General features: G+C 45.7%; 86 protein-coding genes and 2 tRNA genes (2 of these 88 running past the window's edge). 27 read left to right on the forward strand and 61 right to left on the reverse strand.

Features of this window, described 5'->3' with window-relative positions:
* The 4 genes in view from ACMXI2_RS19545 to ACMXI2_RS19560 are tightly spaced (at most 33 nt apart) and all read right to left on the reverse strand, a layout consistent with a single transcriptional unit that may run on beyond the window.
* Nucleotides 1-1,292: the 5' portion of an alpha/beta hydrolase family protein gene (locus tag ACMXI2_RS19545; RefSeq protein ID WP_483777750.1), read on the reverse strand. 133 nt of this gene lie to the left of the window's left edge; only the first 1,292 of its 1,425 coding nucleotides appear in the window; its start codon is at nt 1,290-1,292; its stop codon lies beyond the left edge, outside the window.
* A 13-nt stretch (nt 1,293-1,305) separates the two neighbouring features.
* The gene (locus tag ACMXI2_RS19550) at nt 1,306-1,698 is read right to left on the reverse strand and encodes a DUF423 domain-containing protein (RefSeq protein WP_483777751.1); all 393 of its coding nucleotides are present in this window, start codon (nt 1,696-1,698) and stop codon (nt 1,306-1,308) included.
* Between the two features lies 1 nt (nt 1,699).
* On the reverse strand, nt 1,700-2,194 hold the full coding sequence (locus tag ACMXI2_RS19555) for a shikimate kinase (RefSeq protein ID WP_483777752.1): 495 nt from the start codon (nt 2,192-2,194) through the stop codon (nt 1,700-1,702).
* Nucleotides 2,195-2,227: 33 nt separating this feature from the next.
* Nucleotides 2,228-2,848, reverse strand: a complete 621-nt coding sequence (locus ACMXI2_RS19560; protein WP_483777753.1) for a 4'-phosphopantetheinyl transferase family protein — start codon at nt 2,846-2,848, stop codon at nt 2,228-2,230.
* Between the two features lie 124 nt (nt 2,849-2,972).
* On the opposite strand from ACMXI2_RS19560, the gene dcd reads away from it, so the two are divergent.
* Nucleotides 2,973-3,509 (forward strand): dCTP deaminase, encoded by a 537-nt coding sequence (gene dcd, locus ACMXI2_RS19565; protein ID WP_483777754.1) that lies wholly within the window; start codon nt 2,973-2,975, stop codon nt 3,507-3,509.
* 30 nt (nt 3,510-3,539) lie between these two features.
* On the opposite strand, the gene ACMXI2_RS19570 is transcribed toward dcd, so the two are convergent.
* Complete coding sequence (locus ACMXI2_RS19570; RefSeq protein ID WP_483777755.1) at nt 3,540-4,664, reverse strand: AAA family ATPase; 1,125 nt, start codon at nt 4,662-4,664, stop codon at nt 3,540-3,542.
* Complete coding sequence (locus ACMXI2_RS19575) at nt 4,633-5,343, reverse strand: RNA ligase family protein (RefSeq protein WP_483777756.1); 711 nt, start codon at nt 5,341-5,343, stop codon at nt 4,633-4,635. The genes ACMXI2_RS19570 and ACMXI2_RS19575 overlap by 32 nt, the downstream gene beginning before the upstream one ends.
* A 198-nt stretch (nt 5,344-5,541) precedes the next feature.
* Between ACMXI2_RS19575 and ACMXI2_RS19580 the strand changes: the two genes are divergently transcribed.
* The gene (locus tag ACMXI2_RS19580) at nt 5,542-7,296 is read left to right on the forward strand and encodes a DUF885 domain-containing protein (RefSeq protein ID WP_483777757.1); all 1,755 of its coding nucleotides are present in this window, start codon (nt 5,542-5,544) and stop codon (nt 7,294-7,296) included.
* Nucleotides 7,297-7,501: 205 nt separating this feature from the next.
* On the opposite strand, the gene ACMXI2_RS19585 is transcribed toward ACMXI2_RS19580, so the two are convergent.
* Complete coding sequence (locus ACMXI2_RS19585) at nt 7,502-8,722, reverse strand: DUF4272 domain-containing protein (protein ID WP_483777758.1); 1,221 nt, start codon at nt 8,720-8,722, stop codon at nt 7,502-7,504.
* A 71-nt stretch (nt 8,723-8,793) separates the two neighbouring features.
* On the reverse strand, nt 8,794-9,648 hold the full coding sequence (locus tag ACMXI2_RS19590; protein ID WP_483777759.1) for a 3-keto-disaccharide hydrolase: 855 nt from the start codon (nt 9,646-9,648) through the stop codon (nt 8,794-8,796).
* 272 nt (nt 9,649-9,920) lie between these two features.
* Here ACMXI2_RS19590 and ACMXI2_RS19595 point away from each other — a divergent pair, with 272 nt between their 5' ends.
* A complete protein-coding gene (locus ACMXI2_RS19595) occupies nt 9,921-10,652 on the forward strand; it encodes an SRPBCC family protein (RefSeq protein ID WP_483777760.1) in 732 nt (243 codons plus the stop codon).
* Nucleotides 10,653-10,727: 75 nt separating this feature from the next.
* Here ACMXI2_RS19595 and ACMXI2_RS19600 read toward each other — a convergent pair whose 3' ends face one another.
* The 4 genes from ACMXI2_RS19600 to ACMXI2_RS19615 all read right to left on the reverse strand — a co-directional run bounded on the left by ACMXI2_RS19600 (nt 10,728) and on the right by ACMXI2_RS19615 (nt 14,966).
* A complete protein-coding gene (locus tag ACMXI2_RS19600; RefSeq protein WP_483777761.1) occupies nt 10,728-11,030 on the reverse strand; it encodes a YtxH domain-containing protein in 303 nt (100 codons plus the stop codon).
* Between the two features lie 636 nt (nt 11,031-11,666).
* Nucleotides 11,667-12,920 (reverse strand): TlpA disulfide reductase family protein, encoded by a 1,254-nt coding sequence (locus ACMXI2_RS19605; RefSeq protein ID WP_483777762.1) that lies wholly within the window; start codon nt 12,918-12,920, stop codon nt 11,667-11,669.
* A 4-nt stretch (nt 12,921-12,924) separates the two neighbouring features.
* On the reverse strand, nt 12,925-13,614 hold the full coding sequence (locus tag ACMXI2_RS19610) for a YggS family pyridoxal phosphate-dependent enzyme (protein ID WP_483777763.1): 690 nt from the start codon (nt 13,612-13,614) through the stop codon (nt 12,925-12,927).
* A 212-nt stretch (nt 13,615-13,826) separates the two neighbouring features.
* Nucleotides 13,827-14,966, reverse strand: coding sequence for an acyl-CoA dehydrogenase (locus ACMXI2_RS19615; protein WP_079473297.1), 1,140 nt, complete (start codon nt 14,964-14,966; stop codon nt 13,827-13,829).
* Between the two features lie 240 nt (nt 14,967-15,206).
* On the opposite strand from ACMXI2_RS19615, the gene ACMXI2_RS19620 reads away from it, so the two are divergent.
* Nucleotides 15,207-16,154, forward strand: coding sequence for an arginase (locus ACMXI2_RS19620; protein WP_079473296.1), 948 nt, complete (start codon nt 15,207-15,209; stop codon nt 16,152-16,154).
* Nucleotides 16,155-16,160: 6 nt separating this feature from the next.
* On the opposite strand, the gene ACMXI2_RS19625 is transcribed toward ACMXI2_RS19620, so the two are convergent.
* Entirely contained in the window at nt 16,161-17,243 is a 1,083-nt protein-coding gene (locus ACMXI2_RS19625) for a DUF3810 domain-containing protein (RefSeq protein WP_483777764.1), read from the reverse strand.
* 15 nt (nt 17,244-17,258) lie between these two features.
* On the opposite strand from ACMXI2_RS19625, the gene ACMXI2_RS19630 reads away from it, so the two are divergent.
* Nucleotides 17,259-18,137, forward strand: coding sequence for a fructosamine kinase family protein (locus ACMXI2_RS19630; protein WP_483777765.1), 879 nt, complete (start codon nt 17,259-17,261; stop codon nt 18,135-18,137).
* Here ACMXI2_RS19630 and ACMXI2_RS19635 read toward each other — a convergent pair whose 3' ends face one another.
* On the reverse strand, nt 18,138-20,558 hold the full coding sequence (locus ACMXI2_RS19635; protein WP_483777766.1) for a PAS domain-containing hybrid sensor histidine kinase/response regulator: 2,421 nt from the start codon (nt 20,556-20,558) through the stop codon (nt 18,138-18,140).
* A 245-nt stretch (nt 20,559-20,803) separates the two neighbouring features.
* On the opposite strand from ACMXI2_RS19635, the gene ACMXI2_RS19640 reads away from it, so the two are divergent.
* The 3 genes from ACMXI2_RS19640 to plsX are packed head-to-tail and all read left to right on the forward strand — an operon-like array spanning nt 20,804 to nt 22,568.
* Nucleotides 20,804-21,346 carry a YceD family protein gene (locus ACMXI2_RS19640; RefSeq protein ID WP_483777767.1) on the forward strand — a complete coding sequence of 181 codons (543 nt, stop codon included), beginning with the start codon at nt 20,804-20,806 and terminating at the stop codon, nt 21,344-21,346.
* A 12-nt stretch (nt 21,347-21,358) separates the two neighbouring features.
* Nucleotides 21,359-21,553, forward strand: coding sequence for a 50S ribosomal protein L32 (rpmF, locus tag ACMXI2_RS19645; RefSeq protein WP_079473289.1), 195 nt, complete (start codon nt 21,359-21,361; stop codon nt 21,551-21,553).
* Nucleotides 21,554-21,605: 52 nt separating this feature from the next.
* A complete protein-coding gene (plsX, locus tag ACMXI2_RS19650) occupies nt 21,606-22,568 on the forward strand; it encodes a phosphate acyltransferase PlsX (RefSeq protein WP_483777768.1) in 963 nt (320 codons plus the stop codon).
* A 183-nt stretch (nt 22,569-22,751) separates the two neighbouring features.
* On the opposite strand, the gene ACMXI2_RS19655 is transcribed toward plsX, so the two are convergent.
* Both ACMXI2_RS19655 and mazG read right to left on the reverse strand, forming a co-directional pair.
* Nucleotides 22,752-26,573, reverse strand: coding sequence for a sensor histidine kinase (locus tag ACMXI2_RS19655; RefSeq protein WP_483777769.1), 3,822 nt, complete (start codon nt 26,571-26,573; stop codon nt 22,752-22,754).
* A gap of 23 nt (nt 26,574-26,596) precedes the next feature.
* Nucleotides 26,597-27,367 carry a nucleoside triphosphate pyrophosphohydrolase gene (mazG, locus tag ACMXI2_RS19660; protein WP_483777770.1) on the reverse strand — a complete coding sequence of 257 codons (771 nt, stop codon included), beginning with the start codon at nt 27,365-27,367 and terminating at the stop codon, nt 26,597-26,599.
* Nucleotides 27,368-27,619: 252 nt separating this feature from the next.
* On the opposite strand from mazG, the gene ACMXI2_RS19665 reads away from it, so the two are divergent.
* Nucleotides 27,620-29,905: a Tex family protein gene (locus ACMXI2_RS19665; protein ID WP_483777771.1), complete on the forward strand. Its 2,286-nt coding sequence runs from the start codon at nt 27,620-27,622 to the stop codon at nt 29,903-29,905.
* Between the two features lie 44 nt (nt 29,906-29,949).
* Here the strand turns inward: ACMXI2_RS19665 and ACMXI2_RS19670 are convergent, their stop codons facing one another.
* From ACMXI2_RS19670 to ACMXI2_RS19680, 3 genes are all read right to left on the reverse strand, one after another.
* Complete coding sequence (locus ACMXI2_RS19670; RefSeq protein ID WP_483777772.1) at nt 29,950-30,474, reverse strand: hypothetical protein; 525 nt, start codon at nt 30,472-30,474, stop codon at nt 29,950-29,952.
* Nucleotides 30,475-30,625: 151 nt separating this feature from the next.
* On the reverse strand, nt 30,626-31,405 hold the full coding sequence (locus ACMXI2_RS19675) for an enoyl-CoA hydratase-related protein (protein ID WP_483777773.1): 780 nt from the start codon (nt 31,403-31,405) through the stop codon (nt 30,626-30,628).
* Nucleotides 31,406-31,414: 9 nt separating this feature from the next.
* A complete protein-coding gene (locus ACMXI2_RS19680) occupies nt 31,415-32,398 on the reverse strand; it encodes a DUF3667 domain-containing protein (protein ID WP_483777774.1) in 984 nt (327 codons plus the stop codon).
* A gap of 143 nt (nt 32,399-32,541) precedes the next feature.
* Here ACMXI2_RS19680 and ACMXI2_RS19685 point away from each other — a divergent pair, with 143 nt between their 5' ends.
* The 5 genes from ACMXI2_RS19685 (at nt 32,542) to ACMXI2_RS19705 (ending at nt 36,101) form a co-directional block, all read left to right on the forward strand.
* Nucleotides 32,542-33,375 carry an RHS repeat domain-containing protein gene (locus tag ACMXI2_RS19685; protein WP_483777775.1) on the forward strand — a complete coding sequence of 278 codons (834 nt, stop codon included), beginning with the start codon at nt 32,542-32,544 and terminating at the stop codon, nt 33,373-33,375.
* A 117-nt stretch (nt 33,376-33,492) separates the two neighbouring features.
* Nucleotides 33,493-33,565 (forward strand) — tRNA-Gly (locus tag ACMXI2_RS19690).
* A 17-nt stretch (nt 33,566-33,582) separates the two neighbouring features.
* Nucleotides 33,583-33,668: transfer RNA gene (locus ACMXI2_RS19695), tRNA-Leu, on the forward strand.
* Between the two features lie 403 nt (nt 33,669-34,071).
* Nucleotides 34,072-34,464: a hypothetical protein gene (locus tag ACMXI2_RS19700; protein WP_483777776.1), complete on the forward strand. Its 393-nt coding sequence runs from the start codon at nt 34,072-34,074 to the stop codon at nt 34,462-34,464.
* Between the two features lie 275 nt (nt 34,465-34,739).
* A complete protein-coding gene (locus ACMXI2_RS19705) occupies nt 34,740-36,101 on the forward strand; it encodes a DUF3863 domain-containing protein (RefSeq protein WP_483777777.1) in 1,362 nt (453 codons plus the stop codon).
* Between the two features lie 63 nt (nt 36,102-36,164).
* On the opposite strand, the gene ACMXI2_RS19710 is transcribed toward ACMXI2_RS19705, so the two are convergent.
* The 4 genes from ACMXI2_RS19710 to ACMXI2_RS19725 all read right to left on the reverse strand — a co-directional run bounded on the left by ACMXI2_RS19710 (nt 36,165) and on the right by ACMXI2_RS19725 (nt 38,145).
* Nucleotides 36,165-36,530, reverse strand: coding sequence for a rhodanese-like domain-containing protein (locus ACMXI2_RS19710; protein WP_483777778.1), 366 nt, complete (start codon nt 36,528-36,530; stop codon nt 36,165-36,167).
* 17 nt (nt 36,531-36,547) lie between these two features.
* Nucleotides 36,548-37,006, reverse strand: coding sequence for a hypothetical protein (locus ACMXI2_RS19715; RefSeq protein ID WP_483777779.1), 459 nt, complete (start codon nt 37,004-37,006; stop codon nt 36,548-36,550).
* Nucleotides 37,007-37,200: 194 nt separating this feature from the next.
* Nucleotides 37,201-37,788, reverse strand: a complete 588-nt coding sequence (locus tag ACMXI2_RS19720; protein WP_483777780.1) for a TetR/AcrR family transcriptional regulator — start codon at nt 37,786-37,788, stop codon at nt 37,201-37,203.
* Between the two features lie 120 nt (nt 37,789-37,908).
* Nucleotides 37,909-38,145, reverse strand: a complete 237-nt coding sequence (locus ACMXI2_RS19725; protein WP_483777781.1) for a hypothetical protein — start codon at nt 38,143-38,145, stop codon at nt 37,909-37,911.
* Nucleotides 38,146-38,458: 313 nt separating this feature from the next.
* On the opposite strand from ACMXI2_RS19725, the gene ACMXI2_RS19730 reads away from it, so the two are divergent.
* On the forward strand, nt 38,459-40,948 hold the full coding sequence (locus tag ACMXI2_RS19730) for an alpha-L-rhamnosidase-related protein (protein WP_483777782.1): 2,490 nt from the start codon (nt 38,459-38,461) through the stop codon (nt 40,946-40,948).
* 115 nt (nt 40,949-41,063) lie between these two features.
* Here ACMXI2_RS19730 and ACMXI2_RS19735 read toward each other — a convergent pair whose 3' ends face one another.
* The 4 genes from ACMXI2_RS19735 to ACMXI2_RS19750 all read right to left on the reverse strand — a co-directional run bounded on the left by ACMXI2_RS19735 (nt 41,064) and on the right by ACMXI2_RS19750 (nt 50,044).
* Entirely contained in the window at nt 41,064-41,888 is an 825-nt protein-coding gene (locus ACMXI2_RS19735) for a phytanoyl-CoA dioxygenase family protein (RefSeq protein WP_483777783.1), read from the reverse strand.
* A gap of 66 nt (nt 41,889-41,954) precedes the next feature.
* On the reverse strand, nt 41,955-44,930 hold the full coding sequence (locus ACMXI2_RS19740) for a glycosyl hydrolase (protein WP_483777784.1): 2,976 nt from the start codon (nt 44,928-44,930) through the stop codon (nt 41,955-41,957).
* A gap of 186 nt (nt 44,931-45,116) precedes the next feature.
* The gene (locus ACMXI2_RS19745) at nt 45,117-46,895 is read right to left on the reverse strand and encodes a RagB/SusD family nutrient uptake outer membrane protein (protein ID WP_483777785.1); all 1,779 of its coding nucleotides are present in this window, start codon (nt 46,893-46,895) and stop codon (nt 45,117-45,119) included.
* A gap of 11 nt (nt 46,896-46,906) precedes the next feature.
* Nucleotides 46,907-50,044: a SusC/RagA family TonB-linked outer membrane protein gene (locus ACMXI2_RS19750; RefSeq protein ID WP_483777786.1), complete on the reverse strand. Its 3,138-nt coding sequence runs from the start codon at nt 50,042-50,044 to the stop codon at nt 46,907-46,909.
* Nucleotides 50,045-50,423: 379 nt separating this feature from the next.
* On the opposite strand from ACMXI2_RS19750, the gene ACMXI2_RS19755 reads away from it, so the two are divergent.
* Nucleotides 50,424-51,317 carry an AraC family transcriptional regulator gene (locus ACMXI2_RS19755; protein ID WP_483777787.1) on the forward strand — a complete coding sequence of 298 codons (894 nt, stop codon included), beginning with the start codon at nt 50,424-50,426 and terminating at the stop codon, nt 51,315-51,317.
* Nucleotides 51,318-51,349: 32 nt separating this feature from the next.
* On the opposite strand, the gene ACMXI2_RS19760 is transcribed toward ACMXI2_RS19755, so the two are convergent.
* From ACMXI2_RS19760 to rbsK, 12 genes are all read right to left on the reverse strand, one after another.
* Entirely contained in the window at nt 51,350-52,234 is an 885-nt protein-coding gene (locus ACMXI2_RS19760) for a helix-turn-helix domain-containing protein (protein WP_483777788.1), read from the reverse strand.
* Between the two features lie 151 nt (nt 52,235-52,385).
* Nucleotides 52,386-53,207 carry a sugar phosphate isomerase/epimerase family protein gene (locus ACMXI2_RS19765; RefSeq protein ID WP_483777789.1) on the reverse strand — a complete coding sequence of 274 codons (822 nt, stop codon included), beginning with the start codon at nt 53,205-53,207 and terminating at the stop codon, nt 52,386-52,388.
* A gap of 389 nt (nt 53,208-53,596) precedes the next feature.
* The gene (locus ACMXI2_RS19770; RefSeq protein ID WP_483777790.1) at nt 53,597-54,610 is read right to left on the reverse strand and encodes a Gfo/Idh/MocA family protein; all 1,014 of its coding nucleotides are present in this window, start codon (nt 54,608-54,610) and stop codon (nt 53,597-53,599) included.
* Nucleotides 54,611-54,618: 8 nt separating this feature from the next.
* Nucleotides 54,619-55,812 (reverse strand): Gfo/Idh/MocA family protein, encoded by a 1,194-nt coding sequence (locus ACMXI2_RS19775; protein ID WP_483777791.1) that lies wholly within the window; start codon nt 55,810-55,812, stop codon nt 54,619-54,621.
* A 27-nt stretch (nt 55,813-55,839) separates the two neighbouring features.
* Nucleotides 55,840-57,033: a nucleoside permease gene (locus ACMXI2_RS19780; RefSeq protein ID WP_483777792.1), complete on the reverse strand. Its 1,194-nt coding sequence runs from the start codon at nt 57,031-57,033 to the stop codon at nt 55,840-55,842.
* Between the two features lie 8 nt (nt 57,034-57,041).
* Entirely contained in the window at nt 57,042-60,131 is a 3,090-nt protein-coding gene (locus ACMXI2_RS19785; RefSeq protein WP_483777793.1) for a PQQ-dependent sugar dehydrogenase, read from the reverse strand.
* A 72-nt stretch (nt 60,132-60,203) separates the two neighbouring features.
* Nucleotides 60,204-61,775, reverse strand: a complete 1,572-nt coding sequence (locus ACMXI2_RS19790; RefSeq protein ID WP_483777794.1) for an ADP-ribosylglycohydrolase family protein — start codon at nt 61,773-61,775, stop codon at nt 60,204-60,206.
* Nucleotides 61,776-61,782: 7 nt separating this feature from the next.
* A complete protein-coding gene (locus ACMXI2_RS19795) occupies nt 61,783-63,141 on the reverse strand; it encodes a DUF4434 domain-containing protein (protein ID WP_483777795.1) in 1,359 nt (452 codons plus the stop codon).
* A 21-nt stretch (nt 63,142-63,162) separates the two neighbouring features.
* A complete protein-coding gene (locus ACMXI2_RS19800) occupies nt 63,163-64,758 on the reverse strand; it encodes a RagB/SusD family nutrient uptake outer membrane protein (protein WP_483777796.1) in 1,596 nt (531 codons plus the stop codon).
* A gap of 21 nt (nt 64,759-64,779) precedes the next feature.
* A complete protein-coding gene (locus tag ACMXI2_RS19805; protein ID WP_483777797.1) occupies nt 64,780-67,953 on the reverse strand; it encodes a SusC/RagA family TonB-linked outer membrane protein in 3,174 nt (1,057 codons plus the stop codon).
* Between the two features lie 1,849 nt (nt 67,954-69,802).
* The gene (locus tag ACMXI2_RS19810) at nt 69,803-70,807 is read right to left on the reverse strand and encodes a GRP family sugar transporter (protein WP_483777798.1); all 1,005 of its coding nucleotides are present in this window, start codon (nt 70,805-70,807) and stop codon (nt 69,803-69,805) included.
* A gap of 34 nt (nt 70,808-70,841) precedes the next feature.
* Nucleotides 70,842-71,777, reverse strand: coding sequence for a ribokinase (rbsK, locus tag ACMXI2_RS19815; protein WP_483777799.1), 936 nt, complete (start codon nt 71,775-71,777; stop codon nt 70,842-70,844).
* A gap of 351 nt (nt 71,778-72,128) precedes the next feature.
* On the opposite strand from rbsK, the gene ACMXI2_RS19820 reads away from it, so the two are divergent.
* From ACMXI2_RS19820 to ACMXI2_RS19840, 5 genes are read left to right on the forward strand one after another with little or no spacing between them, the layout of a single operon-like run.
* The gene (locus ACMXI2_RS19820; RefSeq protein ID WP_483777800.1) at nt 72,129-73,331 is read left to right on the forward strand and encodes an Nramp family divalent metal transporter; all 1,203 of its coding nucleotides are present in this window, start codon (nt 72,129-72,131) and stop codon (nt 73,329-73,331) included.
* Nucleotides 73,332-73,353: 22 nt separating this feature from the next.
* Entirely contained in the window at nt 73,354-74,370 is a 1,017-nt protein-coding gene (locus ACMXI2_RS19825) for an NAD-dependent epimerase/dehydratase family protein (protein ID WP_483777801.1), read from the forward strand.
* A gap of 4 nt (nt 74,371-74,374) precedes the next feature.
* Entirely contained in the window at nt 74,375-75,412 is a 1,038-nt protein-coding gene (locus tag ACMXI2_RS19830) for a dihydrodipicolinate synthase family protein (RefSeq protein WP_483777802.1), read from the forward strand.
* Nucleotides 75,412-76,599 carry a M20 metallopeptidase family protein gene (locus ACMXI2_RS19835; protein ID WP_483777803.1) on the forward strand — a complete coding sequence of 396 codons (1,188 nt, stop codon included), beginning with the start codon at nt 75,412-75,414 and terminating at the stop codon, nt 76,597-76,599. The genes ACMXI2_RS19830 and ACMXI2_RS19835 overlap by 1 nt, the downstream gene beginning before the upstream one ends.
* A gap of 12 nt (nt 76,600-76,611) precedes the next feature.
* Nucleotides 76,612-77,628, forward strand: a complete 1,017-nt coding sequence (locus ACMXI2_RS19840) for a Gfo/Idh/MocA family protein (protein ID WP_483777804.1) — start codon at nt 76,612-76,614, stop codon at nt 77,626-77,628.
* Between the two features lie 13 nt (nt 77,629-77,641).
* On the opposite strand, the gene ACMXI2_RS19845 is transcribed toward ACMXI2_RS19840, so the two are convergent.
* The 20 genes from ACMXI2_RS19845 to ACMXI2_RS19940 all read right to left on the reverse strand — a co-directional run bounded on the left by ACMXI2_RS19845 (nt 77,642) and on the right by ACMXI2_RS19940 (nt 103,165).
* Nucleotides 77,642-78,304 carry a GntR family transcriptional regulator gene (locus ACMXI2_RS19845; protein ID WP_483777805.1) on the reverse strand — a complete coding sequence of 221 codons (663 nt, stop codon included), beginning with the start codon at nt 78,302-78,304 and terminating at the stop codon, nt 77,642-77,644.
* A gap of 51 nt (nt 78,305-78,355) precedes the next feature.
* Nucleotides 78,356-78,757, reverse strand: a complete 402-nt coding sequence (locus ACMXI2_RS19850; RefSeq protein WP_483777806.1) for a hypothetical protein — start codon at nt 78,755-78,757, stop codon at nt 78,356-78,358.
* Nucleotides 78,732-80,114, reverse strand: a complete 1,383-nt coding sequence (locus tag ACMXI2_RS19855; protein WP_483777807.1) for an enolase C-terminal domain-like protein — start codon at nt 80,112-80,114, stop codon at nt 78,732-78,734. Before ACMXI2_RS19855 ends, ACMXI2_RS19850 begins: the two co-directional genes overlap by 26 nt.
* Nucleotides 80,115-80,121: 7 nt before the next feature.
* Complete coding sequence (locus ACMXI2_RS19860) at nt 80,122-81,483, reverse strand: hypothetical protein (protein WP_483777808.1); 1,362 nt, start codon at nt 81,481-81,483, stop codon at nt 80,122-80,124.
* A 23-nt stretch (nt 81,484-81,506) separates the two neighbouring features.
* Nucleotides 81,507-81,884 carry a high-potential iron-sulfur protein gene (locus ACMXI2_RS19865; protein ID WP_483777809.1) on the reverse strand — a complete coding sequence of 126 codons (378 nt, stop codon included), beginning with the start codon at nt 81,882-81,884 and terminating at the stop codon, nt 81,507-81,509.
* 16 nt (nt 81,885-81,900) lie between these two features.
* Nucleotides 81,901-84,033: a PVC-type heme-binding CxxCH protein gene (locus tag ACMXI2_RS19870; RefSeq protein ID WP_483777810.1), complete on the reverse strand. Its 2,133-nt coding sequence runs from the start codon at nt 84,031-84,033 to the stop codon at nt 81,901-81,903.
* 47 nt (nt 84,034-84,080) lie between these two features.
* Nucleotides 84,081-86,210 carry a glycoside hydrolase family 20 zincin-like fold domain-containing protein gene (locus ACMXI2_RS19875; RefSeq protein ID WP_483777811.1) on the reverse strand — a complete coding sequence of 710 codons (2,130 nt, stop codon included), beginning with the start codon at nt 86,208-86,210 and terminating at the stop codon, nt 84,081-84,083.
* Nucleotides 86,200-88,278: a family 20 glycosylhydrolase gene (locus ACMXI2_RS19880; protein ID WP_483777812.1), complete on the reverse strand. Its 2,079-nt coding sequence runs from the start codon at nt 88,276-88,278 to the stop codon at nt 86,200-86,202. Before ACMXI2_RS19880 ends, ACMXI2_RS19875 begins: the two co-directional genes overlap by 11 nt.
* Before the next feature lie 27 nt (nt 88,279-88,305).
* Entirely contained in the window at nt 88,306-89,229 is a 924-nt protein-coding gene (locus tag ACMXI2_RS19885) for a dihydrodipicolinate synthase family protein (protein ID WP_483777813.1), read from the reverse strand.
* 3 nt (nt 89,230-89,232) lie between these two features.
* Nucleotides 89,233-90,156, reverse strand: coding sequence for a DMT family transporter (locus tag ACMXI2_RS19890; RefSeq protein ID WP_483777814.1), 924 nt, complete (start codon nt 90,154-90,156; stop codon nt 89,233-89,235).
* Nucleotides 90,156-91,142: a 3-hydroxyacyl-CoA dehydrogenase family protein gene (locus ACMXI2_RS19895; protein ID WP_483777815.1), complete on the reverse strand. Its 987-nt coding sequence runs from the start codon at nt 91,140-91,142 to the stop codon at nt 90,156-90,158. Before ACMXI2_RS19895 ends, ACMXI2_RS19890 begins: the two co-directional genes overlap by 1 nt.
* A gap of 15 nt (nt 91,143-91,157) precedes the next feature.
* Complete coding sequence (locus tag ACMXI2_RS19900; RefSeq protein WP_483777816.1) at nt 91,158-91,538, reverse strand: RidA family protein; 381 nt, start codon at nt 91,536-91,538, stop codon at nt 91,158-91,160.
* 155 nt (nt 91,539-91,693) lie between these two features.
* A complete protein-coding gene (locus ACMXI2_RS19905; protein ID WP_483777817.1) occupies nt 91,694-92,794 on the reverse strand; it encodes a dipeptidase in 1,101 nt (366 codons plus the stop codon).
* Between the two features lie 7 nt (nt 92,795-92,801).
* A complete protein-coding gene (locus tag ACMXI2_RS19910; RefSeq protein WP_483777818.1) occupies nt 92,802-93,929 on the reverse strand; it encodes a D-TA family PLP-dependent enzyme in 1,128 nt (375 codons plus the stop codon).
* A gap of 14 nt (nt 93,930-93,943) precedes the next feature.
* On the reverse strand, nt 93,944-95,125 hold the full coding sequence (locus tag ACMXI2_RS19915) for a hypothetical protein (protein ID WP_483777819.1): 1,182 nt from the start codon (nt 95,123-95,125) through the stop codon (nt 93,944-93,946).
* 41 nt (nt 95,126-95,166) lie between these two features.
* Nucleotides 95,167-97,242, reverse strand: a complete 2,076-nt coding sequence (locus tag ACMXI2_RS19920; protein ID WP_483777820.1) for an alpha-galactosidase — start codon at nt 97,240-97,242, stop codon at nt 95,167-95,169.
* Between the two features lie 35 nt (nt 97,243-97,277).
* Nucleotides 97,278-97,790 (reverse strand): hypothetical protein, encoded by a 513-nt coding sequence (locus ACMXI2_RS19925; protein ID WP_483777821.1) that lies wholly within the window; start codon nt 97,788-97,790, stop codon nt 97,278-97,280.
* Nucleotides 97,791-97,828: 38 nt separating this feature from the next.
* On the reverse strand, nt 97,829-98,371 hold the full coding sequence (locus tag ACMXI2_RS19930) for a hypothetical protein (RefSeq protein WP_483777822.1): 543 nt from the start codon (nt 98,369-98,371) through the stop codon (nt 97,829-97,831).
* A gap of 14 nt (nt 98,372-98,385) precedes the next feature.
* Nucleotides 98,386-100,008, reverse strand: coding sequence for a RagB/SusD family nutrient uptake outer membrane protein (locus ACMXI2_RS19935; protein ID WP_483777823.1), 1,623 nt, complete (start codon nt 100,006-100,008; stop codon nt 98,386-98,388).
* Nucleotides 100,009-100,027: 19 nt separating this feature from the next.
* Nucleotides 100,028-103,165, reverse strand: coding sequence for a SusC/RagA family TonB-linked outer membrane protein (locus ACMXI2_RS19940; protein ID WP_483777824.1), 3,138 nt, complete (start codon nt 103,163-103,165; stop codon nt 100,028-100,030).
* A gap of 544 nt (nt 103,166-103,709) precedes the next feature.
* On the opposite strand from ACMXI2_RS19940, the gene ACMXI2_RS19945 reads away from it, so the two are divergent.
* From ACMXI2_RS19945 to ACMXI2_RS19970, 6 genes are all read left to right on the forward strand, one after another.
* Entirely contained in the window at nt 103,710-104,567 is an 858-nt protein-coding gene (locus ACMXI2_RS19945) for a fumarylacetoacetate hydrolase family protein (protein ID WP_483777825.1), read from the forward strand.
* Between the two features lie 3 nt (nt 104,568-104,570).
* Nucleotides 104,571-105,326, forward strand: coding sequence for an SDR family NAD(P)-dependent oxidoreductase (locus ACMXI2_RS19950; RefSeq protein ID WP_483777826.1), 756 nt, complete (start codon nt 104,571-104,573; stop codon nt 105,324-105,326).
* 44 nt (nt 105,327-105,370) lie between these two features.
* Nucleotides 105,371-107,131, forward strand: coding sequence for an amidohydrolase family protein (locus ACMXI2_RS19955; RefSeq protein WP_483777827.1), 1,761 nt, complete (start codon nt 105,371-105,373; stop codon nt 107,129-107,131).
* Nucleotides 107,132-107,145: 14 nt separating this feature from the next.
* Nucleotides 107,146-109,032 (forward strand): NHL repeat-containing protein, encoded by a 1,887-nt coding sequence (locus ACMXI2_RS19960; protein WP_483777828.1) that lies wholly within the window; start codon nt 107,146-107,148, stop codon nt 109,030-109,032.
* A gap of 44 nt (nt 109,033-109,076) precedes the next feature.
* Nucleotides 109,077-110,462 (forward strand): DegT/DnrJ/EryC1/StrS family aminotransferase, encoded by a 1,386-nt coding sequence (locus tag ACMXI2_RS19965; RefSeq protein ID WP_483777829.1) that lies wholly within the window; start codon nt 109,077-109,079, stop codon nt 110,460-110,462.
* Nucleotides 110,463-110,549: 87 nt separating this feature from the next.
* Nucleotides 110,550-111,932: a DegT/DnrJ/EryC1/StrS family aminotransferase gene (locus ACMXI2_RS19970; protein WP_483777830.1), complete on the forward strand. Its 1,383-nt coding sequence runs from the start codon at nt 110,550-110,552 to the stop codon at nt 111,930-111,932.
* A gap of 103 nt (nt 111,933-112,035) precedes the next feature.
* On the opposite strand, the gene ACMXI2_RS19975 is transcribed toward ACMXI2_RS19970, so the two are convergent.
* The gene (locus ACMXI2_RS19975) at nt 112,036-114,048 is read right to left on the reverse strand and encodes a hypothetical protein (protein WP_483777831.1); all 2,013 of its coding nucleotides are present in this window, start codon (nt 114,046-114,048) and stop codon (nt 112,036-112,038) included.
* A protein-coding gene (locus ACMXI2_RS19980) for a heparinase II/III domain-containing protein (protein ID WP_483777832.1) crosses the window boundary here: on the reverse strand, nt 114,048-115,343 show its 3' end. 1,818 nt of this gene lie beyond the right edge of the window; 1,296 of the gene's 3,114 nt are visible here — the last part of the coding sequence; its start codon lies beyond the right edge, outside the window; its stop codon occupies nt 114,048-114,050. The genes ACMXI2_RS19975 and ACMXI2_RS19980 overlap by 1 nt, the downstream gene beginning before the upstream one ends.

A 115,343-nucleotide genomic window follows, 5' to 3' on the forward strand; every position in this document is an offset into this window, starting at 1 on the left:
AATCCATCAAACTTACGGATTGTTGTGAGCAGATTACCATTTTCATTCAATGCGCGTTCAATTTCTTTCAGATTGGCGGTGGCGTCCACCTGTATGTCTGCAGTGCCGTTGATAGCCATAACCGGACATTTGATCTGTTTCAGGTATGTCAGCGGCTTATATCTTAATAACGAAATAGTTTCCGGACTCATATGGGACCGTCGTATTAATTCATCTTCTGTTTGTACTTTCTTAACGTCTTCACTTGAATTACGGTATATGTTCCGGAGAATTTCCTGGGCCCGTGGCGTAATGGCGGTAATATTGCTGTCGCTTGCCAGGAGATCCCAGTAAGGCTTCATGCGCGCCTGGTCTGCCAGGATCAGGCTATCTGGTTTGCCGGCCATTTTCCCTTTGGCAGCCGATTGCTGGTCGATCAGTTCGCGGCCGCTTACACCCACCCCTGCCATCGATATTACAAAAGCCACCCCCGGATTGTTTGCGGCTACTATTTGCGCTACGATAGCGCCTTCGCTGTGTCCGAGTACGCCGATACGGGAGATATCCACATCCTTTCTTGCTTTCAGGTATTTCAGCGCGGTGAGCGCATCGTGCGAAAAATCGTAGATATCAGACGTGTCAAAATCGCCGGTAGAGGCGCCAAAGCCCCGGTCGTCGTAACGCAGGGTGGCGATGCCGTTACGGGCGAAATAATCGGCCAGCACCAGGAAAAGTTTATGCCCTGCAATTTCCTCGTTCCTGTCCTGCGGACCGGAGCCGGAAAGCAGCACCACCACCGGGTATTTGCCCTGGGCCGCCGGACGGGTGAACGTTCCCGCGAGTGTAACGCTATCTTTTACATTATTAAACCTCACCTGTTCCGTATAATACGGGAAAGGCGGCTTTGGTTCCTGTGGTCTTTTGTACATTTCACCGGCGGTAATCTCTTTCCGGCCGAGGTCTGCGTGACTCTGATCATCGCCCATACCGGTAATGCCCCTGAACTGTTTTGCAGCGGGGTCCCATACGCCGGTGAAGGAAAACCGTAATCCGTCCACACGCAGCAACAAGGTATCCCCGCGATATACTACGGTTTCCAGCTCAAACTGGTCGTTGTCCGACATTTCGGGCAGCTGGAGTGTTCCTTTATAGCCAGCGCCATCCTTCTCCAGGTCGACGATCATACGGTATTTATCTCCGTAATAAAGTTTAAAGGTGCCGTACCATTTACCGGCAATATTTACATTGTCCTGTGCCATTCCCACTGACCCCGTCAGTAAACTCACTATCAACACCAAAAAACGGCTGTACATATACGAGAATGCTTTATGCTTTTAATTTTAAAATCCCTGCCAGCAGGCAGATCCAGCCGGCAATAAAAAATACCCCTCCAATAGGCGTAATGATGCCGATGCCTTTCAAACCTACGCTGCCGGTGGTTTTGAGCATCGTGAGCAAATACAGCGAACCGGAGAACAGGATGATCCCGATAATGAAGCATCTGCCGGCCCAGATTAACTGATTGCCGGGCACATGAGCAAATAAGATGCCGGTAGCGATTAATGCGAATACGTGATAGAACTGATAAGTAACGCCTGTCTGAAAAGTAGATACGGTTTCAGGGGGCACCAGCTCTTTCAGTTTATGCGCACCGAATGCGCCTAAAATTACTGCCAATGCACCTAATACCGCCGCCCAAACTAAAAAACTCTTATACATATTAGAAATTTTGCGTAAAGGTATCCAATGAAATATTATCAGATGTAATTATGTGCCGGGATTGCTGGTAAAAAGGAAGACGTTCTGCCATTTTCTTCTCCACAAATCCGATCAGGTCTTCATCTTCCAGACCGGCAATCAGCGGCCGTTTGGATTTCTTGCGTTGCAGGCGTTCCACCATTGCTTCCACGGAAGGATTGATCCAGATGGTGGTACCATGTTCGTTCATAAAATCCATGTTCTCCTGGAAGCAGGGCGTTCCCCCGCCGCAGGAGATGAGGAAGTTTTCCTGTTGGGATAATTCCCGGAGCAGCTGACTTTCCTTTTCACGGAAATAATCTTCGCCTCTGCTGGAAAAGATATCAGCAATGGCCATCTCCTCTGCTTCCACAATCACTTCATCCAGATCGTAGTAAGGCAGTTGCCAGTGATCCGCCAGTTGTTTACCCCAATAGGATTTTCCGGCACCCATAAAACCGAGTAAATAAATCTTCATAAATAACGCGACAGTGCTTAATAAATTCTTTCCTCACGCAGGATGAGTCCATGCCAGGCATAGGTCATTTTCCATAATATATTGCAAATATAACCGGGTATTTGTATCCTGTTTGTTAAAATCGGCGGTAATGAAACCGGCCTGTTGAAAAACAAAGGGATGCAATTTCATATTCTCCTTAAAATCAACGCTTCCCCGGCCATACCATTTAAACATGGCTTCTTTGGCGCTCCAGCAGATTGTTTTATGCGACAGTTCCTGTTTTGGATCGATAAACGACCGTTCTGAAGGTGACAGGAACTTGTGGGACACCAGTTCTATTTTAGGTTTTACTTCTTCAATGTCTATACCCACCGCTGCTTTGGTGCTTACGATAGCGGCTGCATAATCGCCACAATGTGAAATGGAAAAATGGTAACTATCGCATGCCAGCACTGGTTTACGGGTATTGGTCACCGTAATTTCCTGAATGGGAAACTCCGGGAAAAGCGTTACCAGCAGGTACCTCCCCGCAAAATGCTGCAAGCGTTTATGCGGATGGTGAATAGCCCGGCTGATGCTTACCTTCTCCTGGAAAAAGTTCTCCGTTTCTGTTATCTTCCATACACCCAGCTTCGTTTCCGGATCAATTTGTATCGTTCGTATTAATGGCATATCTTGCCAAATTAAAGCAAAAAAGCAGAAAAAACAGCTTTTGGCAGCAGGTCTTTCACTAAATGCCAACAGCTGAAAACCAAAAGCTAACAATACAGCTCACTAAAACTAAACGAACCTAAGCATGATTCTGTCAGACAAACGGATATTGGAGGAAATTGAAAAAGGCACTATCGTTATTGCTCCCTATGACCGGAAATACCTGGGTACCAATTCTTATGACGTGCACCTGGGTAAATACCTGGCCACTTACAAAGACCGTGTACTGGATGCGCGCAAACACAATGAAATTGATCATTTTGAAATTCCTGAGGAAGGGTTTGTATTACAACCCGGCACCCTTTACCTCGGCGTAACAGAAGAGTATACCGAAACGCATGCACATGTGCCATTCCTGGAAGGCAAGTCCAGCACGGGCCGCCTCGGGATTGATATTCATGCTACCGCCGGCAAGGGGGATGTGGGATTCTGCAACACCTGGACCCTCGAAATTTCCTGCGCACAACCTGTACGCATATACGCAGGCATGCCCATTGGTCAGCTGATCTACTTTATGGTAGAAGGCGAAGTAGAAACACTCTATAACAAAAAAGGAAATGCCAAATATAATGGTCGCACCATCAAACCGGTGGAGAGCATGATGTGGCGGAATGAATTCTAAATAAGAACAGCGGTCAGCAGCAGCCAATGGCTAACTGCTGACTGCTATTTTCAACTCATGCGCTTCTGCACCCGTTGGCACTTCCAGTTTCCTGATCAACCGTTCCATTGCTGCCGCCGGCACCACTTCTTCCCGCTGCCTGTTTTGCTGTAACAGCTTCGCTGCCGGCACTTCCACATACACAATTGTTACCGCTGCTTCATACGTTGTAAAAAGGCTGATCAACTGTTCCCTCATCTGCCGGGTGATGTTGGTGGCATTCCATACAAAGGATTTTTTTTCCCGGAGATAGATCCTGGCTTGTTCCTTCGCGGCCTGGATCACCACGCCATTGCCACTTTTATCGGTAGGACTTATTTTCATGGTTTGCCGGATATGATCCAGGGAGATGACCGGCAGTTGTTTATAATGCTGCTGTATGTACGTGTCTTTCCCCGCGCCTGGCAGTCCGCTCATCAGTATGACCGGCGTTTGCGGCGTTTCAAACGGCACATAGTCCGGCGAGCTGCCGGTTTTGAACAGGTATTCCATGCGCGCCTGCGGTGTGGCAAACGGGCGTGGTTGTCCCCAGCAGTTATTTTCCCTGCACAGTTCTTCAAAGCAATCCAGCCGGTAGAGCAGGTCCGCCTGATCGCCACAAATACGGCCGAGCACATCGGCACGGGCCAGCAACGCCAGCAGCTGTGTGTTCACTTCCAGGCTGGCGGTGATCAGTGCTTTCTGCGGATCGGGTTTTTCAAAGATCCACAGTGGCAGGCCATGATACCTCACCAGTTTGGCGATCTGCTCGCGGATGAGAAAGGGCGCGGGCACTTCCCTGTAAAGGATTTGCCGGGCGCGTGCTTCGCCTTTGCGGGCATGTCCTGCGGAAGTGATGCGTCCATCCGGTTCAATAACTGTAGTGCTGTATTTTTCCACGTCGTGCAGCAGTGCGGCCGCCCACAGCAGTTCCTGGTCCGCCGGCGGCAACTCCCGGTAGCCGGGTAGTTGCTGCAAGGCTGCCAGCACCATCTGCGTATGTACGGCCACGTTACCTTCTGCATGATGCCGCGCGTCCTGTGGAACTTCCCGCATTACGCGCACCCATTCAAATGTATGTTCCAGGTGGGACCAGTCTTTATTTTCACTGAGCTGCCACATAGTTACCTCCTTCATTATTTAACCTTGCACGGCGCCAATGGCGGGTCCAGTGCTGGTCTGTTTTCACATGTCCTTTGCGGACATACTTAAACACGTTTTCTGCAAAATCGCTCACCGCATATCCGTTGGCGTTGCGGGATACAATGCCTTCCATTGTTGCCGGCTGACCGGTATGCACATCATGCGGATCAAAGGCGCCGGGACCGTTGACCAGCCCCAGTATATCACGCTCAAATTCCTGGCGTGCAGCCGGCGGCGTTATACGCTTTACTTCCGGTACCACCGGCAGGTCGAGCATGGCCGCGTAGAATTGGGTTTCCTCCCAACTAAGCCAGCACTGGCCTTCCCGGATACCGAATATATAAAAATGATGATCCAGGTTGCGGTATTCAATAGAGTGTACCGCGTAGAGATTTTCGAGGAAGATCTCCAGGTTGCCCAGGTCATTCTTTATGCTTTGCCAGTAGCGGCGGATGCTTTCTGTCCACGGCGAAGTAGTGGGCGCTGCATGTGAGCGCGCAAATACCCCATACCGGGATAAGCAGTTATTTTCTCCGTCCAGCTTTTCCGTGTGGATCAGCACCGGGATCTGCTGCAGCGAATGCCAGTATTCATATTGAATACGGTCGTCGCTCGTAGTGCCGGGTGAAAACGGATAATGCCAGGTACGGCCATATTTCTGAGAAATTGCCATGTCATCAGGGTTTAAATTAAACAATAGTTTCACAGGCCGGTTCCGGGATGGAACGGCGAAAGGAATAAGTTAATATGCCTGTGAGATTACATGGCGCAAGTGTTTGCAGTTTTTAATTAAGTACGCGGCAAAAGTAAAGAAAATAATTAAATAGTATATTACACAGGCTTTTGAAAACAACAACAATCATCTTCTGCAATGAAAAAACTCCTTCTTTGCGCAACCGCCGCAGCTGCCCTGGCAGCCTGTAACAACGGCAACAGCAGCAACAAAACCAACGGTACCGACAGTACGCTGAATCATGCTTTCAGCGCATACCAGGCACATTTTATTGACGCCCTCTGGAAAGAAAACCCCGACTGGGCCACCGGTGTAGGCTATCATAAATACGACTCGGTGCTGGTAGTACCGGATAGTGCAGCAGCCGCAGCGCGACTTGCATTTGCACAACAACAACTGGATTCACTCAAATCCTATGATCTTGCTGCATTGAATGACGCCAATAAAATTGATTACCAGCTGATACAGAATTACCTGGAATCGGTGCAATGGGGTATTAAGGAGCAGAAGAGCAACGAATGGGACCCATCTTCCTATAATGTTAGTAACACGTTTGCCTTTATCTTAAATGAAAACTACGCGCCGCTGGAAACCAGGCTACGCAGCTTTGGCAGCAGGTTGCAGCATATCCCGGCTTATTACGAAGCCGCAAAAAAGCAGATCAAAGATCCTGTACCGGAACTTACTTCGCTGGCCATAGATCAGAACACCGGCGGCTTATCGGTATTTGAAAAAGACTTTGCAGATTCACTGAAGAAAACCGGTATCCCGGCGGCAGAACAGACCACCATGCTGACCAGCGCCAAAACCGCCGCCAAAGCGATCCGCGATTACGCCGCATGGCTGAAGGTATTGAAGCCGGAGCATCCGCGCAGCTTCCGTTTAGGCAAAGCGTTGTACGATCAGAAGTTCAAATTTGACATCCAGTCGTCTTTTACCGCTGCGCAGATCTATGATTCCGCAGTAGCGCGTAAAGCATTTGTGCATGGTGAAATGACAAAGATCAGCCGCAAGTTGTGGCCGAAATATTTTGGTAATGCGCCGATGCCATCTGATTCGCTGGAGCTGATAGGCCGCATGATCGATACGCTTTCTGTGAAGCATGTAAAGCCGGAGGAGTTCCAATCAGCCATAGAAAAGCAGCTGCCTTCGCTGATTGCGTTTATCAAGGAAAAGGACCTGTTGTATATTGATCCGTCCAAACCGTTGGTAGTACGCAAAGAGCCGGCTTATATGGCGGGTGTGGCAGGCGCCTCCATCAGTGCGCCCGGTCCCTATGATAAAGGCGGCAACACCTATTACAACGTGGGCAGCCTGGAAGGATGGCCAAAGGATAAAGCAGAGAGTTATTTGCGTGAATACAATCAGTATATCCTCCAGATCCTGGATATTCATGAAGCTATCCCGGGCCATTACACGCAGTTGGTGTATGCGAACCAATCGCCCAGCCTGATTAAATCGCTCATGGGCAATGGCGCCATGATTGAAGGATGGGCCGTGTATACGGAGCAGATGATGCTGGAAAACGGTTATGGCAATGACGAGCCGGAAATGTGGCTGATGTGGTATAAGTGGAACCTGCGTACCGTATGTAATACCATCCTGGATTACAGTGTACATGTAAAAGATATGAGTAAGGAAGATGCTATTCATTTGCTGACCAAAGAAGCGTTCCAGCAAGCGGCAGAAGCAGCAGGGAAATGGAAGCGGGTGAGCGTATCCAGCGTGCAGCTGACCAGCTATTTCACCGGTTACAAAGAAATCATTGATCTCCGGGAGGCTTACAAACAGCAGCAGGGCAAGGATTACAGCCTGAAAGCATTTAATGAGAAGTTCCTGAGTTACGGCAGTGCACCGGTGAAGTATATTCGCCAGCTGATGCTGGCTCATTAAGCGAATTTTGTCTTTCTCAGGATTAAACTGATTATACTGATTTAGGGTTTTGATCACTTTGGATTTTAAATGATTTTGGGAGATATCAGCGAAAATATTTTCGCTGATATCTCCCAAAATCATTTAAAATCATTATAAAATCAAAAAAGTAAAATCAAGCAAATCAGTTTAATCAGTTTAATCCTGAGAAAGACAAAATTCGCGTTTAGGTATCGCAGGTAACATCATCCCAGCATTGGTTCCTGTAGTTGGTGAGCCAGTTGAGGGCATAATGTCTTTCATATACAATTCCGGGATGCAGCGGTTCCTTTTCTCCTTTTATGCGGGCGTCTACACAGGCCCAATTGGCGCGGTAGTAGAGGTCGTTGGCATCGAGTATTTCTCCGGCGCTGCGCAATTCGGTTGCGCCGGCGAGGAATGCGGAAGGATCAGAAGCGGGGCCGCGGAAGGGGAAAGCTTCTTCCGGCACCATATCGAGGTTGCAGAGTGCGTCCATTTCCCCGAGGGAGGGCACTTTTTTTAATGCCCAAAGCAATACCCATATATCTTCACACTTCCAGGTTTCCCGTGTTTTTGCGTCTTCCTGCGGATCTTCCAGGAAAGCTCTTTCGGCGGGTGTGGTTTTATCCCAGAGCTGATGTTGTTGCAGGTAGCTGATTACTGCGGGGCTTTCCAGGTATCCGAAGGCCACGGTGTTTACGGCGGCGAGTACAGCTACGCGTTGGGCTGTTTCTGTTGCGGTGCGCAGTACTACCTCGCTTTCATCGCTGATAACAGGAAGGTTGACGGTTGTTTTCACCTGCATTTCCTGCAGGAATTGTATGTTCCGTTGTTTTCTTTCTGTTGCGGCAGCCGGGGGAGCATCCTGGCTATCGAAATACTGTGCGTTGATATTTACGGTGAGATTGGTAGCGGTAGAATGGCCGTTTACATCGAGGAGCAGTGCGCCGGTTTTGTCCCAGAAGCCCTGTACTTCGGTGTTGAAGATGAAGTTATTTTCGCAGAAGAAGATACCATCCAGTTCGTCGGCCAGGTCCATGATGGCGGCACGGAGGTCGCCGTTGAATGAAGGGTTGGCGAGGATAACGATTTCGGTATTGAGTGTAGCTACTTTTGCGAGTAATAGTTCCTTCAGGGCGGGATTGTCGGCCGGCAGCTGTTGTACAAAGCCGTGCATGCCGAGCAGGTTGGTGGTTACCGGGTCATCGCTACGTACCAGCTGGTAGCCGGGTGTGGCGCGCTGGCGGTAGTTGATGGTGAGGGTGTGGCCCTTTCGCAGCAGTTTTTTCCCTGATGTGATGGTCAGTTGTTCCCAACGGTTTGCCGGTCCGTTTACTTTTACTGCCTGTTCTCCAAAATGCGCCCTCATACGGGTCAACACTTTCTCCATTTCCACTTCGTGCGTATAGAGCGTACAATTTTCCATGCTATTTCTTTCGAGGGGGCAAAGGTAGCCTAAAGCGGTTAAAGATGGTACGCCCCGCCCCTGTCATCATGTTATTTTGCTTTTTTCGCTCCCGGCCGGTTCTGCAGCAGGTGGAGGATTTTATTCAGCTTAACCGGGTCATTGATGTAGGGCGACAGGTCGAACAGTTCTACTTTCCGGAAGGCCACCGGGTGACTTTCACTTTGCAGGGAAATGGAACCTTCCGATAGGAGTTTACCCTCCTGTAACAGTCCGGGTTTGGGATGCAACACGTTGCCTCCGCCCATCTGCGGTTTATTGTATACAATAACGGTATCTCCTTCTACAATGTGTTTGATAACGGAGTCGCGCAGTACGAGGGCTTCCGCGCGTACCCATACATCACCATGATAAGTTTTGGAAGTGGAGCTGATGCAATGGTCTTTGATGAGTTTTCCATTCATCACCACGTTGGTGCCGGGTGTGCACAGGTTTGCCGTAGAGCGGGGATCGGTACCATTGCCACCCAGCAGTTGTTCTTCCAGCGAAATGGGGAAGTCCTGGTCTTTGGTCATACTGGCGGCAGTTTGTCCGTGCAGCATGATACCGCTGTTACGGAAGGCCCAACCCGGGCCGCCTTTCACCTGGTTGCCGGTAAATTTATATTCCACTACCACCAGGTAGGCTGAAAAGTTCTTTTTATAAAAGATGTGTCCATATTGTTCTCTGAACTCATCATACTTTTCGTAGCTCACTTTCAGCATGCCGCTGTCTACCCGGAAGGTATTTCCAAAATTATCATTCAGGTCATGCCCGGTTATTTTAATGTCCCAGTCTTTCAGATCCTTGCCATTAAAGAGTTTCAGCCATTTATTGGGGGCAATTTCCTTCTGTGCCGAGCTTTGGAGGCCGGCCAGCAGTAATAACGCGGTCAGTACTTTTTTCATGTGTTCTTTTATTTAACGGGGTTAAGATAACCCATCGCGGAGAGAAATGCAAGATATGGTTGGCATATAATTGGTGAGGACAATAGCTTCCTACCGGTAAAGTATATATGTTTCCCCTTGTGAGCGGTAGTGTGTAAGAAATTACGCACCGTATCGGATGTGCCACAGGAATATGGCGGGCATCATCATATCTATCTTATTAAATATCAACAACTTAACCCATTCCCAACAAAAGTGCAGGGTTTTAGCTGTAGGTTCCCCAAACTGTATATATGAGTTCCTTAACACAACAACTTAATCTTCAAGATCCACAACAACCAAAAGCAGGATCCTTATATGATAGCTCTAATATCATCAATGTTACACCCGAAGGCAGAATTGTTTCCATTTTTACCGGTGCCTGGCTGCTCGGCAATGCCATCAGCAAAGTAGATAAATCGCCTGTATCAAGTCTTTTTAAACTCCTGGGAGCTGGCTACCTGTTATACAGAGGTATCAGTGGCAACGACCTGGTGAATGGGTTTCTGGGTAAGCGGAAACCGGACAGGCATACTGCGTCTGTAAATATCAGGACTACTATTTCTATTGACAATCCGAAGGAGGAAGTATATTATTTCTGGCGTCAGCTGAACAACCTGCCGGTGTTTATGAAACATTTGCAGTCGGTGGAAGAAACGGATCCGTTCCATTCGCATTGGGTGGTAAAGGGGCCTGGCGGCATTGGTACGCTGGAATGGGATGCTGAAATTGTGAAAGAGGTACCGGGAGAGCTGATTGGCTGGAGATCATTACCGGGGTCCTCTATTGCCACCGCGGGCAGGGTTACTTTCCGGGAAACCTTTAACGCGGGAACGGAAATTGATGTGATGATCACCTACCGGCCACCAGCCGGATATGTAGGCTCAGGACTGGCCTGGCTGCTAAATCCTGCGTTTGAAAATATGCTGGTAAAAGATATCAAACGTTTCAAAAATTATATGGAAACCGGTGAAATCCTGAAGTAAGTTTTTACACAATAAAAAAGCGGAGATAATGAACCATCTGTTTGTTATCTCCGCTTTTTTTTATGTAAACTATCATTATGACAATGCTTCTCTTCTGAACTTGTTGTAAACGCCCTGACTTTTGTTAATCAGCTTCAGCACTCTTTGGCGAACATCATCCTGCAGGCCGGTTATTTCATGTTCGAATACTTCTTTCAGATCTGACAAGTCCTCTCCGCCTTTTCCTACCAGGCCATTGATCTTATGACGCCAATCATCTGCTGTTGTTTTAATCTTTTTGCGGGTTTTATCACCGCTATCAGGGGCTGTTAATAATCCAATTACTAAACCGGTAGTCAGGCCGGCTATAGCACCTGCAAGAAATTTCGTTGTAGACATAATTTCTGGATTTTTATGGTTTAACAAATGATTTGTGTGCATGGTTCATTCACACTGTAACCAAAAAATTCCAAATATCAGGCCAGTAAAAGTGTGTAGAGAAGATCCGATCTTAAAGAAATGTTATTGTGTAAAAGAAGGGAAGAGAAACCACCTGCTAAGAGAGAGTAAATGTACCAGTATCAATATCGTGAAAATTCGAAGGGAACGCTATCCAGGACAACATCAGAATTGACATTGTCCCGGCAGGTGGATAAGATAAGCGTATTAGATAATGGAATTTATAAAAGTCAAACGGAGCAGTAAAATAATTAGATTCTGGTATTTTTCAAACCTTTTTGAAAGAAATGAAATAATAAATTTTATTAAAAAGTAAATCGTCCCCGGAAAGCAAATACCAGAGAGGATTTATGTGTTTCGGTACAATATTATATAATAGTCTTATATCTTCGTTATAATACCTTTTTAGCCCGAATATCTGAAAAGCACCAGGTATGAAAACGGATTGTTAACGGGAAGATAACCTCTCCGATGCTTCGGGCATGCTTTAACTACGCTTCATCCATGCCTTATCCATGCTTCATCCATGCCTTTGAGGTGGACTTGAGGTGGACTTGATATGGACCTGATCTGGCCCTATTCAGCTTCCAACATACTGGAAACCAGCCGGTTAAAGTCGGCCTGGAACTGCTCATAATGTTCTCCTGTACCGGGGCCGGAAAAACCGGTATGCACTTCCTGCACATTTCCTTTTTTATCGATGAAGATGGTGGTGGGGAAGCCTTTGATGCCGGTTAGCTGCGGGAGGGTTTTCTCTCCTTTTGCCGGATCAGCGGGCGTTACGCCGGTGATCAGTACCGGATAGCTCACATTAAAGCGTTTCAGGAAGCCTTCGAGCGCGTTTTTCGACTTTTCGAAGTCGGTGGTGCGTTCATAGGCCAGCCCGATCACTTCCACGCCGCGGTCTTTGTTCTTCTCGTACCATTTGCTGAGGAAGCCGGTTTCGTCCATACAGTTAGGGCACCAGGAGCCCATGAGGGTGATGATGGCTACTTTATTTTTGAAACGGTCGTCTTTGATGCTCACCTTGTTGCCGTTAAGATCAGGGAAGGTGAAATCAAGTTGTCGCTGACCGGGTTTCATGGTGACGATGGTTCTTTCGTCGGCGAGTTTGGCGGTATCATTTTTCACAGCCGACCAGTATTCGAGTCCGTCGCCGATACCGGCGAAGAAGCGGCCGTTTGTGATGCTGTCTTTCCCAACGCGGGCCGTAAACAGGTACGCATGGGAGCCGTCGAAGGTGGAGAGGCGCAGGGTATCGCCATCTACCACACCATCCAGGAAGCGATAGTCGCCGGTGGTGGTGAGGAAGGTGCCGTATACGATGTTACCGGATTGTTTAAACTCCCCGATGGCGGTAGAAGGGGCTTTGTCTTTATCTTTTGAAGATACGAACTGTGTTACCCATCGGCCGGACACATTGGCAGCGGAAGGGGTGTTTACAGCGAAGCGTTCCGCCCTGCCTGCTACTGCAGAGAAAGGAATGCTTACGTCTTTATCGGCCAGGTGCCTGATCCAGAGGCCCTCTGCAGCGCTGTCGGAAGTAAGCTTTGCTTTGAATTCCGAGTCGAAGAAGGGCATTTTTATCAACAGGGAGTCGCCGGCTATGGTGACTTCATCTACCAGTAATTTATCTGTGGCGTTCAGTACGTACAGTACTTTTTTACCGGCGGTATCTTTTACTTCAAAGTTGAAAACGATATCTGCCCCGTCGGCGCGGTGCAGTTTTGCCTGCCACACACCATTGGCAAGGGTTTTAACGGATTGACCGGTATTGCAGGCGGTAAAAGCCAGGCCGATACCTGCCAGGAGGATACTTAGTTTTTTCATAAGACTACATTTGTGAATAGTTCCTTTCGCCAAAGAGCAGGCTGCCGATACGTACCAGGGTACTCCCTTCCTGCAGGGCGAGGTGATAATCGGCGCTCATGCCAATGGACAGTTCTTTAAAGTACGCTTCGTTGTTAAAGTAAGTGGTTTTAACGGATCCAAACAATTTGTGGAGCTGGTGGAACTCTTCACGGATCTGTGTTTCATTGGAAGTGTTGGTAGCCATGCCCATCATGCCGGCAATGCGTACCTGTGAAAAAGCGGATGGATCAGCGTGATATGTTTGCAGCAGTTGCTGTAACACCTGCGCATCCATACCAAACTTTGTTTCTTCTGCTGCAATGTGTACCTGTAACAGGCAATGAATAACACGCTGGTGTTTAGCGGCCTGTTTATTGATTTCCTGCAGCAGTTTAAGACTATCCACTGCATGAATAGTATGAACAAATGGCGCGATGAATTTTACTTTATTGGATTGCAGGTGACCAATAAAATGCCATTCTATGTCTGCCGGTAAAAGTGCTTGTTTTTCTGTTAGTTCCTGTACGTAGTTTTCGCCGAAGATCCGTTGTCCTGCTGCATAGAACGCAGCGATATCTTCCACTGGTTTCGTTTTGGAAACGGCTACCAGCCGGGCGTGATATGGATGGAGCCGGTCGAGAACTTCGTGGTATGCTTCTAAATTAATTGCCATCGGGCAAAGATAAGCGGATTTTGTCTTTTTCAGGATTAGGCTGATTATGCTGATTTAGGGATTTGATCACTTTTGATTTTAAATGATTTAGGAAGATATAAGCGAAAATCGCTTATATCTCCCTAAATCATTTAAAATCCTTATAAAATCAAAAAGTAAAAATCAATGAAATCAGTATAATCAGCCTAATCCTGAAAAAGACAAAATCCGCGTTAGCTGAGGATACTCCTGCTGATAACGATGCGTTGTACTTCTGAGGTACCTTCATAGATCTGGGTGATCTTGGCATCGCGCATGAGGCGTTCCACGTGGTATTCTTTTACGTAACCATAACCGCCGTGTACCTGTACGGCTTCGGTGGTTACCCACATGGCTGTTTCGGAGGCAAATACCTTGGCCATAGAGCTGCTGAGGGTATAGTCCTGGTGCTGATCTTTATCCCAGGCGGCTTTGAGGCATAACAGGCGGGCGCCTTCTATGCGGGTAGCCATATCTGCCAGTTTAAACTGGATGGCCTGGTGCTGGGCTATTTCTTTACCGAATGCTTTTCTTTCTTTAGAATATTTCAGGGCCAGTTCATACGCGCCACTGGCGATGCCGAGTGCCTGGGACGCGATGCCAATACGGCCACCGGCGAGGGTTTTCATGGCAAATTTAAACCCGAAGCCGTCCTCTCCTATCCTGTTTTCCTTTGGCACTTTTACATCCTGGAACATCACGCTATGGGTATCGCTGCCGCGGATGCCGAGTTTGTTTTCTTTGGCGCCGATGGTGATACCGGGCATTTCTTTTTCCACGATGAGGGCGTTGATGCCTTTACTTCCTTTTTCGGGGTGGGTTTGCGCCATTACCAGGTATACGCTGGCGGAGTTACCGTTGGTGATCCAGTTTTTGGTGCCGTTGAGCAGGTAATGATCTCCTTTATCTTCTGCGATCGTACGCTGGGAAGTAGCATCAGAACCGGCTTCAGGCTCACTTAACATAAACGCGCCAATTATCTGCCCGGAAGCCAGGGGTACGAGGTATTTCTGTTTTTGTTCTTCTGTACCAAATGTTTCGAGCCCCCAGCAAACGAGGGAGTTATTAACACTCATCACCACGGAGGCGGAGGCATCAATTTTTGAGATTTCTTCCATTGCCAGCACATAAGAGATCGCGTCCAGTCCTGCTCCTCCATACTTCGGGCTCACCATCATACCGAGGAAGCCGAGTTCTCCCAGTTTTTTGATCTGTTCTGTGGGGAACTTCTGGTGTTCATCCCTTTCTATTACACCTGGCAGTAATTCCGTAACAGCAAAATCGCGTGCTGCCTTTTGTATCATCAGATGCTCTTCCGTCAATTGAAAGTCCATGATTTTAATTTTATAATATGGTAATAGACTCAAATTATTTATAAATCAGCAGCTAAAAAAATAGCCCGGTTAAAATTCAACGTTGTCAACCAGAACCGGGGAAATATTGAACAAATCGCTACAATAACGCCACTGTATTGGATTTGATTCATGTATTATATACAAGTTTTTCACCCTCACCGGTTCCGGCGCTTTGGGCATTCACATAAAATCCTGTAGCTTGCCTTTAATGCTATTTTTATGAAGAACATTAAAATAATAGAAGTAAAATCAGAAATAGGAGCAGGTACGCGTGGCGCCAGTTTGGGTGTAGATGCTATTAAGATTGCCGCGCTGGACTTTATGAGCAACTTTTTTGTACACTTCCCCACCGAAGCAATTGAAACGGAAAATAAGCTGTTGTTTGAACCTATTGAATCGCCCTATGCCAAAAGGATCAAAGGTACTTTTAACATGTACGAGCGTATCAGCAAAAGTGTGTGTGAAACGGTAAAGGCCAACTGGTTCCCGGTGTTGCTTTCCGGTGACCACAGCACTGCCGGCGCAACGATTGCCGGTTTGAAGATGGCGCATCCCAAAGCCAAATTGGGCGTGATCTGGATAGATGCGCATGCTGATCTGCATACACCTTATACCACCCCTTCCGGTAATATGCATGGTATGCCGCTGGCTACAGCCATTGCGGAGGACAATATGGACTGCAAGGTGCATGACCTGGACGAGAATACCGCTAAAATGTGGAATGCCTTGAAAAATATCGGCAAAATAGCGCCGAAGGTGCTTCCGGAAGATATTGTATTTATTTCCCTGCGGGATTATGAGAAAGAAGAAGATTACCTGATCAAGCAATATGGCATGAAGGTGATCACCACCAGTGAGGTACGCAGGAAAGGGCCGGAGAATATTTCCCGTTCCGTGTTCCGTTACCTGAGTGATTGTGAGTACATCTATGTTTCTTTTGACGTGGATAGCCTGGACGCTTCTATTTCCAAAGGTACCGGCACGCCGGTAAGTAATGGATTGAGGGAGCGGGAAGCAGAGGATCTGATTGCCAAATTCATGCAGCACCGAAAGATCTGTTGTTTTGAGATCACCGAAGTAAACCCTACGCTTGACCGTGAAAACCTGATGGCAGAAATTGCCTTTAATATTTTGCAGCGCAGCGTGAATGTGCTGATGATGAACTGATGTTTGTTATAATTTGAAGTAGGCGATAAGCCAGCCGGTTACTTCGCTGTAACTGCGGATGCCTTTGTCCTGTTTATTGGCTTTGAGATAGCGGTCGTACAGCAGGGAGGAATAGGCATCTAATTTTCCTGTATAGGGTTCATAAAAATCCATGATGGCTTTATAGTCGGCTTTTACGCCGGGGAGCGCCCTTTTCCAGATGTTACGGGCCAGGGTGGTATCGCGGCGGGCGAGCTGGCGTACGCTATAGAGGAACATATCAAAATTGGCGGCATAACGGAAATGGCTATCCGGAATGCTGGTAGCCGCCAGGTAACCTACAAAGTTGGCTTCTTCTTCCGGTGCATAACCGATCTGGTGTGCAATTTCATGACAGGAAACAAATGGCAGCAATACGTCGGGAATGGTGGTATTTACCTGCGCTTCGTTGGTAAACGGGTTGAGGTAGCCGGTAATACCGGGGTAATTAAGCCAGTGGCCAAACATAGCCGGTTTTATGCCGGGTGCTTTATAACGCAGGGCGGGCCAGGTTTTGGCAGCGGCATCGTAAGCATCGATGGCCCTTTCAAAAACGGGTTTGCCAGTGGTATCTGTTTTCATGACGCCGGTGGTATCGCCCGTGTTGGCCTTTTCCAGGTTGACTAACTGCAGTAGTGTATCCGACAGGTGGTAAAGTTGCTGCGTATTATAAGTACCTGTAACGAGACGGGTATCGCGGGTGAGGGAATTGCGTTCGTAGTTAAAGCCCCATAATACGAGGAAGGCAAGATATACCCCCAGCAGGAATTGAACACCGCGAAGCAATTGAAAACCCAGGGCTTCCCAGCGTGCGCGGATGAGTTTATAACATAGTTTTAACAAATAGAGTATTCCTCCGATAATCCAGGCAGTATATATTACATCGCCAATACTGAATGGAACTATACCTGTTACTTGTCTGAACGCCAAACTACTCCAATCGTACCACCTATGGAAGTAGAAATCGCCGAAGCGGTTACTCCAGGCGAATAATCCTTTTAACAACAGTATAGCCGTAAGTGTTAGTACAATACGGACGATTTTCTTTTTAATCCGGACTTTTGTCTCCATATAATGTGGCGGAACATGATAGATGAAATTCTACAAAAACAGTTAAGCGTAGCACTTTCCGAACATTTGAAAGTAAAAATACATATTAATGATGCAAAAAGCGTGCATGGTGGTGATATTAACGAATCTTTTCGTATAGGCACCAACGAAGGATATTTTTTTATCAAGATGAATGATGCCGGGAAGTACCCTGATATGTTTAAGCAGGAGTATGCGGGGTTGCTGGAGTTGCAGGCTGCCAAAGCATTACAGACTCCCAAACCGTTCGCATACGGGAGTGTGAACGGACGGGCTTACCTGTTACAGGAGTTCCTGACGAAGGGGCAGGCGGTAGCTGATTTCTGGGATGACTTTGCTGTTTCGCTGGCAAAGCAGCATCGTGTAACGCAGCCTCATTATGGGTATGCGGGAACCAATTATGTGGGAAGTTTGAAGCAGTATAATACGCCTTATAGCAGCTGGCCGGTGTTTTATGCGTTTAACCGTTTGTTGCCGCTGATCAGGATGGCTTATGACCGGCAGCTGGTAGACAGGCAGCTGGTGCAGCAGGTAGAGCGGTTGTGCAGGCAGTTGCCACAGATATTCCCGGTGGAAGCGCCGGCGTTACTGCATGGTGATTTGTGGTCGGGTAATTTTATGGTGGGGAGTAACGGGCGGGCCTGTGTTTTTGATCCGGCGGTGTATTATGGCCACCGGGAAATAGATCTGGCGATGGCGCGGCTTTTCGGAGGTTTTGACACGCGGTTTTATTATGCGTATCAGGCTGCCTATCCATTGCAGCCGGGGTGGCAGCAGCGGATAGGCATTTGCCAGTTATACCCGTTGATGGTACATTTTATTTTATTTGGCGGTAATTATTACAACAGCATGAAAGAGGTGCTGCAATCGTACTGATCATTCGCCGGGGGAGTCGATAAAATCGCGCATCTTGCCATATTCTTCTTCCACAAGTGGATAGTAGCGGTTTACATCTTCCGTAATTTCATCAAAAAGCCGGCAGATTTCTGCACTGTGCAGTTCCTGGTTGATACGGAGATAATTTTCCAGTTCCTGCATTTTAGCGCTGATCCAGGTGAGGCCCACCATTGCGAAATTCGGTTTCAGTTTATGTACCTGGAATTTCATGGCTTCCCATTCATGGTTGTCCACCATTGTTTGCAGTTTGGTGATTTCGTCCCGGATGGTTCTGATAAAAATTTCAAAGAGGTCGGCGGCATAGGAAATATTGCTCTCATAGAGATCTGTGAGATATTTGACATCCAAATCGTTATTAAACTCAAATCCGCTTAAGTTCTGCACTTCTTCCATTATTAGTTCTGTTTCGTCTTCGTTGAGATATTTATTAAAAATCTGTAATAGCTGGTCCGGTGTATAGGGTTTGGTGAGTATGTCTGTTATTCCGGCGGCCCTTGCCATAGTGGCGGTGCTTTCCATTGCTACGGCGGTAGTGGCGATCACCGGTGTAGCAACATTCGGTTTTTCTTCATCTGCCCTTATTTTTTGAGCCAGTTCCATACCATTCATGCCGGGGATACGGATATCCATGAGGATAAGGTCGTATTGGCGGGATTCAAGGAACCAGGTGGCATCCGGGCCATTGGTAGCCAACTGATAGTTGATTTTGTATTTTTCCAGCAGGCTCATGATATAGCGCAGATTCATCTGGTTATCTTCCACCACCAGGACTCTGGCGTCTTCAAATGACCGTTGCAATAATTTCCTGCTTAGTTTACCGGTGTTGACGGTGAGTGGCCGGCGGCTATCCAGGAAAGGGATACTGAAACTAAAGCAGGTATTAAAGCCGGGGCGTTCTTCCACGGTGATGTTGCCACCCTGGATTTCCACGAGTTGTTTAACGATGGCGAGTCCCAGGCCTGTGCCACCGTATTTTTCACGGATATCGTCTTCTGCCTGTTTGTAGTTCCGGAAAATGAGTTCCAGTTTATCCTTTTTGATGCCTATGCCTGTATCGCATACCCGGAAGCGTATCCACAGTTTATTTTCCTGCCAGCTTTCCTGGGTGGCAGTGATGGCAATTTCGCCTTCGTTGGTGAACTTCTCTGCATTACCTAACAAATTGATTAGTATTTGGTTCATTAGCAGATCGTCGCCGATCAGCCAGGTATCGAGAGCGGCGTCCAGTTCGGCGGTTATTTTTACGGGGCGGCGGCCCAGTTTGAGTTCAAAGGTATTGCGTAGTGACTGGATCAGTTCGCGGAGGTTGAATTCGCGTTGGTTAACCTGTATTTCCCTGGCTTCAATGCGTGAAATATCGAGAATATCACTGACTATGCCCAGCAGTATGCCGGAGGAGTTTTTCAGGATGTTGACGTATTCCTGCTGTTGCGGGTCCAGGTGGGTTTCTTCGAGCAGATGGGCCATGCCGATGATGGCATTGAGCGGTGTGCGGATTTCGTGGCTCATGCTGGCGAGGAAATCTTTCTGGGCACGCTGGGCTTCTTCAGCCTGGCGGCGGGCTGTATCCAGTTCCTGTTGCAGTTTTTTCTGGTCGGTGATATCCATGTGGATTCCTGCCCCGCCGGTGATGTTGCCGTGGCGGTCGTATATATTAGCCGAGCTGGCGAGGATCCACCGGTTGGAGCCGTCTTTCAGTTTTATTTCCATGTCGTACACGAGGGGCACGTTTTCATCGAGGCGCTTTTTACGGAGGGCACGGGCGTAGGCCCGGTTATTTTCCGGTACAAAAACGTCGGTGATGTTCCGGCCGATGAGTTCCTGCTCATTATAGCCGGAGAGGCGGCAAAAGCTTTCGTATACGCGGGTGATATTGCCTTTTACGTCTGTTTCGCACATGGCGGCGTTGAGGTTATCGAGGATGACCCTGAATTTTTCCTCATTGCGTTTTATTTCTTCCTGCACGTTGTGCCGGCGGGTGATATCGACGGCCTGCCAGATGCTGCCGCTGAATATTTCACCGTTGAATACGGGGAGGTAGTTAATTTCCCAGATATGGCCGTTGCGGAAGGGCACTTCCCAGCCGAACCAGGGCTTTTTTTCCTTGCGGAGGGATTTCATTTTAGCTTCCAGCGGCACGTAATCGGCTACCATTGGCTTCAGATAGCGGATCAGTTCAGGATAAGAGCAGTTCAGGGGAGTATTTCCATTCATATACCGGCTGAAAATGTCATTTACCCATATGCAGCGATGCTTTTCATTGGTCACCAGCAGACCGGCGCTGGTGCTGTTGAGCCAGGCTGTTATGGGCAGGGAAAAGAGGTCCGGCGCACCGTTTAAAGGCATGCCGGCACTACCAGTAGTGTTTATTTTCTTACTGTATTTTCCTGTGGCCTTCATCGTTTTGATGGAATGGGGATACGGGTTTTCAATAAAATCGTTGAATTGTGAAAATCAGGTATAAGATAAAAGCGAATTACGTACCTTTGCGCCTCACGCCTGGATGCCACAACATCAATATGGCTGATATTTTATGATATAAATATATATATAAATAAGATATCGTTGGTAAACAAATTTATGAAATTTTTGCAATTGCAAATATTTAATTACCTTTGCATCCCTCTAAAAGTGAGGATATTGATATGAAACCACTCCGCGAATTTGATATAGCCTTTGTTGGATTAAACCCAGGGGAACATTCATTTCATTATGCTATCGGGGAACGTTTCTTTGATAATTTCGAGGAGCCGAGGGATTTCAGTAATTGCGAGGTGAGTGTAAATCTCACATTGGATAAGAAGAGTAACTTCTTCTTACTGAAATTTGCGATAGGTGGGAAGGTAACAGTTACCTGCGACCGGTGTGGAGAGCCTTTCGAAATGCAGCTATGGGATGATTTTAACCAGATAGTAAAGCTGGCAGAGAACCCGGAAGAGCTGGCAAGTGGAGAAGAAGATCCGGATGTATCGTATATACTGAAGACAGAGAGCCATTTGAACGTGGCAGAATTTATATACGAGTTCATCCATCTGAGCATTCCAATGCAACGTATACATCCCGACAATGCCGATGGCAAAAGCGGGTGTAATCCGAAAGTGATTGAAATGCTGGAGCAAATGAACCAGCAGGCAAAAGAAAACGATAACCCAATCTGGAAAGGATTGGATAAATTTAAGGACAATTAAAAATTAAATAAAATGCCAAATCCTAAACGCAGACATTCTCAGCAAAGATCAGCAAAGAGAAGAACGCATTATAAGGCGGTAGCGGATACATTAAGCACAGACAGCGCAACCGGTGAAGTGCACCTGAGACACCGTGCTCATTGGGTGGAAAACAAACTGTACTACAGAGGAAAAGTAGTGTTGGAAAAACAGAGCGCAGCTAAATAATAAATTATTTTACTATTTTTACCCGAGCTAACAAGAACAAACCTTGAGTTACATGAGAATCGGGCTTGATATGATGGGTGGCGATTTCGCGCCCACGGAAGCAGTAAAAGGAGTAAAATTATATTTAGACACTGTTGCATCTGAGGTGCATCTGGTTTTAATTGGAGACGAACAACAGTTAGCTCCTTTAATTGCAGCAGCACAGCTGGACCAATCAAAATATTCAGTTGTTCATTCATCCCAGGTAATCGGGATGGATGAACACCCTACCAAGGCGCTGAAAGAGAAGCCACAATCCTCCATCTCTATCGGTTTTCATTTACTGAAAAATGAAAAAATAGATGCTTTCATCAGCGCAGGTAATACCGGCGCCATGATGGTAGGCACCTATTATTCCATTAAAGCCATAGAGGGAGTGCAACGTCCTACTATATCTACTCTGGTACCCCGTGAAAACGGTACGTACGGCCTCTTGCTTGACGTAGGTATCAACGCCGACTGCAAACCTGAAAACCTGGCACAATTTGCCCTTCTCGGATCCCTATATTCCAAACATATTCTTCAGGTACCCAATCCTAAAGTTGGTTTACTGAATATCGGCGAAGAAGAAGGTAAAGGCAACCTGCTTGCGCAGGCAACTTACCCGCTGTTAAAAGAAAGCAAACAAATTAATTTCATCGGCAACATTGAAGGAAGGGATATCCTCTCCGAAAAAGCAGATGTAATTGTATGCGAAGGCTTTACCGGCAACATCGTACTTAAGATGGCCGAATCATTCCATGAAATTGCGTTAAGACGTAATATCCAGGATGACTACATGAAAAAATTTGATTCTGAATCATATGGCGGTACTCCCGTTTTAGGCGTTTCCAAACCAGTAATTATTGGTCATGGTATTTCCCAGGAAACTGCCTTTAAAAACATGATACAGCTGGCGCAGCAAATGATCGAAAGCAAACTGCTGGAAAAAATCAAAGAAAGCTTTGTAGCTAAAGAAGATACACAACAGCAGTAAACGCGGATTTTGTCTTTCTGCCTGATTACACTGATTTTACTTTATTGATTTTATAAAGGATTAAGGGAGATATAAGCGGGTATATTCGCTTTTATCTCCCTTAGTTATTATTATTAAATCTGAAGAAATCTATAAAATCAAAAAAGTAAAATCAGTGTAATCAGGCAGAAAGACAAAATCCGCTTAATGCCCCTGCAACGGCAACTTCACATAGAACGTAGTACCTTCATTCAGCTTTGTTTCAAACCAGATCTCCCCTCTCGCCTGCTCGGCAATGTTTTTACACATGGCCAGTCCGAGGCCGGTACCGGAAGACTTGGTGGTGAAGTTGGGAACGAAAATACGGGATTGTATTTCCGTGGAAATGCCTTCGCCGTTATCGGATACGCTCACTATCACGTGACTATCAGCAGTCATTTGTAACCTTACCACGATCTGTCCTTTGCGGTCGTCGGGAATGGCCTGTATAGCGTTCAGCAGCAGGTTGGTGAACAGCCTGTTCATCTGGGTTTTATCTGCGAATACATAAAAATTGCGGGTGGGCTGCACGTAGGTAACTTCACAATCTTCATGCCCCTGGTACAATGAGGTGAGAGAATACAATACCTCATTAAGCAGGAATTCTTCGTTATTGGGTTCGCCTATGCGGGCAAAGGCGGAGAAGTCGGACGCAATATTGGAGAGGTGTTCGATCTGTTCCACGAGTGTACCGGCCACTTTGCGCGACAGCTCCTTCACATTGGGTGAATCGCCGGCGATAGCGCGTTGCAGGTATTGGATGCTCAGCTTCATGGGCGTGAGCGGGTTCTTGATTTCATGGGCTACCTGCCGCGCCATTTCACGCCATGCTCCTTCCCTTTCGCTTTTAGCCAATCGCACCGCGCTCACTTCCAGCTTGCGTACCATCTTATTATATTCTTTTACCAGCGCGCCGATTTCATCATCTTTATCCCATTCTATTTCATCGTTGCGCTGGCCCAGGTTTACGTGCCGGAGCTTTTCCGTTACCAGCGAGAACGAACGGGTAATGGAATTGGTGATCAGCAACGCCACCATTCCTGCGATAAGGAAAATGAAGGCGTTGAAATTGATGAGGGCCACCAGGAAGTTAGAAATCTGCTGGTTCAGTTCTGTTTGCGTGGCGAAATAAGGAACGTTCAGGTATGCGATCACTTCATGTGTATCATGATTACGCAACGGCATGTAGCCCGACAGGAACGGCATCACCCCGATATATTCTGTATGGATAAACTGGATCTGTTCCAGCCGGTATAAACTATAGAATGCCTGCGGATCTATTTTTACAGAGATCAGCCCTTTGTCCGTCATCATCGGCTGGGTGGTTTGCTGCAGGTTGCCATCGCGGTCGTAGATATTAATATCCAGGGCCCTTTCATTGGCGATATCCGCCAGGGAGGTGGCCAGTTTTTTCATCAGTTCTGAATCATACATATCCCCTACCTGGTCCAGGTCGCGTTGGTTTTCCAATACCTTTTCCACGTCTTTGGCTACTTCTCTCATGGTTTTGCTGAGCCGTTCGCGGTTCTGCATTTCAGAGCGGTAGATAAAGAATTTGATAGTAGTGATGCCCAATATCAGGAAAGAAAAAATAACAACAAAGATGATGGTGCCATGTACTTTTTTGCGGATACTGATATTGATCAGTGCGCGCAGATTGCTGATCCGCATCCTTGCTTTGATGAGCAGGTCGAATGCTTTGTATACTGCAATGATGAGCAGGAACAAACAGAACATGTAAGCGAACAGGGTGATGAATTCCACGAACATCCTGTTTTCTTTTACCACTATCACTACTTTCTCCGGGGTAGCGCGGTAGATCAGTTCTGAATAACCTTTGATGGATTTTACGGTAACATCTGCCACAGGCAGTTCATGTGCATATAAACGGATGGGGAAAGGAAAATCATTGTTATTACTAACGAGGATGCCTTTATCGTATACGGCAAAGGAGTAGGCGCCGGCGTATTCGCGGCCGGGATCGCTCATATCGCCTTCCACCAGCAGCTCGGGATAAAGCCGTTCGCTGCTTACCGGTTTTGGCGCCAGGGTGTATACCAGCCAGCCGGTTACTTCCCCGCCGGCGTTATGAAATTCCTTTTTAGCGATATAGCTGTAGTCGTTGAAGCTGCGTTCATAATAATACAGGTCGTTGCCGGGCACCAGTGATGGAGAGGATTCCGACTCGGTAAATATCTGCCGGTTAAAAGTTACCAGGCTGGCGGTATCTGAAGAAAACAGGGAGGCGCCGTTTTCATCATAGGCATAAAGGTTTACCCGGAACCTGCTCAGGTAGCCCTGGAAGTATTTTGGCAGCAGCAGGCTGTCGAACGCCGACTTACGGTGGGTTCTGCCGCTACGGTCCTGGAAAAAAAACTGGAGGGCTTCGTCGTGTTCTATCTTTTTACCGATATCATTCAGCAGCATTTCCAGGTAAGGGTCCTTTTGTTTGGACAGGTCTTCCGCGAGTTTCTGACGGGCATACAGCTCCTTATGATTGTTATAATGTACCAGTGCACCAGAGGTGGTGATGGTGAGCAGGAAGAGCCAGAACAGAAACGGTACGGTGGCCATACTGCTTTCAAAGCGATCAGCGAGGAAGTCGAGCAGCACGATGTAAATCAGCAGCCAGATCACCATTGTAACGGAGAACGGCAGTTCCGGGTTGTGGATACGGAACAGCAGCCAGATGATGCCTACTGCAGCCAGCCAGATATATTTGGTACGGTACTGGAAATTGGTAAGTTCATTCAGCAGGTAGTTGATGATCTGGGAGAAGAATAAAAAGCTGAAAGATATGAAGCCCAGTACCATAAAGCCGATGATGCTGTAAATGATACTGTATTCCGTAAGACTGAAGGGGTTGGTAACATCAAAGGAGATCTTGGAATCTATTACCAGGCTCTGGATGAGGTCTGCCAGGAATTGTTCCACGATATAGAGGATCAGGCTGGCGATGATGATCACCACGCTCTGCGCCCATCTTTTTTTGAGTACCGGCGGGTTGATGGTTTTTACGTGTTCCCGGAAAAAGAGGATCATCCAGAAGGTGAGTAATACGTTGATCAGCAGATCGCCGAGCGAGTAAAAGATTTCATCTTTGGCGTAGATCCTGGGGTCGAAGATATTGAGTTCCTTCAGGTTAAACGGGAACGGGTATACGTAACTGAGCACCCGCATGCCGAATACGATGAGGAACAGGAACAGGAAGCCATACAGCGGGTTGGTGGTTTTGGCCAGCAGGGTGGCAAAGAGGTTGAGGAATATAAGTACGCAGATACACCCCAGCACCCGCAGCAGTATACTGAGGTTATTGGAAGGATGTACGTGCATGCCATTGTTATAATCGAGGAAGAACAGCGTTTGTTCCTGCCCGTTATTTACCGGCAGGATGGTATGTTCCGGTACCACCAGGGCAGGTTGTTCCCGGAGGATGCTGTACTCTTCTCCCAGTTCTTCCTTATCGTAAAAGTGATTGACCAGGTAGTTGTTTTTAATGGCGTATTCCATGCGGACGGGAATAGCTGCCACCAGGTATTGTGCATGCCCCCGGACTGATTTTACTTTCCGGGTGATAACTTCATAATAGCCATTTTTCAGCTTCATGAACCGCTGACCGTTTTCCAGTGTGGCTTGCAGTTCATCCGGCTGTACCTGGCTGGTATTCCAGAAGGTGAGCCAGATACCGGTGTTATTGGAATCGTAGGCAAAGAGGTAGTACTCCATGCCGGTGAGTTTGTCCAGTGTTTTCTGATCGTAGCTGCGCTGGAAGAGGGAGTTGGTGAGGGCAGTATCTTTAGCGAGTTTTTCGAATGTTTTTTCCCGTTGATGGATACTCTTTTCCATACTGCGTTTCACGCCTTGCGGGGACGAGTAGTACGACCAGTAGTTACTGAACAGGAAAGCGAAGGTAAACAACCAGGCTGCAATGATCAGGAGATAGCCATGCCGCAGGAAAAAAAGCCGTATTTCTTTAGAATCGATCAATGCGGGTGTATTAAAAAAGCGATTTACAATTGCTCTGTGGCTTTCACCTTATTCCAGAGTGTATCCATTTCCGTTAAGTTCATATCGTTGAGGGTGCGGCCCTGTTCCAGTGCCAGCACTTCCATTGCCTGAAACCGGCGCCGGAACTTTTTATTCGTACGTTCGAGGGCATTTTCCGCATCGATGTTGAGGAACCTGGAATAGTTCACCAAAGAGAACATCACGTCGCCGAATTCATCTTCCATATCATTTATATTCCCGCTGTTAACCGCTTCTTCCAGTTCATTCACTTCTTCCTTTACCTTCTCCCATACCTGCGCAGTATTATCCCATTCAAAGCCGGTTTGTTTGGCTTTTTCCTGGAGGCGCATCGCTTTTACGAGGGCGGGCAGCGACAGGGGAACACCACTGAGTACGGATTTCTTTCCTTCTTTCAGTTTAAGTTTTTCCCAGTTTTGTTTTACCTCCTCTTCCGTATCGGCTTTTACATCGCCATAAATATGCGGGTGGCGGTGGATGAGTTTATCGCATACACCGTTTATCACGTCGTTTATATCAAATTTCTGCTGTTCAGCGCCTATTTTGGCGTAGAAAACGATGTGCAGGAGGATATCCCCCAGTTCTTCTTTGATGGACTTCCAGTCTTCATCAGTGATGGCATCCGCCAGCTCGTAGGTTTCCTCAATGGTGAGCTGACGAAGCGTTTGAATGGTTTGCTTGCGGTCCCAGGGGCACTTTTCCCTTAAATCGTCCATGATCTGCAGGAGGCGATCAAATGTAGCTGTCTTTTCCATATTTTGTAAAAATAGGGATCATTTGGGGATTTTGATATTCATAGATGATTCCGGGCAGGAACGGGTCCGGAGAACCAAATACGGACGTGTAAAAATGGGGAATACTTTTTCTTGGTAAAAAGGCCATTTTAGTTACATTTGCGAGCTATTAAATGGTAGCGATTTCATGGTTTGGAGATGGTAATTTTTGTAATTATTGTGGTTACAAAACCTGTCATCTGGCAATCAAAAAATCCCAAAATGTATTGATTTATGAATCCGAAACACATTGCGCTTATTTCATCGGAGTTGGGTATTTCCGGTAAACAGGCAGAAAACACCATGACCCTGTTATCTGAAGGCTCTACGGTTCCATTCATCAGTCGTTACCGTAAAGAGGTAACGGGAAGTCTGGATGAGGTGCAGATAGGCCGTATTGAAGACCTGCAGAAGCGTTACAAGGAGGTGGATGACCGTCGTGATTTTATTATCAAAACGATCACTGAGCAGGAAAAAATGACGCCTGAGTTATTATCCAAAATAGAAAACACCTGGGTACTGGCTGAGCTGGAAGATATTTACCTGCCCTATAAGCCTAAGCGTAAAACCCGTGCTACCGTGGCCATTGAGAAAGGACTGGAACCGTTGGCTACCCTGTTGTTTGAGCAGCAGGACGGTGATATTTCAGCGGCGGAAACATTTATCAATGAGCAGGTGGCAACGTCTGAAGAGGCGTTGAAAGGTGCGCGTGATATTATTGCGGAGTGGATCAATGAAAATGCGGAGTGCCGCGACAAGCTGCGTAAGTTATTTGCCAATACCGGCAAGCTCACCTCTAAAGTGGTGGAAGGAAAAGAAGCCGAAGGCGATAAATATAAAGACTATTTCGAGTTTTCAGAAGATTTGCGGGAGATGCCATCCCACCGGGTGCTGGCGATATTACGTGCAGAGCACGAGGGTATCCTGTTCAGTTCCATTGCGCCGGTAGAGGAAGATGCCAATGCGTTGATCAACAAACAATTTGTGGTGGGTAAAGGCAAGGCGGCAGAGCAGGTAACCAAAGCTGCGGCAGATGCGTACAAGCGTTTGCTGCGTCCTTCCCTGGAGAATGAGTTCCGGGCGTCGGCAAAAGAAAAAGCGGACCAGGAAGCGATCGAAGTATTTGCGGAAAACCTGCGTCAGCTGTTACTGGCAGCGCCGCTGGGACCAAAGGGCGTTATTGCCGTTGACCCGGGTTACAGAACGGGTTGTAAGGTGGTAGCGCTGGATAACCAGGGCAATATGCTGGACAACGATGTTATTTTCCCGCTGGAAAAAAATTACAAGAGAGATGATGCAGAAGCCCTGCTGAAGAAGTGGGCGGCAAAATATGATACCGAAGCTATTGCGGTGGGTAATGGTACAGCGGGTCGTGAAACAGAGGAGTTTGTAAAGAAGATTGATTTTGGCAAAAAGATCAATGTGTTTATGGTGAATGAAAGCGGCGCGTCTGTATATTCTGCTTCAGAAGTAGCCCGTGAGGAGTTTCCGGATCATGATGTAACGGTGCGTGGCGCTATTTCTATCGGCCGCAGGCTGATAGATCCGCTGGCCGAGCTGGTGAAGATAGATCCGAAAGCTATTGGTGTGGGGCAGTACCAGCATGATGTGAGCCAGTCGTCGTTAAAACAGAGCCTGGACCGGGTGGTGGTGAGCTGTGTGAACAATGTGGGTGTGAACCTCAATACAGCTTCCAAGCACCTGCTGGCGTATATTTCCGGTTTGGGTCCTTCCCTTGCGGAGAACATTGTAAAGTACCGTAAAGAAAACGGCGCATTCAGTAACCGTATGCAGCTGAAAAAAGTGCATCGTTTGGGCGATAAAGCATTTGAGCAGTGCGCGGGCTTTTTACGTATTGAAAACGGCGACAACCCACTGGATAATTCCGCGGTGCATCCGGAGCGTTATGACCTGATCAGGGAAATGGCCGCCAAACAACACAGCACTGTACAGGACCTGATGGGCAAGGAAGAACTGCGTAAACAAATTAATGCGAAGGATTATGTGAGTGCCGAAGTTGGTTTGCTGACATTGGAAGATATATTGAAGGAGCTGGCCAAGCCTAGCCGTGATCCGCGCGACGAGATCTCTATTTTTGAATATGCCGAAGGCATTCATAAGATGGAGGATGTAAAGCCGGGGATGGTATTGCCGGGCGTGGTAACCAACATCACTGCATTTGGTGCATTTGTGGATATTGGTGTAAAGCAGGATGGGCTGGTGCATATTTCCCATCTCTCCAATAAATTTATCAGCAATCCTAATGAAGCCGTAAAGCTGAATCAGAAGGTGCAGGTAACCGTGTTGGAAATTGATGTGGCGCGTAAGCGTATTTCATTATCGATGAAAGACAATGAGAAAGGCGGTGGCGGCGGTTCCCAGCAGCAGGGAGCCAGAAGGGAGCCACGCGGCGATCAGCAACACCAGCAGAAGAAGGTGAATAAGCCGGCGGCGAAAGAAGCGCCGCTGAACGACTTCCAGGCGAAGCTGGCCGCGTTGAAGAATAAGTTTGATAATTAAAAGAGATAAGAAAAAGGAAGGCCACACCGGTCTTCCTTTTTCTTTCAGCGTTCATATTTCTGCATCCACTGCAGGAATTTTTCCGGGTAGTCGGTATCTCCTTTTTCGCTGAAGAGCATGAGGCTTCTGTTCACGGTGAAGCCGATGTAAATGATATCCCGGTCCATATCTATGGCAATAACGGCTTCATCGTAGCCTGATTTTCCGGGCATATATCCTTCATTAAAAAGTATTTTGTTTTCCACTTCTATGGGTGGGGTCACTTTTAATCTTTCAAAAAAAGATTTACGGGCTTTACCTATCAGTACGTTAAGCCTGCTTTTCAGCGGTTCGGTTTCAAAAAGACTACTTTCCGCAGCGTATTTGCCGTTGAATTGCAGGAAACTGTTCCAGGAAGCCACCATGTCTGTTTGAATAGTATCGCCACCAGCGATCATGGTATCGGTAGGTGGCAGGTTAGTCTGGTCGGCCAGTACAATCGCCCTTACTTTCTGGGCGGGGCTATTACATGCAAACGCGCAGATAGTGAGCGACAAAAGTGATGCAACAGGAATCCTTCTCGCACTCATGGTTAAATTTTTTTTATTTGATACTAAAAGGGGGCTACAACAACTATCGGGCACCACTTTCCCGGCAGTTAACAACATAATTTTTTTTATCAGTGGAAGGTTAACAAGTCAGATAATAAAAAAGTTTAATGGTTTTCAATAAAGTTCCGGGCTATTTCCCTTTAAATACAGGAGCTCTTTTTTCAATAAACGCCTGCATGCCTTCCTTCTGATCTTCAGATGCAAAGAGAAGATAAAAATTTTTACGTTCAAAATGTAATCCTTCTTCCAGGCTGGTATCAAAAGCTTTCAAAACGGCTTCTTTAGCCATTTTAAGGGCTACAGGGCTCATGGCGGCTGTTGCTGCGGCCAGTTTTATGGCTTCCTGCAGGAAGAGTTCTACGGGCACAATACGGTTAATGAGACCGGCCCGGAGTGCTTCTTCTGCGGTAATAAAGCGGCCGGTAAGCACCATTTCCATAGCGAGGGCTTTCCCCACTGCGCGGGTAAGGCGCTGAGTACCGCCTGCGCCGGGCATTACGCCCAGTTTTATTTCCGGTTGTCCGAAGCGGGCGGTTTCGCTGGCCACGATCATATCGCAGAGCATCATGAGTTCGCAGCCGCCGCCGAGGGCGAAGCCGCTAACCGCCGCTATAATAGGTTTCTTTATTTTTTTGATGGTGTCCCAGGTGCTGAACTGATCGATGTTATACATATCTATGGCAGATTTCCCTGCCATTTGTTTTATATCGGCGCCGGCGGCGAAAGCTTTTTCGTTACCGCTGAGGACTATTACCCGCACCTCGTCGTCTGCATCGAGGATTTTCAGGGCGTCTCTCAGTTCGCCCATGAGTTGCAGGTTTAATGCGTTCAGTTCCTTTGGGCGGTTCAATTGGATGTGGGCTACATAGGGCGCCACTTGCTGGTGTATGATAATAAATTCCGGTTGCATCTTTTAAAGTTAAAGAAATATCATAAACATCAGTAAAATGTAGACCAGGAATACGATGCCGGTTGACATGATATAAGCCACGCTCAGCACAATACCTTTTAACAGGGATTTCCCAAAGCTTTGCTGGTAGTTATTCCAGAGCGCCAGCACCAGGTAGATAAAGATGATCCACCAGCCGATGGTCATAAAGATATCGTTATGGAAAATAAATTCCAGGAGAAGACCAGCCAGCCCGGTAATAAAGGCAAAAGAATGCAGGTGGATGGCAAAAATGGCGTGGTCGGCATACAGCCATTTTTTCTTTTTGCGGTACATCCATTTCATAAAGAGTGCAAAAAGCGGCAACAGGATAAACATCAGTTTGGGCACATTATGGTTGAACATTTCAATAATGGCCTTTTTTGAATCGTTTCCATATTTCTGCCGGACGCCGATGATTCGCCGGTACACCATCTTTTCCGCGCCATGAAGGCGTGCTGAATCCGGCAATTGCCGTTGAATCGCATCAAATTCTTCCACTGTCTGATAGTGGTTAATATTCCTTTTTTTGCCGGTGGAAGAGGTATCCGGAGAGATGGCCAGGTCCAGCGTTTCAACGCCGGTTTTCACGGAATCACCGTTGTTTACCCGGATCAGGGACCGTTCCGTCACGAATTCGCCGGAGTCATCTTCGCTGCCGTGTTGTAGGGTAAACAGACCGAAAAAGAAGACGAAGGATATAAAGACGTATAATTTTATTGGATTTACGTAGCGTACTCTTTTGCCAGCCATGTACTCCCGGGAAAGGAATCCGGGTCTGAAAAGGAGGTATTTCAGGGTGGTCAGGAACTGGGAATCATAATGAAAAATATCTGCCACGAAGTGTTTCACCAGGTGGGTGAATGTTTCATGTGGTATGGTATTTTCCTGTCCGCAGTGTGTGCAATACCTTTCAGGCACCTCTGTACCGCAGTTAAGGCAGTTTTTCTCCTTACGTAAGGGTTGTGATTTCAAGAGATTTAGATATTTTTGGTTGTAACAGCAGGCAAGATAAAAAAGAAATGGTGAATTATACCCGGATAAAGTCCGGTTAAAAAATTTTAATATGATTTTTGCGTTTTACCTTTGAACATTCAAAAATCAGCGATTTTACGGGCATGAAGAAAACGATCCTACTGGCACTGAGTATACTGGCGTTTGCGGCCAGCGGTTTTAGTCAATATTACTTCCAGGACATTTACAATACCCAGCAAACGGTGGCGACGATGGCGCTGCTAAAGGAAAACAAGGTAAAAACGCAGCAGGTGCTGACGCTGGATGCCGACATGCAACCGGACCGGGACTTTCGTTGTGAGCGTAACCTGAGTCCCACCTACCGGCAAATGAAGGCGCAGACACAGTCCAGCTCCACCGGTTATTCTGCCATGACCTCCACTTTTTCCGCCAAAGGGCAGCTGACCAGAACGGTGGACAGTTCCGGCGCGAGTGTGACCACCACACAATACCGTTACGACGAAGGCGGGCGGCTGCAATATATCAGCAGCACCTCTATTGCGCGCGACAGCAAGCTTCGTTTTGATGAAAGCCGGACGTACCGTTATGATACGGCGGGACGGTTGCAGCAGCTGATACAGCGTAAGGGCGGCGATTCCACCGTGGTAGCTTTTAAAACCGACAGTGCGGGGAATGTGATTGAGGAGCAGGATATGCGTCGTGGCACGCGGATTTATTATAACTACGACAAGGCGGGGCGGCTAACGGATGTATACCGTTATCAGCCTGCGAAGAAGCGGATGTTGCCGGACTATATCTTCGAGTATAATGCGCAGGGAAAGCTGGTAAAGATGACTACCGTTAACGCACAAACGTCGTCGTATACGATCTGGCAATATGAATATCAGCCGAATGGATTACCTTTGAGTGAAACGTGCTATGGTAAAGGAAAGGAGTTGTTAGGCATGGTGAAATATGGCTATGAGCTGAATCCTTAGATGCAGTTAAAAAAAAAGGAATTCGTAAAATATTTGAGTTCAGCGTTAAAAAAATTTTGCAGCTTCAAAAAGATTCCTATCTTTGCAATCCCAACAAAAAAAGTTCTTATAATAAATGCGAAAGTAGCTCATTTGGTAGAGCACGACCTTGCCAAGGTCGGGGTGGCCGGTTCGAGCCCGGTCTTTCGCTCTGATTATTCCCTACAAACCCTGGTGGTGGAATTGGTAGACACGCGGGACTTAAAATCCCGTTCGCAGCAATGCGAGTGTGGGTTCAACTCCCATCTGGGGTACAATGGAGTTTTTGGCAAAACTCAGAGAAGGCTGCTCAACAAAGAGCAGCCTTTTTTCTTTTATAGTCAAGTAGTTAGCCATTAAACTAGGGTGCAATAAGTTGGCTCTAAGTACCTCCCCGTCAAATATGAGAGTAGGTTTGAATCACATCTTTAAAAGTTTCTGTTTCGCGTTTATACCCAGCTTGTGATACAGGTTTTTCATATCACATAAATCCGGAAAAGCCTTTTCCAGCTTGGACCAGCGCTGATTTATGTCTCCCTTCAATTTCGTAATATCACTTTGCAGCAAAGACCGTTCACCGGAAAGTTTGCTGAACCACTTTTTAATGACCAGCAGGCCGCTGATCATCAGGAAATAGAAATATTCCAATGACAGCAAAAATATTAAATTCTTATCAGTTTGCTACAAATAGGAATAGGGGCTGACCAAAAAGGTCGGCCCTTTTCTTTGCAGAAAGAGGGCCGACTAGTAATTTTAATTACCACATTGAAATTACTATGTCCAATAGTAAGACTAAACAGGTATTTAAACAATATAACCCTTGCCAAAATTTTTTTACTACCCCCGAATCCGGAAGAATTAATCCCATCGGATCATCTGGTTCGTGTTATCAGTGCTACTGTAGATAAAATGGATATAGGTTCTGTTTTGGATAGCTATGAAGGACATCAACAACTTCCGCAGTGGGGTTATACCATTGAAGATTTGTTTAAAAGTATGCTGGTGTTTTTATTGGAACAGGAGTATATCCGGTTTGAAAATTACTTCTGCGATGGCAATACGGTAGATTGATGATATTCTTATAAATATTCTCCATTGGTTGTAACGTAAAGCAAAACAAATATAAATTGCTTACACTGTCAAATAAATCTGGAGCAAAACCTTTATAATAAAGAGGAAGATTGATTAAATCCTTATTTTTCTTGTGTGTATTGTGTGTAGCCAGCAACATTATCCACTCCGACAGGGAAGCAATAAAAATTTTAAAGCAGGATAGCCCTGCAGAGATCAGGACAGTACAGGAAAGTTAAACGAAAAAAAGAATTTAAATTGGCTGTTTTACAGCTATGCATCTATCCAGGAAAAATTTTCTACGAATATCTTCCGTATTTGCTGCAGGTGCACTGGCAGGAACACCCGGCCGCGTATTATCTTCTATACTTGCACACGGAGCCGGCAACCTGATGGGCAATCGCTTCCTGACCTTCAACTGTGTTATCCGTGTTAACCAGATAGAAGTTGCAAAAGACAAAAATGTTGGGATGGACGAACGGGAAATGCACACTCCCGAACGTTTAAAGGCTTTCCGTGAAGCAGTGGAAGCAGGCTTCCCCGGCGCAAAAATGACATGGGCGTTCAGCTGGCTGGCATTGAACGACATGACCGACAATTACATGAAGATAAGGGAACAAGTCAGGGAATACCACCATCGCTATGGCGATGACGTTACTTTTATACCCGGAGCATATTTTGCCAACGCCTATAATTCAATAGAGCAGGTGAACAAAGACCTGCATGATGGTATAGCCCTGGCATCGGGAATAGTGGGCAACGGCTATCGCCCCAAAAGCATAGTGGCCGGGTTCCTGGCTGCAAAAAATATGCAGTACCTGGCAGAAACGGAAAACATTCATGTGTGCCAGGGCAATATCTGGAGTCAATTCTCTATCGACAACCAGGACGGAGATGGCTCCGTATGTTATCCTTACTATCCCTCCAAAGAACATTTCTGCAAACCGGCTCAGGGCAAAGCTGACTTCATCGACTGTGTGAACCTGGATGGCTGGACGGTGGATTTCCTGGCAGCGAGAAGAGCTGGCTTTGCAGAGCATTTTAACAGCAGAATGGGTGTAGGGCCGATAGAGACTATCGGGGCATTCGGAGCAAGCACTGGTCTCAAAGAAATGATGCACAGTACTGCTATACACTTCGATACCGGCTACCAGCTGAATGGCTTTGCATGGGTAACCAATTGCTGGGAACTAAGCCTGCCTATCGATGTTTCAGGTTTGAGGGACTGGCTGAGCTCCATCAAAACCCGCTGGCCCGCTACGCGGGTAATCACGCAGGGTGAATTCGGGCTGATCTGGAGAAAACATTTTACATCCAATAATTTCAACTACCGGTTTACAGAAAGAGGGTCCGGCATTGGTGGATCAGATGCAGACAAAGAGATACGCTGGTTCATGAACAAGGATTTCCGGCTGGCGCTGTTACGCAACTGGCAGGAATCCGCACCGGAAAAAGTGATCGACTTTACCCGTTATGATGTTCCTGCAAAAGAGCCGGATACCCTTACCCGTAAATGGAGTCTTCTTGGTGAGATAAACCAGAAAGGAACACGGCCACAGGACACGCCGATACCGTTAGATCAATTGAGCGCAAATGACAGGGCGTTGATCCGCCGCCGGGCGCCTGATCTCCGCTAGATACCTTGGCCATGCGGATGAAGAACGATGAACTGCTGCCAGCCTATATAATGAGGCGTCTTTTTACTTTAACGACAACGCCAGCTTCTTCTGTAAATCACTCCAGGCGCCGCCATTATACACATGCTTAAAGCCCCTTTCTTTCAGAATATTTTCCGCCTTTACACTTCTGAGCCCGTGTGAGCAAACAGTGATATAGGTTTTCGAGGAATCAAGTTCCACGTATCTTTCCCGGATGATTCCCAAAGAAATATTTACGGCGTCTTTAATATGCTCCATTTCAAATTCCTGCGGCGTTCTTACATCCAGGATAACAGCGCCTTCTTTAACCAGCTTATCGAGGCCGTTGTCCAGTGTACTGTATTTGTATACCCGGTAGCTAATGTAGATAACAAGCAATATGCTTCCTGCTATGATTAAATTTTTCATATCCTCTCCATAATTTTTTATCTGAAATAAGGCCGGTGGGTAAAGGGTGAAAAGGGCCAGGGAATGGCCAGGAAAATAATGATCAGAGCGATGGCGTACCACAGCAACATGGTTTTGAACTTCTCTTTGTCTGTTGCCTTCCGTTTTGCCAATGCTGAGCCGATGGTAATAAGTACTATGGAAAGAAGCATCAACGTACTATGGATCATCCCAAAAAACACAAGGTCAAATGATTTTCTTGCAGTACTGAAGTTGCTCAGAAAGTACCTGATAACAGGACTGTGAAAGTAGAACGTAATACCGATAAGCAGTTGCACATGTGCAATGGTAGCTGTCCAGTGGCGAACCAGGTTATCTGTTTTCAATAATTTTGCGCCGGTGAAATATCCTTTCCCGGCCCTGTATACCGCATACACCAGGCTTATAAGCACCAGCCACCGGAACAGGGAGTGTATGAATGTAAGTGATTGATACATCTTAAATAGCAGCTTTACGGGTTCTTATAAAAACAGCTCCCGGCCACCCGGATGTTTGCCCGGAATGAATATATGCATCCATGTCATTGAATTTTTATTGGTATGCGGCAAAGATAAATCAAAAACATACTAGTTAGTATGTTTTTAGATAAAAAAATATGCTGCCGGTTAAACTGGGGGTATTCAACGGGCTATTATTTTAATGTTTTGAGATAAGAATGCAATTGTTTGAGATAAATGAGATAGATAGCTTTACTATTTTCGAGCTTGCCCAGGTTGCGTATTCCCCAGTATCCCGACATAACAAAAATGGCCACTTCTTTGCCATTCACGGTACTTCTTACAAATTTCTTCTTTTTCCCGGTTTCAATAGTATGGATAATAGCCTGCTCCCATTGAGCGGTCAGATCATTCAGGGCTTTGCTGAAATCCTTATTCCAGGCCATCTCCTGGGTAAAGTTAGCAGCGGGGCAACCATATTCCACTTTCAGGAATTGATTTTCCATCAGGAGACTATGCATCATGGCATAAATACCATCCAACGGGTTTCCTTCCTGTTGAAGCGGGGCAATAAAAGTATTCCTGAAATTGGGTTTCAGTAACTCATTGATAATAGCCACGCCCATTTCATCTTTGCTTTTGAAGTGATGATAGAAAGCGCCCTTAGTAACCTGTGTGGTTGCCAGGATGTCATCAATGCTTGTTGTCTGATACCCCCTGACATATATCAGTTCAAAAGCTTTTTGCAGGATATTTAACCGGGTAGCTGCTGCCTTTTTCATATCAATTACCAAATGATCTTCTCAGCAAAAGAACAACATTTATTCTTTTCTTCGGGAAAAAGTATGCCCGCCTGCCGGCACTTCAAAACTGTATACACATTGGTAGCCTGCTAACAGGCGTTACCTTCGCTTTATATCCTGCCCTTTCCTGGTATACAACACTACAGCCGGACAGGGGGGATGAAGATCCTGGAAAATTTTGGCATAGGCAAATTCAGACAGCGGGCGGCTGGCAACATAGCCATAGCTTACCTCCTTCAGCTTTTTTGGTTTAGGAACTGTATCCCGTGTATGTTCCTGCGCCATGGCGGCAAAGGGTAGCAAAAATAAACCAATCATGAATATTGCACTTGTCATTATATCCAGCCTGCTTTAGGTTAAAAACAGATAGTGTCCCATTATAAGTACACATGAAAACGAGGCAGCGTACGTATTTTCCTAAAAAAAGGCATAAATGCCTATATATAGAGCTGTGCCAGAAAAAATACAGGCAGCCGGCAACTGGCAAAAAGTACAAATAAAAAACGCTTTCATATAAAAACGCTCTTAATATTCGGACGTAAATTAGCTGGTGCAGGCAGGCCAACCGAAGGATATTATTAATTTTATAAACAATCTTTACCAGCACTGTTATGCCAGTGGGCTACCGGTGTTCAATTCCATCCCGTTTATGACGCGAATATTAGCAATTATTATCAGTTTCATTTTGATCCCCGATCTATGTTTTTCGCAAAATGGTATCCTACACAACCGGGCTGCCAAAATAATTACAATTACCACTCCTGATCAAAAGCTTTCCATCAGGATTGACTATTCAAAGGGATGCATTATTAAACAGGTAAACCTGAAAAATAAAAATACGATATCACCGTCGGGTGTATACACCGGTATCACAGCAGAAAGTGGAACCGCCTCATCTGCTGATCAAACAGGCGATATTAAAATAACAAATACCCCGAAAGGCATATCGCTAAATGGTATCGCCTACGGAACCGGGGCGCTTCAAATTAAAGAAACATGGGACTTTGCTATCAAAGGAGATAAAATAACCTGGGATATTACCCGCAACTATAGCACAACAACCGACCTGGAAGACATGGCCTTTCCAAAATGGAATTTTACAGATCTATCCGTTTGGAAAGGAGGAATTATTGATAACGGCGGGATGGTTTGGTGCAAATACCTACAGCAAATTAACGATACCTATGGCGTTCATACCGGTGGCGTAACATTCTGGAATGCTGATTCGGGAGATGCGTTAAGGATATCGCCTCAACCAGGAAGCGCAGATAAAATGGCTTCAAAATATTCCCACAGCGAAAATGGCGAGTTCACTTTTACACAATTGCTAACTGACTCCAAATTGCAGCAACGCTATCACCTGAGCCGCTTCGTATCACAAAAGTATGATGTATTTGCTCCCTTCCAGGTAAAAAAAGGACGCGTAAAGCTAAGCCTGGAACTACAATACATTGATTACAATAAGGAATATGCAAGAGGAACGCTTCCCGGTATTGATGCAACAGCAGTACGCGAGCTTTTGAATACAACCGGGCGGTATGGCGTGGTAGACAACAATATAGTAGGCGCAAATGGCTGGCTCACCAACTGGAAATGTCTGCATGAGCCATTTTTTGCGCAGATCGGGATGGCATTGAATGATCCACACTATATAAAAAACCTGGCGGCAACATTGGACCAGGAAAGAGATCAGGCGATGCTCAACGATGGTCGTGTGTTATCCCGCTGGCATAATGTACCCGGCGACGAAATTCCCGGCACATATAACCCGCAAACAGGCTATTATGAAGCCATGTGGGGATATACCATTGATTCACAAACGGGCTATGTGATCAATACAAGCGAACTGTTTGAGTTGAATGGTGACCTGCAATGGCTGCGTGCACATCAAGCAAGCTGTGAAAAGGCGCTGGACTGGCTGATAAAACGGGATTCCAACAACAACGGAATCTATGAAATGATGAATAACGGCGTAGCGGAAAAAAAGGCAAGCGACTGGTTAGACATTGTTTGGGCAAGCTTTGAAAACGCTTTTGTAAATGCGCAATTATACGAAGCATTAACGCTATGGGCCAAATGTGAAACGATTTTAGGCAATCATAAAATGGCAGGCCATTATTCAGCGATAGCCGCCCGTCTTAAAAGTGCATTTAACAGGCCGGTTGATGAAGGTGGCTTCTGGTCGCCGGCCAAACAGCAGTATGTGTACTGGCGTGATAAAGACAATACCATTCATGGCGACAACCTGGTTACTCCTGTAAATTTTGCTGCCATTGCCTTTGGATTATGTGATGACAAGGAACGCATAAAACTCATTCTTGATCAAATAGAACAAAGAACAACGGCAGAACACCTGTTTCACTGGCCGCTTTGCTTCGATTCCTTTAAAAGAGAAGAGGTAAGCGATGGTAACTGGCCTTTCCCTAAATATGAAAACGGGGATATATTCCCCACATGGGGATATCTTGGTATCAATGCCTATGTGAAATATGATAAGCACATTGCGCTTAAATTCATTAATCATCTCCTTGATCAGTATAAAAAAGACGGACTCTCTTCCCAGCGCTACAGCAGAACAACCCAGCTTGGACTGGGGGATGATATCCTGGCCGGCATCTGTACCAGCATTACAGCGTTATACAAGGATATTTACGGCCTTCGTCCAAAATGGAACAGGATGGGGCTGGAACCCAATATGCTTGAAACCCTGAACGGAACGAAGTTTTCATATATCCACAGGCATACCGTTTATCACCTTGAATTGAGCGTTAATGATTATTTAATGAGCACCGGTAGCTTTTCTGTAAAAAGTAGCGAATCTTTTGGTGCAGATAAAAGCGGGAACACGCTTAAGTTCTACCCTGGTAATAAAGATACTGCGCAACTCCTGGTTCGTGCAGATCCGGGCAATCGTATTGACATGAAAATTACTTCGTGGAAGAATGATGTATTTGCATGGACTATTTCGTCACACGGCAACTATCAATTCACCATTAATGGATTGCAACCAGGCTCAAAATATGAAGTAGTAACAAACAAAGATATTACCCGGCTTCAGGCAAATAACAATGGCAGCATTTCCCTGAATAAACATTGTAGTACGCCTGTTAACTTTTCTATCAGGGAAACATCTCATTAAGCTCCTCCTTTCAATTGAACATAAACATATAAAACCGGGGCCCTGAAAGAACCCCGGTTTTATATGTTTTACACAGTTTATGGAATGTACTTTGAATCAGCATTACCTGATGGGCCTATTGAATCCCGGCTGTATAAATCAGTGGGTTCTGTGCATCATCATCCAGCAGATCCCCGACTTTCAACCTGGTTACCTGCGCATCACTTAATATATTCTTTATGCCGTTAAATCTAGCGCCATCAGGCATATAAGCGCAGGTCATCGCCCTGCGGAAGCCATTGGTCATATTGGCCCCGGCGCCGTGTATTGTTAAACCATTATGAAAAGAACAACTACCCGCCTTCATGGGTGCAGCAACAGCGCTTTTAGTTACAAGCTGTGGGTAAACCTGGAATATTGCATCCATATTTTTCCCGATACCCTGGTTTTCAAAACCGGTTTCATGATAAGATCCGGGAATAAAATACAGACAACCGTTTTCATTTGTAGCGTCGTCTAAAGCTACCCATATTGATAGTGCCCGCTTATCAGTGAACGACCAGAAAGGCGTATCCAGGTGCCACGAAGTAGGGTTGGCCCAGGGACGTTTTATGAGCACCTGGTCATGCCAGATCCGGGTACCATCCCACCCTGCTAATTCTGCGGCCATTTTGCCCAATCTCTCATCAAGCATAATCTGCCTTGCCGCATCGTTTGTTTGCCAGATATTAATCATCTGGTCAAACACCTTTCCAAAATATTCACTTTCCTTATTGATCCCGTCGTCTTCGCCCATTTTTTTATCACTACCGGGCATTTTCCTGCCATCTCTCTGTTCAACGGCCTCCGTAATAACCTGCCGCCAATGGGAAAGTTCTTCCTGGTTAAGAAAGTTCTCAATTAATAAAAATCCATCTTCCCGATAAGATTGAATCTGCTTTTGCGTGAGTAACGTGTTCATATATCTGCAAGTTTTTTTGAAAAATATCAGGCGCACCAGGCAAATGCCTGTAAGCCCATAGTATTATTATTTTGCCTGTATTAACTTAACGGGGCCTAACAAACCAGCGTCATATTTACTAAAATCGGGCACACCTACCCAGCCCCAGGTGCGGAGCTTGCCCAGATCCGATTTCATCCACATTTCATTAACCATCAGGTTCCCGACCCGTATTCTGATTTTATTTTCTCCCTCCTGCAGGTATTTGGATATATCAAATACAAAGGGCGCCCATAGCCGGTCGCCAACGGGTTTATCATTTACAAACACTTCCGCCATATATTTTACATCACCAAGATCTATAGAAGTCCTGGTATTTACATCTTTCAGCACAACAGGTATTTCATAATCAATATATCCTGAATACTGCTGAAGTCCATAGGCATACCAGGATTGCAGGGTGCAGTTTGCTTTACTGCCAACAATAAATTTCAACGGGGCAGTCAGCGTCTGCTCACTTTTAACGGACCTTGCAAACGACAGCAACCGTGCATCAGCAGGCAAGTCAATTGACGCCGCCACGTCGGTTTTTATGCCATCCATCCAAACCGTTGTGCCAATCATATTATCAGGGAACACTACTGTTTTTGCACCAACTGGTATATTGACCCTCCAGTAGCGGTAACCGGTGGCATCATTATCCTTTATTTCATCTTTCTGCCCATCCCCGTTCCGTTTTTGCGCTGTCATAAAACTGGTATACTTCCATTTTGAATCATTATATGCCAACAACATAAGATCTTCGCTTAACCCGTTGTCGGCTAACGTGAATGAAGTGGCCGTGGTTTTATAAACAGTGTCTTTCCCCGGATAACTGATGGTCCATTTATCATCGAGCTTAATTTCTTTTAAATCAGATTCATGCTGTACCAATGGATTCATATCGCTTGTTCCGGGCTCAAATACAAGCCAATAACCTTCATAAGGTTGTAAAGTCATTTTTACTTTGTTATATCCCTTCTCCTTCACGTATGCAACGGGTGTACGTTCCCCGGTTTCGCAATTCCATATCTGCGCCATGCCATCGCCATCCCTGAACCAGGCTGAAAAATTTCTCACGGTATCGGAGTTATTGGCAAGCCAGTAAAAGTGGTTATTGGAAATAGTTCTGTGAGCAGTGTAGAGCCGGCCTGAGTTTTCCAACCGGATCTGTGGCCGGACCCTTTCATTCAAAGCAGTAACCATTTTACTCAGCCTGTCTTTATCACCCGACAGATCAATAACATTGGGCAACCGCTTTAATGCATTCATCTGGCTAATGATCAACGCATCTTTCATGCCTTTCTCCGGCGATCCTTCGGGTGTTGTACCCAGGAGCAGCACAACGCCTCCCTTTTTAGCAAATTCAAGTATCTTACCTGATACGGCATGAGAAACAACACAAGCCGGTGGAAGAACGATCGCCGAAAAGTTGTGGTCATTAATAGTGATCTTTGCACCGTTATTAATGGCTCCCGTTTTTCCTTTATCCAGGTAATATTTATCAGCGATTAAAAAGTCGATGTTATTTTTATTTAATTCTCTCATAGCATCGGAATACACCTGGTTGATCTCGAGTGAAAGCGTATCCCAGACTTCTTTGCCTTCCAGCAGGCCAAAATTTTCCTCATGCGTAAAAAAGCCTTCAGCATTTGCCCAGATACTTTCAAGCGGGTTTACCAGGAGAACATCCGCCACAAGCTTACTTTGCCTGTTTACAAAAGCAGCCCGCCTGGAAAAGTCCGTCCAGTTATGCAAATAAGGCCAATATGGATTTTCGGTAAACCAATCCGGCGGATACGGATCCTGTTCAATTTTCCGGTTAACGTTAATTCCATGTGGCACCACATGGTTAATGCCAAATGATGTAATAGAATTAATAGTCATTTTCATCATGGCGGGTGTTTGCTCCCATCCTGCAACGCCCATAATTTCACTCATAAAAGGACGATCTTCCAATTCGGCTACTGTTTGCACTTCCTTAAAATCATGAACATCCTGCGATTTCATTAAAAGACAATCTGTTCCGGGCATAGTTGCTGTTCTTGTAACGCGCATAAAATCGCCCATGGCGGCAGTTTGTAACAACAATGATTCTTCCCACAGATTGGAGATGTAATACATATTGTATTGTTTGAGCCAGTTCACCAAAGGCTCAAAGTAACATTTGTTATATACGTCTGAAACAACATCAAACCAATCACAACGGGCTTTTGCAAACAACCCGTTGTTGTCTTTTTCTGTTAAAAGGGGAAGCCATAAACGGATATCCTGGTTTTTCATTTCCTTATACCGTTTGGCAAGATATTCTGACCACGCCATCCGCCAGCCATAGTCGCCTTCATTGTCAACAAAAACGCCAGGAATTGTTTTCCCCATATCATTTGCAAAATGTTTGGCGTACTGCGCGTGAACAAGCGGGATGAAAACTTCCATTAATCCGGGATCGAGATAGTTAACTTTCCCACCGTCAATTCCGGGATGGAATCTTTTTGTGTAAGTATACACCACCCATTCGCCCGGTGGCGCCGTCCATTTGAAATGGCTTCCTTCTCCAATGATCCGCAGCGATGAGGCATCAATGGCATTGCCGGCTATTTTACCTGCCACGGCAAAATCTGTTGAATCATAATAAACGGTCGATTTCCCCGTTACCTTATACCGTTTCCAATCCAGGTATTTTGCCTCCAGCTCAGGATGCTGCGCTAATACCCGTCCTGCTGCCTGCCCGCTTGGCCAGTCATATTCATCACAATACCCCAGGGTAAATCCTTTGTTCTTTGCTGCCTGCATAGCATTCCCGAAACTGCTGAACCAGGGTTTTTCCAGGTATTGCTTATATGGCAATGAAGAAAATGCCGGGTTTAAGCGATCCATTGAACCCCGGGGATGTGCATATCCGGGGTTCAGTCCCTGCTTCATCATTTCCTCTGCCATAGTAGCCGTAAAATGCTCATCCCTGATGGTATCATCCCAGAACCAGAAAGTATGGGGAGCATAGAACATTGGGGGGCTAACAAACATTTGTTGAACCGTTTTGGGGTCGCTATATTTTTTTTGCCATTCAGATTGCCCGGATATATTCAAAGTAATTGTCAGCAAGCAACCGGTAAAAAGGATGTTCAGATATGTATATTTCATTACTGTTTTGAGTTAATAACTGGTACGAATATTATTTTCAATAAAAATCCATCAATGCCACACGCGATATTAATTATAGCCGGGGTTCTGCACTAACTTATCGTTCTTATTCATTTCACTCCTTGCGATTGGTAAAAAGTAGGCCTTATTATCCCACTTTCCACTTGTGATCTCCACCGGGGTAACAGTAGGAATGGTGGCAGTTGTATGATCGGGATTCAGTTTGTACACAACATTAACCCCATGCATTGGGTGATAGGCTTCCGGCCCGATCATCCAGCGGCGCACATCAAAAAAGCGGTGGTTTTCGTACACCAGTTCAATACGCCTTTCATTCCGGTATCTTGCCGACAAGGCCGCGCCGGCGTCCATTACATCAGGCATGGCCGCTTTTTTCCTGATCATATTAATGTAGGTGCGTGCTTCCGCCTCCTCTCCCAATCCAATACAGGCCTCTGCATAATTGAGTATGATTTCGCTGTAACGGATGAAGCGCCAGGTGAGGTCATCCTGGTGATTTACATACATATCGGTTTTGCGGTTTATAAATTTGAGCATACAGGTACCGGTATTATTATAACCGCCTCCATAAACCACGCTGTTCCTGCTATCTAACCCATACGTATACACGATTTTGTTAGCGGCGGCATCCCACTTTTCCCAGGTGCCTACCTGCAAAACTCCTACGGGGTCGGCTGCCAGTAAGTTGGATGGCCTTGACCTGAACGTTGCCCCTTCGTATAAAATGGAAGCATAAAAACGCGGGTCCCTGTTTTTATATGGTTCAAGATTCTGTGCAGGGTTGGTTCTGGAGAATTTAGTGCCATCACTCATTTCATAAGCGTCTACCAATTCGCTGGGGGCGCCGTTTGTTTCAATACCGCCATATCCATTTGGGAAAACCTGCCAGTAGTCAACGCCCTGGTTTACGGAGGCATTGTAATAACGAATAAAGATGTCTTCTATACTACTTTTTGAGATAAACAGGTCCTCATAATTCTGAACGGCCTCCTCTGTTGATGCAGGACCGGGCTGATACAAACCGTATATGCCCAGGTCTATTACAGCCTTAGCGGCGGCTTTGGCCGCCTGCCAGCGTTGCTTCCTGTCGCCATCTACATATCCCAGGAGCTCTGGGCTGGAAAACCCGGAAAATGTTGTATTATGAAGATCGCTGGCCGCATAAAGCAATACTCTTGATTTAAGCGCCAAAGCGGCGCCTTTTGTTACTCTTCCTTTGTTGACACCTGTATTCACCAGGGGTAATAATGCAGCCGCCTTATCACATTCACCGGAAATAAACTGCACGCACTCTGCATAACTGTTCCGGGCGGCGGAGAAGTCGTCTGTTAATTTATAGGATTTCGTAACCAGGGGTACACCGCCAAAATAACTGATGAGCAACTGATAATACCAGGCCCTGAAAAAAGTGGCTTCGCCCTTCAGCCTGTCTTTCAGTGTAACGCCATCAATCAGTGCCGGATCATCCGTCAATTTGTCTATATTTTCCAGGAATATATTGCAGTCCCGGATAGCGCTGTACCTGCCGTTCCAGTCGCCCCAGCCTGCATTATCAGGCGACATCAGCATGTTGCTCATATTATAATCATTTCCCGCATCATAGCATCGGGCCTCATCTACAGCCAGCGAAGTCATGAAGAACGACCAGGGGTTCTGGTTATAAATGCTGTTCATGTTCAGTTGTATCAGGTTGGGATCAGACCAAACATCCGTTTCTGTAAATTGCGTGGAAGGTTTTGTATCAAGGAAACTTTTGCCACATGATGTTAGCAGCAGTGACATAAACCCGATAGCGATATATATTAAGTTTGAGTTTCTGTAATTCATACACTTTGATTTTAGAATGTTGCCGTTAATCCAACGTTAGTGGTTTTGTTCAATGGATATACTTCACTGTTCACCCAAATGGAGCCTGGAGCGTCGTCGGGAGATTCAGGATCGAAATCCTTCATCTTTGTAAACGTTAAAAAGTTCAGGGCGCTGACATAGATTCTCAGCGATTGTATGCCTATTTTTTGCGCAATGCCGGATGACAGGTTATAACCAACCTCAAAGTTTTTCAATCTTAAATAATCACTGCTTCTAACGAAGTAGGTGTTATTAGGTTCTCCATCTGTCATCCAATATGCGCCTCCACGCTCCCATACTCTCGGGTTAACAGCACTTGGATGTTCCGGTGTCCAGCGGTCTTTTACAAGGTTGTACATAAAATTCCCGACACCTGGCCCGCCGGAAAAAGTCCGGTAGGATCTTTCCGCACCGGCCGCTCCCTGGAATAATACATTTGCGTAGAAGTTCCTGTACTGTAAATCGATACTGAGTCCGCCGGTAAATGTTGGTATGGTAGTTTTGTTGCTTCTAACCTGGTCCTGGCCATCAATCTGTCCATCGTTATTTACATCTTTGAATATAATATCTCCGGGGCGGGCGCCTGTCCAATGAGGGTATTTATCAATCGCTGCCTGGTCTACGAATACACCTATTGCCTGGTAATACAATCTTGCGTTCATCTGGTTGCCGGTAGACTTCTGATAGTCGGGCACGCCGGGTGTTTCATCCCAGAACCTGATATGATTCTTTGCCCAGGCGCCGTTGGCAGACACCTGGTATTTGAAATCGCCGGCACTACCGCGATATGATGCCTGCAATTCAAAGCCCTTGTTAACCACTTCCCCGATATTTTCCTGCGGCAGGCTTAATCCAGCAGAACCCGGCACAGAAGCGTTTCTGTAGGCCAGGATATTGGTACGCAGGTTGTAGAAATAATCAGCGCTTACCGCTAATTTATTATTGAGCAGTTCCACATCAGCACCGATATTGGATTGATTGGCTATTTCCCAGGTAACCCCGGCGTTTGGAATACGTAATGCTTTCAACGCCTGTTGCGGAACATTTTCATTAAATACATAACCACCATTGTAGCCATAGGTTGTAAGGTATTGATAGGGCCCTATCCGGTCGTTACCTGTTTTTCCCCAGGAGCCTCTTATTTTCATTTCATTGATAAAAGCGATATTATCTTTCCAGAATTTTTCATTAGAGATCCTGTATCCCAGGGATATCCCTGGAAAAAATCCAAATTGCTTACCGGCCGGATCAAAAATATAAGAGCCGTCGTACCTCCACACAAATTCAGCGAGGTACTTTGCGTCATAGGCATAGCTTAGTCTTCCGAAATAATCTAACCTGCGGGCCACACCGGATGATCCTCCATTATCTTTTAATTCATTACTTCCTAAATCCAGTTCGTCAAGAATATCGCTGGTATAGTTTCTCCTGAAAGCCCAGAAATTCATGTTATCACCGGCAATACGTTCCGCCGCAAGAAGAACTTTAATATCATGCTTATCAAAAACCCTGTCATAATTTAACAGCGCATTGAGGGTTACATTAGAATTGTTATCCATCCACTGTTGCAGTCGCGGATCAGTATTTCCTTTCTTGGATGCTACCAGCAGCGGAGTTCCATTGGCATCTAAACTTGTTTTATCCCAGGTATAGAGGAACCATGGCTTTCTGAATTGTTTGGTACTGACAATAGTTCTGTCCATTGCTACATTACCGGTTAACGACAGTCCTTTTATCCATGGAATAGTAACCACGAGCCTTACATTACTCTGAAAAATATAACTTCTTGATTTGGTGTAACCCGTGGCATCTGTAACCAGCACTACCGGGTTCGCTCCATATTCAATATCCGGTCCGGGCAAGCCATTAGGCCATCTCGCCGGCCAGGTAGGAAAAGATCTGTTTAATGCCCAGAAAACATTTTGTGCCTGATCGGCGCTTCCCCCATTGGCGCCTCCGCCTGAATAGTTCCTGTTTTCCTGCCGCCCAACCACATCAAAACTCAAACGGATGTTGTTAGTAACCTTTGCGTCAATATTACTTTGAAAATTAGTCTGCGAATAGTTGGTAGCTCCGTCCCTGAAAATCCCGTCGGTAAAATTCGATCCAAGTGAAATGAAATACTTTATGGTCTCAGCGCCGCCTGACAATGTTAAGTTGCCGTAGCGTTGCGGGGAATTTTTCCTGATTGTTTCTTTAAACCAATCCGTATTGGGATGCCCCCAGGGATCAGAGCCATCTTTATACTTCTGGATATCTTCTGCCGAATAAGGCAATGGGTCGCCGGGATGATAAGCAGCGGAAATTTCATTCTGTAACTGCGCATAAAGGGGCGCATCCGCCATTTTGGGAAGAACGGTAGGTGTATTCCATCCCTGGTTCAGGGAGAATTGAATGGTGGGCTTACCGGATGCGCCGCGTTTGGTGGTGACAAGGATAACGCCATTGGCCGCCTGTGATCCGTATATCGCTGCAGACGCATCTTTTAAGATCGTAACAGATTCAATGGTGGCGGGGTCCAGCCGTTCCAGGCTTCTGCCGGCAATGCCGTCAACAACCACAAGCGGGGAATTATCGCCAAGTGTATTGGCCCCACGTATCCTTAAGGTGGATCCGTCATTTCCAGGCTCGCCTGTTCTGGTAATAGCCACCAAACCAGGTAACCGGCCTGCTAACGAATTGGAGAAATTACCCGCCGGTGATTTAACCAGGTCGCTTCCTTTAACAGAAGCAATGGAGCCTGTCAGCGTTTCTTTTTTGCGGGTTCCGTATCCAACCACCACAATGTCATTTAACCTGGCATTGCTTGGGGTAAGCACCACCGTTAGTACCTCTCCATCTTTCATGGCTGTTACCTGTTTCTCTTCATATCCTATAGAAGAAAAAAGCAGGACTGCACCCTTAGCAACGCTAATCTTAAAGGAGCCGTTTTCATCAGTGGTTCCACCGGCAGTCCCGCCTTTTATTCTTACAGATACATTGGAAACGGGTTGACTGCTGTCTGACACAACATTACCGCTTACCGTTATTTTTTGCTGAGCAAAGGAAATTTGTGAGATGCCCAAAAGGAATAGTAATAAAAATGATGCGTTGATAGGCAATAGAGAATCAAATTGCTTGTTTAACATAACATGAGATTTTGGTTTTAAACATCGCTGGTAGTGGAATTATCTACAATTTAGAAATGACGATTACTTCTGTGCGGCGGCGGGCCGACAGGTGGTTGATGCATTCATAAAGATTAATTTTTCAAACGTGAATTTAACCCCCGGTTGCTGATCTGCAGCCGGAATGAAACGTTGATATCATCACAAAAAAGCGCTACTTTTATATGAAAACTTTCTATCAAAAATTTTTCGCCATAAAACAATTTAAAGTCAGTCGGAACTTTAATATTTCAGTAATCATCTATCCTGTTTTTCAATTAAGTTGGTAATGCAAAGTAACCTGAATCTAGAAGGTGCAGTGATAAATTCTGATGGAATCATTTAACTTTTTGACACACCAATGAAAAATAAAAGGACTCAAAACGTCAATTACCTGACAGTAAATGAAACAGACGAACTGTGGGGATTATACACCACTACTATTGGTTTCCAGGTTATATCGCCCAATAGCGACTATCCTCCTAAAAGCCATCCGTCGGCATATTGGTTCAGTCCCAATACCGGAAGGGTATTGCAGGAATACATCCTGCTGTACATTACAGAAGGAGAGGGTTCATTTGAATCGGCAAGCTGCAAGCTAACTAAAGTCGTTGCCGGTACTATCCTGTTGTTATTTCCCGGCGAATGGCATACCTACCGGCCGCTTAAAGGCAAAGGATGGAATGAATACTGGGTAGGTTTTAATGGCAGTTATATGAAACAGTTAACCGGTAATCTTTTCTTTTCCAGGAAAAGCCCGGTCTATAATGTGGGGTTTAATGAACAGATTGTGGCTTTGTTCAACCAGGGTATTGAAACAGCCAATTACCAGAAAATGGCCTACCAGCAGGTACTTGCCGGTATTACCAGCCTGCTGCTGGGCTTCATCTTTTACGCTGAGAAAAACAACTCTTTCAGAGATAAGGCCATCATCGCTCAGATTGATAAAGCAAGAATGATGATGCGCGAAAAAACCGGTGATGATGTTACTCCCGAATCCATCGCTAAAACGCTAAACATTGGCTATTCCTGGTTCAGAAGAGTATTTAAACAGTATACAGGATTTTCACCTGCACAATATCAACTTGAAATAAAATTGCAGAAATCAAAAGAATTGCTGGCCAGTACGGTATTACCGATAAAGGAAATTGCCTTTCACCTGAACTTTGAGTCTGCCAGTTATTTTGTAACGTTCTTTAAATCAAAAACGGGATTATCGCCCGGCGAATACCGCGATAAGATAAAAGGCAAATGAAGCGATGAAATATAATTACCTGCAACGGAGTTTCATTCAACGGCAAATGTTTTACGATAAGTATTAGGAGAAAGGCCAACTTTCTTCTTAAAGATCCTGGAGAAATAATAAATGCTGTCGAACCCTGTTTGATCTGCGATTTCCTCCACGTTAAGCAATGTTGATTCAAGCAGTTCTTTTGCCCTCTCTATGCGTAAATTTAAATGGTATTGATTAGGCGACAGCCCCGTTACTGCCTTAAAATTCTTCCTGAATGCAGAATATCCCATAGGCAATTGCCGGGCAAGTTCCGGGATATCTACAGGATGCTCCAGTGATTCCTGTAGCAGGAACTTTGCTTTCGTTATTGCCTTTTCCAGCGGGCTATGATCATATTGTTTGCTGAGCGATATGGTATTGACCAAACCGAGTATCTGAAGCGTTAAACCCGCAATCTGTTGCGAGTAACCTACAAGCGAGGCATTTACAACATCAATCATCTTTTTAAGTAATACCAGCATATCTCTATCCAGCCCTGTTTTGATACATGGCTGATTGGGATCAAAAAAGCCTTGTTTCATCAGTTGATCAACATAGTACCCGTGAAAGCCAACCCAATATTCTTCCCATCCCGAGCGGATATCCGGCCTGTAACGATGCCATACTCCCGGGAAAAGAAAAAAACAGGTTCCCTCCTCAATTTCCACCGGCTCGGTTAATGCCGAACAGAATGTTCCCTTTCCTTTTGAAATAAATATCATGTAATAGTCCGTCAGAATCCTTCCCCTGTTCCATGTAAGCTGATGGCTTGGGGGATGTTCTTCTTTGGGATAACGTTCATTCGGTGTTACTTTTGAATACCCCACCGTAGTTACATAAACTCCCCATTTCTCCTCGATTGGACCTGTATTCAGATATTTAAAAAAGTTATTACCCATTGAATTATCTTTTCTCTTAAATATTGGTGGCAACCGGCGTTATTAAAGGTGGGAAATATTTCCGCCCATCAACACAGCATAACGTGTTAAGAGATAAAGTTAGCAAAAATGCGTTAGCAGGTAAAATAATGTGGAGCTGAAGACATGAGGGTTATTGTTGTGGAGCAATTATATCTCTCAGCAGATGCATCATAAATAAATTCACTTCCCATTGCGAAACTACCGGGGTATTACCCGGCGAAGTAGTCCACATATAAGGCGGTGGCCCAAACTCCGTTGTAATGGTAAGCAGGGATATGCCTTCGGCTTCTTTTTTCCGGATGATCCCGGACCACAGGCCGGTAAAGTAGTTCAGCGGCTCCGCCCATTCCGGCAGTCGCGGATCAGGTATCTGCGGTCCTTCAGGAAAACCCACACGGGCATGTATATGTACGGTGCGCCTGATTGCTTCGTTAACCGTTTCTTTAAATCCTTCAAGATAGCTTTCTGTAACACAAACCCAGTGTGAGAAATCGGCGGTTACTTTCATGGAAGGTCTCAGCTTAAACAGTTCTTTTGCATTGCCCGGGCTGAATCCAATTCTTCCCCGGTGCGTTTCATGCGCGATAACAATATTATTCCTCGCTGAAAAATTTTCCGCCGCATCAATAACGGCAAGTTGTTCATTGATCGTAAAGAAATCTCTTCCTGAATGCGAATTAATAATTACCGGTTCACATTCCATTGCCGCATTCAGATGATATTCAAAGCTCCTGCAAAAGGTTTGTATATCCGCACCTTCCGCCTGATGCTGTTGCACAACTATTGGTAATCCCAGTTCTTTGCTACGTTTGATAAATACCTTCCTGTCATTTTTATTTTCGGGTAGCCAGGAATCCACGCCGTCATATCCTGCGGATATTACCTTTTCGAGAAAAGCTTCTACGGGGATGTTTTCGTGGCCCCATCGTGTACAAAGGATTTTTATCTGCATGTTATCAACTAAAGGCTTTGGATTTATAAGAAATTGCTTCTATAGGGTAGAACTTTGGCTTACAAAAATAGGTGGTGGAGTCACCGGTGAAGAAACATAAATGAGATTTTTTTTGTGTTTTCTGACATTTTTGGGGAACGACTGTAACGATAGGCAGCATGAAGACACAGGGAAATATCCGGAGGAATAAAAAAGGCCGTCTCATAAATATTGAGGCGGCCTCCTTTTTGAGTTGAAATTTCCACTACTTACCATTTCATAATAATTCCATAAGTCAACTCCTTCCTTACACTGGGATCAGTTGATTCGAAAGAAGTAACCCTGCCTGCAGCAAAAAAACATCAGTTACCATGCACACCTCTCAAATTTTATCAATCATTTTCCCATGATCAAAAACTGGTGTTCTCCATTTTCATGGTAGCACCATTCTTCCTTTTGCTTGCATCCGCCGCTTCCATAAATGCGATTATTTCCAGCGTCTCTTCTGGCTTTACCGGTACTACACCAGTGTCAAAAAAGGCGGCAATCTGATATACCAGTGGTTTATAGGAATCGAAGTCGCTGATAGGCGCAATGGCCTTTTCTCCGAATACATGGCCTCCGAAGCCATAGGGGCCTTTTTTTATGGCCCGGAGCACACCTATGCGACCATCTTCCCATACACCGGTTACCACATCGATGTCTGGTCCGGAGATGCGGGTTACCTTGCGGCAGCCGGTGCCCATAAGGGTGAATAATACTTCTACACCATGTATAGCATACCAGAAAAGATCAGGATGTGTTTTCTCCAGGAAAGCCGGTGTATATACATCAGCTCCGGTTACTTTGCCAATTTTACCTTTCAGCACCTGCTGCACACTATCCATGTAACGCAGGGCTGAGGAGGAGAAAACGGGCACCTTATATTGCCGGGCTGTTTTAAAAATGACCTGGGTATCTGCGAGTGAAGCGGCAACCGGTTTATCAATGAACATAGGCTTACCGGCTTTCAGCACGGGCAGGGCCTGTTCCAGGTGCACCCTTCCATCGTTGGACTCCAACAATATCACATCCGTTTTTTCCAGCAACGCAGAAATGGAATCAACTATTTCAATGCCCATTTCTTTTATCTCTTTGAGATAACCAGGCACCATATCCAAGCTGGATTTGATATCCCTGCTTCCTTGAGGGTATACTGCGGTTACACGAAAACCTTTTAATGCAGGGTCGGCATCGGGCGAATTGAACATTTTAGTAAACTCCACACTGTGTGAAGTGTCGAGTCCAATAATGCCAATCCTTCTTCCAACAGATACTGGTGTTTGAGCAAACACACGGCTTAAGGCCCCACTGAAACCAAGTCCTATTCCTGCAATGGTTGCCGTCCTGATAAATTGTCTGCGGCTATTCCCTGACGTTTCCATGATGCTGTTTATTTTACAATTTCAATAATCTTTCCACTGTTTTTTTCTTTCAGAATTAACTTGGTGCTGCCAAAATGTGTCATCTCTTCTTTTATCAGAAAATGATGATCATCATAATCAACCAGTGTATTGGCCTTACCTGTTCCCATGAGTCCCCGCCAGATCTCTAATTTAACCGGCTCCCAGCGGGCGCTGGCGGCTGAAGCATAAGCAGCATCTAATATTGCATTCACTACATACCCGTCATAAAAAGTTTCCCGTGGCTCCCTTTCTTCTTCCAATGCGTTGAACATGTCAGCAAACATATGGTTGTAGCCCAGATCATTCAGCTCATCGCCTACCGGGAATATCCATCCGCTGTTACTTTCTGCCTTTTCCGCCACATAATCAGCTCCCTTCCCGGTGGTAAACATGTCAAAGCCGGTGCGTAAGAAATTATTGATCCAGATGGTGCCTTCCGTGCCCATTACCTCATCGCGCAGATCGAGGCCGCCCCGAAAGGTCCAGCTTACCTCAAACTGTCCGATGGCGCCATTCTCATACTTTATCAATGCAATGGCGTGATCTTCCGCGTCAATCGGTTTTACCTGCGTATCCGCCCAACACATTACTTCCATCGGCCTGACATTTTTGCCGATAAAACTACGGGTAATTTCCACGCAATGACAGCCCAGATCCAGCATACAACCACCGCCTGCCAGCTCTTTATTCCAGAACCATTCGCTGTGCGGACCAGGATGCGTTTCGCGCGACTTTGCCCAAAGAATACGGCCCAGTGCTCCTGCTGTCACACTTTGCAATGCCTTTGAAAACTTGGGCGTATATACCAGATCTTCCATATAAGCGTGAAAAACGCCAGCCGCTTCTACCGCTTCCAGCATTCGTTTGGCCTCTGCGGCATTACGGCCGAGCGGCTTGGTGCAGATCACTGCCTTACCTGCCATACAGCAGGCGAGTACCGCTGTTACATGCAGGTGGTTAGGCAGCGCAATACATACCACGTCCACATCCGGATGATTTACTGCTGCCTCCAGACTGGTGGAATAATGAGGTACATTATAATCTGCGGCAAATTTCCCGGCGCTTTCTTCTTTGCGGGAATACACAGTTGTGATACGGTCCCTGCTTCTCTGCCCCTGGATGGCATCTGCATAAAAACGAGCAATGAATCCAGCTCCAAGCATAGCTATTCTTTTTCCCATAAATATTCTGTTTAGATATTACAATAATTATTTGTGTTGGTTATCTCTGAATAGAAAAGTAAAAAACAGGATGCACACAGCAGTGATGCCCGCAGGCACCAGCCATATATTGCGCCATTGATACAGCAATGCACCGTTGATGTTCATACTGTAGGCGCCTGTTGTAAAACCTGATACAAAAGAGCCAATAAGCATGCCCACACCATAGGTGGCAAAGGTGATCAGCCCCTGTGCCGAATTTTTAACTGCAAGACCGGCCTGTTTGTCGGTGTATATCTGTCCGGTTACAAAAAAGAAATCATAGCAGATGCCATGCAGCAATATGCCCGCGTAAAGCATCCAGGCCTCGTGGTTATTGTTGCCCCATGCAAAAGAAAGATAACGTAGCACCCAGCACAACATGCTCAGCAGAAGCATCTTCTTTACACCCAGGCGCGCAAACATCAATGGTATCAATAACATAAACAGCAGTTCCGACAACTGTCCCATCGTCATTTTACCTGCGGCATTCCGCACACCCATATCGTTGAGGAAAGGGTTGGCAAAGCTATAGTAGAAAGCCAGGGGAATACAGATAGCAACAGCAGTGATGAAGAATACCGTGTAGGAACGGTTGTTGAAAAGCTTCAAGGCATCTACTCCCAATATTCCCCGCAGATCCGCCTGTTGTTTTACAGGGGGGGTATCCGGTAGCCAAAAGCTGTAGATACCCAATAAGAAAGCACTGGCGGCGGCTATACGAAAAGTCAGCATGCTGTTTTCGATATGCAGGCCACCGATCAGCAAGCCTGCCATTATCCAGCCCACCGTTCCCCAAACCCGTATAGCCGGGAACTCCCTGCCTGCATTTGCCATCTGCCGGAAGGCAACAGCATTTGTTAAAGAAATGGTGGGCATATACAACAAAGTATACAACAGTATCAGCCACCAGAAGACATCAAATTCATGCACATAGCTGATACAGAAGAGGACCGCCGCACCCAGCAGGTGCAGTGTGCCAAGCAACCGCTGTGCAGAAAAAAAACGGTCGGCTACCAACCCTATAAACAACGGTGAAATTATGGCTGCTATAGAAAGGTTGGCATATGCCGCACCTACCTGCACAGCACCCGTTTTCAGCGTCACCAGCAGGTAGGTTCCCATAGTTACATACCATGCGCCCCACACAAAATATTCCAGCAGCATCATTACCGACAATCGGTATCTCACGGATAGTGGCATAAGGGTCTCTATTTGTTTTTTGTGAAATAAATCCAATCAATATTGAAAAGATATCCTTTGTCGCCATGCGGACTTTTAAACTCAAAGTACAAGTCATGCAATCCGCTGATCTCATCCAATGCCGCTGTCACCTGTTTCCAGCCCGATTTCCAGTCGGGCGTATTTCCGGGAGGTATAGTGATTCTGCTTGCTACCGGTCCATTCTTTCTATCGATATGTAACAGGATTTCACCACCGCTGCCCCTGTATTGCACATTGTACTTTATACTGCTGATGCCTGCCAGGTCGAGTTGTTTGTAGGCCACAAAATCCCCATCCTTTACATAGGCATAGGTGAGACCGGCGGTGGCAACGGGTTGTAAGCTCACCCTGCTGTCATCAAAATCTTCCACCTCCAGTAATGGGTTTCTTAATACAACGATAGCCTGCGATGTAAGAGGCGCTATATTATTGGCTCCTTTGTCGGCATAAGAAGCGGTTAGCAGGTAAACGCCATTGCTTCCTTTTCCTTCATGCGCTTTCAATGCCACAGATCCCTGCAAGGGTAATGACTGCGCGGAGGCTCCCAGCGAAATAATGTACTCCACTATTTCCCTGGCATCCTTCGGTAGCAGATCGGGGTGGGAAGACATTGTGCGCGTGCCCCAGTTGCCACTGCCGCCGGCAATGATCTTAGCTGCCAGCTTGCTGATATTATCCTCCTTACCGGCATAGCGATGTGCGATGTCCAGCAGGCTTGGCCCTACGGAGGCGGTGTTTTCTGTGTGACAGGCCTTACAGTCCAATGAATAAAACAGTTCATGGCCTCTTGCGTGCTGTGGACTGGCACTGCTGTTGTTACCGTTTAATACCACCGCCAGGTCGCGGCCCGACGCCAGATAATCAAAACCCACCCTGATGGCGGAAGAATCGATCTGCGGATCTTCATGATCGGTAACGCTTACCAGGTAATCGAGTGAGGTATTATCCCAATAAAAGCTGCGGTTATTTTTGGTCTGTATCCGGACTACCGGCGGCGTGTTGCCTACTTCAAGCGTCAATGAGGCAGTATCTGTGGCGCCGTGATTATCCGTTACTGTTAAGTATATCCTGTATTTACCCGGCTGGTTAAATGTATGCGCCAGCGTTGGTCCGCTATAACTTTTGCCGGCCAGCTCCCAGTTGTATTGCAGCACATCTCCTTTATCGAAGTCGCCGGATGTTGCTGCTGAAAGATGTGCGGTAAAAGGCACGGCACCGTAGTTGTTATCAGACCGGATGCTGGCAAATGGCTTACGGTTACCTTCTGCATAGGTAATGCGTACCAGTCTCGCATCCATATTTTTTGCGAACCAGTTGGTGCCGTATTCGAGTAAATAAATCGCACCATCCTCACCAAACTTCATATCTATAGGCGCCGACGGCTCCAGGTTTTCAAGAAATGGCTCCATGCGGAGATAATGATGATCTTTATCAAATGTAACTGCCATGATCCAACGGCGCACCCAATCGTAAATAAACAGTTTACCATCATAATACGGCGATAACCTGTATTTAGCATTTTTGAAATGATCGCTGTAAAAAACGGGACCTGTCATGACGGATTCACCGCCTTTGCCGACCAACGGGAATATGGGTGAACTGCCATCAGCATACCATATCATCGCCGGTTGAGCCGGCGGAAGGTTACGCACTCCTGTATTATTCCGTGAGTTGTTGACCGGATGCTGTGGGTTCTGACGGGGGCGCTCTTTTTTTGCGGCGAAGTCCCATAGTGGATATGCTTCATTGTTGCCATTAAAATAAGGCCAGCCAAAGTATCCGGGCTTCCTGGCCTGATTCACTTCATCAAAGCTCAGGGTGCCGCCTTCAGCAGCAGGAACCTTGGTATCGGGCCCTATATCTCCCCAGTAAAGAAAGTTGTTTTGCGGATCTACTGTGATGCGGAAAGGGTTGCGGCATCCCATTATATAAATTTCTGGTCTGCCTGCGGAGCCATCTTTAGGAAAGAGGTTTCCGTCTGGTATTTCGTATGTTCCATCCGGCTTTGGCTTTATACGCAGTATCTTGCCCCGCAGATCATTGCTGTTGGCAGACGTGCCCTGGTCGTCGGCCAGTTCATGTCCCGGTCTTTCATCTACCGGCGTATAACCTTCGGTAGCCTCCGCGTTTGTATTATCCCCGGTTGAAAGGTATAACAGGCCGCCAGGACCAAATTCCAGGTATCCCGCAGAATGGCAGCAATACTGCCGTTGTGAGGGAATTTCCATCATGATCTTCTCTGTTTGCATCAACAGTTGCCCCTTCTTCAGTTCCAGTCTGGATAAACGGCTCACTGCTTTACTACCTGCCACCCCATAGTAAAAATACACCCAGTTATTTTTTTCATAGTCCGGGTCCAGGGCCACGCCCAGCAAGCCATCTTCTATACCGCTGAAAACATCGAAATGCCCAATGGTCTTTATCTCCTTACTGTCATGCTCATATAATTTTACGCCGCCTTTGCGTTCCACAAACAACACGTCGTTGCCCGGCATGATGGCCATTTCCATAGGTTCATCCAGGCCCTGACCCAACATCGTATAGGCGTACCGGTTATTTTCAGGTATAGGAAGTGTGGCGCAAAGTTTATAATCCGGCGCGGTATTATCCCCGATCGCATATTTCACCCCTTTTTCCAATACTCCTGCTGCTAATGGTGCGGGCGTCATAAAGATCCTGGCAGGCTTATCTTCCGTGAATTCCTCCTGTCTGTTCAATGAATCCAGCCAGGGCCAGCCTGTTGGGTGATGCAGTGTATCGGCTACCAACATCCAGCCCCCTCCTGCTTCCAGGTAACGCCGTAACGATACCACTTCCCGATGGCCCAGGCTATCGACATCCGACAGCATAGATACCACGGCGCTGCATCCGGCCAGGGAATCTTCCTGGAAAAAGTGCCGGTCTGTGGTAACCAGCAGCTGCCAGCCGTTGCTGGCAGCTGCTCTTTCCAGCTGTTGCTTCAAACTGTCTGTCACAGCCGGAGTGGCAAACAATACAATCTTCTTACTACCCCTGCTTCCTGAACAGGCATATAAGCCCATTAAACAGCAGCATACATATGTCAGGTACGATCTCATATCACTTGAATAAATAAATCATCTGAGCTGCCGTGATGCCGGCAGTTATATCCATACTAAAAAAATCAGCTCTTAGCGGCTGCCTTTCACCGGTGTATCTTCATACAGCAGGTAGTCAACGGTTACAAGCTCATAATCCGGATTCGGGTTCAATATCAGCAACTTTACCTCATGGTCCCCTTTTGGCAACTGGTATTTCCAGCATATATCCGTGCGCCTGCGGTTGTAATCTGTTGGCAGAGACACTGTTTCCGTATCCTTACCATCTATAGTTATTTTTATTTTAAATACATATTCCTGCAGGCTTTCCTTTTTCTTCCGTGCATATCCGCGCAATACGAAGCCAATGCCTGGCACAGCGAAAGAGGTTTCAGTAAATCCTGCATGTGAAAATGGAACCCTTGCCTTTGGATAATGTCCCGTAAAATTTTCTTCGAAATGTACAGGAACGGATGCCTTCAATGGAATCTCCACTTTATCGCCGTTAACTTTACCTCCGTGACGCACAATATTTTTCAGCGCCAGCTCAAACCCGGTATCATATACGGTATTAAGGGAAGTGCTGGTATATTTGAATATCTTATCCTGTGCGGGTGTAACAGCATCACGCCAGTAGGCGGGAATTTTGCTGTAACCGAGCATGGTACCTAAGATCCCCCCCGCAGTTGACGGGTTACAATCTGCATCCTGTCCTGCGCGGGTGGTAATTTCCATTGTTTGGGTAAAATCGCCTTTTCCGTATAAAAGACCCAACACCACGTAGGCAGCATTTATTTTGGCATCAATATCCAATGGCTGAAACACGCCATCCGGGCAGCCTGCATCTTCTGCCCATTTTTGTTGTATTTCAAACCAGGTCTGTTTCCAATTGTCGGGGTACTTTGCATGCCAGCGGATTACATCTGCAATACATTGATAAAATTTACTGCGGGCCGGGATCATTTTTAATGCCTGCTGTACAATATGCGTTACATCGTCCGACATTACTGCTTCTGCATACATAGCGGCCACAAATACGCCACCATACCAGCCATCGCCTGAATTCATGAGATGTCCGATACTATCGCAGATAATGGCGGCGGCATATGGCATACCCGGGCTCATCAAACCTGCAAAGTCTGATTCTATCTGGAAGTCGATATCATCCGCATGCGGGTTGTGCAACCAGTTCCCTGCTTTCCCGGAAGGCAGACCATTCTGAATGTTATACCTCCCTGCCTGGTTAGCATGCCACAATACATAACCGGCGTTCGCAAATGCCTGCGCAAATGAATCCAAGGGCGCGTCGAGCCCCAGCCTGTTATATACCTCCACAAATGTCAGGTCCATGTAAATATCATCATACAACCCGGCAAAGCTGTCCATAGTGCGGGCAATCCTGTTGTTGTCCCAGTTGAGTGGCTGGTAATCCTGGATATATGTTCCGTTGTAGAGAAACTCCACAGGACCTCCGAAAGTAACGCCTATCGTTTGACCAGCCCAGCCTCCCTTCAATTTGTCTTTCAATGTTTCCTTCGACGTCACAAATGGTCGGGGCAATGTTCGGGCATTGATATTCTTTTTCATTTCCTGTGCCTCCACAAACGGCGCTATGAAAAGCAATAGTAATATCAATCCGTAACCAGCTAAAATTCGATTATTCATACTCAGATTATTTTATGATTTCCGCCTGGCGGTATTGCAGCAGCGGTACTTTTCCTATCGTTTCATCTACCAGTACGCTTGTAGCCTTTGTAGCGATATTTCCATAATAGTCATAAGAGGCTACCTCGTAAGTATATATTTTTTGTTTGGTTATTCCTTCGTCTGTGAAGGCGGTCGACGGAGGTGTATTTTTTTTACCCTGAAGATTACGCAACAACTTCCCGTCCCGGTAGATATAATAGCCACAAACCTGGCGCAAACTGTCAGGAGCATTCCAGGATATGGATGCCTTAGCAGTATCTGTCCATTTTACTTCCAGGCCGGATACCGGCGGAACAGTTTGTTTTAAGACAGCGCCTGTTTTCAGGTAATGCAAATAAGCTTCATGATAGCCGGGATTAGCGTTCAACGGACTATAATAATGGCTGTAGGCAAAACTGATAATACCACTGACATAAGGTTGCACAATTTTCATTTGCGTCACGAATCGACCAATAGGCGCGGCTGTCCAGCCCACGTAATCAAATGTTTCTGCATCAGACCAGAATAGCAGGCCAGGTTTTGTTTTCACAGCGGCAGCCAGCTGTTTGTACCAGTTGCCCAATACTTCCAGTGTAAGACCACCGGCGCCGATGCCATCCTGCGGCGCAAAAATATCTCCGGGTTTAAAGGAAACGTGCTTAAAAACATATTCCCACATCTTCACATATTCGTTAGCGGCGCCCACCCTGTAGTTCATGAAAGGGCATAACATCACCGGCATGCGGGGAGAAATTTTATGCAGATGCCTGACATTGATGTCCAGCGCCTTTGCCAGCATTTCCTGTTTGCCGGGCGTCACATAGTTCAGGTTGTCTACTTCCCATATCCAGTACCAGCCATAGAATGCATGCCTGTATTTTTTCCCGTACCGCTGCAATATTTCATCCGCCACTTCATTGCCTGTTTCCATTTGCCGGTACAGCCATTCTTCCGGGTACCTGCCCCACCACTGCTCATTAAAATTTATGCCTATAAAAACCTTCATGCCGGTTTTCTCAGCATTCCTCAAACAGTCGTCCAGCAAATCCCTGTTGTATGCGTGGCTTAATCCGGGTATGGAGGTGGGATATAACGTTTTATAAGGCGCTTCTCCTTTGGTGAAGGCAGCAGTACAGAAAACGATGTACTGCATGCCTGCTTCTTTCAATGCATGGATCTCTTTCATCCACTTCTCATCATTCCAGTCTTTTACCAGATAATCCTGAATAAATGTTCCGTTGATGGCAGGTCTTTCTTTTTCCTGCACAGCGGTAGCCCCTGCTGCGCCCGCATATGCCAGGCACATTAGCAGCATTGTCCAGGTTTTGATAATATATCTGTTCATGAATATATTCATTTGCATTTTTTACCAACCAGGGTTGTTGCCATTGATCAGTTTATTGGCGTTCAGTTCAGCATCTGGTATGGGCATCAGCAACTGTTTATCGGAACGTATTTTAGAATTATTGTCTACCACACCGAGTTTGCTCATTACCTGAACATAGATGCCCCAGCGAAGCAGGTCAAATTTCCGGTTGGCTTCCTGCGTAAACTCCCTGCCTCTTTCAGCAAACACAAAAGAGCGGAACGCCTGCTGCGTAAGGCCAGGTGGCACCGGAGTCGCCTTGCTCCTGCTACGTACCTGGTTAATTGCATTGTATGCGTTTGAAGTAGGGCCGTTCACTTCATTTTCTGCTTCGGCGTATATCAGCAATACATCCGCATATCTTAGCAACGGAAAATTACAGGCCCTGTAACCGATCGACTCGTTAGGGGCCATGTTACCGGTCCAGTATTTTGTAAGGAATGGGGTTTTCATATACTGGGCCACACTGCTGTCTGCTCCATATTTGTATTTCAGCGAATCTCTTTCAGGATAATACATCCAGGCGCCGCTTTGCATCCAGCGGTGGTATACACCGGTCAGCACGCGTTCGTCTGTTGATTCATATTCATCATAATGAAAATTCGTTATCCAGAGGTATCCGTAGCCGCCAAAAGAAGGAGCCGAATAATATTGTTCAAACAAAGTACCGAAGGTGTTATCGTTAGTAGCCTGCAGTGACCAGATGTGTTCTTGTCCGTTCTTATTTCCCATGCTCCATACTTCAGCCCAGGAGCTGAACAATTTATATTCACCAGAATCCATTACCTGTTTCGCCTTATCCCGGGCTTTAATGAAGAGCGATTTGCTGTCCATACCTTCATACCCTTTCACTATGTTTTTTGTCCAGGTGTAATCACTATTGTCTGTTCCCCCCCGCACGCTGATAGCGGCGCCTGGCAGGGAGGCGGAAGCCATAGTAAGATATACTTTTGCAAGCAGGGTTTGTGCAGCTCCGCGCGTAACTTTACCTGCCGGACCGGACCTTGGATCTTTTCTTGACAGTAACAGCCCTTCTGCCTGCTGCAGGTCGGAAATGATCTGTGCGTATATGTCTTTCACCGGCGCTCTGGCCATATCAGCTGATCCCGCGCCTGTTAAGCGATTGAGACGCAAAGGCACATCTCCCCATAACCTTACCAGGTGGAAGAAAGCCCAGGCCCGGAAAAAGTATGCTTCACCCAGTATCCTGCCCCGCACAATGGAATCCATTTGGATGGCAGGCACCTTATCGAGGATAGTGGTGGCCTGGTAATTTAATGTATAAAAACCTAACCATAAATTGGGTACAGTCCATGCGGAAGAATAGTTGGCCACACCTTCTGTGCCCATCAGCCATCCTGGTCCCGATACATGATCATTATCAAAATCAATATCTGACCAGTAAGGACTTTTAAACATATTCCAGGTATGCAGTTCACCATACATGCCGGTGGCTGCTGCTTCTGCATCCGCTGCAGTATTAAACATATTCTCGGAAGAATAGAAATCGTATGGATGCTCTTCCAGGGTTTTCTTACAGCCTGCTGTAAAAAAGACCACGGTAATAACAGCTATGAGTATTCTGATCGGTTGCATAACGTTAGTTATTTTACAGTACTAAAGAGATAAGTTCAAGCCAAAGGAGTACGTCCGTGTATTAGGGTAGTTACCAAAATCAACGGCGCGTCTGGCCGGGTCCTGTCCGAACGCATTCACTTCCGGGTCATAGCCGGAATATCCGGTAAAAGTAACCAGGTTATTGATGCTGATATAAACACGCAATGAGCGCACAAAGGAATGGTCATTGACCCTGAAAGTATAGCCCAGGTCGATATTTTTCAGGCGTACATAGGAACCATCTTCAATAAACCGATCGGAGAAATACATGCTCCTGTATTGCACGGGCATTGCCTTGGGGTTAGTTCCTCCTGAGCCAGGCCCTGTCCATCTTTTATTGTAGGCATCAACGGTAGTGTTATTGCTGTTGCCAATGTTATCAGTCATATAATGCAGCGTATTGATAATATCTCCGCCAACAACGCCCTGCACAAATATGCTCAGGTCCAGTTGTTTATAAGAGAAACTATTGGTGATACCAAAAGTATAATCCGGGTTTACATCACCGATGATCGTCTGGTCTTTTGCGGTGATCTTTCCGTCGCCATCCAGATCTGCATACCGTATTTCTCCTACCGTTCTTTTGATGATTTCAGGCGCCTGTCCTTCAAAAAATTTACTGTTGGTAACTTCCTCTTCGCTCTGGTAGATGCCATCTTCTTTATAACCATACAGGATACCAACAGGCTCACCTACACGCTGTAGAAAGGGTTGATAATTGATGGGCACCGTACCGATGTTACCCGCAAACTGCTGTTGTACCGGGCCGAGGCTAAGAATCTTATTTCTGTTGAAAGAAATGTTACCATTAAACTGCCATTTGAAGTGCTGATTATCGATAATCCCTGCCAGCACGGATACTTCCAATCCTTTATTACCGATTACACCGATGTTGCGCAGCTGGTTGGTGAAGCCTGTACTGGAAGGCAGCACAACATTCTGCAACAGGTCGGAGGTACGTTTCTCATACACGTCAACGATTAAAGAGAGGCGGTCGCGCAGCAGGCCCAGGTCCAGGCCCAGGTTTGTTTGGCGGGTGGTTTCCCACCGGAGTGAAGCGTTCCCGATAGCATTATCTGCAAATCCGTTGGTAACACTGCCTCCGTAGGGATAGTTGAGTGGTCCTACTCTTGATAACGACCCATAGGAAGGAATGGCCTGATTGCCGGAAGTACCGTAGCTCGCTCTTAACTTCAGGTTGCTGACCGCGGTCTTCAGCGGCCGAAAAAAGTTCTCCTCTGATATGTTCCAACCCATCGCCACGCTGGCGAAGCCTGCCCATTTGCTGTTAACGGCAAACTTACTGGAGCCATCCCTTCGGTAGGTAGCCGTTACGAGATACCGGTTGTTGTAGATATAATTAGCACGACCGAAGTAGGAAATCATTTTCCAGTCGGACTTACCCGAAGCCGGCTGATTAATGGTGGTCGCAGCACCGAGGTTATTATCTTCCAGCACATCGTTCACAAATCCATCCGCTGAAATCTGTTTCCACTGCCAGGTACCTTTACTGTAAGAAAGGCCCAGCGTGGTATTCAGCGCATGTTTCCGCCAACGCTTGTCGTACGTGAAATAATTTTCAGAGCTGATCGTCTGGCTGTTATTGTCGGCTACGAACGCACGTCCCTTATAAGAGCGGCCCTCCAGTGTGGTAACGGGATAATACTGGTCCCTTTTTTCATTGGAAACATCCCATCCCAGCACGCTCCTGAACTTTAATCCCTGCCGGAAAGTAATTTCTGCATAGGAGGAGTTAAAGAAACGGTAACCGGTTATTTTGTTCAGCGCTTTGGTTGCGAATGTATAGGGATTGGACGTAAAGTAAAGTTCTGAGTAATCATTGGTTACGGTGTCTTTCAACGGTACAGTAGGATAATAGCTCAGCGCTGATTTTATCACGCCGCCACCCATGCCTACAATACTGGAGCCGGTTACCACTAAGTTATTGACAGTATTGGAGAAGTTGGCGTTGGTACCTACCTGTAACCAGCTTTTCACACTGCGGTTAATATCAGCGCGTACACTATAGCGTTTGAAACTGGAGTTGGCAATGATGCCTTTCTGATCCACTACATTTCCGCTGATCAGGTAAGTGTTCTGATTAGTTCCGCCGGAAAAAGTCAATGAGTAATCCTGTTTTACGCCGGTCTGGAATATCACATCCTGCCAGTTAGTGCTTCTGTTTTTATAGTCCTGCGGTCCAGGCTTATAACGGATAGGGTTAGCATTTGAATCCCATTTGGCGGGATAAGGCATACCTAATCCATTGTTATCTGTCTGGTAGGAAGTACCCAGGTAGATATCTGAATTGCGATAAGTTTCATTCTGGTAACCGGCATAAGTTTCGGCGTCCAGCATGTCGTATTTTTTGCTGATAGCAGACAGGCTGGTAACCGCATTAAAACTGATTTTATCAACTCCCTTCTTACCTTTTTTGGTGGTAATCATTACCACTCCATTGGCCCCCCTGGAGCCATATATAGCTGTAGCGGAGGCATCTTTCAGGATATCTATGGATTCAATATCCTGCGGATTGAGGAAAGATAGTTTATTCACCTGCTGTACTTCGCTGAGTGACAAGGAACCGGGTGTAGTAGCATTATCGGATACCACCGGCACTCCATCAATCACATACAAAGGCTCGGTTCCACCCATGATGGAGTTGCTCCCTCTGATCTGTATGCTCATGCCCGAGCCGGGCGCGCCATCTGTTTGCGTAACGGCTACACCTGCCACCCGTCCCTGCAATCCCTGTTCCAGTGTTACCGGGTTGCTCTTTAATAATTCTTCACTTCTGATGCTGGCTACAGATCCGGTAAGATCTCCCTTACGAACTTCCCCGTATCCTACCACGATTACCTCATCCAGCTTTTTAACTGTCTCCTGTAAATGTATATTTATACGGTTCTGGTCACCTACCAGCACCTCCTGCGGCGCAAATCCCTGGCAGGAAAATACCAACACGGTGTTACGGTCAGGAACGTCGATCATGTAAGTTCCTTTTCCATCGGCAATACTTCCCTTGTTCATCCCTTTGATCATAATCTTTGCGCCGGGCAGCGGATTGCCTTTGATATCCGTTACTACTCCGGTCACATGACTGATGAAAGAGGCGGGCGCCCCCGATACCGTCGCTCTTGAAAATAATGGCAGCAGGAACAACAATAAAAGCACAGGAATTGAATTTTTCCTTTTTGCTGATCTGGTTCCGTGCAAAAGCAAGTACTGGAACATAAAACGTGTTTTAGTTTAGATACAGGTAATGATGATTGACATTGTTGAACAGGTCCTGAAATCAACGACGTACCGACAATCTCCGGATGTAGAATTTTGGTTTCTTCGAACACAACAAATTTAATTTCCGATTATCTCATTTTTTTTCCACCTTTAGGACGGAATGTACATTTCCAAATAACTTCAGCGCTATCTACAAAAATATCAGCAATCAGTAAATCAAAAATCTATACAGATGTTTTATTATTCATATGAATAATAAACAGATAATACAAATTGAAAAATGGCACGCATTTCTTCTCTTATTCTTCTGATACATTCACTCACGAAAGCAGAGAAAAGACATTTTAAATTGTCTACCACCGGCAACGAAAAAGAAAATGATTATTCCCTGCTTTTCAGGATCATTGAATCCGGCTCTCCCGGTGAAGCAGAGCTCATCAGGGAAAAATTTGAAGAGAGCAGGCCGGCGGCTTCTTATGAAGTAACCAGTAAATATCTTTTCAAAGTATTAACAGATTGTCTGCTGGCACTAAGACAGGAACAGGATAAAACTTATCAGCTGTATAACCAGGTATTCAAGGCGAAAATCCTCTTTGAAAAATCGCTGTATGACGAGGCATTCCGCTTACTGAAAAGTACCTATGACAAAGCGCAGCAACAGAAAAAATTTTTGCTGCAGGCTTTTATTCTGCAGACCGAACAGGAGTATCACGCCAATCTTAATTTCCAGTTCATTACAGAAGACGAATTGGTAAAAGACCATCAGAAAATACAGGAAGCGCTGAAACATCAGTCCACCGCCAATCTTCATACTTCGCTCTTCCATACCCTGAAACACCGGCTGATCTATAAAGGAAATATCAGGACTACACAACAACAAGAACAACTGAACGACTTATTGCTGAGTGAGCTGCATGTGGTGGCTAAATCGCAGTACGACAGCTTTTCTGCCAGGAAGCACCACCTGCTTTTCCAGGCTACTTATTATCTGATCACCGGTGTATTAAAAGCCTCACTTCAAACCTTCAAAGAACTGAATGAATTATTTGAGGAAAACCCTGACTACTGGAAAAATAAACCGATTACCTATCTTACTATCCTGGAAGGCATATTGGACAGTCTTCATTCTATCCGGCATTACGATGAGATGCTTTATTACATTCATAAGATAGAACAGCTGCAGACAATTACCTCCTATGAGGATGTAGCGGCCAAAAGAATGGTATTTCTCTACCGGCTGATCATACACCTTAACCGGGGCGAGTTTAAAAAAGCCCAGGAGCTGCATATATCGCAGGAAACCTTTCTTTTCAGCAGGATCCATTTACTGGGCCCTTATAAAGAAGCGGAAGTATATCTCTACACTTCACTGATCTACCTGTGCAAGGGCGATTACAACAAAGCACAGGAGCACCTGAACAGGATATTACTGAGCAACTCCATGTATTCCACGTTGCCTTTGTACCGCACATTCAGGCTGATACGCGTGCTGCTCCACCTGGAACTAAAAAATTTCGAATACCTGAAATATGAACTCAGGTCTATCAGGCGGGAGTTACGCAACAACAAGGATGCATTTCTTGTTGAGAAGGTAGTGCTTCGTTTCATAGAAGAGTATCCCCTGCCTGGCAGCCCCGCAAAAAGGGAAGCAATCTGGGAGCAATACAGCCAGGAGTTCAACAAGATCAGCCAGAAGCGTTACGAAATGCAGACGCTAAAGATATTTGATTTTGCTGCCTGGATAGCTGCAAAGCTCACCAGGCAGCCATTGGAAGAACTGATGTACTCACATCCCTGCATAAACGACACAGCCCAATCCCAGCAGGAAAAACAAAAACATGGCGGTAATCAGTCTGCCGGTTCCTTTGGGAGCATCTTTAAATTCAGCCCAAACGAAAACACCCCATAAGGCAGCGATCAGGGTAGCCCCCTGGCCTAAACCATACGAGATGGCTGGACCTGCCTTGCCCGCAGCAATGAGATTGAAGCAATTGCCTAATCCCCAGATCATGCCTCCCAGCACACCCACCAGATGAAGCCGGGGGGCTCCTTTGAAATAATCGCGGTAGCTGAGCGGATCGCCTGTCAACGGTCGTTTCATCAGCACCGTATTAAATAAAAAATTGCTGACTAATGCGCCCACGGAAAAAATGAAGGTAGCCGTGTAAGGTGTTAGCTTATGCGGCGCAGGCGATGCCATATCTGCCAGGTCCATAGATGCCGCAACAAACCGGTAAAAGAATGACATGAGTAAACCCGCTGCCAGCGCTATGCCCACGCCTTTCCATGTTAGGCCATGCTGCGCCGACCTGGCTTTGCGATAAGCTGCAGCGTTCAGTAAAATCGCAAATGCCACCAGTCCCACGCCTGTAAACAACAACACTGCATTTTCCTGCCGGGGAGCCTCCATATAATTAATGATCACCCCCAGGACCAGCGCCAGTCCTATGCTTACAGGAAAAGCTACTGCCATGCCTGTTATGGCAATGGCAGCAGCAAATAAAATATTAGCAAGATTGAAAATGACCCCTCCTATGAAAGCGCTCAGCAGATTATCTTTGCCGGCCTGCGCAAGATCCGCTGTAAAGCTGCGGCCATATTCACCGAAACTACCCAGTGTAAAAGCGGCCAGTATAGAGAACAAGAACATGCCAATTACATAGTCCCAGTAGAATAGTTCAAAGTGCCATTTTTTTCCGGCAAGTTTTTGAGTGTTGGCCCACGAACCCCAAGCCAGCATAGTAATGATGCAAAAGAAAACAGCAGTAGCGTAATTAGTTACAATAAACATGGAATTTACAATTTAGATGGAGATACGTGTGATTTCAACCTTTAACTTTACTGCGAGCTCCATCCGGCCCATCCACTTCCCTGCGATAGGGAATGGAAGCATGGGCGCCCAGACGGGTAACCGCGATTGCCGCTGCCTTGCATGCAAATTCAACGGCATTTATAATGCCCCTTCCTTCTGAAAGCGCTACCACAAGCGCCCCGTTAAAAACATCTCCTGCAGCAGTAGTATCCACGGCCTGTACAGAAACAGCAGGTACCCTGGTATATACGCCATTGTCCAATACCAACACACCTTCAGCCCCCAGGGTGACAATTACAATAGACACTCCTTTGCTGCTGATAACAGCCGCCGCCCGTTCCGCATCTTCAATACTCCGAACGGGAATACCGCTGAGCATCTCTGCTTCCTTGCGGTTAGGAGTGAGTATGTATACATGTTGCAGCAGCTGCGCACTCAGGGCGCAAACGGGAGCAGGATTCAACACCAGCTTTATACCGCGGGCTGCAGCCAGATCGGCTACATATTCCACTGTTTCTATAGGTACTTCCAGTTGTACTAATATTATTTCTGCTCCTGCCATGTCTTTTTCTGCCCTGGCAATATCTGCCGGTAACAAGTTGGCGTTGGCTCCCGAGGCTACCACAATGCAATTCTCCGCATTGGCATCTACCGTGATAAGCGCCACACCGGTAGGATTCAGCGGATCTTTGCTGATATAGGTGGGGTCAATCCCTTCTTCTTCAAAAAGCTGGATAGCCTGCATGCAAAAAATATCATTCCCCATTTTCGTGATGAATCTCACCCGGCTGCCGAGCCTTGCTACTGTTATCGCCTGGTTGGCACCTTTACCTCCGGGGTTCATAAAAAACTTACCGCCAAGAACGGTTTCTCCGGCGGATGGAAGATGCTCTGCATTAACCACCATATCAATGTTTGAACTGCCAACTACAATTATTTCCGGGTTCATAAATATTTTTTTAGGTCGTAAATATATACTTCCCTTATGCCCTTATCGCGCCAAAAAAAGGGCTATACAGATAATTTCAACACTCCTGCACAGGGGTTACAAATGCCCGCCAGAGCTTTCGGATGGTTTATAAAAAACGGGATTTCCGATAATCATTTTTACTGCAGTTTTTTCCCTGCTTTAAATATTGCTGCCGCCAGCATTTACACTTGCAACACTGAAGCAATGTCATTGCGTATAATGCAAGACGCCGGTTTTATTTTTTCTGCATACACAAAAAAAGTATTTTTGTATACAAAACTACAATATATTTGTATTCAAATAACATTTTATTCAACCAAACCAGGACGCATGTCATCAAAACTAAAAGATTGGAGCGGCTCCCTTATTCCAGGCATCATTACGCTGGCCGTTGTTTTTGGGCCAAGTAAAATGACTATTACCACTAAACTTGGGGCTGAATTTGGATATAGTTTACTATGGATTGTGGCAGTTGCCATATTCTTTATGGCCATTTATACATCTATGGCGGCCAGAATAGGCATGGCCACCAAACAATCGCTGTTAAATACCATTCAAATGAAGTGGGGCAGCAAATTTTCTGCGATCATAGGTATAGGAATTTTCCTGGTCACCGTTTCATTTCAGGCTGGCAACGCAATCGGGTCCGGTGTAGCATTGGCCGAACTAACGAATACGTCCACCGCCTTCTGGGTGGTCCTTTCCAGCGCAATAGGCATAAGCCTGTTATTTTTTCGCCGTTTCTACAAGATCCTTGAAACAGTGATGATAGGCATTGTAATATCCATGCTGCTTTCGTTCCTGGTCACCTGCATCGTAGCGCGTCCTTCCATGTCAGAGAGTCTGGCCGGTTTTCGCCCGCAGGTACCGATGGGATCTCAGGGCCTGATCATTGCATTTATCGCCTCCTGTTTTTCACTGGTGGGTGCATTTTATCAGTCCTATCTTGTACAGGAAAGGGCAAGAAATAACAAAAGCGGAAATGAGATCAGGGATAGAAGCCTTACAGGGATCCTGTTGCTTGGGTTAATGAGTGTCATTGTGATGGTCTGCGCTGCCTCCGTTCTTCATGTTAACCATATAAAGGTGAATACTGCCGCAGATATGGGCCGGGCACTTACGCCCCTTTTCGGCAAGAAGGCTACTATGTTCTTCCTGATAGGCCTTTATGGCGCATCCTTCTCTTCCCTTATCGGCAATGCCACACTTGGCGGAACGCTGCTGGCAGATTCCCTCGGCTATGGCAGCAGCATGGATTCGCCAAAAGCAAAAAGCTTCATTGCCCTGATCATTATTATCGGCGCAACAATAGCTATCCTTTTCGGGCATATTCCACTTGAACTGATCGTTTTTGCACAAAGCATCACTGTATTGATCGTACCGCTGATCGGAATAGCATTATTTGCGGTTAGTAATGATGCAACGATCATGGGCAAATATAGAAATTCATTGGCCGTCAACATAGCAGCCATAGCGGGGCTTCTTCTGGTATTTATCCTGGCCGGTCTGAATATTCAAAAACTCTTCTTTTAACTATCTCTATAAATTTCACAACATGACCAATATCAATGATATTTACAGTCGTCTTCTAACGCCTTCTGATGCGCTTATCGAAGACATTGCAAAAATTGACGGGGACATTCTATTACTTGGTGTTGGAGGAAAAATGGGGCCCTCTATGGCCAAATTAGCAATGGACGCTATTGCCATTGCAGGTTTGAAAAAGAAAGTATTGGGCGCGTCCAGATTCTCTCAACCCGGCCTTCAGTCAGAGCTGGAACAGTATGGCGTTAAAACCTACCCGGTCGACTTACTGGAGCCTGAACAACTGGCTTCTTTACCCGAAGTGCCTAATGTGATATACCTGGCGGGAACAAAATTTGGGACTACTGGTAATGAATCATTAACATGGGCAATGAACAGCTTCCTGCCCGGGTTGGTAGCGGAAAAATTCAAAAACTCAAAAATCGTTGTTTTCTCAACGGGTAACGTATATCCGCTGACTCCTGTTATTGCAGGCGGCGCCACAGAAGAAACGGCAGCAGCACCCGTTGGAGAATATGCACAGTCCTGTCTTGGGCGGGAACGTATTTTTCAATACCAGTCGTCGAAGTATGGCACTCCATTGCTGATTTACAGATTGAATTATGCGAATGATGTCAGCTACGGCGTATTGCTTGAAATTGCAAAATGTGTGAAAGAAGGCATTAGTATTGATCTTCGTATGGGTCATGTAAATGTGATATGGCAAAAGGATGCGGACGAAATTGCCATCCGCTCACTACTGCATTGTAGCACACCTGCAAAGTTCTTAAATGTTTCAGGTCCGGAAACCGCTTCTGTAAGATGGATTGCGGGAGAATTTGGTAAGCTGTTCAACCTCCCGCCGGTGTTTAGCGGAGAAGAACAAACCACTGCCCTGTTAAGCAATTCGGCCGAGGCATTTGATTTATTTGGCTACCCATCGGTGTCACTCAAGGAAATGATCCATATGATTGCTGAATGGATGAAATACGGCGGTAAAATCTCCAATAAACCTACCCATTTTCAGGAACGAGAAGGAAAATTTTAAAGATATGTCTGCAAAAATATTGAGCCCGGCAGTTAAAACATTACTGCACCAGGGTACTTTTATACCTGCACATCCACTTGCGCTGACCAGCGAATTAAGGATAGATGAAAAAAGGCAAAGAGCACTGACCAGATATTACCTCGAAAGCGGATCAGGAGGTATTGCTATCGGCGTGCACACTACGCAGTTTGAGATCAGGGACCCGAAATTCAACCTGCTGGAACGGGTACTGGAATTAACGGCTGATGAGATACAGCGTTCAGCAGGCGGAAAAACGCTTGTCAAAATTGCCGGCATCTGCGGCGCTACCAGCCAGGCGGTTAAAGAGGCTGAACTGGCAGTTAAATATGGCTATGATATCGGTTTATTAAGTCTTGGCGGGCTAAACGACTGGACGGACGAAGCCCTGATAGAACATGTCAGGACAATTGCAGATATCCTGCCTGTATTTGGCTTTTATCTGCAGCCTGCTGTGGGAGGCCGGATCCTTAGTTACGAATTCTGGAAAGCCTTCGCCGAAATTCCTAATGTGGAGGCGATAAAAGTTGCTGCATTCAACCGTTACCAAACGCTGGATGTGGTAAGAGCGGTGTGCGACTCCACCCGGATGAAAGAAGTTGCCCTGTATACAGGCAATGACGACAACCTGGTGGCAGACCTCCTAACCCCTTTCAGATTTGTAGTGAATGGCGCAACAGTTGAAAAAAGATTTGTTGGCGGGCTGCTGGGACATTGGTCTGTTTGGACAAAACCGGCGGTTGAGTTGTTTAATAAAATAAAGTACTCTATCGCTAACAACAATGAAGGGATAGCAGACTTACTGGCTACCGGCACCATGATCACCGACATGAATGCGGCCATCTTTGATCCTTCGAACCAGTTTCACGGATGTATTTCCGGGATACATGAAGTGCTCCGCCGCGAGCAACTTCTTGAAGGCACCTGGTGTCTCAATCCACATGAAAGTCTTTCTCCTGGACAGTCTTCAGAAATAGACCGTGTATTGCAGGCTTATCCATCATTAACCAAGCACTCCCGCTGATGCTCATAGATAAAATTAAAACGCTATGCCACCAATTTTCCGGTGAAATCATTGCAGACAGACACTATCTGCACCAGCATCCGGAACTTTCATTTCACGAACAGGGAACAGCTGACTATATTAAAAAGCGGTTGTCCCAACTGGATATTCCCTGGCAGGCTTCTGCCGGCAACGGCGTTATCGGCACCATTACCGGAGGCAAACCATCTTCAATAGCAGTTGCATTACGGGCAGATATTGATGCACTTCCGATTAATGAAGAAAACAATGTAGCGTATAAATCACAGAACAAAGGCATCATGCATGCCTGCGGACATGATGTACACACTGCATCATTGCTGGGCGTAGCGCGCATTGCACAGGCCCTGAAAGATGATTTTGGAGGGCAGATCAAACTTATTTTCCAGCCGGCAGAAGAAAAATATCCCGGAGGCGCCAAAGCCATGGTGGAAGAAGGATTATTAAATCACCCGGGACTGGTGGCTGTTATCGGTCAGCATACTATGCCTGAACTGGAAGCAGGAAAGGTGGGATTGAAACCCGGAAGATATATGGCCTCAAATGATGAGCTGTATATTACCATCAAAGGCCGGGGTGGACACGGCGCGCAACCGCATTTAAATATAGATCCGGTGGTAATCGCCGGTCATGTAATTATTGCCCTGCAGCAAATTGTAAGTAGAATGGCCAACCCTGCGATGCCAACTGTTCTTTCAATAGGGAAGCTGACCGCCGCCGGATCTACTAATATTATCCCGGAAGAAGTTTACCTGGAAGGCACGCTCAGAACACTTGATGAAACATGGAGAAAAGAAGTACACGCCCATATCAATAAAATAGTCAAAGGCATCTCAGAAAGCATGGGCGCCACTTCTGACGTGAAAATACAGGGATTCCCGGGAGTAGAAAATAATGAAGACCTTACAGCCCAGGTATTTCAATATGCCATTGAATACCTGGGAAAGGAAAATGTTTCTACATTGGATACCTGGATGGCCGGAGAAGATTTCGGAGAATTTTCCCGGCTGGCCGATAGTTGTTACTATAGATTAGGCGTAGGAAACACTGCCCGGGGAATAAACTCTTCCCTTCATACACCCACTTTTGATGTTGATGAGCAAAACGTATTCAATATGAGTAGCGGCCTTATGGCTTACATTGCTCTGAAACGACTTGCAAATAAATAAAATAACTACAGGATGAAAAACAAATCGAATATTAACCGGCGCAATTTCCTGCAAACGGCAGCAACGCTGGGCCTGGGCATAAGTTTATACTCCCGTTCAGCTTATGCAGCATTCCCGGTACCACAGAAAGGAAAAAGAGTTGGTATCATTGGCCTGGATACTTCTCATTCCATTGAATTTGTAAAAACATTAAATGGAACGGAAGCTGACGACACTTACGGGGGGTACAGGGTAACAGCCGCTTATCCTTATGGAAGCCGCGAGATAGAAAGCAGCTACAGCAGAATCGCCGGATATACAGAACAGGTAAAAGCATATGGCGTCACCATATCATCCTCCATCGCTGAACTTTTAAAAGTAACTGACGTCATAATGCTGGAAACAAATGATGGCAGATTACGATTAGAACAGGCAAAAATGATATTTGAAGCAGGCAAACCTGTATTCATTGATAAACCAATAGCTGCATCTTACCGGGATGTGGCCCGTATTTATGAATTAGCAGAACGCCACAAAATACCAGTTTTCTCTTCTTCTACTTTACGTTATGTTGAAAATATGGAAAAGCTGCGGAATGGCTCCCTGGTTGGCAAAATACTCGGTGCAGAGACCTTTAGCCCCTGTGAAATTGAACCATCTCATACTGATTTGTACTGGTATGGAGTGCATGGAGTGGAAATGCTGTTTGCGGTAATGGGAATGGGGTGCAGCACTGTACAAAGAACGCATACTGCCTCCACGGATATTGTTACAGGTGTATGGGAAGACGGAAGGGTAGGTATCTTCCGCGGAACCAGAAGCGGTGTTTATGCCTATGGAGGAATGGCCTTCGGCGAAAAAGGAAATACGCCTATTACAGGATATCACGGCTACGAGCCACTGCTTCAAAAGATAATAGATTTCTACAAGACAGGCATATCTCCGGTCAATCCAAAAGAAACAATAGAATTGTATGCCTTTATGGAAGCTGCGGACGAAAGTAAAAGGCAACACGGGAGAGAGATATCACTGGCAAAACTGAAGTCCTGACCGGCAGGGTACATTACCCTGCAACGGTGTTGTGCTCCGGAACCATTCCAAGCATGGCTTTCTCTCCACGGTCCAAATGCATAATCAGTGTTTCCCTTGCGGTCTCATAGTCCTTCTTTTTCAAAGCCTTCACTATTTTTCTATGCTCTACATCCGTCAATTCATAGTCATTCATTTCAGACTGCGTACTGCCAAGTTTGAAATGAAATAAGGGAATATTGCTACTTTTATAAATATGCAGAAGGCGGACATTTTTTGAGCCCTCAATGATAGCCTCGTGGAACTTCACATCCGCTTCGCAGGCGCCGCTCAAGTATCCGCCACTGACCATCAGTGAGAAATCTTCACAGATTCTCTCCAACTTTGCTATTACTTCTTTGTCATACCTTTCCGATAACAATTTTAATGCGCCCAGTTCCAATACTTCACGCAATTCCTTTATTTCCACAACGTCTTCTGCCGTAATGGATTTCACAAAACATCCACCTTTTTCACCAAATTCAACCAGGCTTTCGCCTGACAACCTGATCAGCGCTTCCCTGACAGCTACACGACTCACATTCAACTTCTGCGCCCACCAGCTTTCCACAAGTCTGGATCCCCTGGTTAACTGATTAGACAGGATCATTTTCCTGAATTCAGCATATGCCATATTTGCTAACGAACCTTCTTTCATAAAAACAGTAATTTGTATACAAAAATATCCTAAAATTGCCTATTAAACAAATCAACCATCGTTCCCCGGATAATTTGCATTGAACGTCAACTCGGCCCAATTATTAATATTGTTCCAGTCGCTTCCGTTAAAAAGCAGGGTAACAGACCAATAGCAAACGTTATCATTCTCTTTGATAACTCCTTTCATTGTATATGTTTCTCTTCCAGTAATTTTAAAATGATATATGCTTTCTAAACCAATGGTAACACCCAGGTGTTTTTTCACAAAACTGCAGGCCACTATCCTGGCCTTGTATTCCTCCTGTTCTTTTGCAGACATAACTGCTTTGGCAGTTATGTCTGGCTTTCCGGCACTGCTGCAAGGCATACAGGCAGCATAAAAAATAACTGGCAGGATCACTAACAGGAATACATACCCGCTTACTTTACGTCTTTCTAAATATTTCAACATAATGATCCGAAGGCCGGAATATTCCTCCGGCGGTTTGATAAAAACTATCATCGAGTTCAAACACTCCCTGTTTTGCATTCACCCATGATGCATCTCGTGCCGGAAGATATTCTTTCATGGTTTCCCATCCCAGATAGTTCTCCTTTCCATTAGTCTCCATCATGCCAATTCCCAATTCCGGAAAAGGAAGCAGTCTTGCTGCCAGGTTCTTATGCCAGTCCACCAATATAGGGTTTACCGTTAAGTCCGAGCAAAAACAAGGGATCTGATGCGCTTGCGCCACCTTAACAATCTTGAAGGTGAGGCTCAGCGTTTTGGCCACCGCCTTCAATACAATCGCCTTATATCCCTGCCGGATGCGTCGCAGTGTATTGGCCTCGTTATTCGCACTTTCATCTGCTGCAATACGCACGCCCAGGTCGCCCACAAATTCATTGTTTGTTTCAGGGAAAGGCTCTTCGATCAATAATAAGTGATCCATCAGGCCGTTTCCTTTAATCTGTTCTATTAACTGTTGCAATGTAGATTTCTGTTCGTATCTGCCATTACAGTCCAGCGTATACAGAATTCTGTTATGCTTTGTATGTGGTGTACTTTTAAACCGAAGGGCATCATGAATGGCTTTGATACGGGCGGCATCTTTTTCAACCATTTCCTGTTGCGTTCCCGGCTGCCCTGTTTTTATCTTAATAATAAAATATCCATCGTCTGCAGCCTTCACGATGTCCTGTACAGGCATTTTGTAAGATACCTGGAACATTACGCCTATTTTGCTGTTATGTGTGCTTAGTGCCGGTCTGTATATTTCCGGGATCATCTGTTCATAATCCGTAAAACCATTCTCAGCAGCATAAACCAACCAGGCTGCGTTATCAAGGCTCACTAATGCATTCAGAATAAAGTTTGGATTGATATCCTTCTTACCGGTTAATGATACTGCTTCATTTGTTACAGCCGGAAGCAGTCTTTCAAATAAGTCGACCGGTGTCCTGAAAGGGATATCTTTTGCCAGATGTAAGGCTTTTTCAGTCAATGCAAACATCAGCGAGTTGGCAGCCGCCTCAGAATAAGCGGCAAACAGATCAGCATCCCCATACAATACGCTCTGTGTGGCTAACCCGATTTCGCTAACCCGGTCTGTTTTCAGTTGCACAGCGGTTTGCCAAAGCTCTGTCAGGTAGCCTCCTTTAAACCCGAATGGTATCCTTAATTTTTCTCTTTCAAAATTTGAAGCAGTTGCCGTTAACCTGATGAGGTCAGTAACAGCGCGCGTACTCTTTCCCATACCAAGTGTTTTATAAACGCTGCCTCCAATGGTGAGGATAGCCGAATTTGTCAAAAATTTTCTCCGGTCCATATCACCTTCATTTTAGCACTGTACGAATGGCATTCAACAGCACAGATTCCACATCCGGAGAAACGCCGGAAACAATATCGCTGGTTTCATATCCGCCTTTCTCAAAATAAGATGCCTTTGTTCCTATATAACCCGGCCCATATTCTTCATACGCAGCGGTACAAACAACATCCCGGGGCCGCATTTTTTGCGCTGCCAGCTGGTACTCCACAAATGCCTCTCCCGGAATGTTCAGCAACCAGATATTGCCCAGCTTCAGTGAAGAAACATTCACCTTGTACCCTTCGGTGCTACGCTGATACCAGGCCAGTTTTTCCGCCGCCCTGAATTTTTCATGAATATTGAGACTGTCGTTGGTCATACGGTGACGAAGATCTGCTTCCACGATGTTTGCGCCAAGTGGCAGTGCCACTTCTACGTTACTCCAGGCAACGGAAGCATTCCGGAGCGGATATTTCTTTGTATTCAGCCATGCTTTCTTCATACCATCCTCCACATGACGGGCAAGGACAATACGCTGTGAGGCAGCACCATCATTGTATTTTCCCGCAGTAATATTGCCGCTTGCGCCGTTAAAATGAATAGCGGGTATTCCCAGTTGCTTTTCTATCGCATTCCTGGCAATACCTACAAACTCACAGGTTACATCGCCTGTGCCATAATAGCTTTGCGGATGTGTTGTGTAATAAGTCAACAGTGCAACTGCCTTATTCCCGTTCCAGAAACTGATGCATTTCAGCCAGGGATCTATCAATCCTTCGGGCGCTGCGCGCAGGGCACTATCTTTTGTGCTGCTCCAGCGGGTGGTAATGCTGCCATCGGCCTCCGTTATTCTGCGATTGGAGGCTACGCTATCCACTTTAGCCTGCCCCCATCCAACAGCTGTTACCACCTGTGCATTACTGATTGCCTTCTTTACAGCTGCAGCTGTTCTTTGGATCACGTCTGTAGTGAAAGCATTGTCAATGCTTCTTCCTCCCAGCCCATATTCCTTCATAATTCCTTCAATCGTAAAATCACAACGGGGGGCATCATGCTGATGCAGGGTATGTATAGAAACCCTGTCTATGGTTGTTCCTGCTGCCTCTGCCACCTGCTGGCGCCATCGATCCTGCCCCTCATTGGAAATACCAATCCAGTCCACCACACACAGCACAACGGGCTTGTCTGCTGACAACACTACAATACCCCGCGCACTTAAGGAATCAGTAATGGAACGTGTAACCGCATAAGCAACAGGGCTGCCTAATGGCGGGGAAGCATTCACTTCAAAAACACCCACGCGTATTTTCTGGGAATATGCCGTTGCCGAAAAACAAATCAATAGTAACAGGCATTTACCGAATCTGAAAAAAATATGATGACTCACAGTTGATGCTTTATGTTTAAAAATCAGATGCCTTTAGGCGCCCAGTAGGTGCAATATCCTTTAAGCGCAACCGGACCTTTGAATAAAGGGCATGTATTACATGACTTCTCCCCCTGCGCCGGTACAAACAGCTTGCAGTTTCCACAACGTTTTTCTTTCATAGGCGTTTCGTCCACATATCCCAATGCCTTCCGGGCCTTCAGGTCTTCGGCAGACAGTGCCGATGCATCACAGGGATCCTTTGCCGGAGCATCACTCTTCTTTTCTTTTGCTTTCGCATCCCCGGTCGCATTTTCTTTCTGACTATTTCCGCAACCCAATAACAGTAAGCCTCCTGCTAAAAAGCTGGCTGAAAAAAATATTCCGTTTTTGATGAACTGTCTTCTCTCAATTTCATTCATGATAGTTCTTTTTAGATTATTTGGAAGAAGTTACCTGTTGTAATAGTTTTGCTACCGTATTCTTTATAATGGGATCTGTTAAGCTCCCTTCGTATTTCTTCAGGGCTTTCAACGCGTCTGCCGATAGTGTTTTTTCCTCAGCGGTAAGACCTTCCAGCAATCCTGTAGTAACAGCATCCGCCCATCCCGCATTTTTTACAATAACCGGATCCTGTAAGAAGCCTGCCAGTGCAGCAATTTCTGCCCCCTCATTTCTCGCGCCATTGATATAACCAAATGACTTTAAAAACTGCAGCTTGTATTTGCCAGGCGTTTCAAAATAGTTTCCGCTATTTTTCAATGCCTGCAAAAATTTCAAAGAGGTACCGGGTTGGGCGCTCAACACGGCAATATTCAGTATTGAATCTGCACTGTGCCTGGTCAGCATAAGGCTTAATGCCTGTATTGCTTTATCGGCTGGCGCATTTCCCACACTCAGGGCAGCCTGAAATACAACATAAGCCACACTATCATTTGTCAGTTTCAATAGTTCCGGCAATAGTTCCGGAAACCTTTCAGACAGTATGGCGCCATGCTCTCTGACTCCGGCGTCCGCATCATTCACGGCAGCCTTTACATCAGCTGCTGTGAGTGCCTGAAGGCCCTCCAGCGTATATAAGGCCCGTAAACGATACCTGGCATCCGTATTGGAAACCAAAATAGCTCTGACAGCCGGCACTATGGATTGATCCTGGCGGTCAATTAACAGGCGTTGCGCCTGGGTACGCCACCAGGCAGCGGGATGTGTCAGCAGTTTCACCAGTTCACCACTACTCAAGGCGTTCATCTGTGGTTTAACTACTTTCTTTCCCCCTTTTGGATAAATCAGGTAGATCCTCCCTTTGTCATTACCCGCATAGAAATCCATATCGGCTTTCAGGTCGTCAGGTATAGAAACTGGTGTTTCAATATGTTGACGGTACATATCAATCACATACAGGTTGCCGTCCGGGCCGGAATAAAACGAAGTAGGACGAAACCAGGAATCTTTGGACGCCAGAAATTCCTTCTTTTTTTCAAGTGGTCCGCGGCTGGCGGTATATAATGATTGATTTGGTGTACGTGTTAAAACATCTCTGTGCACAAGATTTCCGGAAACTTCTCCCGTAAAAATGGAACCGTAATACTCTTTAGGGAAATTGTCTCCACCATAAAATGTGGCGCCCGAGGCTCCTGTAAAATGTCCTGAAATCCACTCCACCTGGTCTAATTTCAGCGAATCATACTGGCGCTGGCGTCTTTCGCTCCGTTCTTTCCTCCAGTAAGGCGGCGGCGTTAACTGGAACATTTCAATCTCATGATCAGATGGATTGTAATCGCCGCCGTAGGAAGGCAGATAGTCATGCCTGTGAAGATATCTCCAGGCAATTGGATTCGTTTGTATATGCAATGTATTCTGCGTATAGAAACGATGATTCCAGTCATTGATGGCCAGGCCATATTGCCCGGTTCCGGACTCCGCTTCAAACTGTTCTTTATCAAGTCTGAACCTGAAATCGTGACCTCCCATTGACACCGGCGCCAGATCAGGCCTTTTCAAAAATCTCACCTGTCCTGCCTGTCCATGATTATTGGCATAGATCCAGTTGTCTATCCCATATGTGAGACTGGTGATCTGTGCTTCTGAGTTTCCGGTAAAAAAGCCGGTGAATATGGTATCAATAACATCCGCTCTATGATCCCCATTCGTATCCTTCATGAATAAAATATTCGGGGCAGCCGTAACAAGAATACCTTTTTTGTAGGGAAGTACAGATGTGGCATCGGGAATCCGCTGTGCAAATACATAAGCAGAATCGAACTTACCATCGCCGTCAACATCCTGCAACATTTTTATATTACCTTTCCCCGCGGCCGCATCAGCTACAAATGGATAGTCCTCCATTTCTACCACGTATGTATTACCATCCTCATCGATTGCCATGGAAATAGGCATAACAACCTGCGGTTCAGCAGCAACATTTTCAATGTCAAAACCATCCTCCAAAACAAAACTCTTCAGTTCATCTTCCACGGTCTTCCCCTCCGCATAGCGCTTCTGCTTACATCCGGTAAAAAGTATACCGGCGGAGAAAATGATAAGCAATGCGCCTGACTTTAAATTATTCATTTTAGTATGACTTTTATGTGTATGGGAATAAGTTTACTATTGATGCACTATTGCAAGGTTTTAATCCATGCTTCAAGTTTTGCATTCATTTTCAATTCAAAAAGGTACATCCAGTCTGAGCTTGTTTGTGTGGCATTTGCCAGCATTGTGTCATAATTATCATCCATCAGGTACCCTGGCGGCCTTTCCAAAAATCTTGTTTCCGAAAACACCTGCTCATATTCTTTTCTCAAGCCTGCAAATCCGCCCGCTGCAGACCTGATCTTTAATACCGCACGCTGCCGGCCGTCCGGTGTAGTTTCCCCTGCATAGTCATCCAGCAGGTCCAGTATTTTTGCATTATAGATCTGTAATTCATTGATCCTTTCAAAAAGGCGCAACGCATAGTGATTACGTCTTGCCGATTTTATATTGTCTTTAATAATGTTCCGGGTTGCTTCATACCGTTTAATTTCTTTACGGGCAAGGTTAACCCGGTTCCTGTAAACAGTCCGCCATACATCTGCGGCCAGTTCTGAACCGGGAAGTTCTATGAGGTCAATTTTTTCCGGCACCGTGATCCTGGAGCTGTTTTTAACAAATGCGGTGTCCTGGAAATTCAATGAAAATTCCAGTGAATCCTGAAATTCAAATCTCTCATTACTTAAAGCCGGTCCATAGAAACGATGGCGGAATGCGGCATGTGCTTCATCCGGCCCGATATCAGTATATTTCCAGCTCAACCAGGCATAATCATATATCCCACGCCAGAATGTTTCGAAGTGGGGGGATGAATCATCCCAGGCAGTTGCCAGCATGCCCTCCAATCCGTGCGTAACAGCTACCCAGCTAAAATCTTTTATGGGGTTAAAAAGCGATCGGTTACGAGGCATCATGGGATGCATCTCCTGTACCGCACTGGCGCCCATTACTTTCAGCTGGTGGGATTTAAGCCAGTTTACGGCGTTCTGATTACCCTGCAGCCGCGGGTATGTATAGTGCCAGCGCATGTATATGCAGTCTTTAGGAAAAAGATGCAGATATTGCTCAATTTTCGGTGCATTCTTTTCCCATAATAAATTGACGGAATCAGCTGGTGTATGGGTATCGTGCATAGACATATAGATACCTGAAAGGGAAAAGATCATATCATCCCAGAAAATAGGGATCCTGTTATGCTCCCGTGCATAGGCGCAAACTTTGTTCAACCAGTACATCTGTAACTGGAAGGTAGTCATGCCCGACTTCCTGCTGGCTGCCGACCGGCCGAGATTATACACTTCATCTCCGCCTACATGCAGATATTTACCATTGGGAGTTGCGGCAATCGCCTCATCGTATAACCTGAATTGTAAGGCATAAGTACCGGAATCCAGCGGATCAAACACCCAGTCTTTCCGCGGATCATCCCTCAAACCTACATATTCATCATGTTTCAGGATGAAAGCCACATGTCCCAAGCCCTGCACCAGCGGACTGATCTCAATGTGTCTTTGACTGGCATATCTGCTGAGCGCTGCAAATTCATCTATGGAAATAGCGTTTTCTGCTCCGATCACAGGTGCGGTGCGATACCTTAATTTATCCTCAAATTCCAGGATAACCGCGTTCACTTTAACGGCTGCCAGGCGGTCCATCATCTGGTAATAATAGTCGAGATTATCCAGGTGATACTTCAAATCCAGGTGTACGGCCCTGTAAGATATATCCGGAAAATCCGTTACAGTACACGCAGGTATGAGTAGCGACTGATCCCTGGCATCTTCCAGCATTTGCTGCAACGTCTGGCAACCATAAAAAATACCGGCCTCACTTTTTGCTGTTATTACCACCTGCCTGGCAGTCACTTCCACTTTATATCCTTCCTGGGAAGCCGGTAATGACGGATCGTTCTTTATTTGTAAAGTGAGCACTCCTTTCCCCGGGCTTTCTGCAACAGGCAGCGTAGATAAGGGCGCCCGCAGTACCGGCCTATGTGCCAGGCCTTCCATGTATATACTCCCCAGCGCATCGCAGGCAAGTCCTGCACCTTTAAGGAATACTACATTTTGCGGAAACGGAACTAACCTGAAGTGTTTAAGGAAGTTTGCCTCATCGCTGCCCGGGGAATCCCCGGGCGGCGATGAAAATGCCGGTGCAGGCGCTATCAGCAAACTCTCAAAAAAAACAAACAGAAGTATAACAATCCTAGTTTTCATTCAACCACTTTAACAATTTATCATTGATGGCAAGTTCAAAGACATGCATCCAATCGCTGTTATTTGTTCCATTCCCCAGCATCGGATCATTGTTCTGATCCAATATATATCCGGGTGGATTTGATAGAAACCTTTCTTCAGAAAATACATCTTCATATTGCTTTCGCAATGCAGGGAAGGAATGAACCAGGCTACCAAGTTCCTTCTTTATCCGGTCTTTGTCCTTTGCCATATCATAGTCTTGTAAGACCAACAACAGTCTGGACGGATAGATTTGTAACTCATTCATCACAGTTAATAACTCCAGTGAATACCGGTTTCTGCGTACCTTTTTTTTATTTTCAGCTATCACAGCCCTGATATTTGAATATCGCTTTAACTCCAGTTGCGCACGTTCCACCTTATCTGCGTATTTTTTGCTCCAGGCGCCTGTACTGTCGCGGTGCGGAAGAGCAATAAGATCCATCTTATAAGGATAATGTCTTCTGTGCCCCTGGTTGATCAGTGCCACGTCCCAGAAATCCAGTGCCTGTTCCAGGGAGTCCTGGAATTCATATTGCGGGGCTGCCAGTTCCGGCGCATAAAAACGATGACGGAATATTTTATGAGCCGCAGCGGCATCAATATCCTGGTAGTTCCACGATAAACCTGCATAATCGTAGAAGCCACGCCAGAAAGTTTCCATATGCGGAGAGGAGTCATCCCAGGCCGTTAATAACATGCCGGGCAATTTTTTCTCCACGGCAATCTCACAGAAATCTTTTGTTGGCTGATAAATAGAATTTTGTCTTGGCAACATAGGAGACATATCCTGCGCGGCCGGCGCCCCCCACACCTGCATACCATTGGCCATAAACCAGTCAATGGCTTTGGTGTTTCCCTGTATTTTCGGGAAGTTATAATTCCATCGCATGTAAATACAATTCTTAGGGAATAAGCCTACATTCTCATCCAGGAGATGTTGTTTCTCTGCCCATTCCTTTTCCACCCATGCAGCATCAAGCATTTTGTCATTACGCATGGTGCCGTACAGATTGGAGAGTGAAAATACCATATCATCCCAGAAAATAGGTGTACGGCCATGATCTGTTACATATTTACAAACTTTATTTAACCAGTACATCTGCAATTCAAAGGGTTTCATGCCAGAGCGTTTACACAACTCCGAAGCGCCCAGGTTATACACCTCATCTCCTCCTATGTGCAGATATTTGCTGCCGGGTGTTGCCGCCATCGCATCATCATACATTTTGAAATGCAGGTCATAAGTTTCCGGGTTGAGGGGATCAATTACCCAGTCTATCTTCCTGTCATCGCGCAAATGTGTATAAATATCGTGCTTAAGAATAAAGGACACATGCCCCAGGCCCTGCACCAACGGGCTGATTTCAATATGCCGTTCCTTTGCATAACGGGATAATGCCGCAAATTCGTCTATTGACACCGCATTTCCCGATCCTACCTTATCTGCTTTTCTATACCTGAGCTTATCTTCAAATTCAATGATCACTGCATTTACTTTGATTCCGGCCAGCCGATCCATCATCCTGTAGTAATATTCCATTTTTTCAAGATGGTACTTCAGATCCAGATGCACGGCTCTGTACGGGATATCCGGGAAATCAGTAATCCTGCACGCAGGTATGTCTATGCGCTGATCCGTTGCATCTTCCAGCATTTGCAACAAGGTTTGACATCCGTAAAATACCCCCGCATCGTCTTTACCGGAAATCGTTACCCCGCCGTTCTGTATCTGGAGTATATAGGATTCATTGGAAGCCGGCAACTCTTTGTTGTTTGAGATTTCCAATGTGAGTATCCCTTTCCCCGGATGGTCTGCCAGCGGCAGGTTGTCTAAGGGATAAACCAATGCGGGGCGTTTCAAACCACCTTTCAGAAAAATCCCCTTCAGTTCATTGCTTTTTAAGCCTGTACCATTATTCCATTCCACTTTCTGTGGCGTTGGCAACAGGCGGAACTTACCGGCGTTCCCGTTATCGCCGGCCAGTGCGGCATAACAACAAATAACAGGTATGCATACAACCAGGATGGTGAAAATTCTTTTCATTATATGTGATTATCTGAAAGCAAAAATTTATTGCATAACTCCTTCCCCTACTAATTCCAGGATGTTTTGATTCAATTCCCTGATATAGCTTGCGGTAGAAGCATCCGGTGTGTAAGATGCCTTGCGGACATGGCTGTTTCTCAGTATGCCCCGTGCCATTAATAATTCTTTTTCCGCGTAGTGGAACAATTCCATATTCTGCAGAGAAAAGAATATCTGGGGCATTACCTTCTCGAAAAGCCGCATTGCCTTATCATTATCCCCTGCTTTTCTCAACAGAAAAACCTTCTGTAATATATCGGACACTCCTAAGCCAGGCATCACGCCGGTAATACCTGTAGGTATCAGCTCCAGCATATATAATCCTCCCCAGCCTTCAAATAGCCCTACATTTCCGTTTGTAGCATCAATGATTTCTTTGAACTTGGGCGCACAGAGGGGTTCTTCCAGTTTGAGGTATTTGAAGTTGCCATGTTTTTTCATGAGATTGCAAATCATTTCCACACTGATAGACTGGCCACCGGGATTAAAATCCTGCACCAGCACCGGCGTATTGGGAATAGATTCCATAAATTCACCCAGGTATTCCTCAATAGAGGATTCCGGCAGGTTGAAAATACGCGGTACAGCCAGAGAAATAACATCCGCGCCAGCATCTACATTCGCCTGTGCTAATTTAATTGCCAGTTTCAGTGACGCATGATTGGACTGGCCGATGATCTTGATCCTTCCCGCTGCCTGATCCACAGCTATCTTTACGACCCTTAGTTTTTCATCATCTGTCAATTTATAAAATTCGCTTGCATAAGCGGGCAAACACGCCGCTTCCACACCCGCGTTAACAGCAAAATCCACGAGATTCCGCAAACTTTCTTCATCGATCTCTTCTTCTTTTGTAAACGGAGTTGGTATAATTGGTACTACACCTTTCAAGGGTTTAAAATTTTCCATTTTTTAGTTTTTTATGATGGCTGTATGATTACTCATTCGATAATCCACAATAGTGACGATTAATGTACCTGCCAGTACCAGCATACCACCGGCAATAGCATAACCACTGAGTGCTTCCCCCAGCCAGATAGCTGCAATTGGTAATCCCATGAAAGTGATCATATAATTGGAGAGGGCCACCTGCATGGCATCCAGCGTTTTGAGTGCTTTGAAAAAGAGCACCATGGATAAGAAATTATGAAAGAGTGTAAGCAATGCTAAGCCGGTCCATGTTTGTACAGTGAACACGCCTATTCTTCCGAACACTTCCGGTTCATAAAACAGTACAAGCGGTGTCAGAAAAATGATCATGACAACGTATGTGTAGAATACCATTTCAATTTCAGAATAGCGTGAGGCTATAGCCTTACAACCGGTATTGTAATATGCATTTCCCACGATTGCCAGGAAAATGAGCAGGTTCCCTACTGTATAGCCAGCCGTAAAATCAGCCTGTCTTATATCTCCAAACGTGCATAATACGACACCTATAATGGCTACCGCAAAACTGATCCACCTTACCGGGTTCATTTTCTCCTTCAGCATGAGAAAAGCAAAGAGCGTGGATATTACCGGCAGGCTGAGGGTTAATACAGCAGCATTGGTAGCGGTAGAATATTGTGTTCCCCAGGTCATCAATACCTGGGCAGGGAAAGCTCCCAACAAGCCCAGTCTCACAAAAACGAGCAAATCAGATACAGATCTCTTCTGATCATTACGTTCACGGAGAATAAAAGGCAGCAGCAATAAAACGGCCATTGTCATAGGCGCCCATACCGTAAAATAGGGTCCAACCTGATCCTGCACCAACTTAATGCAGGTAAACTGTAAAGCCCACATCAGGTTACAAAGCAACAGTAACCCCCATGATATGATGATCCTTTTCATTATTCTTCTGCGGAGTTATCTGCGTTATTAATCCGATCACCAATATTGCCCGGGTATTTCTCAGCGAGTTTGCGTATATCGAAACTAAAGCGGGTGAAACATTTTTCCCACTCTTCCGCAGATGCTTTGGAATAAGGATAAAAACCCTGTGCATTTCTCACGCCCTGTGCGCCGGCATCTGCCAGTTTACGCATTGATATAGGCATTTCGGCAGAATTGTCCAGTTCGGGAAACAGTTCTTCCATTACAGTTGCATAAGCCTGTATCCCGGTCAGATCCATAAAACGGAAAGGTCCCGCAAAAGTAATCCACGCGCCGAGATCGTTGCGAAGAGAACGATCTACATCTTCATAAGTAGCGTATCCCTTGTCCACCAGGTGAAAAGCTTCTCTGATCATAGCATACATGATCCTGTTTGTAATAAATCCACGGATATCCTTCCGGAGAACAGAAGGTTCTTTACCCCAGTATTCAGCCAGTATTTTAATCCTTTCCGCGTTTGCCGGATCTGTTTTATCGCCACAGATAATTTCCATGAAACGGGTGATATGAGCGGGTTCCGCCCAATGTATACCTAAAAACCGCTCGGGATGATTTAAACCTGCCTGTAATATGGAAACCGGTATAGCAGAAGTGTTGCTGCCTATGATGGCATCCGGTTGTATGTACTTCTCCAATTCAGCATAAATCTGTTTCTTGGCGTACGCATCTTCATATACAGATTCAATGACCACCGGCATTGCAGATAAATCTTTCAGTGAGTCCGTGATGGTCAGATTATCGACCAGGTCAGCCGGCGACGCCGATAAAAGGCCTTCCTGCTGCATTTCCTTCAGATACCCCAGGACTCTTTCCCTCGCCGGGCCTGCCTCATCAATGCTTTTCACAATGGAAATTACCTGATGTCCTGCCGCCAGCAGACACGTAACGATACTGCTGCCCATTAGTCCCAGACCTACTGTACCTATCTTTATTTTTCCGTCCATTGGAAGATATTTATTTTAGCCAATAAATGCTACCGCATCGATTTCAATCTTTATCCCATCTGACAAAACAGATTGTACGGTTGTTCTTGCAGGTTTTATCCCCGGGAAAATAGCGGCATAAGTTTTATCGAAACGATCAAAATCATTGATATCACTGAGATGAACCGTACACTTTACAATGTTTTGCATGGTCCCTCCTGCTGCCTGCACAATTTCACGTATATGGGATAACGTTAACGCTGTTTCCTCTTCAATTGAACCGCTTATAACCGCTCCGCTTTTCAGATCAAGCGGTCCCTGACCACTTATGTAAAGCCAGCCATTTACCAGGACACCTGCTGAATATGCTCCTGTATCAGCCGTTTTAACAGTGCTTTTTACTTCAACGATATTCATTAAATACTTTTTAAAATTGTATACAAAAACATTGGTTGACCTGGCGGGTATATGGTGTACTCAAAGCTTCCACCTTCTAACTTCCTACAAAAGTAAACAAACATTTCTAATTTTGTATACAATTTAAAGTGTTTTTTGTAGATAATATTTCAAAATCATGGCAGATTGGCCTCCATAAAACGCATCCAATTACCATAGCATATATTGTCAACGTCTTCTTCACTATAGCCACGCCGTAGTAACAGACTGCCTATTTTTTGCATATCTGCAATCGTATCAAGGTCGTAAGGGCTTTGTTCTGTTCCATACATACCGTCGAGATCACTGCCAATGGCGCAATGCAAACTATTGCCGGCCAACTGGCAGATATGGTCGTAATGATCTATTAATTTCTCCAGCCCTACCTTACGTTTTAACGGATCATCAACCCCACGCACCCAGTTTTCAGCCAGCATCCAGTTATCCAATGCACCGCCGATTACGGCTCCTCTGTCTATCAATATCCGTAACTGATCATCAGATAATTGTCGCTGACCACTGATAACCGCCCTGCAATTATGATGACTGGCCCAAACAGGGCCTTTGTACAATTCAACCGCTTCCATAAAACCCAGATCCGTTAAATGCGTTACGTCGAGGATCATATGCAGTCTATCCATTTCACGAAGTAATTCGCGGCCGATGCCGGTAAATCCGGATTCCGTTCCGCTCCCCCCGGCATATCTTCCCTGACCGTAGTGAGACACCCCAATGGCACGGAGTCCATAAGCATATGCTTTTTCGAGGAAACTCAGGTTTACCAGGGAATCAGCCCCTTCCAGGCTAAGAATGTATCCTACCGGCTTATGGTTGTTATCCGCACCATCTCCTTTCAGCCAGCTATCCAGATGCGCGCGCAACTCCTTCTTACCGGTGATCTGTACCATTTCTCCCAGATCTTCCATTGCTTTATAGTAGCTACGCTGTGCCTGTGTGATACTCCAGCATATTTCCGGCGAATTCCAATACGGGTCACCATCATCGGGCCGCCCCGATGAAATATATCTCGCCAGTTGAGTGGCCACCACCAGTCCAACATTGCCCTCCCTCAGGGCAGGCAGGGATACCGTATTCTTCCCCCTGTCCAGTTTATCGGTCATACCGGATTCCCGTTTACGGATCTCCTGCACAGGTAACCGGAGGTCACGGTTCCATTCCACTGCATTCATGCCCAGGTCCAGGTGGGCATCGATAATTAACTTTCGCTTATGTTCCATAGCCGACTTAATAATTAATCATTCTGTCTCTTGCTACCACCTTCCATGTGGTGGCTATTCTTTTCTTCTTCACTACATGTACTCTTTCATAGAGTGCCAACGTTGGACAAATATGCCAGGGCACACCATATAGTGTATCTCCGATATGAAATTTTTTTGTATCAGGAACGGAAATCACCATATGTTCCTCACTCTGGGAAACGGGCACAACTTCCGGCGTCCACGGAAACACCACCCGCTTATCCAACGGGTTCTCTGCCGAAACCGATTTATATCCCAGATCAATGCACAGCAGGTTGTTATTAATAATTGATACTACCCGGCAAAGCAATACCGCTGCTATCTTAAAAGGTAACTCCGGCAACAGCTTGTGATACCCGGCATCCCATAAGGTAAATGTACCGGGACTAACCTGTACGGATTTATCGTCTTTCCTCCCTGCCATTCCACTGTAAACGGCAAAGGTGGGAGAACCACCGATTACCAGTTCCAGCGTTTCCTTTTCTTTCCATTCTATGTCTCCTTTAAGTGCCATCACTGCTCCAAAAATAGTCTTCGCCCGTTCTGTTCTTACTATTGGGTCTGCATCATCTACATGCCCGTCGTAGGCGTGTAATCCGGCAATCTCAATATTCTGAAGTTTACTAATCTTCATATACAGCATAAAAGCGCCCGCCACCGGAACACCGGTTCTGTTCATCCCTACATTCAGGTCTATATACACAGTCAGCTTCTTTTCACCAACCAGGAAAGAAAGCATTTCTGCCGATCTGAGATTATCTACGAGACAGGAAAATCTGGTTCCCGGGTATGCGCGCATCAATGCAAAGAGCCGCTGCGCTTTAACGATGGTAGGCTGGTAGGCAAGCAATACATCTTTAACCCCCATCATTGCTAACATCTCTGCCTCGGCAATAGTTGCACATTTGTATTTATTAATACCAGCATCCCGCATCAATTGAATAATCTCAGGTGTTTTATCAGTTTTTACATGTGGCCTCAGCGTACTTAAATCACCGGTAAGTTCTATGATTGCTGATATATTCCTGCTAATATATTCGGGAAAAACCAGCAATGCCGGCGAGTCTATCTTTGATTCGTTTTCTACAACGAACCATTCCTGTTGATCTGTCATTTTATTCTGCTTTTCTAAATAACACATTCACTAAGAAAACCGGGGGTATAGTTGTGCTTCTGCGCCCATTCAATAGCAGCCGTCAGTTTCTCCCTGTAATCCTTTTGATAATTTTTATAACCGGGATAAAAATATTGTTCGTGAACAAGCAAATCCACATATGGCGGTATAATATTGTTTTCGCCGTAACTATCCAGGAAGCCCTTAATATGTTGCAACTTAACGGTATCAATGATAATGCTGCTTTTCACGAAAATAATCTTCTCCTTATTATCTCTCCAGATGAATCTCTTATTGATATGCCGGCGGTGAGGCACATCGAGATAATAAGAGCAGGGCGGCAGATCATTATCTACATTGAAGTCGCACACCTGTATCTTATATCCCTCATCTCTTAAAGCCCGGCACACTTCTACCGGCACCTGTCCCCAATGAAGCGTTGTTGTATTATCCATTACCTCTTTCCCGGCGAAACGCTGTATCTGGGTCCTAATGGCATGGCAGTCACGGTACATTTCTCCATAGCCTGCATGAATATATGGGTCATCCGGAAATTCGGCCTTCGCATGCACACTCAGTCTTATCCAGTCCGCGTTGCGTGCCCATTCTCTTTTGAACTTATCTGTCATTTGAGACAGATTAAAGTCATCTGTTTCATAAAACAGGTTAATATGCACCTTTGTGCCGTATGCTTCATGAAGACTGCGCAGTAAACCCAGAAAAGGGTTGTCAAAAATTGTTGTATACACGGCTGCGTTGATGTGAATATCTTTGAGGAACCAGATCGCATCATCTATAGACAGCCGGTACTGATTATTCAGTTTGCTCAGGTAGAAAATGGTGATAGTGCTCTTTCGTCCGGTAAGTGTATCATGTACGCTGATCTTGTTTTCAAAGCTCTTCAGTATAACATCGGCTGTATAAATACCATTATCTTCTTTGGCTTGTATATTATTGATGATGAGATTTACTTTTTCCGATACAACAGGCTTAACTTTTACCTTAACGGCTATACCGTTATTCATCCGTCTTCCGTCTCCGTTATGCAGCATATCTCCATCAACAGGGGATACAAACTCCACAAAATCGCTGTTACCGGATGCTTTCCATGATATTAACGGCAGCATACCTAACCCGGCGCCCAATATCGCACCTTGTTGAATAAAAGACCGTCTGCTCCAATTCGTGTTACTCATATTTTCATTTTAACGCATACAAAGGGAATAGAAAAAATATATCATTCCTGAATTTTATACTCATACAAAGCGTAACTATTAGGAGCAGGAAGGGAAAATTTAATGCGCCCGTCATCTCCTGCCACCGCAACAAACGGCTTTCCTTTACCTGTCAGCGGCTTAAAACTTACGCGGTTGCCCATGCGAAAGAAAGTTTTAAGAAAGGCCGCCTCCCTGTTGTTATCTTCCCTGTATACTATAATATAGCCCCGTCCTTTCTGAATAGATTGAAACCCGGTCCAGGAGCTTCCATCCGGCTCCTGACCAATAGGAAAAATATTGCCTGTATGAATGTCGTGCTGGTACTTCCTGTATTTTGCCACCACAGGAGCTATAGCTGCCAGCTGTCCGGCAGAAAGACGATGAGCTTCCAGCCATGCCAGCGGTTGAGCCATCATGGTAATCGCAAAAGTATATTCAAATGGAATATGCCCGGGCGCAAAAACATCATCAGAAGAATACTTATCCTTGTTCCTTTCTGTATTCAGAAATTCTACCAGCAACTTCTGCAAAGGGAAATACCGCGAAAGATTCCAGGCATTCCGTAAAGTCTGATAAGGATAATAGTTACCCCAATCTGTATACCGGTTTTCAAGAAAAAAATTGCCATATTCATTGAAATAATGATAGCCATTCCTTCTTCCTGCTGTAATATCAATATTAAAAAATGCGTTGTTACCAGTGGCAATCAACACGGAGTCGAGCAACTTTCTGAAATTGATCTCCCCTTTCTTGGAGGTTATCTGAACACCGTCTATCTTATAGATCCTGATGCCGTATTTATTATAAATCCGTGTGAGTATCCCGGCATCCCTTTCCCAGTGGGCATAATCATTTTCGGGGTCTGGTTCGTACCAGAGACTGATCTCCACATGTTTCTTTTTGCCAGCTTCTATCAGGGGCGCCAATCCGTTTGGAAATTTTTGTTTGTGGGGAAGCCAGAAAGAGTCCATATTTTTAGTTCCTCCCTGGTACCAACCCGCATCCAGCTGAAATACATTTATTCCCAGCCTGGCAGCGATGCTGATTTCATTCAATGCAAAAGCTTCATTTAAATTTTCCCCCTCTCCCCTTTCTCCCCATGTATTCATCATCAACATATCATCCCTTGCCGGAATATACTTCCTGATATGCGACTGATATTCCCGCAATGACATCAGCTGACCATTTTCTGAACCATCGTTCACCCCAAAAACAAAGCCATAGCCCCTTATCCATTCGAGCGTATCTATATCTTTTCTTTCAACACCTGCACCGGTCATTTGAAATGAACCCGTTTTTACTGAGAAATCAAATCCAGGATATGCGTGCTGAACGGAAGGTGAGGGCGCCTCCTTTAACCAGAAGAGCCCTTCCTTACCTGTTCCATTGTTCATCAATAGCAGATTACCTACCAGCTGGTTTCCAAAAATATAAGCCATCTGATCTGTAAATTTTACGGTGGTCGTATGCCGGTCGGTGATATCAAAAAACTGCACGGCTCTTACCTTCCAGTGGTTACCGGATAACCCCATCCTATCCAGTCGCATTACCGGAAGCTGTTCTTTGTTAACTTCAGAAATATTTTCAACGTTCACCAGATCACCGGGGCTGGATATACGGAGTTGAGCAGTGCTATCCATGCTCCCTCTGAAATAATAATCACATGCAATAGCGGGTGTTTCCGGATAAATCCGAAACACCCGTTTAACCTGCAGATCATTTACCCTGGTAAGTACTATTGCCTCCAGCCGGCGCTCTCTGAAATCTTCTTCTCTTATGACCTTGACTTCCAGCGAGCCTGCTCCGTTTTTAGTATGCATCTTACCAGGCAATGAGAAATCTGTATCCCTGTTCCGGAACACCGTTCTCCGCCCGGTTTGCCGGTTCATAATATCAAGGGAGACCAGGTTGCCACTATTCCAAAGAAATCTCCTTTCTATTTTTGAATTCCCTATTGTTAGCGTATCCGAAACCAGCGATACACTGCAATCTTCAAACTTCGTCCGGTCTTGTGCAAAGCTGTTATTTACGATCGGCCGAAAGAACAAAAACACTGGTAGCAATATCAAACGGCGGGTAATGAATCTCATCATCATCAGTTTTCAATTTCTTCTTATCAATAAAACACTTTCTAACGTTCCTGTGCCTTGAGCGCACATTTAAGATCTCCGGTAGGACTGGTCATCGAAATGATCTTGATGAGCCCTTTCTTCCCCCACCTGGTTTTGAATAATACCACCTCATTAAGTGTAAACCTGATAGAATCATTGGCAGCAGTTGGTTCCAGGAGTCTAAAATCCCTGTCATCCGCCATCGCATCAAATTGTGCCGGAGTAAAGTTCGTAGCGGCAAATCTTGTTCCTACGTCCGGCAATTCATTCCCATCAGCATCGTAGCTAAAAAACGCGGAACGGTCAAAGAACAAATCAACATAACGGCTGGCGCCTTTTAGCGAGCCATATCCATATACCTGTCCGTTATCCGTATCCAAACCACTACCATTAGCCCCATCCCATCCTCCAAGCCATACTTCATCATATGAGTCGAGCAGGATCAGGTCTTCCGATTTATCCTTTTTACATCCTGGTAACGCAAACCAGGCAAATGCCATAGCGACAGCCAGCGTAAATACTTTCCTATTCATAGTGAGTAAATTAAAATGAAACTGTTTTTTTAAGAATCTCATAGCACTGCGATCTTGTAATCAAAAGTGACGCTGCCTGATGGCGGGAAAAGCGTTATGATCTTAACCAGGCAATTATAGCCCTCTTTTGTGTGAACAAATATCACTTTGCCTGCAGACAGCGGAACTGCATCCTGCGTAGCTTTGAACCCGTAAGCTTCCAGCGCGCTTTTTGAATTGAGGGCATCAAATGCTGCCGGCGTAAGATCTGTGATCAGGAACTTACCTCCGGTAAAAGCGTTACCTGTAAGGGGGTCTGTATTCCAGAATTTTCCCTGATCAAATATCAGATCAATACTGGATGACCCGCCCGCCAGATTTTTGTATGGGTAAGACACGGCAGCTGCCAGCCCGCGGCCACGGCTGAGTGTAACACTATCACTTCCTCCCAGCTTAACATTAGTATAGGTGATGAGCGTAATACTGTTAACACTATCCACCTTAGGTTGGAGACTGCTGTGAATATCAGCTTTTTTGCAGCCCACGATATATGCCATCGTAAGAAATATTACTACTGATAATAGAAAGCCTGATTTTTTCATCTCTTAAAATTTTATTAATTCCAGTTAGGATTTTGCACGAGATTGGGATTCATACTGATTTCAGTAAGTGGCAAAGGCCACAGGTAATCTCTTTGCGGCAGGAAAGTGCGCATGTTACCGGATTCCGGCATAATGTAGTTATCCGGATTCAAATTCGGCGTCAGGGAATATCCCAGCGCCAGGAATTCATCTTTAAAAAAATAAGCGCCCAATACGGGTTTCGGCAGTTCAGTTTCTGCCGTCTTCCAACGTAACAGATCCCAATAACGGAAGCCTTCCATAGACAGTTCTACTCTGCGTTCCCGCCTGATCTCTTCACGGATATTCAATCCATGAGCAGTTGCAAATGCATTGGTCAGGTGCGCAACTTCACCGCGGTCACGCAACTGGTTTATTGTTCGGTCAAGATCGGTGTCTGTAATACCGGCATCCAGCTCATATTTGGCCTCAGCATAATTCAGCAGCACCTCTGCATAGCGGATAATGGCATAATCTATATAAGATCTGGATTTACCCATGTCTTCCTGAATAACAAACTTCCTGTAATTATACCCGGTAGAACTGGTAGAAACCACAAATTTTCCTGTAAGACTAAAATTATCACCTCTTTTCATTACCGTTTCACTCAGTCTTTTATCCCGGTTATTGAACACCTGGTTCGCTGAATCCGGTCTTTTATAGAGGGGCGATTTATCAATTGGTAATCCATCTTTCATTAAATGAGCATCAACAAGGTATTTGGTGGGATTTACCACACCGCCGGAAATTATTGCCATGGGAATATTGTGGTAACTGATAATATTGGCATCGTTTGCCCCATAACGTCTTACCATAACATTCTCTTTATTCCCCATGCCTTCCGCCTGGTATTGATACAGGTTGAAATAGCCCCCTGTATACAAGCTATGTTCACCAGACTGGATCACTTTTTCGGCTGCATTCTTTGCCCTTTCCAGGTGTGTGCGCCATTCGCCTGCATTGTGAAATTTATTCCAGGTGCCTTCAAAAAGCGCCGCCCTGGATTCAACAGCCCATACTGCGGTACGTGAAATCCTTCCGTAGTTCGATGCTCCCATAACAGAGGGCAGTTGCAGTTTAGCCGCTGCAAATTCAAGATCTGCATAGATCGTATCATATACTATTTCGCGGTTTGTTCTGGCCGCTGTCAACTCTTTGGCATCACTGGCAAGCGGAGTTGTTACCAGGATAACATCTCCATACCGCTTTACAAGATTGTAATATGCCCAGGCTCTGAAAAATCTCGCTTCCGCTACATATTTTTCTACAATCCCCGGATCTACCCCCGCCGATGTAGCCCTGGGTGCTTTGGCAATAATATTGCAGGCAGCCCTGATCAGCTTGTAAGCATTTGCATAATCATCGTCCCAGTTAGGTACAGTCCTTGTTCCGTTGCTTACATCATTCGGATTGACTGCAAATCCATCTATAGACATATTATCGTCATATATGGGAAGCGATGGAAGAAAGGTATATAAGTAATTGGCTGCCGAATTCAGATCACCTTCGCTTCGCCAGAAAGTAGCATCACTGAGCTGCGTTTCCGGAACACGGTCTACCGAACAAGATCCTGCACCCGTTAGCATAATTGCAAGAATCAGATATTTAATGTATTTCATCTCTTGAATTTTTACTGGATTAAAAAGAAAGATTCACCCCAAAGGAATAGGTACCGAATAAAGGATAATTGTGTCCTACACTGTTCATACTTTCAGGATTGAAAGTATTTGAGAAAATACCCAGCTTATCCCAGGTCAGGATATCCTGTGCGCTGAAAAATAAGCGGAGCCGGCTAACATGTACTTTCTCCAGTAGATGCTTAGGCAAACTATATCCTACCTGGATGTTCTTCAGGCGCATATACGCTCCGTTCATTGTCCATTTATCAGAAGTCAGGTAGCTGGCAGTACCGGTTCTGGGGCGAGGGAACGCCGCATTCCTGTTATCTTCCGTCCAGTAATCAAGATGCATTTTCAGCGGAATTATCCAACTGCCGGTAGAGGGATGTATAGCATCTGTCTCAGCCAGGAAAGTATTCTGCAGCACTCCCTGCAGGAATACCTGGAGATCAATTCCTTTCCAGCCAACAGAGCCTGTCCAACCAAATGTATAACGTGGTTGGTTGTTACCAAGATACACCAGGTCGCCCCGTTTGTTAACGGTTCCTGCGCCGTTATTAAGGATACCATTACGGTCTTTGTCTACATATTTCACATCGCCGATGCCAATCAGGCTGCTGTAGAAAGGTGAATTATCGAGATCTTTTTGATTCTGAATATATCCATCGGTCTGATATCCCCAGATAGTATTTAAAGGATACCCTTCCAGTAACGAAACTGTTCCCAGCCACACGCTATTGTTATTATTATATTTAAGCAGTTTATTCTGGTTGTCAGATAAATTGAAAGAGATTCCGTAATCTATACCGTTATCGGTTCTGTCGGCGTAACTCAACTGCACTTCCCAGCCCCAGGACCGGAGGCGGCCCCCATTAATAACGGGTGCGGCGATCCCCAATATTACCGGCAGTTGCTGGGGTACCAGCATGTTGTTATTATGTTTCACATAATAATCAAAGCTGACATTCAGTTTGCTCCTGAGCAATCCCAGATCAACTCCTATATTGGAAGTTTCCAGTGTTTCCCAGGTTAATGTTGCCGACGGAATGGCGCCATTATAGAAATAAGTGGACTTTGTTTCTGTGTTTCCTAAAACAACATTGGAGCCCTGAGACAATTTATCAATAAAATCATACTGTCCGATGATACCACCTTCAGCGCTTCCGAGGCGGCCCCAGGAACCCCTGATTTTAAATTCCGAGAACACGGACTTCATCGTTGCAAACCAGGGTTCATTCTGTAACTTCCATCCGGCAGATACTGCAGGGAATACCTTTGTTCTTCGTCCAGGAGAAAGGCGGGAGCTTTCGTCTGACCGAAGCGTAGCTTCCACCAGGAATTTGTCCCTGAACACATAATTAAACCTGCCAAATACAGACTGAAAGGCTGAGGTGCTGATATAATCCGAATTCCCCCTGGTGAGACTATTTCCCAGGTTGAGGGTACCCAGGTCATTGCTCACCAGGCTGCTGGCCGAAGCGCTCAGATATTGATACCGGTTATCATTCCACTGGTAGCCTCCCAACAGATGAAAACTATGATCCTTTCCAAATGACCAGTCGTAATCAGCCAAAAACTGCACATTACTATTCCAGTTACTTGAAACGCTTCGGTCAAATGAATTGGGGTCCTGGAGTTTTTCTCCCGGCACTGATCTGAACCAGGTTTGTACTGTTTTATAGAAACTTGCAGTTTCGTTATTATAATACTGTCCACCGTATTTCACAGTAAGATCAAGGCCTTTAACCAGTAAATCCTTTGACTTAAGCGTAAAAACCCCGTCCAGGTTTCTGCCCAGTGATTTAATTTGTCCGCCTGCATCCAGGATAGCATAAGAGGTGATGCCTGAAGCTGAATTATCATGGTAACGGCCTTCGGGAGTTCTTAAAGGATTGCGATTGCGGAAACGGTAAAGCACATTTAACAGACTGGTACTCCATGTGCCATCTGGTGTGATGGTTGGTTGCAACATATCCGTAACATTAAAGCCTACCCTGGCATCAAAAGTTATTTTATCTGTGATCTGGGTTCCCACATTAATGCGGCCATTATATCGTTTATACTTATCGGCCCCTATCTTAAAGAGACCATTCTGATTAAACAATCCGAGAGATATCAGATAACTTGTTTTCTCTGTTCCTCCTTTTACAGAAAAATTATGGTTAGACATAGCGCTATTATTGCGAAGTACCTGCGCCAACTGACTTTTAGAATTATAATAAACATACCGGGTAGTATCATTCGGATCTACATAATGCTGTAAGCCCAAACGGACACGGTTAATATCAGTGGAGGAATAGCCGGGGCTTCCGCCTGAATTGGCGGCAGAAACGTTCACATATAACATTTCTTCCAGCAGGCTCAATTTCTCAGGAACATTTAATGGTTTCTGGGCGGAGAGCAGATTGGAATATTCAAACACAGGTTTACCGGCTTTACCTTTTTTTGTAGTAATGATCATTACTCCGCCGGCAGCCTGTGCGCCATAAATTGAAGCGGCTGCGGCATCTTTCAGCATAGTAACACTCTCAACATCATTAGGGTTGAGTGTAAGCAATACCGTGGTTGAGGATGCGATGCCATCCAATATTACCAGTGGACTTACGCCTCCATTTGCAGAGGTGGCGCCCCGGATCTGAATCCCAAAATTTTCTGCACCGGGTTGGCCTGAAGTCCTGGTAATCACCAATCCTGCAGCCGATCCCTGCAAAGCGCCAGCCAGGGTTGTAATAGGCCTGTCTTCAATCATTTTAGCGTTAACTGTAGATACGGCGCCTGTCATATTGATTTTTTTCTGCGTGCCATAGCCTACAACTACCACATCATTCAGGGTAGATTTAGATGCGCCTAATTTGGCAGCAATAAAAGTCTGGTCTTTAACGGGGATCAATAAGACTTCATACCCTATAGATGTGAACTGCAATATATCAGAAGACAATGCCTCAATGGTGAACACTCCCTCCTGATTAGTTGCAGCACCGGTCTTTTTATTTTGCAGACGCACGGTTACGCCGATTACAGGCTGACCGGTTTGAGCATCTACAACTTTCCCCCGGATGGTGCGGGGGGCATCCTGTGCTATTACATAGCCTCCAAGAAATTGAAAGAATACGAGCATCGGCATAAACGCCAACAGGCGGAATAGCTGTTTTTTCATGATCTATTTATTGTTGAATAAATACTAGGTATCGAAGAACAGTGCTAGCTGTTAGAAAATTCTGGCCGTTTTTTCTCTGCCGGGCATACTATTCCCGCAGGCCTGATTACAGGTTTTAAATTGTACTTGAGATGTTGGTTGATGTTTTTAACTACAAACGGATCGCGATCCCTTTTGCCGAACATTCATCTATTGCTTACAAATATAATTTACTTTTGAATACATTTTTAGTTTTTTAGAAATAAATCAAATTATTTTTTTGGTAATATATTATCTCCTGCAAAAAGGGGCCAAATACTGGTAAAATTTGGCTGCATGCCCAATAATAGCAGCAGTACAATCATTACAGCCGGTATTTTTATGCTATAAAACAATACCTGCCATCCAAAGAAAAAGACACTTTTTAATTTGTTTGGCTATTAATTGTATTCATAGTAAATTTATTTTTGTATACATTTATAGTCAGAAATCATATACACAACAAAAGCCATCCACATCACAGTTACCTGGGGGCATTATTAATTTATCAACCATAATATTTTATATGAAACTTATCCGCTTTGGGGAAGCCGGCCACGAGAAACCCGGCATACTAGACGCGAAAAACATCAGGCGGGACCTGTCGGCTATATTCGAGGACTGGAACCATTCCTTTTTCCAACATGAGGGCATGCGTGAATTGATGGCGATACAGCAGAAAGACAATTTCCTTTCTTTCCCCGTGGTGCCGGATAGCGAACGGTGGGGAGCTTGTATTGCACGTCCTGGCAAGGTGATATGTATTGGGCTTAACTACTCGGATCACGCCGCGGAATCAGGTATGCCCATTCCGGATGAACCCATCATCTTCCAGAAAGCAGCCAACACCGTGGTGGGGCCATATGACCCGGTTTTCATCCCACGTAACAGTAACAAAACAGACTGGGAAATAGAAATTGGGATCGTCATCGGCAAAAACGCCACCTATCTTGAAAATGAAGAAGATGCAAAATCACATATTGCCGGATACTGCATCTCCCACGATGTGTCTGAACGGGCATTTCAACTGGAACGAGGCGGACAGTGGACAAAAGGGAAATCCTGCGACACCTTCAACCCAATAGGCCCTTTCATGGTTACTCCAAACGAAATAGCAGACCCTCAGTCCATATCCATGCGCCTTACTGTTAACGGAGAACAAATGCAGACCGGAAATACGTCCAGAATGATTTTTTCCATGTATCATATCGTCCACTATCTCTCCCAATTCATGACACTGGAAGCAGGAGATCTTATTTCCACAGGTACGCCTCCCGGCGTGGGACTTGGGCTCAAGCCCCAGAGATTCCTTAAAGCCGGGGATGTTGTTGAGCTATGGGCAGAAGGGCTCGGATATCAGAAACAAACACTCATTCAATCTTAATATATGAACACACGATTTAACAACCAGGTAGCATTAATTACCGGTGCTGCAGACGGCATTGGCAAAGCAATTGCAGCACGTATAGCATCAGAAGGAGCCACCGTTGTGCTGGTGGATATTAACGGATCCCTGCTGGAAAAAACGGCGGAGGAATTTCGCCAGGCAGGTTATACTGTAACTACACAACTGGCGGATATCGCCAATGAAAATGAAGTGAGTGATGCAATTAACAAGGTAGTACAGGATCATGGAAAACTGGATATCATGGTGAATTCCGCCGGTATAGTCGGTCCAACCTCTACTCCTATTGCAGATTATCCCGCAGATGCCTTTGATAAGATATATAACATTAATCTCCGTGGCAGTTTCCTCATGACAAAATATGCAGTGCAGGCAATGGAAAAAAACGGGTATGGCAGGATACTGCTCATGGCTTCTATCGGTGGAAAAGACGGGAATCCTAACATGTGCGGCTACTCTTCTATGAAATCAGGTGTAATTGGTCTTGTAAAAGGTGTAGGCAAAGAATATGCTACCCGTAACATTACTGTAAACGGATTAGCTCCCGCAGTGATTAAAACTGCCATGAACGAAAACACATCCCCCGAACAACTTGCTTATATGACTGCTAAAATACCTATGAACCGATTGGGTACAGTGGAGGAAGTAGCCGCCATTGCAGCGTGGATCATTTCGCCGGAAGCTAGTTTCAACACCGGGTTTATCTTCGATATTTCAGGAGGCAGAGCTACCTATTAATCATACTCCTCCCTGAGATCGATTCATCTTCAAAAAGGAAAAATATGTCAGAAAACAATTTATCCAGACGGAACTTTCTCCGGATCAACTCTCTTGCGGGCATCGGCTTAGCACTCAGTCAGGCAGTGCCATTCTCTGCACTGGCTAACAACCCGCAAGCAAGTGCCGGCCACAAACCAGTGCGTTATTTTGATGCCTTTACGTGCTTTGGTCCCCGTAAATACAAACATCTTGCCGAGCCCTGGAAACTTTCCGAACTTATTTCGGAAATGGAACACTGCTCGGTATCGGGTGCACTGGTGTCGTATACCATGAGTACTTTTTACGATGCCATGTACTCCAATCTGGAGCTGAGCAATATGCTAAAGCCATACTCCCATTTATTTGCCGTATGGAATGTTATGCCCGCTCTTACCAATGAATTCCCTTCTGTGGAGGAACTCGGCCGCAAAATGCAGGAGCATAATGTCCGCGCCGTTTCCATTCATCCAGCCACGAATGGCTGGAACTGGAAAGCAACCTATCAACAGGATATTCTTCGTTGGCTGAATGAGCAACAGGTGCTGACCATTATACAGCTATCTGAAATTGGCGACTGGCAAGATCTGGAGGAACTCCTCCTGCAATTCCCCAAAATACCGGTACTCATAACGAGCGTTTACTGGAGCGACCAGCGAAACCTCATTCCTATGATGGAAAACCATCCTAATCTGCATTGCACATTTGACTGTTTGCAGAACATGTACGGAATCGAATACATGCATAGTAAAGGACTGGTAAAACAGATGGTGTTCGGCACCAATGCCCCTATCATGTCTGTCGGCGCCCACAGGACATTTATCGACTATGCAGAAATTCCGGAAGACGCGAGAGCCCTGATCGCAGGAGGCAATCTTACCAGGTTACTGAAAGGCCAGCAGCCTGATAAAGAATATGTGAACAAACAGGAAGATGAACTGATGACCGCCATCAGGCATGGCCGGCCAGTGCCTTCACCTATCGTAGACATGCATATGCATATGATCCACGAAGGAATGAATGGCGCAGGCTGGAGCTACACAATGGAAAACGGAGACCCTAAAGGAGCTTTTTCCCTTACCAAAAAACTGGGTTATGCGGGTGGAGGACTCATGAGTTGGAACGGCGTGGTAAGCGTTGATACTCCAGCCGGAAATATCAGTACCGGCAAGGCATTGGACATAGCTCCTCCTGGATACTGGGGACTGGCGAACTTTGACCCCACACATTATACACAGGATGAATTAAGAAAAATGATCCCGGCCTTATACGAAAAAGATCCTCGTTTCATTGGCATGAAGCCCTATCACTATATTGGTGTAAACTATGACGATCCTTCCTGGGAGCAGTGGTGGAAATATGGTAATGATCATCATTTCTACGCCCTGCTGCATTCCCAACGTGGTGACATGCGAGAATATGAAACCCTGGCAGCCAGGTACAAGAACGTCAGGTGGCTGGTCGCCCATTCAGGACAAAGTTATGATTATGCAGATAAAGTAATTGCCGCGATCAAAAAATTCCCGAACATCTATGCGGAGATCACGCTAACCTCTGTTCCCTTGGGCATCATTGATTACCTCGTTGCGGGCGCCGGAGCAGACAAGGTGTTATATGGCTCAGATCTGCCAATGAGAGATCCAAGACCACAACTGGGATGGGTTGTTTTTTCCCGTTTGCCTGTTGCCATCAAACGCAAGGTACTTGGTGAAAATGCCATGCAGGTCATAAAACCATGTATGGACAGACTTCCAAAATACAACAGACCGGTTATCAATAACAAGTAAACCTTCAACGCAAAATGAACAGAAGAAACTTTTTAAACCAGACCGGAAAAGCGGGCCTCTCTGTAATGGTTTTATCCCTGGCCGGCGACCTTGTTTTTGCCTCCGAACCGCAAACAGGGAAACCTGTTCTGGCTGGTCAACCATGCCGCAACTTCAATATCCTGGCCCGGACTTCCGTGATAGATCCCAAAGACAACCGGGAGAAATTCCTGCTTTCCAACTTTGCGGATGGTGAAACAGGCAACATTGTCCTCATTGATGTTAAAACCGGTAAGGGCGAAAATTTCCCGTTACCTGTAGGAGCAGGCGCCTGGGGACTTGTTAACTGGCATGATAATAAAATCATTGTCGGCACCTGCACCGAACAGGCATACCTTCACGTATTTGATCTGAAGAAAAGAAAATGGGCAGACCCGATTGTTTCAAAGGGAGAATCATATTTCTGGCAAATGGGCCTGGCATCAGATAACAAAGTTTATGGCGGCACCTACCCCGGATGCACACTAACCCAATATGATCCTTCCACCAACGAATTCAGGAATCTGGGTAAGGTCAGTAACAATCCTGAAAACCAATACAGCCGGCCGGTATATTGCCAGGCGCCCGGATATGTGTTTGTCTGGTATGGTTTCAATACAAAAGGCATAAAAGTATATCACATCAATTCGGGAAAAATAGAAGACTTCGGCGAACCGGATGATACGATCAAGGAAGTGAACAGGGAGTTCATCTGTGTTGAGAGAAAGACAGGGTTGGCATTTTATGATGCAAAAACCCTACAACCCTTACCAACAGAAGGCTACGAGGAAAAAATGGAAAAAACGCATATAAAGATCCAGAACGGTGAATGGTGTTCTTTCATCAAGCTGAAAAGTGGCCGGCTGGCCGGGGTGCGCGGGCAGGACTATTTCATTACCGATGCTCCGAAAAATAATGCAGACTATTCCACTCCGGTTAATGTAGCATTAAAACGTATACCAGTGGAAGCTCCCCCCACAACCATCATGTCTCTGACACATGACGAAGACGGCAAGATATGGGGCTCCTGCGGTTTTGGCCAAACCATTTTTTCCTTTGACCCTAAAACAAAAAAATACTGGAACTCAGCAGCAGTTTGCAAAAATGGAGGGGAAGTTTATGGAATGGTTTTCGTCAATAAACAACTGCACTTATCCGCTTATGTAGGAGGCGACCTGATGATTTATGATCCCAAACAACCGTGGAATCAACTGGATAATAAAAACCCTAAGCTGGTTGGAAGCGTGGCGCCCGATCTGATAAGACCTGAAGCCAAAAGTGTTCTCGGGCCGGATGGAAATGTCTGGACCGGCTGGTCGGCCAAATATGGCGTATACGGAGGAGGCTTGTCCAGCGTAAATCCCGTTACACAGGAAGTAAAATCATGGTACGACCCTATTCCGGAACAACAGATAACCGGCATCGCTGCTGATAATGAAAATATCTATTTCACCACTAACGGACATGCCAGCGGATTGCCTTATAACGAAGGTATACAATGTCATTTTGTAGTTTGGAAACCAGGTACGGGGATTGTAAAAGACATTCCTTTTGAAAAAGGCGTTGCCTTAAACAGAGCACTGCTGGCTATTGATGGATTAGTGGTCTTTTCACATAAAAAGGAATTAAGTATTTATGATCCGGGCAAAAAGGAGATCGTGAAAACAATCCCGATTGAAAACTATACAGATCTGCTGATCAGATTAAGCAAAGACACAGTGGGTATTTTCACAAATGATGCGCTTATCTCCTTAAATGTAAGAACCGGCGCAATGGCGGAGATATGTAAAGTTCCCGGCGAAGTAGGAGCAGCTACAGTATTACCGGATGGAACAGTATACTACTCTTCTAAATCAAAGCTGTATTGCCTGAAACAAGGATAAGAAATTCAGTTAAAATTCAATCTGCCTATTCAAAAAATGTTTTTATGAAATATAATTCTGACAGAAGAGATTTTATTGCAAAAGTTTCTGCCGGTACACTGGCTTACCTGGCAGCATATAGCATTCCTTCTTTTGCGCGTACCTCCAATGATCCGGACAAACTCGCCATCCTGGGAGGCGTACCGGTGAGGGATAATATGACCTGGCCACAGTGGCCATACCGGAACCAGAAAATGATAGATAACCTGACAGAAACCACCAAAAGTGGCATCTGGAGCCGTATTGACGCAGACAAAACAAGAGTATCCCAATGGGAATTAGATTTTGCTGCCATGACAGGCGCCCAATATGCTGTTGCCACCGGTTCCGGTACACAGTCACTCAGTACCAGCCTCTTTGCCTTAGGCATTGGGCCCGGGGATGAAGTGATCACCTCTCCATACACGGATATGGGCACCGTTTCAGCCATCATTACCTGTCATGCCCTCCCTGTATTTGCAGATCTTGATCCCCTGTCTTTCCAGATGAATGCAAAAGACGTGGAAAGTAAAATAACGCCGCGGACTAAAGCAATTATACCGGTGCATATGTTAGGCGCACCTTGTGAAATGGAACCAATTATGGCCATTGCAAAAAAACACGGGCTTTATATAGTAGAAGATGCAGCGCAGGCGCACCTGGCGTCTTACAAAGGTCAAAAGGTGGGAAATATCGGTAACCTCGGCTGCTTCAGCTTTCAGGGAAGCAAGCAGGTATCCTGCGGCGAGGGCGGAGCTGTTATCGGCAGCGACAAACAACTGATGGACAAAGTATATACCGTGATGAATCACGGTACTGCCAGAACCCCGATGGTTGACGCTAATGGGAAGATTATCGGCGATCATGTGCGTATCGGTCCTAAATACAGGATGAATGAATTTCAGGCCTCCGTATTGAATGGCCAACAGGATACCATCCAGCAACGTTTTGACACACGAAATAATAACGCCATCTATCTCCGCGAGCAATTAAGGGATTTCCCGGGGCTGAAAGTGCAAAAAATGTTTGAAGGAACAGATAGTGCCTCCTATTACCTGTTTGGTATGAGTTATCAGAAAGAGCATTTTAATAATGCAGACCGGAGCATCTTCCTAAAAGCCATTGGAGCAGAAGGAGTAGGTCTCTCAGGATATATTTCCCAGGGATTACACAGAGAACCCTGGACCGGCTATATTATGGAGCTACAGGGATATAAATCAATGTTTGGGAAAAAAAGGCTGCAGCAATGGAAGGAAAGCCTGTATCTGCCGGAATGCGATAAGGCATGCGGCCAGATGGCAGGGCTTTATGCTGTTGGCACATTGCTGGGAACAAGAAAAGACATGGATTCCGTAATAGCAGCGATCATGAAGGTACATAAGAATCGTGATCAGCTGGCTAAACTCGCCTGAATTAACCGCAACGCCATATCAGGTCTTGCGTATAGTTACGGGGCTTAAAATCCATAATAATTAACAACGCTTTAAAACAGCTTTCACATGTCAAGTCAAAAATATTCCAGGCGGGCATTCATCAGGAAGAATGGCTTGGGGGGATTAGGCTTATTAGCCGCCTCCAGTTTGCTCTCCAATACAACTATCGATGGCACAAATATTAAAGGAAGGCCAGCAATACTGGACGGCAGCGCTATAAGAAAAGGCAAAACCTGGCCCGACTGGCCTATCTGGAACCCGGAAACAGACAGCAGCCGTATTGAAGCAGTTTTAAAAAGTGGCGTATGGTCGCGCGCAACTGTGGTAAGTGAATTTGAAAAAAAATGGGCGGAAACAGTAGGCGCCAGGAGATGTGTAACCGTTGTAAACGGAACAAATGCGTTAACAGTAGCACTTAATCAGCTAGGTGTTACTGTGGGAGATGAAGTATTGGTTCCACCCTATACTTTTATAGGCACTGTCGTTGCTATTATTAACAATGGCGCAATGCCCGTATTTGTGGATACCAACAGGGAAACCTTTCAGATAGATGTCAGCAAAATTGAAGCAAAAATCACCTCCCGAACCAAAGCCATTCTGCCTGTACATGTACTGGGATTACCGGCCGATATGAGTGCGATAATGACTATTGCACGAAAACATAACCTGTTGGTAATTGAGGATGCCTGCCAGGCGCCATTGGCAGAAATCAATAACCAGCAGGTAGGCACATTTGGAAACGCAGGCTGTTACAGTTTTCAAAATTCTAAAAACCTGCCTGTGGGTGAAGGTGGCGCTATTGTGAGCAACAACGAAAACTTCATCGACAAATGTTATTCGTATCACAATTTCGGCTATCCGTATGGTTCTGTTACCGGGACGCCGGACGCCGGCGCCCTGAGACAGGGGAATAAATTGAGATGGACCGAATACCAGGCAGCCATCGGGCTGGCACAACTGGTCCGCTTCCAGGAACAAACCAATCTCCGCAACACAAATGCTGCCTATCTGCGTTCAAAAATTGAATCCCTGCCTGGTATTATCCCTTATAAGCTTTCACCTGGTGTTACACGTCCTACTTTTCACCTGTTTGGGTTCCGGTACCAAAAAGAAGCCTTTGCGGGTTTATCGCGGACCGGGTTTATCAATGCGCTGAATGCAGAAGGCATACCTGCTTCGGCCGGCTATACCCCGCTGAATACACAACCTTATCTAAGCGAAGTATTTCAATCGTCGCTTTATAAAAGAGTATATCCGAAAAAAATGTTGAACATTCAATCATATAACAGCAACAACCATTGCCCGGAAAATGATATACTATGCAATGAAGAGGCGGTATGGCTGTTTCAAAACCTGTTGCTGGGAAACAAATCAGACATGGACGATATTGCAGCGGCTATTGAGAAAACGCATGCCAATGCTGAGCAAATAAAAAAAAGTCTTAGTTAACAGATGGAGTAATTCCTGGAAGTTCCTTCAGAAGTATGTTAAGATGGATGAGTAACGTATTATCCATCTTAACATAGATTTCAGAGACCCGGTTCCCCGTGCCTCAATTCCCCCCTGACATCGTCCGGGTCAGCAATTTAAGATCAAGCACTTTCACTTCAAAAGGCCGCAGCGAAAACTCAACCGGACGCAAAGAAAGCACTGTTTTCTCAACCCGTTGCTGCCTCACATCATATATCTGGTATAGTCCATTAAATGATTCCGGGAGCTGCAGGATATCTTTAAGTGTTACTGTGTACTTAACAGTTTTTGAACCCGGGTTACGCAGCATGATTGCAGCACCATCAGGGTTCCAGGACCCAAAGCCATAAACCTCCCCCCTGGAAGGATTACCACCTATCCAATGTGAGTCTACCAGGATTCCTTTCCTGGAACGCGACCACCTGATAGCCCTTGCCAGTTCATTCCAGTTATTAGTACTCAATTTGTGCGGATTAATATACAATTCCTGCAAACTGGAACCATTACCAAAAAAGGCCCAGATATCATCCGCTATGTAGGCATCATCCATTTCATAGCCCGCGGTAGCCCCGTAACTGGCTATAGTAATGCCGTGAAACATCAGGGAACTTACCGGGCACAAAGGCGCACGGGAGATACAGTTATACACCCCTGCATCCCTGAAGTTCATCCATTGCTGTCGTTTATTTCCCTCTGCTGAAGCGCCATAATCCTCTCCTCCTTTCCATATATTATCGCCCAGGAACAACCAAAACGGCGAAGGCCATGTACCTACTGTCAGGTTTAACCGGACATCCGGCTGCTGCCCCCTTATTTCTTTCATCATGCGTATAAAAGCATGCATCTCCTGGCTGTGCTCACCTGCAGAGCTGGCGTCTTTACCATCGCCAACCCCATCTATCTTAAACAATGCCACTTTATCATACTTAATCAGATCGAGTATGGTTTTCCGGAAGTAATTATAATAAGCGGTATCCGTTAAGGTAAAACCTCTTTCATTAATTTTGTATTGAGGAAATTTTTTCCTGGCAGTTGCCAACCTTTCCACAATGAACTCATCGTATCCGCCCCACGGCGACAACCACGCTCCTGAACGGGCATTATACTGCCCGGCAACTGTATTGATATTCCTGAACCTGTCGGGCATTTTTTTGTTAAACTCCCACATATTATACCAGTCATCCCAGCCGCTATCCCATAAAAAACAATCAAGCGCCGCACCTCTTTTTGCAAGGCTATCGCCCCATGTCCTTACCCTGTCTGTACAATCCTGTTCTGTTAACACATTTAATCCATAGGAGAGATCATACCAGGAATCATAATAAATATAAGGATTGTATGGAGCAGGCCGGCGATGCTCCAGGTAATATAAAAAACCTCTCCTCATCCCATTATCCGGAGTAGTTCCCCATACCATTGTTTCTTCATAATCACCGGTACTATCTGTAACAAAGGGTTGTATAGTCAGGTCAAGTGCCGCATCCTTTTGTCCGGCAGCAAACATGGGATTTTCAATCGCCCAAAAAGTATTCCCGCATATAACCGGAGATCCAGCCACCTTCCCATAAACGACCGGTTTGTATTTCTCCGGGATACTTAGCGCCCGCAGTTCCTTCACGGGGAAATCCGATTGAAAATTATACTGATGAATCACATAGTTTGCCTCATTATACAATATCACCTGCCAGGTTAATTGAAGTGCAGAGGTGCTATCCGTAAAAGAAAAAATCGTCTTAACAAAATTCCCTTTCTCATTCCTTCCTTTCAATTGTTTTACCGGGTGGTTTATACGCAACTGATCCAGTCCAATAGCCGTACCTGACTGTAAGGCCACGTTAAATAACATGGACGGCAAAAAAACAAACCTCCTTTTGTCTCTATAATCGTTGAATGCAACCGTCTGTATTACTCCTTCTCTTACAGCAAATTCAACTGCTAAAATATCGTTATGCAACGAATAGATATCGCTTTTTTTCTCCAGCACCGCCTTTCCCGGATTTACTTCCGCATAGTATACCTGCGCAGGAACAGCTACGGAATAAAACATCAGGCATACTACCGGTAAAACCCTGGTTAACTTAAATATCCTCATCATTAATGATTTTCCATTTTCCATGAAAACATGGGATGTATGATAATTTTTTCGCCTATTCCCACATTGCTGATCCATAGATCATTCCCCTTACGTATAGTCAATTTCCCCGCCGTTTCAATTCCGCCGCCTTCTGTTAACAACGTAATTACACCCTGCGGCTGAAAGCCGGCATCCAGCAGCGTAGCGCCTTTATACAGAGTTGCAAAGGGAAGCGTAGTTTTCGTATAAATTTTCCTGTTATCTATGCTGTCAGCGATTAACCTGCCAATTAACAGATCATCTGAAGTTTTAATTTTCAATATACCGTTCCTATATTCAGCGATGGCCACAGGATGCGCTGTTTTTCTATAAGTATTATAAATGTGCACAATTTGTTGCTCATATTTTGCGGCATCTGTAACGGGCCTGCCGGGGATAATACTGATAGTATTATTTTTAACGTCTACGGCAGATATAATACCTTCCACCACAGATGATCTGAACACCCGTTTTTTCCATTTAAGGAAAGTACCGTTTGTGTAATATACCCGGTGTAGTTTTTTTCCGGCGTCCAGGGTTACTACTGCAGTAGTAGCGTCTGTTTCTATGTCCAACGCAGGAATATACTTCACGGCATTGCCGGTATCATTTATAACAATATCCACAAAATGATCTCTGCTTACTTTCACAGCACGGGCATCTCCGCCCCGAATGGGCAGTCTCTCCAAATGGCTGATAAAGGGAACAGCAGCAAATGGCTCCCATACGCTTGTAAAAATACTTTTTAAAGTGTCCTGTTTGCCGGCGGATTTACCTTGTACCAGCAGGTATTTAATAATATAATCTTTCGCACGTGGTTTGTTAAAAGCGTCCGCTTTAAAAACCCTTTGTTCCTTGTTGGGCAATACATGTATACGTAACCTGGCGCTGCTATCATTGATATGTGCAAATTCCGTAACAGAATAGCTACTTTTCAGCTGCTGCACATTAAACAAGTGCTGATAGCCAGATCCCCGGTACGATCCATAACTGCCGGTGTATCCAGGCGCATTCATTTTTTCATTGTCATATATTTCACCAGGCTTTATATCTGGTCCGGCAAAAGTTCCCGGCTGTATCTCGCTCCATTCTCCCTGAATGGCTTTCTCCGTCCCCGGAGGTCCGTGTAAGGAATAATCGTGCTGATGTCCTCCGGTTACTCTGAAAAAATCAACAAAATAACTCCTTCCTGTATCGGCATCCACCATAACAACATTTCTACGGTACTCGCTAACCTGGCCGTAAGGCAATGTTGAGGCATCCATGCTTCTTGCAAA

Source organism: Chitinophaga sp. G7 BAM 1005 (assembly GCF_057126945.1).

Excerpts from the sequence above, each read along its gene's own strand:
- ACMXI2_RS19550 (WP_483777751.1), bottom strand. The coding sequence starts at position 1,698 with ATGTATAAGAGTTTTTTAGTTTGGGCGGCGGTATTAGGTGCATTGGCA.
- ACMXI2_RS19555 (WP_483777752.1), bottom strand. The coding sequence starts at position 2,194 with ATGAAGATTTATTTACTCGGTTTTATGGGTGCCGGAAAATCCTATTGG.
- ACMXI2_RS19560 (WP_483777753.1), bottom strand. The coding sequence starts at position 2,848 with ATGCCATTAATACGAACGATACAAATTGATCCGGAAACGAAGCTGGGT.
- dcd (WP_483777754.1), top strand. The coding sequence starts at position 2,973 with ATGATTCTGTCAGACAAACGGATATTGGAGGAAATTGAAAAAGGCACT.
- ACMXI2_RS19570 (WP_483777755.1), bottom strand. The coding sequence starts at position 4,664 with ATGAAGGAGGTAACTATGTGGCAGCTCAGTGAAAATAAAGACTGGTCC.
- ACMXI2_RS19575 (WP_483777756.1), bottom strand. The coding sequence starts at position 5,343 with ATGGCAATTTCTCAGAAATATGGCCGTACCTGGCATTATCCGTTTTCA.
- ACMXI2_RS19580 (WP_483777757.1), top strand. The coding sequence starts at position 5,542 with ATGAAAAAACTCCTTCTTTGCGCAACCGCCGCAGCTGCCCTGGCAGCC.
- ACMXI2_RS19585 (WP_483777758.1), bottom strand. The coding sequence starts at position 8,722 with ATGGAAAATTGTACGCTCTATACGCACGAAGTGGAAATGGAGAAAGTG.
- ACMXI2_RS19590 (WP_483777759.1), bottom strand. The coding sequence starts at position 9,648 with ATGAAAAAAGTACTGACCGCGTTATTACTGCTGGCCGGCCTCCAAAGC.
- ACMXI2_RS19595 (WP_483777760.1), top strand. The coding sequence starts at position 9,921 with ATGAGTTCCTTAACACAACAACTTAATCTTCAAGATCCACAACAACCA.
- ACMXI2_RS19600 (WP_483777761.1), bottom strand. The coding sequence starts at position 11,030 with ATGTCTACAACGAAATTTCTTGCAGGTGCTATAGCCGGCCTGACTACC.
- ACMXI2_RS19605 (WP_483777762.1), bottom strand. The coding sequence starts at position 12,920 with ATGAAAAAACTAAGTATCCTCCTGGCAGGTATCGGCCTGGCTTTTACC.
- ACMXI2_RS19610 (WP_483777763.1), bottom strand. The coding sequence starts at position 13,614 with ATGGCAATTAATTTAGAAGCATACCACGAAGTTCTCGACCGGCTCCAT.
- ACMXI2_RS19615 (WP_079473297.1), bottom strand. The coding sequence starts at position 14,966 with ATGGACTTTCAATTGACGGAAGAGCATCTGATGATACAAAAGGCAGCA.
- ACMXI2_RS19620 (WP_079473296.1), top strand. The coding sequence starts at position 15,207 with ATGAAGAACATTAAAATAATAGAAGTAAAATCAGAAATAGGAGCAGGT.
- ACMXI2_RS19625 (WP_483777764.1), bottom strand. The coding sequence starts at position 17,243 with ATGGAGACAAAAGTCCGGATTAAAAAGAAAATCGTCCGTATTGTACTA.
- ACMXI2_RS19630 (WP_483777765.1), top strand. The coding sequence starts at position 17,259 with ATGATAGATGAAATTCTACAAAAACAGTTAAGCGTAGCACTTTCCGAA.
- ACMXI2_RS19635 (WP_483777766.1), bottom strand. The coding sequence starts at position 20,558 with ATGAAGGCCACAGGAAAATACAGTAAGAAAATAAACACTACTGGTAGT.
- ACMXI2_RS19640 (WP_483777767.1), top strand. The coding sequence starts at position 20,804 with ATGAAACCACTCCGCGAATTTGATATAGCCTTTGTTGGATTAAACCCA.
- rpmF (WP_079473289.1), top strand. The coding sequence starts at position 21,359 with ATGCCAAATCCTAAACGCAGACATTCTCAGCAAAGATCAGCAAAGAGA.
- plsX (WP_483777768.1), top strand. The coding sequence starts at position 21,606 with ATGAGAATCGGGCTTGATATGATGGGTGGCGATTTCGCGCCCACGGAA.
- mazG (WP_483777770.1), bottom strand. The coding sequence starts at position 27,367 with ATGGAAAAGACAGCTACATTTGATCGCCTCCTGCAGATCATGGACGAT.
- ACMXI2_RS19665 (WP_483777771.1), top strand. The coding sequence starts at position 27,620 with ATGAATCCGAAACACATTGCGCTTATTTCATCGGAGTTGGGTATTTCC.
- ACMXI2_RS19670 (WP_483777772.1), bottom strand. The coding sequence starts at position 30,474 with ATGAGTGCGAGAAGGATTCCTGTTGCATCACTTTTGTCGCTCACTATC.
- ACMXI2_RS19675 (WP_483777773.1), bottom strand. The coding sequence starts at position 31,405 with ATGCAACCGGAATTTATTATCATACACCAGCAAGTGGCGCCCTATGTA.
- ACMXI2_RS19685 (WP_483777775.1), top strand. The coding sequence starts at position 32,542 with ATGAAGAAAACGATCCTACTGGCACTGAGTATACTGGCGTTTGCGGCC.
- ACMXI2_RS19705 (WP_483777777.1), top strand. The coding sequence starts at position 34,740 with ATGCATCTATCCAGGAAAAATTTTCTACGAATATCTTCCGTATTTGCT.
- ACMXI2_RS19710 (WP_483777778.1), bottom strand. The coding sequence starts at position 36,530 with ATGAAAAATTTAATCATAGCAGGAAGCATATTGCTTGTTATCTACATT.
- ACMXI2_RS19715 (WP_483777779.1), bottom strand. The coding sequence starts at position 37,006 with ATGTATCAATCACTTACATTCATACACTCCCTGTTCCGGTGGCTGGTG.
- ACMXI2_RS19720 (WP_483777780.1), bottom strand. The coding sequence starts at position 37,788 with ATGAAAAAGGCAGCAGCTACCCGGTTAAATATCCTGCAAAAAGCTTTT.
- ACMXI2_RS19725 (WP_483777781.1), bottom strand. The coding sequence starts at position 38,145 with ATGACAAGTGCAATATTCATGATTGGTTTATTTTTGCTACCCTTTGCC.
- ACMXI2_RS19730 (WP_483777782.1), top strand. The coding sequence starts at position 38,459 with ATGACGCGAATATTAGCAATTATTATCAGTTTCATTTTGATCCCCGAT.
- ACMXI2_RS19735 (WP_483777783.1), bottom strand. The coding sequence starts at position 41,888 with ATGAACACGTTACTCACGCAAAAGCAGATTCAATCTTATCGGGAAGAT.
- ACMXI2_RS19740 (WP_483777784.1), bottom strand. The coding sequence starts at position 44,930 with ATGTTTGTTAGCCCCCCAATGTTCTATGCTCCCCATACTTTCTGGTTC.
- ACMXI2_RS19745 (WP_483777785.1), bottom strand. The coding sequence starts at position 46,895 with ATGAATTACAGAAACTCAAACTTAATATATATCGCTATCGGGTTTATG.
- ACMXI2_RS19750 (WP_483777786.1), bottom strand. The coding sequence starts at position 50,044 with ATGTTAAACAAGCAATTTGATTCTCTATTGCCTATCAACGCATCATTT.
- ACMXI2_RS19755 (WP_483777787.1), top strand. The coding sequence starts at position 50,424 with ATGAAAAATAAAAGGACTCAAAACGTCAATTACCTGACAGTAAATGAA.
- ACMXI2_RS19760 (WP_483777788.1), bottom strand. The coding sequence starts at position 52,234 with ATGGGTAATAACTTTTTTAAATATCTGAATACAGGTCCAATCGAGGAG.
- ACMXI2_RS19765 (WP_483777789.1), bottom strand. The coding sequence starts at position 53,207 with ATGCAGATAAAAATCCTTTGTACACGATGGGGCCACGAAAACATCCCC.
- ACMXI2_RS19770 (WP_483777790.1), bottom strand. The coding sequence starts at position 54,610 with ATGGAAACGTCAGGGAATAGCCGCAGACAATTTATCAGGACGGCAACC.
- ACMXI2_RS19775 (WP_483777791.1), bottom strand. The coding sequence starts at position 55,812 with ATGGGAAAAAGAATAGCTATGCTTGGAGCTGGATTCATTGCTCGTTTT.
- ACMXI2_RS19780 (WP_483777792.1), bottom strand. The coding sequence starts at position 57,033 with ATGCCACTATCCGTGAGATACCGATTGTCGGTAATGATGCTGCTGGAA.
- ACMXI2_RS19785 (WP_483777793.1), bottom strand. The coding sequence starts at position 60,131 with ATGAGATCGTACCTGACATATGTATGCTGCTGTTTAATGGGCTTATAT.
- ACMXI2_RS19790 (WP_483777794.1), bottom strand. The coding sequence starts at position 61,775 with ATGAATAATCGAATTTTAGCTGGTTACGGATTGATATTACTATTGCTT.
- ACMXI2_RS19795 (WP_483777795.1), bottom strand. The coding sequence starts at position 63,141 with ATGAACAGATATATTATCAAAACCTGGACAATGCTGCTAATGTGCCTG.
- ACMXI2_RS19800 (WP_483777796.1), bottom strand. The coding sequence starts at position 64,758 with ATGCAACCGATCAGAATACTCATAGCTGTTATTACCGTGGTCTTTTTT.
- ACMXI2_RS19810 (WP_483777798.1), bottom strand. The coding sequence starts at position 70,807 with ATGTTTATTGTAACTAATTACGCTACTGCTGTTTTCTTTTGCATCATT.
- rbsK (WP_483777799.1), bottom strand. The coding sequence starts at position 71,777 with ATGAACCCGGAAATAATTGTAGTTGGCAGTTCAAACATTGATATGGTG.
- ACMXI2_RS19820 (WP_483777800.1), top strand. The coding sequence starts at position 72,129 with ATGTCATCAAAACTAAAAGATTGGAGCGGCTCCCTTATTCCAGGCATC.
- ACMXI2_RS19825 (WP_483777801.1), top strand. The coding sequence starts at position 73,354 with ATGACCAATATCAATGATATTTACAGTCGTCTTCTAACGCCTTCTGAT.
- ACMXI2_RS19830 (WP_483777802.1), top strand. The coding sequence starts at position 74,375 with ATGTCTGCAAAAATATTGAGCCCGGCAGTTAAAACATTACTGCACCAG.
- ACMXI2_RS19835 (WP_483777803.1), top strand. The coding sequence starts at position 75,412 with ATGCTCATAGATAAAATTAAAACGCTATGCCACCAATTTTCCGGTGAA.
- ACMXI2_RS19840 (WP_483777804.1), top strand. The coding sequence starts at position 76,612 with ATGAAAAACAAATCGAATATTAACCGGCGCAATTTCCTGCAAACGGCA.
- ACMXI2_RS19845 (WP_483777805.1), bottom strand. The coding sequence starts at position 78,304 with ATGAAAGAAGGTTCGTTAGCAAATATGGCATATGCTGAATTCAGGAAA.
- ACMXI2_RS19850 (WP_483777806.1), bottom strand. The coding sequence starts at position 78,757 with ATGTTGAAATATTTAGAAAGACGTAAAGTAAGCGGGTATGTATTCCTG.
- ACMXI2_RS19855 (WP_483777807.1), bottom strand. The coding sequence starts at position 80,114 with ATGGACCGGAGAAAATTTTTGACAAATTCGGCTATCCTCACCATTGGA.
- ACMXI2_RS19865 (WP_483777809.1), bottom strand. The coding sequence starts at position 81,884 with ATGAATGAAATTGAGAGAAGACAGTTCATCAAAAACGGAATATTTTTT.
- ACMXI2_RS19870 (WP_483777810.1), bottom strand. The coding sequence starts at position 84,033 with ATGAATAATTTAAAGTCAGGCGCATTGCTTATCATTTTCTCCGCCGGT.
- ACMXI2_RS19875 (WP_483777811.1), bottom strand. The coding sequence starts at position 86,210 with ATGAAAACTAGGATTGTTATACTTCTGTTTGTTTTTTTTGAGAGTTTG.
- ACMXI2_RS19880 (WP_483777812.1), bottom strand. The coding sequence starts at position 88,278 with ATGAAAAGAATTTTCACCATCCTGGTTGTATGCATACCTGTTATTTGT.
- ACMXI2_RS19885 (WP_483777813.1), bottom strand. The coding sequence starts at position 89,229 with ATGGAAAATTTTAAACCCTTGAAAGGTGTAGTACCAATTATACCAACT.
- ACMXI2_RS19890 (WP_483777814.1), bottom strand. The coding sequence starts at position 90,156 with ATGAAAAGGATCATCATATCATGGGGGTTACTGTTGCTTTGTAACCTG.
- ACMXI2_RS19895 (WP_483777815.1), bottom strand. The coding sequence starts at position 91,142 with ATGGACGGAAAAATAAAGATAGGTACAGTAGGTCTGGGACTAATGGGC.
- ACMXI2_RS19900 (WP_483777816.1), bottom strand. The coding sequence starts at position 91,538 with ATGAATATCGTTGAAGTAAAAAGCACTGTTAAAACGGCTGATACAGGA.
- ACMXI2_RS19905 (WP_483777817.1), bottom strand. The coding sequence starts at position 92,794 with ATGGAACATAAGCGAAAGTTAATTATCGATGCCCACCTGGACCTGGGC.
- ACMXI2_RS19910 (WP_483777818.1), bottom strand. The coding sequence starts at position 93,929 with ATGACAGATCAACAGGAATGGTTCGTTGTAGAAAACGAATCAAAGATA.
- ACMXI2_RS19915 (WP_483777819.1), bottom strand. The coding sequence starts at position 95,125 with ATGAGTAACACGAATTGGAGCAGACGGTCTTTTATTCAACAAGGTGCG.
- ACMXI2_RS19920 (WP_483777820.1), bottom strand. The coding sequence starts at position 97,242 with ATGATGATGAGATTCATTACCCGCCGTTTGATATTGCTACCAGTGTTT.
- ACMXI2_RS19925 (WP_483777821.1), bottom strand. The coding sequence starts at position 97,790 with ATGAATAGGAAAGTATTTACGCTGGCTGTCGCTATGGCATTTGCCTGG.
- ACMXI2_RS19930 (WP_483777822.1), bottom strand. The coding sequence starts at position 98,371 with ATGAAAAAATCAGGCTTTCTATTATCAGTAGTAATATTTCTTACGATG.
- ACMXI2_RS19935 (WP_483777823.1), bottom strand. The coding sequence starts at position 100,008 with ATGAAATACATTAAATATCTGATTCTTGCAATTATGCTAACGGGTGCA.
- ACMXI2_RS19940 (WP_483777824.1), bottom strand. The coding sequence starts at position 103,165 with ATGAAAAAACAGCTATTCCGCCTGTTGGCGTTTATGCCGATGCTCGTA.
- ACMXI2_RS19945 (WP_483777825.1), top strand. The coding sequence starts at position 103,710 with ATGAAACTTATCCGCTTTGGGGAAGCCGGCCACGAGAAACCCGGCATA.
- ACMXI2_RS19950 (WP_483777826.1), top strand. The coding sequence starts at position 104,571 with ATGAACACACGATTTAACAACCAGGTAGCATTAATTACCGGTGCTGCA.
- ACMXI2_RS19955 (WP_483777827.1), top strand. The coding sequence starts at position 105,371 with ATGTCAGAAAACAATTTATCCAGACGGAACTTTCTCCGGATCAACTCT.
- ACMXI2_RS19960 (WP_483777828.1), top strand. The coding sequence starts at position 107,146 with ATGAACAGAAGAAACTTTTTAAACCAGACCGGAAAAGCGGGCCTCTCT.
- ACMXI2_RS19965 (WP_483777829.1), top strand. The coding sequence starts at position 109,077 with ATGAAATATAATTCTGACAGAAGAGATTTTATTGCAAAAGTTTCTGCC.
- ACMXI2_RS19970 (WP_483777830.1), top strand. The coding sequence starts at position 110,550 with ATGTCAAGTCAAAAATATTCCAGGCGGGCATTCATCAGGAAGAATGGC.
- ACMXI2_RS19975 (WP_483777831.1), bottom strand. The coding sequence starts at position 114,048 with ATGATGAGGATATTTAAGTTAACCAGGGTTTTACCGGTAGTATGCCTG.